99 protein-coding genes and 1 riboswitch (1 of these 100 running past the window's edge) are annotated in these 115,343 nt (G+C 71.0%); of the genes, 66 read left to right on the forward strand and 33 right to left on the reverse strand.

What is annotated here, in order from left to right; translation table 11 throughout:
* Positions 1-197: 197 nt before the first annotated feature.
* Complete coding sequence (locus AC07EJ_RS31120; protein WP_478885514.1) at positions 198-1,424, reverse strand: glycoside hydrolase family 64 protein; 1,227 nt, start codon at positions 1,422-1,424, stop codon at positions 198-200.
* Between the two features lie 301 nt (positions 1,425-1,725).
* On the opposite strand from AC07EJ_RS31120, the gene AC07EJ_RS31125 reads away from it, so the two are divergent.
* Complete coding sequence (locus tag AC07EJ_RS31125; RefSeq protein WP_478885515.1) at positions 1,726-2,517, forward strand: VOC family protein; 792 nt, start codon at positions 1,726-1,728, stop codon at positions 2,515-2,517.
* Positions 2,518-2,622: 105 nt separating this feature from the next.
* A complete protein-coding gene (locus AC07EJ_RS31130) occupies positions 2,623-2,886 on the forward strand; it encodes a WhiB family transcriptional regulator (RefSeq protein WP_389481503.1) in 264 nt (87 codons plus the stop codon).
* Positions 2,887-2,958: 72 nt separating this feature from the next.
* Here AC07EJ_RS31130 and AC07EJ_RS31135 read toward each other — a convergent pair whose 3' ends face one another.
* The 3 genes from AC07EJ_RS31135 to AC07EJ_RS31145 form a co-directional block, all read right to left on the reverse strand.
* Complete coding sequence (locus tag AC07EJ_RS31135; RefSeq protein ID WP_266557742.1) at positions 2,959-3,936, reverse strand: acyl-ACP desaturase; 978 nt, start codon at positions 3,934-3,936, stop codon at positions 2,959-2,961.
* A gap of 164 nt (positions 3,937-4,100) precedes the next feature.
* Positions 4,101-4,877, reverse strand: coding sequence for a dimethylargininase (gene ddaH, locus AC07EJ_RS31140; protein WP_478885516.1), 777 nt, complete (start codon positions 4,875-4,877; stop codon positions 4,101-4,103).
* A gap of 238 nt (positions 4,878-5,115) precedes the next feature.
* Positions 5,116-6,750 (reverse strand): ABC-F family ATP-binding cassette domain-containing protein, encoded by a 1,635-nt coding sequence (locus AC07EJ_RS31145; protein ID WP_478885517.1) that lies wholly within the window; start codon positions 6,748-6,750, stop codon positions 5,116-5,118.
* A gap of 350 nt (positions 6,751-7,100) precedes the next feature.
* Between AC07EJ_RS31145 and AC07EJ_RS31150 the strand changes: the two genes are divergently transcribed.
* Positions 7,101-7,790: a GOLPH3/VPS74 family protein gene (locus AC07EJ_RS31150; protein ID WP_478885518.1), complete on the forward strand. Its 690-nt coding sequence runs from the start codon at positions 7,101-7,103 to the stop codon at positions 7,788-7,790.
* 79 nt (positions 7,791-7,869) lie between these two features.
* On the forward strand, positions 7,870-8,715 hold the full coding sequence (locus tag AC07EJ_RS31155; RefSeq protein ID WP_478885519.1) for an isocitrate lyase/PEP mutase family protein: 846 nt from the start codon (positions 7,870-7,872) through the stop codon (positions 8,713-8,715).
* A gap of 18 nt (positions 8,716-8,733) precedes the next feature.
* On the opposite strand, the gene ssgD is transcribed toward AC07EJ_RS31155, so the two are convergent.
* On the reverse strand, positions 8,734-9,150 hold the full coding sequence (gene ssgD / locus AC07EJ_RS31160) for a spore wall synthesis regulator SsgD (protein WP_389481493.1): 417 nt from the start codon (positions 9,148-9,150) through the stop codon (positions 8,734-8,736).
* A gap of 237 nt (positions 9,151-9,387) precedes the next feature.
* On the opposite strand from ssgD, the gene AC07EJ_RS31165 reads away from it, so the two are divergent.
* A complete protein-coding gene (locus tag AC07EJ_RS31165) occupies positions 9,388-10,497 on the forward strand; it encodes a WD40/YVTN/BNR-like repeat-containing protein (RefSeq protein WP_478885520.1) in 1,110 nt (369 codons plus the stop codon).
* Positions 10,498-10,513: 16 nt separating this feature from the next.
* On the opposite strand, the gene AC07EJ_RS31170 is transcribed toward AC07EJ_RS31165, so the two are convergent.
* Positions 10,514-10,813 (reverse strand): YciI family protein, encoded by a 300-nt coding sequence (locus AC07EJ_RS31170; RefSeq protein WP_393583282.1) that lies wholly within the window; start codon positions 10,811-10,813, stop codon positions 10,514-10,516.
* 52 nt (positions 10,814-10,865) lie between these two features.
* Between AC07EJ_RS31170 and AC07EJ_RS31175 the strand changes: the two genes are divergently transcribed.
* Positions 10,866-11,570: an endonuclease V gene (locus AC07EJ_RS31175; RefSeq protein ID WP_389481487.1), complete on the forward strand. Its 705-nt coding sequence runs from the start codon at positions 10,866-10,868 to the stop codon at positions 11,568-11,570.
* A 200-nt stretch (positions 11,571-11,770) separates the two neighbouring features.
* Here the strand turns inward: AC07EJ_RS31175 and AC07EJ_RS31180 are convergent, their stop codons facing one another.
* Positions 11,771-13,012, reverse strand: a complete 1,242-nt coding sequence (locus AC07EJ_RS31180; protein ID WP_389481485.1) for a saccharopine dehydrogenase family protein — start codon at positions 13,010-13,012, stop codon at positions 11,771-11,773.
* 172 nt (positions 13,013-13,184) lie between these two features.
* Here AC07EJ_RS31180 and AC07EJ_RS31185 point away from each other — a divergent pair, with 172 nt between their 5' ends.
* From AC07EJ_RS31185 to AC07EJ_RS31210, 6 genes are all read left to right on the forward strand, one after another.
* On the forward strand, positions 13,185-13,505 hold the full coding sequence (locus AC07EJ_RS31185; RefSeq protein WP_478885521.1) for an MmcQ/YjbR family DNA-binding protein: 321 nt from the start codon (positions 13,185-13,187) through the stop codon (positions 13,503-13,505).
* Between the two features lie 191 nt (positions 13,506-13,696).
* Positions 13,697-14,833 carry a CaiB/BaiF CoA transferase family protein gene (locus AC07EJ_RS31190; protein ID WP_478885522.1) on the forward strand — a complete coding sequence of 379 codons (1,137 nt, stop codon included), beginning with the start codon at positions 13,697-13,699 and terminating at the stop codon, positions 14,831-14,833.
* Positions 14,833-15,858, forward strand: coding sequence for an LLM class F420-dependent oxidoreductase (locus tag AC07EJ_RS31195; RefSeq protein WP_389481481.1), 1,026 nt, complete (start codon positions 14,833-14,835; stop codon positions 15,856-15,858). The genes AC07EJ_RS31190 and AC07EJ_RS31195 overlap by 1 nt, the downstream gene beginning before the upstream one ends.
* Positions 15,859-15,877: 19 nt before the next feature.
* A complete protein-coding gene (locus tag AC07EJ_RS31200; protein WP_389481542.1) occupies positions 15,878-17,020 on the forward strand; it encodes an acyl-CoA dehydrogenase family protein in 1,143 nt (380 codons plus the stop codon).
* 75 nt (positions 17,021-17,095) lie between these two features.
* Positions 17,096-18,310 carry an acetyl-CoA C-acetyltransferase gene (locus tag AC07EJ_RS31205; RefSeq protein WP_389481478.1) on the forward strand — a complete coding sequence of 405 codons (1,215 nt, stop codon included), beginning with the start codon at positions 17,096-17,098 and terminating at the stop codon, positions 18,308-18,310.
* 41 nt (positions 18,311-18,351) lie between these two features.
* Positions 18,352-20,541 (forward strand): 3-hydroxyacyl-CoA dehydrogenase NAD-binding domain-containing protein, encoded by a 2,190-nt coding sequence (locus AC07EJ_RS31210; RefSeq protein ID WP_478885523.1) that lies wholly within the window; start codon positions 18,352-18,354, stop codon positions 20,539-20,541.
* Between the two features lie 25 nt (positions 20,542-20,566).
* On the opposite strand, the gene AC07EJ_RS31215 is transcribed toward AC07EJ_RS31210, so the two are convergent.
* Positions 20,567-21,307, reverse strand: coding sequence for a MerR family transcriptional regulator (locus tag AC07EJ_RS31215; RefSeq protein WP_478885524.1), 741 nt, complete (start codon positions 21,305-21,307; stop codon positions 20,567-20,569).
* A gap of 344 nt (positions 21,308-21,651) precedes the next feature.
* Here AC07EJ_RS31215 and AC07EJ_RS31220 point away from each other — a divergent pair, with 344 nt between their 5' ends.
* The 4 genes from AC07EJ_RS31220 (at position 21,652) to AC07EJ_RS31235 (ending at position 24,937) form a co-directional block, all read left to right on the forward strand.
* Positions 21,652-23,124, forward strand: coding sequence for an amino acid permease (locus AC07EJ_RS31220; RefSeq protein ID WP_389481472.1), 1,473 nt, complete (start codon positions 21,652-21,654; stop codon positions 23,122-23,124).
* Positions 23,125-23,166: 42 nt separating this feature from the next.
* Positions 23,167-23,646, forward strand: coding sequence for a macro domain-containing protein (locus tag AC07EJ_RS31225; protein WP_389481470.1), 480 nt, complete (start codon positions 23,167-23,169; stop codon positions 23,644-23,646).
* A gap of 42 nt (positions 23,647-23,688) precedes the next feature.
* The gene (locus AC07EJ_RS31230) at positions 23,689-24,009 is read left to right on the forward strand and encodes a hypothetical protein (RefSeq protein WP_478885525.1); all 321 of its coding nucleotides are present in this window, start codon (positions 23,689-23,691) and stop codon (positions 24,007-24,009) included.
* A gap of 64 nt (positions 24,010-24,073) precedes the next feature.
* Positions 24,074-24,937: an oxygenase MpaB family protein gene (locus tag AC07EJ_RS31235; protein ID WP_478885526.1), complete on the forward strand. Its 864-nt coding sequence runs from the start codon at positions 24,074-24,076 to the stop codon at positions 24,935-24,937.
* Positions 24,938-24,952: 15 nt separating this feature from the next.
* Here AC07EJ_RS31235 and AC07EJ_RS31240 read toward each other — a convergent pair whose 3' ends face one another.
* On the reverse strand, positions 24,953-26,443 hold the full coding sequence (locus AC07EJ_RS31240) for a M1 family metallopeptidase (RefSeq protein WP_389481464.1): 1,491 nt from the start codon (positions 26,441-26,443) through the stop codon (positions 24,953-24,955).
* Between the two features lie 193 nt (positions 26,444-26,636).
* Here AC07EJ_RS31240 and AC07EJ_RS31245 point away from each other — a divergent pair, with 193 nt between their 5' ends.
* The 3 genes from AC07EJ_RS31245 (at position 26,637) to AC07EJ_RS31255 (ending at position 31,624) form a co-directional block, all read left to right on the forward strand.
* Positions 26,637-28,604 carry a Xaa-Pro dipeptidyl-peptidase gene (locus AC07EJ_RS31245; protein ID WP_393583268.1) on the forward strand — a complete coding sequence of 656 codons (1,968 nt, stop codon included), beginning with the start codon at positions 26,637-26,639 and terminating at the stop codon, positions 28,602-28,604.
* A gap of 11 nt (positions 28,605-28,615) precedes the next feature.
* Positions 28,616-29,902 (forward strand): M14 family metallopeptidase, encoded by a 1,287-nt coding sequence (locus tag AC07EJ_RS31250; RefSeq protein ID WP_478885527.1) that lies wholly within the window; start codon positions 28,616-28,618, stop codon positions 29,900-29,902.
* Positions 29,903-30,010: 108 nt separating this feature from the next.
* Complete coding sequence (locus tag AC07EJ_RS31255; RefSeq protein WP_389481539.1) at positions 30,011-31,624, forward strand: BCCT family transporter; 1,614 nt, start codon at positions 30,011-30,013, stop codon at positions 31,622-31,624.
* A gap of 24 nt (positions 31,625-31,648) precedes the next feature.
* Here AC07EJ_RS31255 and AC07EJ_RS31260 read toward each other — a convergent pair whose 3' ends face one another.
* On the reverse strand, positions 31,649-32,608 hold the full coding sequence (locus AC07EJ_RS31260; protein ID WP_478885528.1) for an FAD-dependent oxidoreductase: 960 nt from the start codon (positions 32,606-32,608) through the stop codon (positions 31,649-31,651).
* Between the two features lie 66 nt (positions 32,609-32,674).
* On the opposite strand from AC07EJ_RS31260, the gene AC07EJ_RS31265 reads away from it, so the two are divergent.
* The gene (locus tag AC07EJ_RS31265) at positions 32,675-33,700 is read left to right on the forward strand and encodes an oxidoreductase (protein ID WP_393583263.1); all 1,026 of its coding nucleotides are present in this window, start codon (positions 32,675-32,677) and stop codon (positions 33,698-33,700) included.
* A 74-nt stretch (positions 33,701-33,774) separates the two neighbouring features.
* Positions 33,775-35,418: an ABC-F family ATP-binding cassette domain-containing protein gene (locus AC07EJ_RS31270; protein ID WP_389481454.1), complete on the forward strand. Its 1,644-nt coding sequence runs from the start codon at positions 33,775-33,777 to the stop codon at positions 35,416-35,418.
* Between the two features lie 234 nt (positions 35,419-35,652).
* Here AC07EJ_RS31270 and AC07EJ_RS31275 read toward each other — a convergent pair whose 3' ends face one another.
* Positions 35,653-38,241, reverse strand: coding sequence for a Tex family protein (locus AC07EJ_RS31275; protein WP_478885529.1), 2,589 nt, complete (start codon positions 38,239-38,241; stop codon positions 35,653-35,655).
* Positions 38,242-38,341: 100 nt separating this feature from the next.
* Complete coding sequence (locus AC07EJ_RS31280; protein WP_389481450.1) at positions 38,342-39,211, reverse strand: SCO6745 family protein; 870 nt, start codon at positions 39,209-39,211, stop codon at positions 38,342-38,344.
* Positions 39,212-39,387: 176 nt separating this feature from the next.
* Here AC07EJ_RS31280 and AC07EJ_RS31285 point away from each other — a divergent pair, with 176 nt between their 5' ends.
* Entirely contained in the window at positions 39,388-40,416 is a 1,029-nt protein-coding gene (locus tag AC07EJ_RS31285) for a GlxA family transcriptional regulator (RefSeq protein ID WP_389481448.1), read from the forward strand.
* Positions 40,413-41,048 (forward strand): DJ-1/PfpI family protein, encoded by a 636-nt coding sequence (locus AC07EJ_RS31290; protein ID WP_389481446.1) that lies wholly within the window; start codon positions 40,413-40,415, stop codon positions 41,046-41,048. The genes AC07EJ_RS31285 and AC07EJ_RS31290 overlap by 4 nt, the downstream gene beginning before the upstream one ends.
* 21 nt (positions 41,049-41,069) lie before the next feature.
* Here the strand turns inward: AC07EJ_RS31290 and AC07EJ_RS31295 are convergent, their stop codons facing one another.
* Positions 41,070-41,828 (reverse strand): enoyl-CoA hydratase/isomerase family protein, encoded by a 759-nt coding sequence (locus tag AC07EJ_RS31295; RefSeq protein ID WP_478885530.1) that lies wholly within the window; start codon positions 41,826-41,828, stop codon positions 41,070-41,072.
* Between the two features lie 65 nt (positions 41,829-41,893).
* Between AC07EJ_RS31295 and AC07EJ_RS31300 the strand changes: the two genes are divergently transcribed.
* Entirely contained in the window at positions 41,894-42,526 is a 633-nt protein-coding gene (locus AC07EJ_RS31300) for an HdeD family acid-resistance protein (RefSeq protein ID WP_389481442.1), read from the forward strand.
* Positions 42,527-42,700: 174 nt separating this feature from the next.
* On the forward strand, positions 42,701-43,207 hold the full coding sequence (locus AC07EJ_RS31305; protein WP_389481537.1) for an ATP-binding protein: 507 nt from the start codon (positions 42,701-42,703) through the stop codon (positions 43,205-43,207).
* Positions 43,208-43,216: 9 nt separating this feature from the next.
* On the opposite strand, the gene idi is transcribed toward AC07EJ_RS31305, so the two are convergent.
* The 4 genes from idi to galE form a co-directional block, all read right to left on the reverse strand.
* On the reverse strand, positions 43,217-43,810 hold the full coding sequence (idi, locus tag AC07EJ_RS31310) for an isopentenyl-diphosphate Delta-isomerase (protein WP_389481439.1): 594 nt from the start codon (positions 43,808-43,810) through the stop codon (positions 43,217-43,219).
* A gap of 115 nt (positions 43,811-43,925) precedes the next feature.
* Positions 43,926-45,179, reverse strand: a complete 1,254-nt coding sequence (locus AC07EJ_RS31315; protein WP_389481437.1) for a GNAT family N-acetyltransferase — start codon at positions 45,177-45,179, stop codon at positions 43,926-43,928.
* A 208-nt stretch (positions 45,180-45,387) separates the two neighbouring features.
* Positions 45,388-46,320, reverse strand: a complete 933-nt coding sequence (locus tag AC07EJ_RS31320) for a cation diffusion facilitator family transporter (protein ID WP_389481433.1) — start codon at positions 46,318-46,320, stop codon at positions 45,388-45,390.
* A 156-nt stretch (positions 46,321-46,476) separates the two neighbouring features.
* Positions 46,477-47,460, reverse strand: a complete 984-nt coding sequence (gene galE, locus AC07EJ_RS31325) for a UDP-glucose 4-epimerase GalE (RefSeq protein ID WP_389481430.1) — start codon at positions 47,458-47,460, stop codon at positions 46,477-46,479.
* A 271-nt stretch (positions 47,461-47,731) separates the two neighbouring features.
* On the opposite strand from galE, the gene AC07EJ_RS31330 reads away from it, so the two are divergent.
* From AC07EJ_RS31330 to AC07EJ_RS31425, 20 genes are all read left to right on the forward strand, one after another.
* A complete protein-coding gene (locus tag AC07EJ_RS31330; protein ID WP_389481535.1) occupies positions 47,732-49,549 on the forward strand; it encodes a DUF5941 domain-containing protein in 1,818 nt (605 codons plus the stop codon).
* Positions 49,546-50,298, forward strand: coding sequence for a phosphocholine cytidylyltransferase family protein (locus AC07EJ_RS31335; protein WP_100591690.1), 753 nt, complete (start codon positions 49,546-49,548; stop codon positions 50,296-50,298). Before AC07EJ_RS31330 ends, AC07EJ_RS31335 begins: the two co-directional genes overlap by 4 nt.
* Positions 50,286-51,350 (forward strand): iron-containing alcohol dehydrogenase family protein, encoded by a 1,065-nt coding sequence (locus AC07EJ_RS31340; RefSeq protein WP_100591691.1) that lies wholly within the window; start codon positions 50,286-50,288, stop codon positions 51,348-51,350. Before AC07EJ_RS31335 ends, AC07EJ_RS31340 begins: the two co-directional genes overlap by 13 nt.
* The gene (locus tag AC07EJ_RS31345) at positions 51,328-52,107 is read left to right on the forward strand and encodes a CDP-alcohol phosphatidyltransferase family protein (RefSeq protein ID WP_389481426.1); all 780 of its coding nucleotides are present in this window, start codon (positions 51,328-51,330) and stop codon (positions 52,105-52,107) included. Before AC07EJ_RS31340 ends, AC07EJ_RS31345 begins: the two co-directional genes overlap by 23 nt.
* An 8-nt stretch (positions 52,108-52,115) precedes the next feature.
* Positions 52,116-52,988 carry a glycosyltransferase family 2 protein gene (locus AC07EJ_RS31350; RefSeq protein ID WP_393583462.1) on the forward strand — a complete coding sequence of 291 codons (873 nt, stop codon included), beginning with the start codon at positions 52,116-52,118 and terminating at the stop codon, positions 52,986-52,988.
* Positions 52,989-53,084: 96 nt separating this feature from the next.
* Complete coding sequence (locus AC07EJ_RS31355) at positions 53,085-54,014, forward strand: ABC transporter permease (protein WP_389481423.1); 930 nt, start codon at positions 53,085-53,087, stop codon at positions 54,012-54,014.
* Positions 54,007-54,804, forward strand: coding sequence for an ABC transporter ATP-binding protein (locus AC07EJ_RS31360; protein ID WP_389481420.1), 798 nt, complete (start codon positions 54,007-54,009; stop codon positions 54,802-54,804). The genes AC07EJ_RS31355 and AC07EJ_RS31360 overlap by 8 nt, the downstream gene beginning before the upstream one ends.
* 452 nt (positions 54,805-55,256) lie before the next feature.
* Positions 55,257-56,162 carry a squalene synthase HpnC gene (gene hpnC, locus AC07EJ_RS31365; RefSeq protein WP_389481530.1) on the forward strand — a complete coding sequence of 302 codons (906 nt, stop codon included), beginning with the start codon at positions 55,257-55,259 and terminating at the stop codon, positions 56,160-56,162.
* A complete protein-coding gene (gene hpnD, locus AC07EJ_RS31370; RefSeq protein ID WP_389481418.1) occupies positions 56,159-57,109 on the forward strand; it encodes a presqualene diphosphate synthase HpnD in 951 nt (316 codons plus the stop codon). Before hpnC ends, hpnD begins: the two co-directional genes overlap by 4 nt.
* Complete coding sequence (locus AC07EJ_RS31375; protein WP_389481416.1) at positions 57,109-57,258, forward strand: DUF6380 family protein; 150 nt, start codon at positions 57,109-57,111, stop codon at positions 57,256-57,258. The genes hpnD and AC07EJ_RS31375 overlap by 1 nt, the downstream gene beginning before the upstream one ends.
* Positions 57,255-58,670, forward strand: coding sequence for a hydroxysqualene dehydroxylase HpnE (gene hpnE / locus AC07EJ_RS31380; RefSeq protein ID WP_478885531.1), 1,416 nt, complete (start codon positions 57,255-57,257; stop codon positions 58,668-58,670). The genes AC07EJ_RS31375 and hpnE overlap by 4 nt, the downstream gene beginning before the upstream one ends.
* Positions 58,667-59,797 (forward strand): polyprenyl synthetase family protein, encoded by a 1,131-nt coding sequence (locus AC07EJ_RS31385; protein WP_389481414.1) that lies wholly within the window; start codon positions 58,667-58,669, stop codon positions 59,795-59,797. The genes hpnE and AC07EJ_RS31385 overlap by 4 nt, the downstream gene beginning before the upstream one ends.
* Before the next feature lie 104 nt (positions 59,798-59,901).
* Entirely contained in the window at positions 59,902-61,911 is a 2,010-nt protein-coding gene (gene shc, locus AC07EJ_RS31390) for a squalene--hopene cyclase (RefSeq protein ID WP_389481412.1), read from the forward strand.
* On the forward strand, positions 61,911-62,570 hold the full coding sequence (locus AC07EJ_RS31395) for a phosphorylase family protein (protein ID WP_389481409.1): 660 nt from the start codon (positions 61,911-61,913) through the stop codon (positions 62,568-62,570). Before shc ends, AC07EJ_RS31395 begins: the two co-directional genes overlap by 1 nt.
* A gap of 5 nt (positions 62,571-62,575) precedes the next feature.
* The gene (gene hpnH / locus AC07EJ_RS31400; protein ID WP_389481407.1) at positions 62,576-63,598 is read left to right on the forward strand and encodes an adenosyl-hopene transferase HpnH; all 1,023 of its coding nucleotides are present in this window, start codon (positions 62,576-62,578) and stop codon (positions 63,596-63,598) included.
* A gap of 7 nt (positions 63,599-63,605) precedes the next feature.
* The gene (gene ispG / locus AC07EJ_RS31405; protein ID WP_389481405.1) at positions 63,606-64,772 is read left to right on the forward strand and encodes a flavodoxin-dependent (E)-4-hydroxy-3-methylbut-2-enyl-diphosphate synthase; all 1,167 of its coding nucleotides are present in this window, start codon (positions 63,606-63,608) and stop codon (positions 64,770-64,772) included.
* A gap of 25 nt (positions 64,773-64,797) precedes the next feature.
* Positions 64,798-66,711 carry a 1-deoxy-D-xylulose-5-phosphate synthase gene (gene dxs, locus AC07EJ_RS31410; protein ID WP_478885532.1) on the forward strand — a complete coding sequence of 638 codons (1,914 nt, stop codon included), beginning with the start codon at positions 64,798-64,800 and terminating at the stop codon, positions 66,709-66,711.
* Entirely contained in the window at positions 66,708-68,093 is a 1,386-nt protein-coding gene (locus AC07EJ_RS31415; RefSeq protein ID WP_389481400.1) for an aspartate aminotransferase family protein, read from the forward strand. The genes dxs and AC07EJ_RS31415 overlap by 4 nt, the downstream gene beginning before the upstream one ends.
* A gap of 114 nt (positions 68,094-68,207) precedes the next feature.
* Complete coding sequence (locus tag AC07EJ_RS31420; RefSeq protein ID WP_389481398.1) at positions 68,208-68,849, forward strand: helix-turn-helix domain-containing protein; 642 nt, start codon at positions 68,208-68,210, stop codon at positions 68,847-68,849.
* The gene (locus AC07EJ_RS31425) at positions 68,846-69,016 is read left to right on the forward strand and encodes a DUF6126 family protein (protein WP_326710135.1); all 171 of its coding nucleotides are present in this window, start codon (positions 68,846-68,848) and stop codon (positions 69,014-69,016) included. The genes AC07EJ_RS31420 and AC07EJ_RS31425 overlap by 4 nt, the downstream gene beginning before the upstream one ends.
* Before the next feature lie 26 nt (positions 69,017-69,042).
* Here AC07EJ_RS31425 and AC07EJ_RS31430 read toward each other — a convergent pair whose 3' ends face one another.
* Positions 69,043-69,840, reverse strand: coding sequence for a tyrosine-protein phosphatase (locus AC07EJ_RS31430; RefSeq protein ID WP_389481394.1), 798 nt, complete (start codon positions 69,838-69,840; stop codon positions 69,043-69,045).
* A gap of 408 nt (positions 69,841-70,248) precedes the next feature.
* Positions 70,249-70,429: riboswitch (cyclic di-AMP (ydaO/yuaA leader) on the forward strand.
* A 4-nt stretch (positions 70,430-70,433) separates the two neighbouring features.
* On the opposite strand from AC07EJ_RS31430, the gene AC07EJ_RS31435 reads away from it, so the two are divergent.
* Positions 70,434-71,261 carry a LysM peptidoglycan-binding domain-containing M23 family metallopeptidase gene (locus AC07EJ_RS31435; protein WP_389481391.1) on the forward strand — a complete coding sequence of 276 codons (828 nt, stop codon included), beginning with the start codon at positions 70,434-70,436 and terminating at the stop codon, positions 71,259-71,261.
* A gap of 201 nt (positions 71,262-71,462) precedes the next feature.
* On the forward strand, positions 71,463-72,254 hold the full coding sequence (locus AC07EJ_RS31440; protein ID WP_478885533.1) for an SGNH/GDSL hydrolase family protein: 792 nt from the start codon (positions 71,463-71,465) through the stop codon (positions 72,252-72,254).
* Between the two features lie 108 nt (positions 72,255-72,362).
* On the opposite strand, the gene AC07EJ_RS31445 is transcribed toward AC07EJ_RS31440, so the two are convergent.
* Positions 72,363-72,992, reverse strand: coding sequence for a TetR/AcrR family transcriptional regulator (locus tag AC07EJ_RS31445; RefSeq protein ID WP_389481388.1), 630 nt, complete (start codon positions 72,990-72,992; stop codon positions 72,363-72,365).
* 193 nt (positions 72,993-73,185) lie between these two features.
* On the opposite strand from AC07EJ_RS31445, the gene AC07EJ_RS31450 reads away from it, so the two are divergent.
* A complete protein-coding gene (locus tag AC07EJ_RS31450) occupies positions 73,186-74,769 on the forward strand; it encodes an APC family permease (protein WP_393583239.1) in 1,584 nt (527 codons plus the stop codon).
* Between the two features lie 58 nt (positions 74,770-74,827).
* Here AC07EJ_RS31450 and AC07EJ_RS31455 read toward each other — a convergent pair whose 3' ends face one another.
* Complete coding sequence (locus AC07EJ_RS31455) at positions 74,828-75,253, reverse strand: nuclear transport factor 2 family protein (protein WP_389481384.1); 426 nt, start codon at positions 75,251-75,253, stop codon at positions 74,828-74,830.
* A 125-nt stretch (positions 75,254-75,378) separates the two neighbouring features.
* On the opposite strand from AC07EJ_RS31455, the gene AC07EJ_RS31460 reads away from it, so the two are divergent.
* On the forward strand, positions 75,379-76,224 hold the full coding sequence (locus AC07EJ_RS31460; protein WP_478885534.1) for a helix-turn-helix domain-containing protein: 846 nt from the start codon (positions 75,379-75,381) through the stop codon (positions 76,222-76,224).
* Here AC07EJ_RS31460 and AC07EJ_RS31465 read toward each other — a convergent pair.
* Genes AC07EJ_RS31465 through AC07EJ_RS31480 form a run of 4 tightly spaced genes read right to left on the reverse strand, consistent with a single transcriptional unit; the run spans position 76,165 to position 82,314 of the window.
* Positions 76,165-78,336 (reverse strand): acetate--CoA ligase family protein, encoded by a 2,172-nt coding sequence (locus AC07EJ_RS31465; protein ID WP_478885535.1) that lies wholly within the window; start codon positions 78,334-78,336, stop codon positions 76,165-76,167. The two genes, AC07EJ_RS31460 and AC07EJ_RS31465, sit on opposite strands and share 60 nt — an antisense overlap.
* Positions 78,333-79,520 (reverse strand): glutamate dehydrogenase, encoded by a 1,188-nt coding sequence (locus AC07EJ_RS31470; protein WP_389481378.1) that lies wholly within the window; start codon positions 79,518-79,520, stop codon positions 78,333-78,335. The genes AC07EJ_RS31465 and AC07EJ_RS31470 overlap by 4 nt, the downstream gene beginning before the upstream one ends.
* Positions 79,517-81,118: a 5-guanidino-2-oxopentanoate decarboxylase gene (locus AC07EJ_RS31475; protein WP_389481376.1), complete on the reverse strand. Its 1,602-nt coding sequence runs from the start codon at positions 81,116-81,118 to the stop codon at positions 79,517-79,519. The genes AC07EJ_RS31470 and AC07EJ_RS31475 overlap by 4 nt, the downstream gene beginning before the upstream one ends.
* Before the next feature lie 38 nt (positions 81,119-81,156).
* Entirely contained in the window at positions 81,157-82,314 is a 1,158-nt protein-coding gene (locus AC07EJ_RS31480) for an acyl-CoA dehydrogenase family protein (RefSeq protein ID WP_389481373.1), read from the reverse strand.
* A 367-nt stretch (positions 82,315-82,681) separates the two neighbouring features.
* Between AC07EJ_RS31480 and AC07EJ_RS31485 the strand changes: the two genes are divergently transcribed.
* Together AC07EJ_RS31485 and AC07EJ_RS31490 are read left to right on the forward strand one after the other, a co-directional pair.
* On the forward strand, positions 82,682-83,893 hold the full coding sequence (locus AC07EJ_RS31485) for an MBL fold metallo-hydrolase (RefSeq protein ID WP_389481371.1): 1,212 nt from the start codon (positions 82,682-82,684) through the stop codon (positions 83,891-83,893).
* A 155-nt stretch (positions 83,894-84,048) separates the two neighbouring features.
* Complete coding sequence (locus AC07EJ_RS31490; RefSeq protein ID WP_389481368.1) at positions 84,049-84,633, forward strand: short chain dehydrogenase; 585 nt, start codon at positions 84,049-84,051, stop codon at positions 84,631-84,633.
* 209 nt (positions 84,634-84,842) lie between these two features.
* Here the strand turns inward: AC07EJ_RS31490 and AC07EJ_RS31495 are convergent, their stop codons facing one another.
* Complete coding sequence (locus tag AC07EJ_RS31495) at positions 84,843-85,382, reverse strand: GNAT family N-acetyltransferase (RefSeq protein ID WP_389481366.1); 540 nt, start codon at positions 85,380-85,382, stop codon at positions 84,843-84,845.
* 491 nt (positions 85,383-85,873) lie between these two features.
* Here AC07EJ_RS31495 and AC07EJ_RS31500 point away from each other — a divergent pair, with 491 nt between their 5' ends.
* From AC07EJ_RS31500 to AC07EJ_RS31515, 4 genes are all read left to right on the forward strand, one after another.
* Entirely contained in the window at positions 85,874-88,021 is a 2,148-nt protein-coding gene (locus tag AC07EJ_RS31500) for an ATP-binding protein (RefSeq protein WP_389481364.1), read from the forward strand.
* Between the two features lie 144 nt (positions 88,022-88,165).
* Positions 88,166-88,600, forward strand: a complete 435-nt coding sequence (locus AC07EJ_RS31505; RefSeq protein ID WP_389481362.1) for a roadblock/LC7 domain-containing protein — start codon at positions 88,166-88,168, stop codon at positions 88,598-88,600.
* 2 nt (positions 88,601-88,602) lie between these two features.
* Positions 88,603-88,974: a DUF742 domain-containing protein gene (locus AC07EJ_RS31510; RefSeq protein ID WP_389481360.1), complete on the forward strand. Its 372-nt coding sequence runs from the start codon at positions 88,603-88,605 to the stop codon at positions 88,972-88,974.
* Positions 88,952-89,545, forward strand: a complete 594-nt coding sequence (locus AC07EJ_RS31515) for a GTP-binding protein (RefSeq protein WP_389481359.1) — start codon at positions 88,952-88,954, stop codon at positions 89,543-89,545. Before AC07EJ_RS31510 ends, AC07EJ_RS31515 begins: the two co-directional genes overlap by 23 nt.
* A 5-nt stretch (positions 89,546-89,550) precedes the next feature.
* Here AC07EJ_RS31515 and AC07EJ_RS31520 read toward each other — a convergent pair whose 3' ends face one another.
* From AC07EJ_RS31520 to AC07EJ_RS31540, 5 genes are all read right to left on the reverse strand, one after another.
* Entirely contained in the window at positions 89,551-91,473 is a 1,923-nt protein-coding gene (locus AC07EJ_RS31520) for a DUF2264 domain-containing protein (protein WP_478885536.1), read from the reverse strand.
* Positions 91,474-91,569: 96 nt separating this feature from the next.
* Positions 91,570-94,008 carry a polysaccharide lyase 8 family protein gene (locus tag AC07EJ_RS31525; RefSeq protein WP_478885537.1) on the reverse strand — a complete coding sequence of 813 codons (2,439 nt, stop codon included), beginning with the start codon at positions 94,006-94,008 and terminating at the stop codon, positions 91,570-91,572.
* A gap of 82 nt (positions 94,009-94,090) precedes the next feature.
* Positions 94,091-95,500 carry a M60 family metallopeptidase gene (locus tag AC07EJ_RS31530; protein WP_393583226.1) on the reverse strand — a complete coding sequence of 470 codons (1,410 nt, stop codon included), beginning with the start codon at positions 95,498-95,500 and terminating at the stop codon, positions 94,091-94,093.
* 269 nt (positions 95,501-95,769) lie between these two features.
* Complete coding sequence (locus AC07EJ_RS31535; RefSeq protein ID WP_478885574.1) at positions 95,770-96,861, reverse strand: LacI family DNA-binding transcriptional regulator; 1,092 nt, start codon at positions 96,859-96,861, stop codon at positions 95,770-95,772.
* A 113-nt stretch (positions 96,862-96,974) separates the two neighbouring features.
* A complete protein-coding gene (locus AC07EJ_RS31540) occupies positions 96,975-97,961 on the reverse strand; it encodes a hydroxyacid dehydrogenase (protein ID WP_478885575.1) in 987 nt (328 codons plus the stop codon).
* Positions 97,962-98,259: 298 nt separating this feature from the next.
* On the opposite strand from AC07EJ_RS31540, the gene AC07EJ_RS31545 reads away from it, so the two are divergent.
* The 8 genes from AC07EJ_RS31545 to AC07EJ_RS31580 all read left to right on the forward strand — a co-directional run bounded on the left by AC07EJ_RS31545 (position 98,260) and on the right by AC07EJ_RS31580 (position 109,194).
* The gene (locus AC07EJ_RS31545; RefSeq protein WP_478885538.1) at positions 98,260-99,216 is read left to right on the forward strand and encodes an ABC transporter permease; all 957 of its coding nucleotides are present in this window, start codon (positions 98,260-98,262) and stop codon (positions 99,214-99,216) included.
* A 91-nt stretch (positions 99,217-99,307) separates the two neighbouring features.
* Positions 99,308-100,168, forward strand: coding sequence for a carbohydrate ABC transporter permease (locus tag AC07EJ_RS31550; protein WP_393583456.1), 861 nt, complete (start codon positions 99,308-99,310; stop codon positions 100,166-100,168).
* Positions 100,169-100,229: 61 nt separating this feature from the next.
* The gene (locus AC07EJ_RS31555; protein WP_393583223.1) at positions 100,230-101,903 is read left to right on the forward strand and encodes an extracellular solute-binding protein; all 1,674 of its coding nucleotides are present in this window, start codon (positions 100,230-100,232) and stop codon (positions 101,901-101,903) included.
* Positions 101,900-103,342, forward strand: coding sequence for a M1 family metallopeptidase (locus AC07EJ_RS31560; RefSeq protein WP_478885539.1), 1,443 nt, complete (start codon positions 101,900-101,902; stop codon positions 103,340-103,342). Before AC07EJ_RS31555 ends, AC07EJ_RS31560 begins: the two co-directional genes overlap by 4 nt.
* An 8-nt stretch (positions 103,343-103,350) precedes the next feature.
* The gene (locus tag AC07EJ_RS31565; protein ID WP_393583220.1) at positions 103,351-105,579 is read left to right on the forward strand and encodes a right-handed parallel beta-helix repeat-containing protein; all 2,229 of its coding nucleotides are present in this window, start codon (positions 103,351-103,353) and stop codon (positions 105,577-105,579) included.
* A 229-nt stretch (positions 105,580-105,808) separates the two neighbouring features.
* Positions 105,809-106,837 (forward strand): L-threonine 3-dehydrogenase, encoded by a 1,029-nt coding sequence (gene tdh, locus AC07EJ_RS31570; protein ID WP_389481344.1) that lies wholly within the window; start codon positions 105,809-105,811, stop codon positions 106,835-106,837.
* A 59-nt stretch (positions 106,838-106,896) separates the two neighbouring features.
* On the forward strand, positions 106,897-108,111 hold the full coding sequence (locus AC07EJ_RS31575; RefSeq protein WP_393583218.1) for a glycine C-acetyltransferase: 1,215 nt from the start codon (positions 106,897-106,899) through the stop codon (positions 108,109-108,111).
* 183 nt (positions 108,112-108,294) lie between these two features.
* A complete protein-coding gene (locus AC07EJ_RS31580) occupies positions 108,295-109,194 on the forward strand; it encodes a LysR family transcriptional regulator (RefSeq protein ID WP_389481338.1) in 900 nt (299 codons plus the stop codon).
* Between the two features lie 16 nt (positions 109,195-109,210).
* On the opposite strand, the gene AC07EJ_RS31585 is transcribed toward AC07EJ_RS31580, so the two are convergent.
* On the reverse strand, positions 109,211-110,224 hold the full coding sequence (locus AC07EJ_RS31585; RefSeq protein WP_389481520.1) for a LacI family DNA-binding transcriptional regulator: 1,014 nt from the start codon (positions 110,222-110,224) through the stop codon (positions 109,211-109,213).
* Between the two features lie 260 nt (positions 110,225-110,484).
* Here AC07EJ_RS31585 and AC07EJ_RS31590 point away from each other — a divergent pair, with 260 nt between their 5' ends.
* From AC07EJ_RS31590 to AC07EJ_RS31600, 3 genes are all read left to right on the forward strand, one after another.
* The gene (locus AC07EJ_RS31590) at positions 110,485-111,348 is read left to right on the forward strand and encodes an ABC transporter permease (protein WP_389481336.1); all 864 of its coding nucleotides are present in this window, start codon (positions 110,485-110,487) and stop codon (positions 111,346-111,348) included.
* 63 nt (positions 111,349-111,411) lie between these two features.
* The gene (locus AC07EJ_RS31595; protein WP_389481333.1) at positions 111,412-112,440 is read left to right on the forward strand and encodes an ABC transporter substrate-binding protein; all 1,029 of its coding nucleotides are present in this window, start codon (positions 111,412-111,414) and stop codon (positions 112,438-112,440) included.
* Positions 112,441-112,490: 50 nt separating this feature from the next.
* Positions 112,491-113,312 carry an ABC transporter ATP-binding protein gene (locus tag AC07EJ_RS31600; RefSeq protein ID WP_478885540.1) on the forward strand — a complete coding sequence of 274 codons (822 nt, stop codon included), beginning with the start codon at positions 112,491-112,493 and terminating at the stop codon, positions 113,310-113,312.
* Positions 113,313-113,425: 113 nt separating this feature from the next.
* On the opposite strand, the gene AC07EJ_RS31605 is transcribed toward AC07EJ_RS31600, so the two are convergent.
* Together AC07EJ_RS31605 and AC07EJ_RS31610 are read right to left on the reverse strand one after the other, a co-directional pair.
* Entirely contained in the window at positions 113,426-114,271 is an 846-nt protein-coding gene (locus tag AC07EJ_RS31605; protein ID WP_478885541.1) for a sugar phosphate isomerase/epimerase family protein, read from the reverse strand.
* 15 nt (positions 114,272-114,286) lie between these two features.
* Positions 114,287-115,343, reverse strand: partial view of a ThuA domain-containing protein gene (locus tag AC07EJ_RS31610; protein ID WP_478885576.1) — the 3' end only. It continues 2,360 nt past the right edge of the window; the window shows 1,057 of its 3,417 coding nt (coding positions 2,361-3,417); the start codon falls outside the window, past its right edge; it ends in the stop codon at positions 114,287-114,289.

Genomic DNA, 115,343 nt, shown 5'->3' on the forward strand with positions numbered 1-115,343 from the left:
GTGCGGTGAAGATTCGACACCTCCACCACACACGGAGGCCTTCGCCCTCTTCAAGGCCCGCGCGTGTCAACAACGCTCATGCTCAATACAGCTAGGGCCTGTCTGCGCACCGGCCGCACCGTGCCCCGACCGGCGCCCTCGCGGAGAGAGCCGCTGAACTCGTCCGCGGGGGCGCCGGGGCATGAACCGTCCGGGACCTACGATCCGACGCTGACGGTGAAGCGCCGGGGGTTCCCGTCGTGCGCCGCGCCGGACACGTCCGGCTGCCCGTCGGGGCGCACGTCGTCGTACGGGAAGGCGTACCCGATGGGCGAGTTGGCGTGCACGACCCGCGACCAGTGGTTGGTGACGTCACCCTGGTAGTAGTCGGCCGTCGTGGTGCCGTTCGGCTGCTCGGGGTGGGTCAGCATGATGCTGCGGTTGAACCCGGCGGCGAGACGGGCGAGGAGGCCCTTCTTGTCGTCGGGGTCGCCGGGGTTGTTGGTGAACGGGCCGTGGTTACAGGTGAAGATGTCCTTCGACGCGGGCTTGGGGAAGGTGTGCCCGCCGTCGAAGGTGAGGGTGTCGCCGCTGACGCGTCCCGTGAACACGCCCCGGCCGCCCTGGAGATCGATCTTCAGGTCCGTCGTGCGGTACTTCTCCCAGACCTGGTTGACATAGCTGTCCCAGACGTCCCGGAACGGCATCTCGTCGGGGCGGTCGAAGTACGGGGCCATCAGGTTCTGCGGCGAGATGACGCGCAGGACCTTGCCGTCGCCACCGCGGATGACGAGCTTGTCCCAGGGCTGCCCGTCCTTGGCGGTCTGGGCCGTGAGATCCGCGGCGATCCTGTCCACGGCGCCGTCCGGGAGCGGTGCGACGGTGTGCGTGGCGTCGCCCTCCAGGGTCAGGCCGATGGGCAGGGCCGTCACCAGGTCGACGTAGCTGATGTTCGCGTACAACTGGTCGGAGTTGAAGGTGAATTCGCAGAACGACCAGGTCTTGCCGTAGTTCGCGTCGGTGGAGGTCGCGAAGGCCGGCTCGACGAGCGCTGGGCCCGGGTTGAGGAAGAATTCGAGCGTGTTGTCGCGGACGAAGTAGACGCGGGCGCCGTACATCTGAGGCAGCGTCAGGACTTTCGGTGCCGAGCCCGCCGCGCCCAGCGGGATGGCGCAGTCGACGGGCAGCGGGGTCTGCGGGGCGGACGGCGAGTCGGGGTGGTAGACCCCGCCGTCGGGCTTGAGCAGTACCCAGCGGTCGGTGCCCTGCTCGTGGCCCGTGACGTAGGCGCGCACGGTGCCGGGCAACGACTTGTTCTGCAGGGCGAGTTCGCAGGTGGCGGGGGCCGCCTTGGCGTCCGGGCTGAGGGCGCTGCCCCAGGCCGGGTAGGTGAGTGCGGTGGCGGCCGTGGCGGCGCCGGTCAGGAACAGTCTGCGCGATATCACGGAGGACTCCTGAGATGTGGGGGAGCCCTACTGTTTCGAGTGGCGCGCGACGGGTCAAGACTTGTGACGGGGAGCGCTCCCATTTCTTCGGACCGTTCAACTCTTGGCGATGGTCAGGCGAGAGCCAGGCAATGGTCGAGCGATGGCCGGGAGATGGTCGGGAGGCGGTCAGGCGATGGCTCGGTGGCCGCCCGGGGTGGTGGCGGCGTGTGGAAGGGCCGTTGTCAGTGGGCGGTGCCAGACTCGGTCAGGCAGACAACGGGACCCCTGCAAGGGGGGCACCCTCAACGAGGAGGGCACCATGCTCACCACCCGTTTCGTCGACGGCTCGCCCAACTGGCTGGATCTCGGAACCCCGGATCTCGACGCCGCCGTTTCCTTCTACAGCGGACTCTTCGGCTGGCAGTTCCAGTCGGGCGGCCCCGAAGTCGGCGGCTACGGCCAGTTCCAGCTGGACGGCAGGAGCGTCGCCGGCGGTGTGAAGGTCACGCCCGACCAGGCCCCGCCGTCCTGGACCGTCTACTTCCAGACGCAGGACGCGGACGCGACCGTGAAGGCCGCGGAGCAGGCCGGCGGATCCGCGCCGTTCCAGACCATGGACGTGCTGGACCTGGGCCGCATGGCCGTCGTCGCCGACCCCGCGGGGGCGACGTTCGGCCTCTGGCAGCCAGGGCGGAACAAGGGCCTGGATCTCGCCACGGACGACGGTTCGCTCAACTGGATCGAGCTGTACACCCCGGACGTCGCCGCGGCGAAGGACTTCTACGGCTCGGTGCTCGGCTGGGGCACGTTCGACGTCTCGTTCCCCGGCGGCACGTATGTGACGGTGAACCCGGCGGGCACGAGCGAGGACGACATGTTCGGCGGCATGGTCACGCTGGGCGACGACCCGGCGGAGTCCGACATCGGGGCCCACTGGTCGCCGTACTTCCATGTGCCGGACGTCGACGCGATCGCCGCCCGGACCCAGGAGCTCCGCGGTAAGGTGCGCTTCGCGCCCACGAACCTGCCCGGCGTCGGCCGCATCGCCAAGCTGACCGACCCGCAGGGCGCCCGCTTCGCGGTGATCAAGGGAGACCCGGACCAGACCTGAGCCGGGTCGGGCCGGGCAGGACGGGCGCAGGTTGCGATCCGCCCGGCGCGCCGCGTTGATCAGTCGTTGATCGTCTGTTTTTCGCCACGCGGCACGATCTTCGGCATGTACTCGAACCACACGCTGCGCCCCGTGGCGAGCGTCCCCGTGGCCCCCGTCCCCTCATGGCAGGACGAGGCGCTGTGCGCCCAGACGGGCGCCGACTTCTTCTTTCCCGAGCCCGGCAGCTCCGTGCGCGAGGCGAAGAGCATCTGCGGTCGGTGCGAGATGCGATCCGCCTGCCTGGAGTACGCGCTCGCCAACGACGAACGCTTCGGCGTCTGGGGCGGCCTCTCCGAGAAGGAGCGTTACCAGCTGCGCCGCGGCTGAGCGGGGCACGTGCCCATGACGCGGCACGCCCCGGGCGCGTGGCCCGGGGCGTGCTTGCGTGACGGAGGTGGGTCAGCCGGCGGCGCGGGCCACCATGCGGGCCTTGCGGGCCGCCAGCTTCTCGTCGAACTTGGCGGCCTCGCTGTCCAGGCCGCCCATGTACAGACCGAGCTCCTCCTGCGCCTTGAGACCCTCCGGGCCGAGCCCGTCGATGTCCAGGACCTTCAGGAAGCGCAGCACGGGCTGGATCACGTCGTCGTGGTGGATGCGCATGTTGTAGATCTCGCCGATGGCCATCTGGGCGGCGGCGCGCTCGAAGCCGGGCATGCCGTGTCCGGGCATCCGGAAGTTGACGACGACGTCGCGCACGGCCTGCATCGTGAGGTCGGGGGCGAGCTCGAAGGCCGCGCCGAGCAGGTTCCGGTAGAAGACCATGTGCAGGTTCTCGTCGGTGGCGATGCGCGCCAGCATGCGGTCGCAGACCGGGTCGCCCGACTGGTGGCCGGTGTTGCGGTGCGAGACGCGGGTCGCGAGTTCCTGGAAGGCGACGTACGCGACCGAGTGCAGCATCGAGTGCCGGTTGTCGGACTCGAAGCCCTCGGCCATGTGAGCCATGCGGAACTGCTCGAGCTGGTCCGGGTCGACGGCGCGCGACGCCAGCAGGTAGTCACGCATCACGATGCCGTGGCGGCCCTCCTCGGCGGTCCAGCGGTGCACCCAGGTGCCCCAGGCGCCGTCGCGGCCGAAGAGGGAGGCGATCTCGTGGTGATAGCTGGGGAGGTTGTCCTCGGTCAGCAGGTTGACGACGAGCGCGATGCGGCCGATCTCGGTGACCTTGGACTGGTCCTTCGCCCAGGCCTCGCCGTCCTCGAAGAAGCCGGGGAAGTTACGGGCGTCGGCCCACGGCACGTACTCGTGCGGCATCCAGTCCTTGGCCACCTTGAGGTGCCGGTTCAGTTCCTTCTCGACCACTTCCTCCAGCGCGTACAGCAGCTGGGCGTCGGTCCAGGTGGAGGACGAGCTGCCGAGGTGGGGAGAGGTGATGGTCACGAGGGCTCCAGGGGGACGGGAGTAATGCGAGGGGACGAGCTCGCAGGCACGAGCGGTTGTACCTACGGTGTCGTAGGTTACGTTGCCGTAGGTTAAACCCTCTGTAAAGGGCCCCCCGGAACCGGCCCCTCCGGTCTCAGTGACCTCTATGGCTTCATTGCGCCTCAGAAGTGCAGCTCGCGGAGCCGGACTGAGAGGCACGTCACACAGCCTTCGAGTTTCTCGAACTCGCTGATGTCCACGAGAACCGGCTCCAGGCCGAGTTCCGCGTACAGCTCCGCCGTCCTCGGCGCGCTCGCCGCCATCAGGAGCTTCCCGCCACCGAGGAGCACCACATGCGCTCCGGCCTCCTCCGGGACGGGCAGGAAGCGCGGGAAGAGCGACGGCACGTCCACCATCGGCTCGTGTCCGACGACCGTGCCGTCGGGCAGGGCCGTCACCGCCGACTTCAGGTGCAGCACCTTGCTGACCGGTACGGCGACGACCTTCGCCCCGAGCGGCTCGAACGCGGCCCGCAGCTGTCGCACGCCGTCCGCGTTCGTGCGCCCGCCCCGGCCCACGTAGATCGTGTCGCCGACCTTGAGGACGTCGCCGCCGTCGAGTGTGCCCGGCTCCCGCACCCGGTTCACGGAGCAGCCGAGCCGGGCCACGGCCTCCTCGACGCCCGCGGTCTCCCTGCGCCGGGATGCGGCGCCGGGCCGGGTGATCAGCGCGACGTTGCGGTACATGACCACCGCGTCCTCGACGAAGACCGCGTCGGGGCACTCGTCGGCGGCCTCGACCTCCACCGTCTCCCAGCCGTGCTCCACAAGCACCGCGACATAGGCCTCCCACTGCGTGAGCGCCAGATCCGGGTCGACGGGTGTGCGCTCGACATGCGTGACGAGCCCGTCCACGAGGCGGGGTCCGGGGCGGCGGATCAAGGCCTTCTGGCTGGGCACGTGCGGCTCCTCGGGGCGGGACGGCTCGTGGACGGGCTCGTGGTGAGCTCGGGCGGGCTCATGGATGGTCCGGCCCGGACATCATGCACAGTGCGATGCGGACATGATGCACAGCACGGCGCAGACATCATGCGCAACCCGGCGCGGACATCATGCACAGCTCGGCGCCGGTGACGGAATCCCCTGCTTGTGGCCCGATTCCGCGCGTCGCCCGCCCGTCGCCCGCCCGAAGCGCGAGCTACCCGCCGTACCCGCCCCCCTCCTTAGTGATGTCCCGGAGCCGGCCCCCTTCCATGAGCAGCGTGCGCGTGACCCCGATGGACTCCAGGAACGGCAGGTCGTGGCTCGCCACGAGCAGCGCGCCCTCGTAGGACTCCAGGGCCGAGGTCAGCTGCCGGACGCTCGCCAGGTCGAGGTTGTTCGTCGGCTCGTCGAGCATCAGCAGCTGGGGGGCCGGCTCGGCGAGCATCAGCGCCGCGAGGGTCGCCCTGAACCGCTCGCCGCCCGAGAGGGTCGCCGCCGCCTGATCGGCCCGTGCCCCCTTGAACAGGAAGTGGGCGAGCCGCGCCCTGACGCGGTTGTTCGTCGCCCCGGGAGCGAACCGAGCCACGTTCTCGGCGACGGTCAGACCCTCGTCGAGCACGTCGAGCCGCTGCGGCAGGAAGCGCAGCGGAACATGCGCCACCGCCTCACCCGCGAGGGGCTCGAGGCCCCCCGCGATCGTGCGCAGGAGCGTCGTCTTGCCCGAACCGTTCCGCCCCACGAGAGCGATCCGCTCCGGACCGCGCAGCTCGAACTCGCCCTCGACGCAAGCCCCGTAGGCCATGCGAAGCTGACGCAACGTGAGAACCGAGCGCCCCGGCGGCACCGCCGTGTGCGGCAGATCGACGCGGATCTCGTCGTCGTCGCGCACGGCCTCCACCGCCTCGTCGAGGCGCTCCTTGGCCTCGGCGAGACGGCCCTCGTGCAGTTGGCGGTGCTTGCCCGCGGAGACCTGGGCCTGCCGCTTGCGCTGCGCCATGATCGCCTTCGGTTCGCGCTTGGTGTCCCACATCTTCTGTCCGTAGCGCTTGCGCCGGGCCAACTTGACCTGGGCGTCCGCCAGTTCGCGCTTCTGCTTCTTCAGGTCGGCATCGGCGACCCGCACCATGCGCTCCGCCGCCTCCTGCTCGGTCGCGAGCGCCTCCTCGTACGCGGAGAGGTTCCCGCCGTACCGGACGAGACCACCCGGACGCAGATCGGCGATCTGGTCGACGCGTTCCAGGAGTTCACGGTCGTGGCTGACCACGACCATGACGCCCGGCCACGCCTCCACGGCCGCATACAGGCGCCTGCGGGCGGGCAGGTCGAGGTTGTTCGTCGGCTCGTCGAGCAGCAGGACGTCGGGGCGGCGCAGGAGCAGCGCGGCGAGGCGGATCAGGACCGACTCGCCTCCCGAGAGCTCGCCGACGGTGCGGTCGAGGCCGATGCGGCCGAGGCCGAGCCCGTCGAGGGTCGCGACGGCGCGCTCCTCGACGTCCCAGTCGTCGCCGACCGCGGCGAAGTGCTCATCGCGCACGTCGCCCGCCTCGATGGCGTGCAGCGCGGACCGCGCACGGGCGATGCCGAGGGCCTCGTCGACGCGGAGGGAGGTGTCGAGGGTGACGCTCTGCGGCAGGTAGCCGATCTCGCCCTGCACCTTCACGGCGCCGTCGGCCGGGGTGAGTTCTCCGGCGATGAGCTTCAACAGCGTTGACTTACCCGCGCCGTTGAGGCCGATGAGCCCGGTCCTGCCGGGGCCGAACGCGGCCTGAAGGTCGTCGAACACCCGTGTGCCGTCGGGCCAGGCGTAGGTGAGGGAGGTGCAGGTGATGGAAGTGGGGGAGGTAGACATACGGCCTCGCGGTCGCTCGGTGGGAACGGTGGGCAGCGCATGGGGACACCGCGGGCGACCACAGCCGGAAGGAACGAGAGCGCACGGGGCGCGAAGGGAGGTCCCGCACCGGATTCCGGCAGGAGGACGGCTCGATCATCCGAGGTCGCACACGCAGGACACAGGGCGCACCGCTGGGGTGCGGCCGCGTGACGCGGTGTCTCAGAACCTCAGAAGAGCAACGTCCTACTCCGATCGACGACAACAGGATCAACGGGAACGCTGTCCACCGTACGAACGTGGCTGTGGGCCGTCAACGAATTATCGTGGGCCCTCACGCCCTCACGCCTACCCCGCAGGAGGAGACCTCCGTGCCCCACGGCTCGCTCTCGCTGCCCGCCCGGCTCTTTCTGCTGGGCTTCGACACGGAGAAGGGCAGGGTCTCCGGCGCCCCCGACCTCGCGCTCGCCGTCCGCGCCGCGGCGCTCGTCGAACTGGCCCGGCGCCGCATCATCAGCGACGTGGACGGGGTCGTCACCCCGGTCTTCGACGCGCGCACCGGCGACCCCGTCCTCGACGAACTCATGGAGCTCGCCGAGGAGTCGAGGCCGCGCACCTGGCGCACCTGGATCGGCTACCGCTCCCGCGCCACCCTCGACACCGTGCGCCGCCAACTCGCCTCCGAGGGCTATCTGTCGGCCGAGCGCAAGCGCGTCCTCGGACTCTTCCCGGTGACCCGGTACGGCCTGGAGCGCGCCGGATACGTCGAGGTGCTGCGGGCCGAGGTGCTCGGCGCGCTGGAGGGGGCCGAGCCGGCCGGCCGGGTGGACGAGGACGACGCGGTCCTCGCGGTACTCGCCGCCACGGGCAAGCTGCGCCGGCTGATCCCCGGCAGGACCCGGCGCACGCACCAGGACCGCCTCGACCACCTCACCGAGCGCGCCGGCGGCATGTCCCCCGAACTGCGGCAGAGCCTGGGCGACATCCGTGCCGCGCTCGCCGCGGCCGTCAAGGCGGCGGAGGCGTCGCGGGCCTCGGCGGCCGGGGGCGGCGGGGGCTGAAAAGGGCCCGGCCGGTGTCACACGTACGTGTCGGATTCTCGCCGGCCGCGTGCGGGCCCCGGATGGTTGGCTGTGCGGCATGACGAACCGTACGCACCTGAATGACCAGGCGCTGGCCTTCCGCTCGCTGCACGTCGCCGGCCGCCCGCTCGTCCTGCCCAACGCCTGGGACGTCGCGAGTGCCCGCATCGTCGCGGACGCCGGAGCCGCAGCCGTCGCCACCACCAGCGCCGGGTTGTCCTGGGACCTGGGCGTGGCCGACGGGGACCGGCTCGGCAGGGACGAGGCGTTCGACGCCGTCGCGCGGATCGCCGCCGCCGTGGAGGTGCCGGTGACCGCTGACATCGAGAGCGGCTACGCCGACGCGACCCAGGACGTCGCCGTCACCGTGCGCGCCGTCCTCGACGCCGGAGCGGTGGGAGTCAACATCGAGGACGCCTGGCACGGCGGGAGCGCCCCCCTGCGGCCCGCAGGGGCGCAGGGGGAGCGGATCGCGGTGGCCCGCGCCGCGGCGGACGCGGAGGGCGTGGCCCTGTTCGTGAACGCCCGCGTCGACACGTATCTGATGGGCGTGGGAGAGCCGCAGGAGCGGCTCGCGGCGACGCTGGAGCGGGCCGCTGCCTACCTCGCGGCGGGAGCGGACGGGATCTTCGTGCCCGGGGCCGTCGACCCGGTGACAGTGAAGGCGCTCGTCGCCGGCGTCGAGGGGCCGCTCAACATGATGGCGTGGCCCGGGGCGCCGTCCGTGGCCGAGTTCGCCGCGCTCGGGGTCGCCCGCATCAGCGTCGGCGCGGGCATCGCGCAGGCCGCGCACGCCCTCGTCCGCAGGGCGGCCCGGGAACTGCTCACCGAGGGAACGTACGGGAGCCTGGCCGGCGGGCTCGACTACGGGGAGCTCAACACCCTCCTCGGCAACGGGAGTTGAGCCCGTAGGCGGGGTTGGTCAGTACGCGTCCCGCATCAGCTCCGCCAGATCGCTGTCCAGGTCCACGTGCAGATGCTCGTCGCCCACCGGCACCAGCGCCGCCGTGCTGCTGAGGAAGCGGCGCAGCTCGCCCGTCCGGACGTGCACGATCGCGGTGCCTTCGTGGGCGTGGAACTCCAGGACCGTGCGGTCGAAGCCGTACGGCCGCACCCGGACGTCGCCCGCACCGGCCGGCTCCCGCACCCCGGCGGAGAGGAGCTCGCGGGCGAACGTCCAGCTCACGTCGACGCCCTCGAGCGTGGCCGGTGCGGGGAACGACATGCGCACGGCGAAGGGGTCCCGCATGTCGTAGCGCAACGCCGCGGGAATGGTCGACATCCGCGGCGCGGCGGCGACGAGACGGGCCTCTACGGCTTGCTCGATGACGGTGGACAACGCCTGCTCCCTTGTGACGGCTGAACGGACGGCGGTTCGGGCAACAGCTCGGACGGCGAGTCGGACGACGGGTGGGGCGCCGGGTAGCACTCCCCGTCACTTGAAGAGACGGCGGAACGAGGGAATCCGTGCACCGAACGGCCGGGGAAAGGCGAGTGACCTGTGTCACCGGTCTCCGGCGCCCCGGTGAGCGGGCCATCTGGACGGGGCCGTGGGAGTGGGCTAGCTTCGCCCGCCATGAGGGGCATGGGGAAGTCGAGACGCATGGTGTCCATGGGGCTGGCCGGGGCGGCACTCGCCCTCGCGTTCACTCCGGCGGGTCCGGCGCAGGCCGCCGGCGGGCACACACAGGCGAGGCCGCAGGGGACGCACACGGCGCCGCATTGGGACCTGAAGGACAGCGGCACCGACGCGCGGTTCCGGGGACTCGCCGCGGTGAGCCGCGACGCCGCCTGGGTGGCCGGGAGCAAGGGCACGGTCCTTCGCACCTCGGACGGCGGCGCCCACTGGCGGAACGTGTCGCCGCCGGGCGCGGGCGAGCTGGAGTTCCGCGACATCGAGGCCTTCGACAGCCGGCGCGCGGTCGTCCTCGCGATCGGCGAGGGCGACGCCTCGCGGGTCTTCCGCACGGACGACGGCGGGGCCACCTGGACCGAGTCGTTCCGCAACCCGGATCCGAAGGCGTTCTACGACTGCCTGACGTTCTTCGACGCGCGCCACGGACTCGCGATGAGTGACCCCGTGGACGGCAAGTACCGCATCCTGTCCACGCGCGACGGAGGACGCTCCTGGGACGTCCTGCCCAGCGCCGGCATGCCCGCGGCGCAGGAGGGCGAGGCCGGTTTCGCGGCGAGCGGGCAGTGCCTGGTCAGCTCCGGTCCGCGGGACGTGTGGCTGGCCACGGGCGGGGCCGCACGCGCACGCGTGCTGCACTCGTCGGATCGTGGTCTGACCTGGCGGGCGACCGACGCCCCGATCCCGGCGGGCGACCCGGCGCGCGGCGTCTTCGGCCTCGCGTTCCGCGACCGTACGCACGGCATCGCGGTCGGCGGCGACTACCGCGCGGACCAGGCGTCCCCGAGGGCCTCGGCCACGACGCGCGACGGCGGCCGCACCTGGACGACGTCGGCCACGCCCGTCCCCGCCTACCGCTCGGGCGTCACCTGGCTCCCGCACAGCCGCACGAGCGCCCTCGCGGTCGGCCCGACGGGGACCGACCTCACCCTCGACGCGGGCCGCACCTGGCGCACCGTCGACACGGGCTCGTACGACACGGCGGACTGCACCCACGACGGCGCCTGCTGGGCCTCGGGCGAGAAGGGGCGCATCGCCCGGCTCGAACGGTGACCCGGGCCGGAGCCGGCTAGCCGTCCAACTGCTGGCGGAAGCGCTCCAGTTCGGGTGCCGTCTTCCTCGCGATGAACTCCGTGACGCGGTACTCGCACACGTCGCCGGTGACGAAGGGGTCGGCCGCCGTGATCTTCTCGATCTGCGCGCGGTCGTCCCCGACGGCGAGGATGATCCCGCCGTCGCGCGGGTTCTTGCGGCCGGAAGCGATGAAGACACCGGCTTCGTACTGCTCGTCGAGCCAGGCGATGTGCGCTGCGTGCAGCGCGTCGACGCGCTCGACCGGGGCCGTGTAGGTCAGCTCAAGTACAAACATGATCGCCAGGCTACCCGTGGCCCGCCGGCCCCGCTCTATGGTGGGCGCCATCATGAGTCACCAACAGATCCTCGCCGACTGGCCCGCCGACGAGCGCTCCGCCCGCGCGGTCCAGGACGCTCTGCGCGCCCGCGTTGTCCTCGACGAGCCGGGGCCCCCGCCCGGGACCGGACTCGTCACCGGTGTCGACGTGGCCTACGACGACGAGCGTGACCTCGTCGCGGCGGCGGCCGTAGTGCTCGACGCGGCGACCCTCGAAGTTGTCGAGGAGTCCACCGCCGTCGGGCGGATCTCTTTCCCGTACGTGCCGGGCCTGCTGGCCTTCCGTGAGATCCCGACCGTCGTCGCCGCGCTGGAGGCCCTCAACTCCCGCCCCGGGCTTGTCGTCTGCGACGGGTACGGCCTGGCGCACCCGCGCCGCTTCGGCCTCGCCAGCCACCTCGGGGTCCTGACGGGGCTGCCCACGATCGGTGTCGCGAAGAACCCGTTCACCTTCACGCACGAGGAACCGGACGCGCCGCGCGGCAGCACGGCGTCCCTGCTGGACGGCGACGAGGAGGTCGGCCGGGCACTGCGCACCCGGGACGGCGTCAAACCCGTCTACGTCTCCGTCGGCCACCGCACGAGCCTCGACACCGCGTGCGCCCACACCTTGCACCTCACGCCGAAGTACCGCCAGCCCGAGACGACCCGCAGAGCCGACGCGCTGTGCAGGCGGGCCCTCGCGGAGGCCCAGGACGACGCCGCGCGCGCGTAGGCCACTTCCCGCGCCCTCGGCGGAGCCCAAGGCGTGTCCCCGCGCGCGTAGTCACCTGCCGTGATCCCGCGCGCGTAGCCACCTGCCGCGCCCTCGGCGGAGCCAAGGCGTGACTCCGCGAGCGGTCACCTGCCGTGATCCCGCGCGCGTAGCCACTTCCCGCGTTGCCCAAGGCGTGTCCCCGCGCGCGTAGTCCCCCGTTATCGCGTCGCGGCCACCCGGAACGTGATCCCCGCTTCCCGCAGGCGCGTCGTCAGGGCATCACCCATCGCGACGGCCGTCGTGACCTGGCCCGAGGTCTCGGGCAGGTCGTCGAGTGCCAGGCACATCGCGGACTCGCCGAGCATCTTCGCCGTCTCGTCGTAGCCGGGGTCCCCGCCCGAGACCTCCGTGAACACCCGGCGGCCGCCGCCCTCGCCGACGAAGCGCACCGAGAACCAGCTCGCCGCGCGCCGCGCCTCGTCCGGCCCGTCACCCGGCTTGAGGCGTCCGGACAACCACCGGCGCGCGGGCGGCAGTTGGGCGGCGGCGAACAGCGCGCCCGTCGCCGCGACCCCGCCGAACGCGACGGGCAGGTGCCGCACGGCGGCGTAGTGCCGGTAGCGGAAGTCGGGGCCGTAGCGCTCCAGCGCCCGCGCGGACCGCTGCACGACCTGTGGGTCGATCGTCGGGAGCGGCAGCGCCCACGCGTCGACCTCCTTGGCGTAGCGGGGCGCGCCCGTCGGCGCGTACGCCCTGCGGCCGACCAGGCGTGGCTGGTGCCGCCGCCGGTCCTGCTGCGCGGCCAGCATCTGCCGGCCCCGCGAGAACTGGGTCAGCGCGGACGCGAACGTGCCGCCCGAGAACGTCGCGTTCGACCGTACGAACCCGTCGATGCGCAGCGGCACGTCCTCGGGGAGCTGCCCCACCGTGAAGTGCACGCCCAGGTCGTGCGGGATCGAGTCGAAGCCGCACGCGTGGACGAGGCGCGCCCCGGTCTCCCGCGCGCGGGCGTCGTGCCGCACGTACGTGACGTCGACGAACTCCGGCTCGCCGCACAGGTCCGTGTAGTCGGTGCCCTCCTCGGCGCACGCGGCCACCAGATCCTGGCCGTAGGTCACGTACGGGCCGACGGTCGTGGCCACCACGCGCGTGCGTGCCGCGAGAGCGCGCAGGGATGCCGGGTCGGCGACGTCGGCGCGGACCAGCGGCAGCACGGCGCACGCGGGATCGATCGTGGTGAGGCGCTCGCGCAGCCGCTCCAGCTTCCCCATGTCGCGCCCCGCGACGGCCCACCGCAGTCCCTCGGGCGCGTGTGCCGCCAGATACTCGGCGGTGAGCGCGCCGGCGAACCCGGTCGCACCGAAGAGCACGATGTCGTACTCGCGGCCCGCCCTGTCGGCTCCGCCGGGCCTGTCCCGTATGTCTCGATCCTTGCCGCGCCCGCTGTCCTGCCTGGTCATGACACCTCTCAGCCCTGTGCCCCGTGCCGTTGTCGGTGGCCGAGGCTAGCGTGAGGGGTGAGCGGAGGTTCAGGGGCCCCGCCTGGAGCGGGAGGTCGTCGTAGCCGAGCCCAAGAAGCCGTCGCAGCGGGCGCTCAAGACCTGGGCGCGCGTACGGGAGTTCGCCCTCGGAATGCCGGGGGCCACGGAGGACTTCCCGTGGGGCGAGACGGTCGCGAAGGTGAACAAGAAGGTGTTCGTGTTCCTCGGCGTCGACGACGGCAGCTGTCCGATGGGGCTCACGGTCAAGCTCAGGGACGAGGAGGCCCACGCGCACGCCCTGACGACTCCTGGAGCCGAGCCCGCCGGATACGGCCTCGGCCAGGCGGGCTGGGTGCGGATCCCGCTGGATGTGAAGGGAGCCCCGAGCGCGGAGCTGCTCTGTGACTGGGTGGAGGAGAGCTTCCGGACGGTGGCCACGAAGAAACTCGTCGCCGAGCTGGACGCGCGATGAGCGCCGCCCCGGCCGGACGGGACGGCATGCCGTCTCAGGCGAGTTACCCCGAATCCATACGCGCCTCCTGGCAACACCGGAGCACCGCGTCGTAAATTACTAAGCGCTTGCTCGCCAGGGGTTGTGCTGAGTGGAACACGTTCTTAGCATCGCTGGTGTTACATCAGTTGTGTCACAGTGCTGGGGGCTCGATGGCAGTGGCAGGGATGACGGACAGCGGCCCGCTCGCCGGGGTGCGCGTGGTCGAACTGGCGGGCATCGGCCCGGGCCCGTTCGCCGCGATGCTCCTCGCCGACCTGGGCGCCGATGTCGTGCGCGTGGACCGCCCCGGCGGCGCCGGGCTCGCGATCAACCCCGAGTACGACATCACGAACCGAAACAAACGCTCCGTGATCATCGACCTCAAGGCGCAGGACGGCCCCGCGCGCGTCCTCGACCTCGTCGACAAGGCGGACGTCCTCATCGAGGGCTACCGGCCCGGGGTCGCCGAGCGCCTAGGCGTCGGCCCCGACGCCTGCCACGCCCGCAACCCCCGCCTCATCTACGGACGCATGACCGGTTGGGGCCAGGAAGGCCCCCTCGCGCAGCGCGCCGGGCACGACATCGCGTACATCGCCCTCACCGGCACCCTCGGCATGATCGGCAAGCCCGACGAGCCGCCGACCGTCCCCGCGAACCTCGTCGGGGACTACGCAGGCGGCTCGCTCTACCTCGTCGTCGGCATCCTCGCCGCCCTCCACCACGCGCGCGACACCGGCACGGGCCAGGTCGTGGACGCCGCGATCGTCGACGGCGCCTCGCACCTCGCCGCGATGATCCACGGCATGCTCGCGGCCGGCGGCTGGCAGGACCGGCGCGGCAGCAACCTCCTCGACGGCGGCTGCCCGTTCTACGGGACGTACGAGACCTCCGACGGCCAGTACATGGCGGTCGGCGCCCTTGAGCAGCAGTTCTACGACGAGTTCAGCGCGCTCCTCGGCATCGGGGACACGGCCCCCGCCCGCAAGGACCTCGCCCGCTGGGGCGAGCTGCGCGACGCAGTCGCCGCCCGCTTCAAGACCCGTACCCGCGAGGAGTGGACCGCCGTCTTCGAGGGGTCCGACGCGTGCGTGGCGCCGGTCCTCTCCCTGCGCGAGGCGCCCGGCCACCCCCACCTGGCCGCGCGCGGCACCTTCACCGACCACGGCGGCATCACTCAGCCCGCCCCCGCACCCCGCTTCTCCGCGACTCCCACCGCCGTCCGCAGCGGCCCCGCGCAGCCGGGCGCCGACACCGCCGCAGTGGCCCGCGACTGGGACGTACCGAGTCTGACGAAGGAAGAGAACTGATGGAGCTGTCCGCACCCCTCGCCTACGCAGCCGACCCCCGGCAGGCGGCCGACGACGCCGCCGCGCTCGAGTCGGCGGGACTCGACGCCGTCTGGGTCGCGGAGGCCTACGGCTTCGACTCGCCCACGATCATGGGCTATCTCGCTGCCCGCACCGAGCGCATGAAGATCGGCGCCGCGATCCTCAACGTCTATTCGCGCACGCCCGCCCTCATCGCCCAGACCGCCGCCGGACTCGACGCGGTCTCCGGCGGCCGCGCCATCATCGGCCTGGGCGCGTCGGGCCCGCAGGTCGTCGAGGGCTGGCACGGAAAGGCGTACGACAAGCCGCTCGGCCGCACCCGCGAGACCATCGAGCTGACCCGCCGCATCCTGCGCCGCGAGGTCATCGACCACCACGGCATCACGGACATGCCCCTGCCCGCGGAGAAGGGCGGCAGGCTCGGCAAGCCCCTGAAGATCCTCGCCAAGCCCGTACGCCCCGAAGTCCCGCTGTACGTCGCCTCGTTGGGCCCGGCGAACGTGCGGATGACCGCCGAGATCGCCGACGGCTGGCTGCCCACCCTCTTCATCCCGGAGAAGGCCCAGCAGGTCTGGGGCACCCCGCTCGCCGAGGGCGCCGCGAAGCGCGCCCCCGAGCTCGGACCGCTCCAGATCGTCGCCGGCGGCCTGCTCGCCATCGGTGAGGACGCGGCAGCCGCCCGCGACCTCGCCCGCCCCAACATCGCCCTCTACGTGGGCGGCATGGGAGCGGTCGGCAAGAACTTCTACAACGACCTCGCCGTGGCCTACGGCTACGAGAAGGAGGCCAAGCTCATCCAGGAGCTCTACCTCTCGGGGAAGAAGAAGGAGGCCGAGGCCGCCGTCCCGGACGAGTTCTGCGAGCTCATGAGCCTGTGCGGGCCCGAGAGCTACGTGCGCGAGCGTGTCGAGGCCTTCCGCGCCGCGGGCGTCACCATGCTGAACGTCATCCCGGTCGGCCCCGAGCCCGCCCGGCTGGTCGAGACCGTCAAGAGCTGGCTGTAGGGAGGGCACCACGATGGCAATGGAACGGCAGATCTTCACCGCTGAGCACGACGCGTTCCGCGAGACCGTCCGCACCTTCCTCGCCAAGGAGGTCACCCCCCACTACGAGCAGTGGGAGAAGGACGGCATCGTCTCGCGCGAGGCCTGGCTCGCGGCCGGACGCCAGGGCCTCCTCGGGCTCGCCGTGCCCGAGGAGTTCGGGGGCGGCGGCAACGCCGACTTCCGCTACAGCGCCGTCATCGCCGAGGAGTTCACCCGCGCGGGAGCAGCCGGTCTCGCGATCGGACTCCACAACGACATCATCGGGCCGTATCTGACCTCGCTCGCCACGGACGAGCAGAAGCGCCGCTGGCTGCCCGGTTTCTGCGACGGCTCCCTGATCACCGCCATCGCGATGACCGAGCCGGGCGCCGGATCCGACCTCCAGGGCATCCGCACCACGGCCGAGGACCGTGGCGACCACTGGGTGCTGAACGGCTCCAAGACGTTCATCTCGAACGGGATCCTCGCCGACCTCGTGATCGTCGTCGCGAAGACGACGCCCGACGGCGGCGCCCACGGCCTGTCCCTCCTGGTCGTCGAGCGCGGCACGGACGGCTTCGAACGCGGCCGTAACCTCGACAAGATCGGCCAGAAGTCCCAGGACACGGCCGAGCTCTTCTTCAACGACGTCCGCGTCCCGAAGGAGAATCTCCTCGGCGAGCTCAACGGCGCCTTCGTCCACCTGATGACGAACCTCGCGCAGGAGCGCATGGGCATCGCCGTCGCCGGGATCGCCGCCGCGGAGCACCTCCTGGAGATCACCACGACCTACGTCAAGGAGCGCGAGGCCTTCGGCCGACCGCTCGCCAAGCTCCAGCACATCCGGTTCGAGATAGCCGAGATGGCCACCGAGTGCGCCGTCACCCGGACCTTCCTGGACCGCTGCATCGTCGACCACTCGAACGGCGAACTCGACGCGGTGCACGCCTCGATGGCCAAGTGGTGGGCCACCGAGCTCCAGAAGCGCGTGGCCGACCGCTGCCTCCAACTCCACGGCGGCTACGGCTACATGACGGAGTACCGCGTCGCGAAGGCCTTCACCGACGGACGCATCCAGACGATCTACGGCGGCACGACGGAGATCATGAAGGAGATCATCGGGCGCTCGCTGCTCGGCTGACTCCCCACGGACCTACCGGCCCACCGGCCCGGCCCACCCTCATTGCTCGGCCCACCCTCATTGAAAGGCAAGCGAGTGAGCACCGAAGCGTACGTATACGACGCGATCCGCACCCCGCGCGGACGCGGCAAGGCGAACGGCGCCCTGCACGGCACCAAGCCGATCGACCTCGTCGTCGGACTGATCCACGAGGTCCAGCGGCGCTTCCCGGGCCTCGACCCCGCCGCCATCGACGACATCGTGCTCGGCGTCGTCGGCCCGGTCGGCGACCAGGGCTCCGACATCGCGCGGATCGCGGCCATCGCGGCCGGGCTCCCGGACACGGTGGCGGGTGTGCAGGAGAACCGCTTCTGTGCGTCGGGCCTCGAAGCGGTCAACCTGGCGGCCATGAAGGTCCGTTCGGGCTGGGAGGACCTCGTCCTCGCGGGTGGCGTCGAGTCGATGTCGCGCGTCCCGATGGCCTCGGACGGCGGCGCCTGGTTCGCCGACCCGATGACCAACTACGAGACGGGCTTCGTGCCGCAGGGCATCGGCGCGGACCTGATCGCCACCATCGAGGGCTTCTCGCGGCGTGACGTCGACGAGTACGCGGCCCTCTCGCAGGAGCGCGCGGCCGCCGCCGTGAAGGACGGCCGCTTCTCCCGCTCCGTCGTGCCCGTCACGGACCGCAGCGGCCTGACCGTCCTCGACCACGACGAGTTCCTGCGCCCCGGCACGACCGCCGACTCGCTCGCCAAGCTGAAGCCGTCGTTCGCGGACATCGGCGACCTCGGCGGCTTCGACGCCGTCGCGCTGCAGAAGTACCACTGGGTCGAGAAGATCGACCACGTCCACCACGCGGGCAACTCCTCCGGCATCGTCGACGGCGCGTCCCTCGTCGCCATCGGCACCAAGGAGGTCGGCGAGCGCCACGGCCTGACCCCGCGCGCGCGGATCGTCTCCGCGGCCGTCTCCGGTTCCGAGCCCACCATCATGCTCACCGGACCCGCGCCGGCGACCCGCAAGGCTCTCGCCAAGGCGGGCCTGACCATCGACGACATCGACCTCGTCGAGATCAACGAGGCGTTCGCCGCCGTCGTCCTGCGCTTCGTCAAGGACATGGGCCTCTCCCTCGACAAGGTCAACGTCAACGGCGGCGCCATCGCGCTCGGCCACCCGCTCGGCGCCACCGGCGCGATGATCCTCGGCACCCTCATCGACGAACTGGAGCGCCAGGACAAGCGCTACGGCCTCGCCACGCTGTGCGTCGGCGGCGGCATGGGCATCGCCACGATCGTCGAGCGACTCTGACCCCCGTCCTTTCCCGCACTGGCATCTACGGAGCAGCAGAAATGACCGAGAGCACCACCATCCGCTGGGAACAGGACGAGACCGGAATCGTCACCCTCGTCCTCGACGACCCCAACCAGTCCGCGAACACGATGAACCAGGCGTTCAAGGACTCCATCGCCGCGATCGCCGACCGCGCCGAGGCCGAGAAGGACTCGATCCGCGGCATCATCTACACCTCCGCGAAGAAGACGTTCTTCGCGGGCGGTGACCTGAAGGACATGATGAAGGTCGGCCCCGACAACGCCCAGCAGGCGTTCGAGACCGGCACCGGCATCAAGAACTCCCTGCGCCGCATCGAGACGCTCGGCAAGCCCGTCGTCGCGGCGATCAACGGCGCGGCCCTGGGCGGTGGCTACGAGATCGCGCTCGCCTCCCACCACCGCATCGCCCTCGACGCGCCCGGCTCCAAGATCGGCCTCCCGGAGGTCACGCTGGGCCTGCTCCCCGCGGGCGGCGGCGTCACGCGCACCGTACGCCTCATGGGCATCACCGACGCCCTGTTGAAGGTGCTCCTCCAGGGCACCCAGTACACCCCGAAGCGCGCCCTGGAGAACGGCCTCGTCCACGAAGTGGCGGCCACGCCCGAGGAGATGCTCGCCCAGGCCCGCGCCTTCATCGACGCCAACCCCGAATCGCAGCAGCCCTGGGACAAGCCCGGCTACCGCATCCCGGGCGGCACCCCGGCCAACCCGAAGTTCGCGGCGAACCTGCCCGCCTTCCCGGCCAACCTCAAGAAGCAGACGAACGGCGCCCCCTACCCGGCCCCGCGCAACATCCTCGCCGCGGCCGTCGAGGGCTCCCAGGTCGACTTCGAGACGGCGCTGATCATCGAGGCGCGCTACTTCACCGAGCTGGTGACCGGCCAGATCGCGAAGAACATGATCCAGGCGTTCTTCTTCGACCTCCAGGCGGTGAACTCGGGCGCGAACCGGCCCAAGGGCATCGAGAAGCGCACCGTCCGCAAGGTCGCGGTCCTCGGCGCCGGCATGATGGGCGCGGGCATCGCCTACTCGTGTGCCCGCGCGGGCATCGAGGTCGTCCTCAAGGACGTGACCGCCGACGCCGCCGCACTGGGCAAGGGCTACTCCGAGAAGCTCTGCGCCAAGGCCGTCTCCCGCGGCCGCACCACGCAGGAGAAGGCGGACGCGCTCCTCGCCCGGATCACGCCCACCGCCGACCCGCAGGACCTCGCGGGCTGCGACGCCGTGATCGAGGCCGTCTTCGAGGACCCGGCGCTCAAGCACAAGGTGTTCAAGGAGATCCAGCACGTCATCGAGCCCGACGCGCTGCTGTGCTCCAACACCTCGACCCTGCCGATCACCCTCCTCGCCGAGGGCGTCGAGCGGCCCGAGGACTTCATCGGGCTGCACTTCTTCTCGCCCGTCGACAAGATGCCGCTCGTCGAGATCATCAAGGGCGAGCGCAGCGGTGACGAGGCGCTCGCCCGCGCCTTCGACCTGGTCCGCCAGATCAGCAAGACGCCGATCGTCGTGAACGACTCGCGCGGGTTCTTCACCTCGCGTGTCATCGGGCACTTCATCAACGAGGGCGTCGCGATGGTCGCCGAGGGCATCGAGCCCGCGTCCGTCGAGCAGGCCGCCGCCCAGGCCGGCTACCCGGCCAAGGTCCTGTCCCTGATGGACGAGCTGACGCTGACCCTGCCCCGCAAGATCCGTAACGAGACCAAGCGGGCGGTCGAGGAAGCGGGCGGCACCTGGGCGGGCCACCCGTCGGACGTCGTCATCGACCGCATGGTCGAGGAGTTCGACCGTCCCGGACGCAGCGGCGGCGCCGGCTTCTACGAGTACGTGGACGGCAAGCGCGCCGGTCTGTGGCCGGGCCTGCGCGAGCACTTCACCAAGCCGGGATACGAGATCCCGTTCGAGGACATGCAGGAGCGCATGCTCTTCTCCGAGGCGCTCGACACCGTGCGCCTCCTGGAGGAGGGCGTCCTGACCTCGGTCGCCGACGCCAACATCGGCTCCATCTTCGGCATCGGCTTCCCGGGCTGGACCGGCGGCGTGCTCCAGTACATCAACGGCTACGACGGCTACGCCGGGGCAGGTGCCGGCCTGCCCGGCTTCGTGGCCCGCGCGCGCGAGCTCGCCGAGCGCTACGGCGAGCGCTTCGAGCCGACCGCGCTGCTCGTCGAGAAGGCCGAGAAGGGCGAGACCTTCACCGACGCCTGACGGGCACGGGGTTCCGCGCCGGGGGTCAGCCCTCGGCGCGGAACGCCTCGCGAAGCTGCTCCTTGAGTGACCGCTGGAACGCCGTGACCAGCGCCTGCACCACCATCGGCTGCATATGGGCCGACAGGGACTTCATGGCCGCCACGTGCGCGGGGTCCTCGGGGTTCGACTCCCGCTCCCGGTAGGGCCCCCACACCTCGTCGCGGAACAGTCGCGTCAGCTCCTGGGCGGCGTCCCGTGTGTGCTCCATGAGGACGGTGCGCGCCGCCAGGATCGTCTCGTGCGCGATCGGCACTCCGAGGAGCTCCACCCCGAGCCGCAGCAGACCGGGGTCCACGCGGAAGGTGTCGCTGTCCTCCAGGTACGCGACGACCCCCATCGCGGCCAGCCGGTCCACATCCTCCCCGGACAGGGCGCGCCCGGCCCGGCGCTCCAGCTCGGCCCGTGTGACGTCCTCCTCCGCGTCCGGGGCCCAGCTCGCGACCAGCGCGCGGTGGATCGCCAGATCGTGCGCGCTCAGGTCCGCGGGCAGCTGCTCCAGATACCGCTCGATCGCGGAGAGCGTCATGCCCTGGTGCTGGAGCTCCTCGATGAGCGCGAGCCGCGAGAGGTGGTCCCGGCCGTAGTGGCCGACCCGGCGCGGCCCGATCACCGGCGGCGGTAGCAGGCCCTTCGTGCTGTAGAAGCGGATCGTACGGACAGTGACGCCCGCGCGCGCGGCCAGTTCGTCGACCGTGAGCGTCGGCTCCGCGGTGTCCGTCGTCATGCTGCGCCTCGCTTCTCGGGTCCCGCGTCCGCCCTGCTCCGGTTCCGCACCGGGCAGGTTCAACAGTATTGCTGACACACCAATGTTGTGAAAGCGCGGTGCGGCGGAAAAGGCGGGCGTGAAGGGGCGGTTGGGGCGTGAGCGAGTGCTTATACGCCTCGCCGAACCCGCTGTACAGGGGTTGATCATCATGTGAGAAGTCCCGCTATGTGATCTCCGCCACCGCGTGCTCCCTGCTTCGTGGGGGAAGGTGCACAGTCGGTCCGCGCCATGTCAGGGATGTCGCGGGCTGCAGCACATCCGGACCCCGGAGCGATCCGGGCATCACAGAGGGATCCCCCCACGTGAGCAAGGAAGCCGCCAACACGGCTCTGGACGCATCCCGCACAGATGCGTCGCAGGCGCCCGCCGACGCGGGTGACGCCGGCTACAGCAAGGACCTCAAGGCCCGCCACGTCAACATGATCGCGATCGGTGGCGCGATCGGTACCGGACTGTTCCTCGGAGCGGGCGGCCGCCTCCACTCGGCGGGCCCCGCGCTCGCCGTCGCGTACCTCGTCTGCGGAGTCTTCGCGTACCTGGTCGTACGCGCCCTCGGCGAGATGGTCGTGTACCGGCCGTCCTCGGGTTCCTTCGTGTCGTACGCGCGCGAGTTCCTCGGTGAGAAGGGCGCCTACGTCGCCGGCTGGATGTACTTCCTGAACTGGTCGATGACGGGCATCGCGGATATCACCGCGATCGCCCTGTACACCCAGTACTGGAGCGCCTTCACGACGATTCCGCAGTGGGTGCTCGCCCTGATCGCCCTCGCGGTCGTGCTCGGCGTGAACCTGATCTCGGTGAAGTACTTCGGCGAGATGGAGTTCTGGTTCGCGATCATCAAGGTGGCCACGCTCGTCGCCTTCCTGTTCGTGGGCGTCTTCCTGATCGCCACCCAGCACCCGATCGACGGCCAGACCCCGGGCCTGAGCATGATCACGGACCACGGCGGATTCATGCCGAGCGGAACGATGTCGGTCATCCTCGTCATGCAGGGTGTCGTCTTCGCGTACGCCGCCCTGGAGCTGGTGGGTGTCGCGGCGGGCGAGACCGCCGACCCGCAGAAGGTCGTCCCGCGCGCGGTGAACTCGATCATGTGGCGCGTCGGCCTCTTCTACTGCGGCTCGGTGCTGCTGCTCGCGCTGCTGCTCCCGTCCTCGGTGTACTCGTCGAACGAGAGCCCGTTCGTCACCCTGTTCAGCAAGCTCGGAGTCGGCGGCATCGGCGACATCATGAACCTGGTCGTGCTCACCGCGGCCATGTCCAGCCTCAACTCGGGCCTCTACTCCACGGGCCGCATCCTGCGCTCCATGGCGATGTCGGGCTCCGCGCCCAAGTTCACCGCCCGCATGAACCGCAGCCAGGTGCCGTACGGCGGCATCCTGCTCACCGCCGGTGTCGGCGTCCTGGGCGTCGGCCTCAATTACCTCCTGCCGCACGACGCCTTCGAGATCGTCATCGAGGTCTCCTCGATCGGCATCATCGGCACCTGGATCATGATCATGGTCGCCCACCTGGCGTTCGTCCGGCGGGCCAAGCAGGGCCTGGTCAAGCGGCCGTCGTTCCGCCTGCCCTGGTCCCCGGTCACCGAGATCGTCACGATCGTCTTCCTGCTGCTCGTGCTCGGCCTCATGTGGAACGACCCGGACACGGGCCGCAAGACCTTGATGCTGATCCCGGTCATCGTGGTGCTGCTCGTCGCCGGCTGGTTCGCCGCCCGCCGCCGCATCGCGCGCGTGGAAACCGAGGAACTGACCAAGCTGACCGACGGCGCATAACGCCGGCCCCCCACTGTCAGTGGCAGCACCTACGGTGGCGTCATGTCGGAGATCACGTATGTCCGGGGTGACGCCACCGTGCCGTTGGGCAAGGGGACGCGCGTCGTCACGCATGTCTGCAACGACATGGGCGGCTGGGGCAAGGGCTTCGTCCTCGCCCTGTCCCGACGCTGGCCGGAGCCCGAGGCCGCGTACCGTCGCTGGCACCGAGAGCGCGCGAAGAACGACTTCGGTCTCGGCGCCGTCCAGTACGTCCAGGTCGAACGCCATCTGTGGATCGCGAACCTGATCGGACAGCGCGGCACCAGAACGGGCAGCAAGGGCGTCCCCGTCCGCTACGAGGCGATCGACGCCGGCCTCACCGGCATCGCGGCCAAGGCCGCCGAGCTCGGCGCCTCGGTCCACATGCCGCGCATCGGGTGCGGGCTGGCGGGCGGGAAGTGGTCGCGGGTCGAACCGCTGATAGCCGAGCGGCTCGTGGCCCGCGGCATCGCGGTGACGGTGTACGACCACGGGGACTGAGCCGCACGTTGCGAGTGGCGGGTGGTCGGGTAGGTCCAGGGCATGGCTCTCGTACCCCTGCCTCTGGAAATCCACCTCAAGGTGGGTCAACTCGGCGCATTCGTCGCCCTGTTCACGGCGGGGGTCCTCGGCCGGGCACGACGGTGGGCCGGGCCCCGGGCGGCGCCGGCCCTCAAGGGTGAGCAAGCGCCTCCGCCCTGTCAGTGCGCCCCCGTCCGGCCCCGCGCCGACCCCACCGGTGTGCCGCACAGCCCGATCGCCGCGGCCGAGGCGGACCTGCGCACCTGTGTCTCCGAGCTCGCGTCCGACCTGGCGTCCCGGTTGGGTAGCGAGTCGCAGGGCGGTGGCCTGGCACACCCCTGAGCACCGCCCGACCCGGGGGTCGCATACTGGATCACATATCGCCCGGGAACCGCTGGGGAGCCGTATGAAGCAGCACGAGCCCGATCCGGAGCCGCCCCCGCCCGGCGGGATCCTGTGGGACATCGCCGGTGAGGTGCGCTCCCTGCTCGCCCTGCCGGCGGCGCTCACGCTCCAGGTCGCCCACCCGGCCGTCGGCGCGGGCGTCGACGAGCACTCCGTGTTCCGCACGGACCCCTGGGGCCGCGGCGAGCGCTCACTGCGCTCGGTGATGCTGTGGGTCTACGGCGGTGACGCCGCCGCACAGGAGGGCCGCCGCCTGCGGCAGCTCCACCGGACCATCCGCGGCACCGACACCCGTGGCCGCAGCTACCACGCGCTGACTCCCGAGAACTACGCGTGGGTCCACGCCACCGGCTTCCCCGTCTACCGGCAGGCCCAGCGCTACCTCGGCCGCCGCCCCTTCACCGAGGCGCAGGAGCGACGGCTCTACGCGGAGTGGCTCCAGGTCGGCCGGATCCTCGGCCTGCACGACCGCGACATGCCGCAGACCGTCGAGGAGTTCTGGCCCTACTACCGCAAGGTCCTGGCCGACGAGATCGAGCTGACGGCGGTCGTCCGCGAACTCGTCGCGGTCGACGCACCGGTCCCGGCGCCGGACCGCGGGCCGCTGCCGGTCAGGCTCGCACTGCGCGCGCTGTGGCCGGTCCTGCTGCCCCCGCTGGCCCGCTTCCGCCGCTTCCTCACGATCGGACTGATGCCGTCCGACGCGCGCGAGGCCATCGGCCTGCCGTGGACCCCGGTCCAGGAGCGCAGGCTGCGACGGTTCGGCGCGGTCGTACGACGCGTGGTGCCGATCCTGCCGCAGCGCCTGCGCTATCTGCCGATGGCCAGACGGGCGCGAGCCGCCGAAGCGGCCCGCGCCCGCTGAAAGGCGTCCGCCGCGTCAGTGGTCGTGCACCGAGTTCGTCGCCGCGATCTGCTTCCACGACTTCGGCTGCGCCGGCGCCACCTCGGCCCGCGCGACCCGGTCCCGCTGCGCCGCGGCCGTGCCCGGCTTCGACGGCTGGTAGAGCCACGTGTCGAAGAGCCCCGCCAGCGGCTTGCCCGAGATCTTCTCGGCGAACTTCACGAAGTCGGCGACCTTCGCGTTCCCGTACGCGTGCTCCTGCGGCCATCCCTTGAGGATCGCGGCGAACTTCTTCTCGCCGACCTCGTTGCGCAGCGCCTGGATGGCCAACGCCCCCCGGTCGTACACGGCGATGTCGAACTGGTTCTCCGCGCCCGGGTCACCGGGCTTGACCTGCCAGAACGCGTCGTCCGCCGGGTGCTGCGCGTACGTGTAGTCCGCCAGCTCCTGAGCCGTCCCCTCGCCCTCCTTCTCCGACCACAGCCACTGGCTGTAGCGGGCGAAGCCCTCGTTGATCCAGATGTCCTTCCAGCCGTCGACGGAGACGCTGTCGCCGTACCACTGGTGCGCCAGCTCGTGCACGATCACCGACACGTTCGACCCGTTCGCGAACTGCTTGGGGCTGTAGAACGGCCGTGTCTGCGTCTCCAGGGCGAAGCTGGACGGCACGTTCGGGACGTACCCGCCGAGGGCGTTGAACGGGTACTTCCCGAACTTCGTCTCCAGCCACTCGGCGACCTCGGTGGTCCGCTCGACGCTCGCGCGCGCCGCGCCGTAGTTGTCGCCCAGGTCCTTGCTGTACGCGTTCACGACCGGCAGTCCGTCCGCCGTCTTGTCCGTCGTGATGTCGAACTTGCCGATCGCGAGCGTGGTCAGATACGTCGCCTGCGGCTTGTTGGAACGCCAGTTGAAGCGCGTCCAGCCGAGCTTCGACGCCTGCGACTGGAGCACGCCGTTGGAGATCGCCTGCGTCCCGTCCGGCACGGCCACCGACACGTCGTACGTCGCCTTGTCGCGCGGGTGGTCGTTCGACGGGAACCACCAGGCCGCCGACTCCGGCTCGTTGGCACCGATGCCGCCGTCCGGAGTGCGCTGCCAGGACGTGAAGCCGTACAGCTTCACCTCGGACGGCTTGCCGGCGTAGCGGACGACGACGCTGAACGACGATCCCTTGGGCAGGCCCGCCGGCGGAGTGACCTCGAGCTCCTCCACGCCGGACGTGGCGAACTTGGCCTTCTTGCCGTTGACGAGGACCTCGCTGACCTTGAGGCCGAAGTCGAGGTCGAAGCGCGAGAGGTCCTGCGTGGACGTCGCGAGGATCGTCGCCGTGCCCTCCAGGAGGTCCGTCTTCGGCTGGTACTTCAGGCGCAGGTCGTAGTGGGAGACGTCGTAGCCGCCGTTCCCGTAGTCCGGGTAGTAGGGGTCGCCGATTCCCGGAGCCCCAGGGGAGAAGTCCGCCGCCGATGCCGGGATCGCCAGCATGAGAGCGGCCGCCAGTGCGCCCGGGGCGATGAGTCTGCGGTACACGAAAGCTCCAAGTCGTAGGGCCGTGAACGTTGTTGCCGACCCTATTCAGCCCCTCGTGCCCCGGTCATGTCCATGGCCCCACGTGTCACACGATCGCCATTCGGCCGACATGTGCCAATCCGTCCCATGGACCTTTCATCGCCACGGACTGCCCTCTTTTGCAAGGGAGTTCACCCGGGGTAGCTTCCGCCCCATGCCGATACCTGAGAGACGCACGCGCCCCCTGTGGAGGACGCTCGCGACAGCGGCCACCGCCGCACTCCTTGCCGTCCTCGTCTCACCCGGGGCCGCCCAGAGCGCCGCGCCCCGCGAGTCGAAGCCCGTCTACTCGTACGACAAGGCCATCCGCGAATCCGTCTGGGTCGACACCCGGCTCGACGGCGACGGCGACGGAAAGACCGACCGGGTCGCCGTCGACATCATCCGGCCGCGGGAACCCGCCCAGCAGGGCCGCAAAGTCCCCGTGATCATGGATGCGAGCCCGTACTACTCCTGCTGCGGCCGCGGCAACGAGAGCCAGCTGAAGACGTACGACGAGAACGGGAACGTCGTCCAGTTCCCGCTGTACTACGACAACTACTTCGTGCCGCGCGGCTACGCCTTCGTCGCCGTCGACCTCGCCGGAACCAACCGCTCCGACGGCTGTGTCGACGTCGGCGGCCGCTCCGACATCCAGTCCGGCAAGGCCGTAGTCGACTGGCTGAACGGCCGTGGTAAGGGCTACACCACCCGCACGGGCACCGAACGCGCCAAGGCCGGCTGGACCAACGGCAGAACCGGCATGATCGGCAAGAGCTACGACGCCACCATCGCCAACGGCGTCGCCGCGACGGGAGTCGAGGGCCTGAAGACGATCGTCCCGATCGGCGGCATCTCCTCCTGGTACGACTACTACTTCCAGCAGGGCGCGCCCCTGTACGACAGCGGACCCGAGTGGCTGTCCGACTACGTCGAGAGCCCCGAGGCGCGCGCCCGCTGCGCCGCAGTGCAGAAGCGACTTGTCGACGAAGCGCCCAGGACCGGTGACTGGACCGGCCTGTGGGACGAGCGGAACTACGTACCCGACGCCCACAAGGTCAAGGCCAGCGTCTTCGTCGTGCACGGCATGCAGGACCTCAACGTCCGCGCCAAGCACTTCGGCCAGTGGTGGGACGCCCTCGCGAAGGCGGGCGTCGACCGCAAGATCTGGCTCGCGCAGACCGGCCACGTCGACCCCTTCGACTCCCGCCGCGGCGCCTGGGTCGACACCCTCCACCGCTGGTTCGACCACGAACTCCTCGGCTACGACAACGGCGTGGACCGCGAGCCGATGGCCGACATCGAGCGCACCCCCGACCACTGGACCACCGACCGCGTCTGGCCGCCCCGCACCACCGACGCTGTGCGCCTGAGCCCCGCCAAGGGCAGCGCGGCCGGCGTCGGCAAGCTCGGCCTCAAGCACGGCTCGGGCACCGAGACGTTCACCGACGACCCGAAGCTGAGCGAGACCGACTGGGCCACGCAGATCGACAAGTCGACACCTGACAAGGCCGGGTTCATCACCGAGCCGCTCGGCAAGGACCTGCGCCTGTCCGGCTCGTCGAAGGTCACCGTCACCGCCACCCCGTCGACCACGACCGCCCACCTCTCGGCCGTCCTCGTCGACCTCGGCCCGGCCACCATCCGCGACTACGCCGACGCCGGCGAGGGCATCACCACGCTCACCGACCGCACCTGCTGGGGCGCGAGCACGGCCGGCGACAGCTCCTGCTTCCTGCGGACCGAGGCCAAGACGGCCGACGTCGACCGGACCGTGTTCAGCCGCGGCTGGGCCGACCTCGGCAACTACGCCTCCGAGCGCACGGGCAAGCCGCTCACCCCGGGCAAGCCGTACACGATCACCCTCGACCTGGCCCCGAGCGACCACGTCGTGCCGGCGGGCCACCGTCTCGCGCTGATCGTCGCGGGCACGGACAAGGACCTCATCGACCCGCCGTCGACCAGGCCCACGCTCACCCTCGACCTGGCCAGGACGTCGGCGCGCGTCCCGTTCGTCGGCGGAGCCCACGCGTTCGCGTCCGCCACGGCCGGCACCCATGCCGCCGCGCCGCGCACGTCGGCACCCGAGCGCCTGTCCGGCCCCCGCCCGTTCCGCCCCGTCCCGGGAGGCAGCACTCGATGACGCCGCGCTCGATGACACCCCGTATCCGCACCCTCGCCCTGGCCGCGACGGCGGCCGCCTTCGCCGCGCCCCTGCTCACAGCCCCTGCCCAGGCGTCCTCCGCCCCGCCGCGGACCGGCTTCGAGCGGAGCGACGGAGCCCACTGGACCGGTCAGCCCGAGGAGCAGGACTTCCTCGCGGCGGTCGACAAGGGCAGTGACCGCGTCTCCGTCGCCAAGGCGGGCACCACCAAGCAGGGCAGGCCCGTCCAGCTCGTCCGCATCGGCGAGCACCGGACCGCGAACACCGTGCTGCTCATCTGCAGCCAGCACGGCGACGAACCGTCCGGCCGCGAGGCGTGTCTCACCACGATCCGCGACCTCGCCTACGCCAAGGACAAGAAGACGCAGGCCTTCCTGTCCCGCACCACCCTGCTCGTCGTGCCCACCGCCAACCCCGACGGCCGCGCCGCGAACACCCGCGGCAACTCCGACGGCATCGACATCAACCGCGACCACATCGCCCTGGAGACCGCCGAGGCGCGGGCCATGGCCGCGGTCATCCGCGACCGCAGGCCCGACGTGATCTACGACCTCCACGAGTACGGCGCCACACCCAAGTTCTACGACAAGGACCTCTTCGACCTCTGGCCGCGCAACCTCAACACCGACACCCAGGTCCACGACGAGGCGGAGACCCTCTCCACGGCGTACGTCCGTCCTGCCGCCAACGCGGGCGGATACTCGACCGGCACGTACGGCATCTGGACCGACCCGGTGACCGGCGAGCCCGTCAAACAGACCGCGGGTGACGGGCAGGAGCGCATTCTGCGCAACGTCTCCGGCGTGAAACACGCGCTCGGACTGCTCATCGAGAGCCGCGTCGACCCGCAGACTGATGCGGAAAAGGCCGACCCCGCGCTCAACAACCGGCGCCGGGTCTCGTCCCAACTCTCCGCATTGGGCGGCCTGTTCACCTTCACCGACCAGCATCGCGGCAGGATCGAGGCGGCCACCGGCGCCGCCCGCGTGGCCGGATACCGCGACCGCGGACCCGTCTACGTCGGCGGCGCGGACAACGACCCGGCCGAGCCCGCGGAGATCATCCAGAACCCGCCGTGCGGCTACCGCCTCGACGCGGCGCAGTACGCGTCCGTCAAGGACAAGCTGGCGCTGCACGGGATCACCGTGCACAAGGACCGGGCAGGAGCAGGGGTGTTCGTGCCGCTGCGCCAGTCCGAACGGGCGCTCGTGACGCTGCTCCTCGACGCGCGTGCTCCGTACCACCTCATTGAGGGGGAGCCCGACACCACGTGCTGAATCCGGGGCAATCACCTCATTTGTGGTAGGCCCTGAGGGGTGAATAATCCCGAAAACAAACCTGTCGCGGAGGTGACGGGGCGACGGAGTCCGGCGACCGACCGGGTGGTGTTCGGCGTGACCGCCGCACTCACCGTGGCGTTCGTCATCTGGGGCTCCGTCGCCACCGGCTCCCTTGAGGACGTCTCGACGCGCCTCCTCAAAGGGCTGATCCACAACGGCGGTTGGGCGTTCATGCTGGCCGCGTCCGGCTTCGTGGTCTTCGCGCTCTGGCTGGCGATCAGCCGGTACGGGAAGATCACGCTGGGCGAGGAGGGCGAGACGCCCGAGTTCAGGACCGTCTCCTGGGTCGCCATGATGTTCAGCGCCGGCATGGGCATCGGCCTGATGTTCTACGGAGTCAGCGAGCCCCTCGCGCACTACACGACGCATCCGCCGGGCACCCAGCCCGTCGACTCCGCCCAGGCCATGGAGACCTCCATGGCCACGACCCTCTTCCACTGGACGCTGCACCCCTGGGCGATCTACGCCGTCGTCGGACTGGCCATCGCCTACAGCACGTTCAGGCGCCGCCGTCGGCAGACCATCAGCTCCGTCTTCGTACCGCTGATCGGCGAGCGGCACGCGCACGGCGCCTGGGGCCGCGTCATCGACATCATCGCCATCTTCGCCACCCTCTTCGGCTCCGCCGCGTCCCTCGGTCTCGGCGCCCTGCAGATCGGCAGCGGATTCGAGGTGCTCGACTGGATGGACAAGGCGAGCACGGGCCTCCTCGTCACGATCATCGCGGTCCTCACCGTCGCCTTCGTCGCCTCGGCGGTGTCCGGGGTCGAGAAGGGCATCCAGTGGCTGTCCAACATCAACATGGTCCTCGCGCTGATCCTGGTCGTGTTCGTGTTCATCGCTGGGCCGACGATCCTCGTCCTCGACCTGGTGCCCACGTCCCTCGGCGCGTACCTCGGTGACCTGCCGCAGCTCATCGGCAGGACCGAGGCGTCCAGCGGCAAGGACGTCGCGGCCTGGCTGGGCAGCTGGACGGTCTTCTACTGGGCGTGGTGGATCTCCTGGACGCCGTTCGTCGGCATGTTCATCGCCCGCATCAGCAAGGGCCGTACGATCCGGCAGTTCGTCGGCGGCGTCATCCTCGTACCCAGCACCGTCAGCCTCATCTGGTTCGCGGTCTTCGGCGGCACGGCGATGGACCTGAAGGAGCACGGAGCGCTCGGCGGCGCGACCACCCCCGAGGCCCAACTCTTCGGTGTGCTCCACGAGTTCCCCCTCGCCACCGCGACGAGCCTGCTCGTGATGATCCTCGTCGGGATCTTCTTCGTGTCCGGCGCCGACGCGGCGTCCATCGTGATGGGCACGCTCTCGCAGAAGGGCGCCCTCGAACCCGGCCGCTTCGTGGTCATCTTCTGGGGCGTCGTCACCGGAGCCGTCGCCGCCGTCATGCTCCTCATCGGCAACGGCTCGGGCAACGCGCTGACGGGCCTGCAGAACCTGACGATCCTCGTCGCCGCGCCCTTCACCCTCGTCATGATCGGCATGTGCGTGGCCCTCATGCGGGACCTGCGGCACGACCCCCTGATCGTCCGCGGCGACATGGGCACCGAGGCCGTGGAGGCCGCCGTCATCGCCGGCCACGAGCAGTACGACGGAGACTTCGAGATCCGGATCGGGCCGGGCCAGGGCACGGAGAGGGAGGGGAACCCGATCGGCTGACCGCGATCCATGCGGTCCGATCACTCAGGAGACGGCGAGCCCGGCCGCCTCCTGAGCGCAGCCCCACGCGACCGTCACACCGGCCCCGCCGTGCCCGTAGTTGTGGACCAACACCCCGCCCCACGGCGCCCGTTCACGCTCGACCCGCACCTCTGGCCGCGTCGGCCGCAGCCCCACCCGGTGCCCGATGACCCGCGCCCCCGCGATCTCGGGCCGCACCGCCGCACACCGCGCCACGATCGCCTCCGCCACGGCGGGATCGGGTTCGAGCGACCACATGTCCTCCTGTGTCGTGCCGCCGAGGATCAGCCGGCCGGGCTGCGGAAAGAAGTATGTGGAGGTGTCGGGGGAGTCGCCGCCGCCGACGAACCACGTGTCCACGCCCGGGTTGTCCACGAGGACGAGCTGCCCCCGCAGAGGGCGTACGGCATCGTCCGGTACGAGCGTGCGGGCATCGATGCCCGTGCAGTTCACCACGACCGGCGCCTGTGAGCCCGCCTCCGCGAGGTCCGTGACCTCCCGCGCCTCCACGCGCCCGCCCGCCGCCTGGAAGCGCTCCTTCAGCCACTCCAGGTGCACCGGCATGTCCACCAGCGGAACCCGCGCCCACAGGCCCCCGCCGCCCCCGTACTCCGCCGCGGTCGCCGGCCGAAGCCCCGCCACCCCGTCCGCCCACGGCCCCAGACCCTTGAGCAAGGTGTCGGCCTGCACGCCCTCCGCCATCCGCACGCCCGCCGAACCGGGCCGGGCCGCCAACTCCTCGTACACGCGCAGGGACCGCAGCGACCAGTCGCTCACCCGCTCCACCGGCTCGATCCTGTACGGCCACCACAGCGCGCCCGCGACCGCCGACGTCGTCAGGGAGGTGGGATCCCGCGTCCAGACCCGCACGCGCCGCCCCAGACGTACGAGTTCAAGAGCCGTCGTCAGGCCGATGACTCCGCCGCCCACCACGATCACATCGCTGCTCGCGTCACTGTCCATGAGCGGACCGTAGCGGAATGCGTCATGCCGTGCTCACATCAGGTCTTGGGTGGGAATACTCAGGACATGTCTGCCGAGTACGCGACCTTCGGCCTGGCACCGGCCATGCGCGCCGGTGGAGTTCTCACGAACGGGGACTACCAAGTCCACCGGGAGTTCCTGGACTTCATCGTGAACGGCTCGCCGCTGCTGTTCCAGCTCTCCGACCTCGACGCCGTCTCCCCGCTCGCCTCCGACATCCCGCCGGCGATCTTCACGGCCCACGTCCGCAGCCTGCTCCTCGAAGCGGACGCGCCGCTGCCCGACGGCCGCTACGTCATCTACGGGTGCCCGGAGTGCGAGGGCCTCGAATGCGGGGCCGTCACCGCCGTCATCGAGGCGGACGGGTCCGACGTCATCTGGCGCGACTTCGCCTGGCAGACCGAGGAACGCGCCGACCTGGAACTCAACGGCTACCACGGCATCGGCCCCTTCCACTTCCACGGCGCCACCTACCGCGAGGCCCTGCGGCGGCTGCTCGACGGCGGCGCGGAGCCCGCACCGGCCCGTCGCGTCCTGCTCATCGGGGCCCGCGTCGCCGTCCTCGCCAGACTCGCCGCCGCGCTGCGCACCATCGGCATCGGCGCCGAGATCACCCAGGACGCGGCCGGTGTGCCACCCGAAGAACTGCGCACCTACGGAGCCGTCGCCTTCGGCCGCGCCGTCAGCGAGTCCGACCGGGCCGCGGTGCGCGAACAGTTCGAGCGGGCGGGCGCCGACGCGGCGTACGTGGACGGGCTCGCCCCGATCATCCCGCTCCTCGTCGCCCAGATCGAGAGCGCCCTGGACCGCCGCGCGGCCCGGCAGCGCCGCCTCACGCGCCTCGTCGCCACCGACGGGGAGGCGGGCCTCGAAGTCACCTCCACCTGCCGGGTCCGCCTCACCGCGTACCGCCTCGACCGGCTCTACCGCACCCACGCCCAGGACGTCTTCGACGCCGTACTCGAACCGGGCCGCCACCGCATCGCGCTCGACCCGAAGGCGGTCAGGGGAGAGTCGTTCGTCGTGGCCCGCACCACAGGGAGCGTGCTGGTCGCGCCCATGGCCCGGTGAGGTGACTGGCATCATCCGCAGCCGGGGAGCGGCGGGCGCCGGCGCTCCGCCCGATCGCTAAAATCGGCGGTCTGATGACTGCCACTCTCGTAGCCAAGAACCTCGCCGCCGGGCACGGCGACCGGTCCCTGTTCTCCGGGCTCGACCTCGTGGTCGCACCCGGAGACGTGATCGGGCTCGTCGGCGCCAACGGCGCGGGGAAGTCCACGCTCCTCAAGCTCCTCGCCGGCCTCGACACCCCTGAGCAGGGCGAGCTGCGTCTCTCGCCGCCCGGCGCGACCGTGGGGCACCTGCCCCAGGAGCCGGAGCGCCGCCCCGGCGAGACCGTGCGCGAGTTCCTCGCCCGGCGCACCGGCGTCGACGCCGCGCAGCGCGCCATGGACGAGGCCACCCAGGCCCTGGTCGACGGTGCGCCGGGGGCCGACGACGCGTACTCCGTCAGTCTGGAGCGATGGCTCGACCTCGGCGGCGCCGACCTCGACGAGCGCGCCGAGGAGATCACCGGCTCGCTCGGCCTCGGCGTCGGCCTCGACCAGGAAATGACCTCGCTCTCCGGCGGCCAGGCCGCCCGCGCGGGCCTCGCCTCGCTGCTGCTGTCCCGTTACGACGTGTTCCTGCTCGACGAGCCGACCAACGACCTCGACCTGGACGGCCTGGAGCGACTGGAGTCCTTCGTGCGCGGACTGCGGGCCGGCACGGTCGTCGTCAGCCACGACCGCGAGTTCCTGACCCGCACCGTCACCAAGGTCCTGGAGCTCGACCTGGCCCAGCAGGAGATCAACCTCTACGGCGGCGGATACGAGGCCTACCTGGAGGAGCGCGAGGTCGCCCGCCGGCACGCGCGCGACGAGTTCGACGAGTTCGCCGACAAGAAGGCCGCCCTCGAAGGACGCGCCCAGATGCAGCGGGGCTGGATGGACAAGGGCGTCAAGAACGCCCGCCGCAAGGCCACGGACAACGACAAGATCGGCCGCAAGTTCCGCAGCGAGGCCAGCGAGAAGCAGGCGGCCAAGGCCCGGCAGACGCAGCGCATGATCGAGCGGCTCGACGTCGTGGACGAACCGCGCAAGGAGTGGGAGCTGCGCATGGAGATCGCAGCGGCGCCGCGATCCGGCGCCGTCGTCGCCACGCTGCGCGACGCGGAGGTACGGCGCGGCGACTTCACGCTCGGTCCCGCCTCGCTCCAGATCGACTGGGCCGACCGCATCGCGATCACGGGTGCCAACGGCGCGGGGAAGTCGACGCTGCTCGGCGCACTGCTCGGCCGGGTGCCGCTGGACGCGGGGCACGCGACGCTCGGCTCCGGTGTCGTGGTCGGCGAGGTCGACCAGGCGCGGGCGCTGTTCCACGGCTCGGAGTCGCTGCTCGACGCGTTCTGCGCGGCCGTGCCGGACACGGAGCCGGCCGAGGTGCGCACCCTGCTCGCGAAGTTCGGCCTCAAGGCCGATCACGTCCTGCGGTCGGCGGCCACACTGTCGCCCGGCGAGCGCACCCGCGCCGCGCTGGCGCTGCTCCAGGGCCGGGGCGTCAACCTGCTCGTCCTGGACGAGCCGACCAACCACCTCGACCTGCCCGCCATCGAGCAGCTGGAGTCGGCGCTCGACTCGTACGAGGGCACGCTCCTGCTCGTCACCCATGACCGCCGCATGCTGGACGCGGTCAGGACGCAGCGGCGCCTCGAGGTCGCGGGCGGCAAGGTGACGGAGCTGTCCGTCTGACGGCTGCCGCGTGGGGCGGGGTGTGCTGCGTGGGGTGAGGTGTCGCGCGTGGGGCGAGGTGTGGCGCCGGGGTGATGTGCCGCGTGGGGTGACGGGTGCCGCGTGGGGTGACGTGTGCCGCCGGGCTGACGTGTGCCGCGTGGGGTGACGTGTGCCAACCGCTCTGACAAGTGCCGGCCGCTCTGGCGTGGCGCCCGGGGCCGGTCACCCGCGTGGTGACCGGCCCCAGGTGTGTCAGCGTCCCTTCGGGTCGAGCAGGCCGGCGCGGCGCAGCGCTTCGGCCATCTCGCTGTTCGCGGGCGCGGGCGCGGAGGACCCACCGCGCCGCTGCCCCTGGGGCTGCTGTCGCTGGCCCTGACCCTGGCCCTGCTGGCGTCGGCCCTGGCCGCCCTGCCCCTGGCCCTGGCCGCCCTGCCCCTGGCCCTGGCCGCCCTGCCCCTGGCCCTGGCCGCCCTGCCCCTGGCCCTGGCCGCCCTGCCCCTGGCCGCCCTGCCCCTGGCCGCCCTGTGCCTGGCCCTGGCGCTGCTGACCCCGCTGCTGCGGCGGGCGTCCGCCACGTTCCCGACGGCCGCCACCGCCACCGGCACCGGCTCCGCCATCCGCACCCGGCTCGCCCGTCGCCGCCTCGTCGTCGAGGCGCAGCGTCAGCGAGATCCGCTTGCGCGGGATGTCCACGTCGAGGACCTTCACCTTGACGATGTCACCCGGCTTCACGACGTCCCGCGGGTCCTTCACGAACGTCTTCGACATCGCGGACACGTGCACGAGCCCGTCCTGGTGCACACCCACGTCCACGAAGGCGCCGAACGCCGCCACATTCGTCACGACGCCCTCGAGCACCATCCCGGAGGCCAGGTCGGAGATCTTCTCGACGCCGTCCTTGAAGGTCGCCGTCTTGAAGCCGGGACGCGGGTCGCGGCCCGGCTTCTCCAGCTCCTTCAGGATGTCCGAAACCGTCGGCAGACCGAACTTGTCGTCCACGAACTCGGCCGGCCGCAGCCCGCGCAGTGCCGCCGCGTTCCCGATCAGGGACGCGACCTCGCCGCCCGTCGTCTTCACCATGCGCCGCACCACGGGGTACGCCTCCGGGTGCACGGACGACGCGTCGAGCGGGTCGTCGCCGCCGCGGATCCGCAGGAAGCCCGCGCACTGCTCGTACGCCTTCGGGCCCAGCCTGGACACGTCCTTGAGGCCCTTGCGGGACGTGAACGGGCCGTTCGCGTCGCGGTGCGCCACGATGTTCTCCGCGAGGCCCGAGCCGATGCCGGAGACGCGGGCGAGCAGGGGAGCAGACGCCGTGTTCACGTCCACGCCCACGCCGTTCACACAGTCCTCGACGACCGCGTCCAGGGAGCGGGACAGCTTCACCTCGGACAGGTCGTGCTGGTACTGGCCGACACCGATCGACTTCGGGTCGATCTTCACCAGCTCGGCCAGCGGGTCCTGGAGGCGGCGGGCGATCGACACGGCGCCGCGCAGCGACACGTCCATGTCGGGCAGCTCCTGCGAGGCGAAGGCCGACGCCGAGTACACCGACGCACCCGCCTCCGACACCATCACCTTGGTGAGGTTCAACTCCGGGTGCTTGGTGATGAGTTCACCGGCGAGCTTGTCGGTCTCGCGCGACGCCGTGCCGTTCCCGATCGCGATCAGGTCGACCGCGTGCTCGGCGGCGAGGCGGGCCAGCTTGGCCAGCGCCTCGTCCCACCGGTTCGCGGGTACGTGCGGGTGGATGACGTCCGTCGCCACGACCTTGCCCGTCGCGTCGACGACCGCGACCTTCACGCCCGTACGGAAGCCGGGGTCGAGGCCCAACGTCGCGCGCGTGCCCGCCGGGGCGGCGAGCAGCAGGTCCCGCAGGTTCGCCGCGAAGACCTGCACGGCCTCGTCCTCCGCGGCCGTGCGCAGCCGCAGTCGCAGATCGAGGCCGAGGTGCACCAGGATGCGGGTCCGCCAGGCCCAGCGCACCGTGTCGGCCAGCCACTTGTCCCCGGGTCGCCCCTGGTTCCTGATCCCGAACCGGTCCGCGACGATCGGCTCGTACGAGGACGGGCCACCGGCGACGTCGCCCGGCTCCTCCGGCTCCAGGGTCAGGTCGAGGACCTCCTCCTTCTCGCCGCGTAGCATCGCGAGGATCCGGTGGGAGGGCAGCGCGGTGAACGGCTCCGAGAAGTCGAAGTAGTCGGCGAACTTGGCGCCCGCCTCCTCCTTGCCCTCGCGGACCTTGGCGGCCAGCCGGCCCCGGCCCCACATGCGCTCACGCAGCTCGCCGATCAGGTCGGCGTCCTCGGAGAAGCGCTCGGTGAGGATGGCGCGGGCACCGTCGAGCGCGGCCTGCGCGTCCGCCACGCCCTTGTCGGCGTCGACGAACGAGGCCGCCGCGGCGGCCGGTTCGACGGTGGGGTCCCCGAGCAGCCCGTCCGCCAGCGGCTCCAGCCCCGCCTCGCGCGCGATCTGCGCCTTGGTGCGGCGCTTCGGCTTGAACGGCAGGTAGATGTCCTCGAGGCGCGCCTTGGTCTCGGCGGCATTGATCTGCGCCGCCAACTCGTCGGTCAGCTTGCCCTGTTCCCTGACCGAGTCGAGGACCGCCGCGCGCCGCTCCTCCAGCTCCCGCAGGTAGCGCAGCCGCTCCTCGAGCGTGCGCAGCTGCGCGTCGTCGAGCATCTCGGTCGCTTCCTTGCGGTAGCGCGCGATGAACGGGACCGTCGAACCGCCGTCGAGCAGCTCGACAGCGGCCTTCACCTGCCGCTCCCGTACGCCGAGCTCCTCGGCAATCCTGCCTTCGATCGACCCCGTGATGGGACCTGCGCTGGGTGTTGCCACGATGCCGTACCGCCTTCTCAACTGAGGGTGCGCGGCAATTGTGGCAGGTGGCGCCGACAACGGGGGGCAGCCCACCGGCCTGCCGGCGCCGGACAGCCGCTCAGGCGGTCTTGCCGATCAGGTCGGCGGGGAACGCGCCCGCGCCGACGGCGGTGCCCATGAATCCGCCCGCCAGCTCGGTGAGCCGGGCCACGCCCGCCTCGCCCAGGTGCGCGTACGGCTCCCGGTCGAGCCGGTCGGTCTGCGCCTCCAGGTCGTGGCGCAGCGCCGCCCCGAGTTCGGTCAACTCGCCCTGCGCGTCGAGCACCTTGCGCTCCCGCAGCCGGTCGGCGGCCGCGTCGAACTCCTCGCGGGTCCAGCCGCGCGTGGCGAGCAGCCACTTGGGGGCCATGCCCTTGCCGGTCGCGACATGGCTCACCAGCGCCTCGACGGGATCGAGGTCGGCGGCGAGCAGCGCGGCCAGATGCCCGTCGCCGCGGTGCTCACGCAGCAGCGTGGTGGCGTGCCAGTACGCGAGGTGCGGCTCCTCGGGCACCGGCAGGTCGGCGTGGGCGGCGTACAGCGGCCGGGCGTGGCGGGTGCAGGCCTCCGTGGCCCGCAGCGCGAGCGTGGCGGCCTCGGCCATCTCCGGGGAGGTCACCATCTCGTCGCCCAGGAGCCTGCGCAGCGTCGAGTCGACGGCACGCGCGCGTGCCGCGAGGACCGTCTCCGGAGAGGCCGTCTCCCACACGGCGGGAACGTGTTCGGCGACGAGCTCGTGCTTGAAGTTGTAGAACGTCGCCGTCACGGTCCCGGCGCCGACGGCCCCCATGGCCGCCGCGCGGGCCGCGAAGTACGCCGCGCTCCGGTGGGTGATCCCGATGGCACCCAGCTCCTTGCCCAGGTCGGGCGAGAAGTAGTGCATCGAGTGGAACGGGTTGACCATGTTGTGGCAGCGGCGGGCGGCGCGGGGGTCCGGAGAGGTCGTCATGCGAGTACGTTACCGACTGGTTGGTACGGGTGGAACGTGCGGGGCGCGGACCATTCGCCGAGACGTTCGCCGAACCATTCACCGCACCGCTCCCGCCACGTCGTCAGGCGCGCGAGGGCAGGAAAGGTGGGGTACTCGTCATTGCAGCCGTCCCGTCGTGCCCGAAGACTGGCCGTATGGCCGCCCGCACCGTGCTCATCCTGCTGTTCGACGACGTCCAGAGCCTGGACGTGACCGGCCCGGCCGAGGTCTTCGCCGGCGCCGCGTTCTGCCAGGGCTCGCTACGCGGGGACACGTACCGCATCCGCACCGCCTCCCTCGACGGCGGGCCCGTCCGCACGTCCAGCGGGCTCACGCTCGTCCCCGACCACGCACTTGCCGACGCGCCCGCCCCGCACACGCTCCTCGTCCCCGGCGGCCGCGGCTCGCGCCGGGCGGATCCGCGGCTGACTGCCTGGCTGCGGGAGCACGGCCCACGCGCACCACGACTGGTCTCCGTCTGTACGGGCGCCATCCTGCTGGCGGCGGCCGGCCTCCTCGACGGCCGGCGGGTGACCACCCACTGGGCGTACTGCGACCGGCTCGCCCGCGACCACCCCGCCGTCGAGGTCGACCCCGACCCCATCTACGTACGCGACGGGAACGTGGCGACCTCGGCCGGTGTCACCGCGGGCATCGACCTCGCCCTCGCCCTCGTCGAGGAGGACCACGGCCGCGAGACCGCCCTGTCCATCGCCCGGCATCTCGTCGTGTTCCTGCGTCGCCCGGGAAACCAGGCCCAGTTCAGCGCGCAGCTCTCCGCCCAGACCGCGCGGCGCGAGCCGCTGCGCGAGGTCCAGCACTGGATCACCGAGCACCCGGACGACGACCTGTCGGTCGAGTCGCTCGCCTCCCGCGCCCGCCTCTCGCCGCGCCACTTCGCCCGCGCCTTCCATGCGGAGACCGGCATGACCCCGGGCCGGTACGTCGACCGCGTCCGCCTGGAACAGGCGCGGCGCCTCCTGGAGGACACCACCGACGGCGTCGAGGGCATCTCCCGCACCTGCGGCTACGGCACGCCGGAGGCGATGCGCCGCGCGTTCGTCAAGGCGTTCGGCGCGCCCCCAGCGGAGTACCGGCGCCGCTTCCATTCACCCCAAGTCCGCTCAGGATCCGGGACGACTCCGCGCACAACCGAGACAACCCGACCGAAAGGCACCCGATGAAGATCGCCATCGTCCTCTTCGACCGCTTCACCGCGCTCGACGCCGTCGGCCCCTACGAGACGCTCGGGAGGATCCCCGACGCGGACCTGACCTTCGTCGCCGAGCGAACCGGCCCCGTGCGCAGCGACACCGGCCGGCTCGCCATCACCGCCGACAAGGCGCTGTCGGAGCTGACCGACCCGGACATCGTCGTCGTCCCCGGAGGGCCGGGCCAGACCCGGCAGATGGAGAACGAGGTGCTGCTCGACTGGCTGCGCGCCGCCGACGCCACCAGCACCTGGACGACCTCCGTGTGCACGGGTTCCCTGCTCCTCGCTGCGGCCGGTCTGCTCGACGGCCGGCGCGCGACGTCGCACTGGCTGGCGCTCGACGCCCTGAAGGAGTTCGGCGCCGAGCCGACGGGCGAACGGGTCGTCGTCGACGGCAAGTACGTCACCGCCGCCGGGGTCTCCTCCGGCATCGACATGGGCCTGACCCTCGTCGGCACGATCGCGGGCGACGAGCACGCGCAAACCGTGCAGCTGTTCACCGAGTACGACCCGCAGCCGCCCTACGACGCGGGCTCGCCCGAGAAGGCGCCCGCGCACCTCGTCGAGAAGGCCCGCGCGGAGAGCCGCTTCACCCTGCCGTAGCCCAGGAGGAGGAGTGCCGGCTCATTCTGACGTCGTCCAGGTGAAGCGCGGCTTCCTGCGCTCCAGGAACGCGGCGACGCCCTCCGCGGTGTCGCCGCTCCCGCGCGCCTGCTCGGCCCAGTGCGCGGCTCGCTCCACGCGCCCGTCGGCGAACTCCTTCGCCGCGGCCTGCGTCAGCTGCGAGCGCGCACCGAGAATCCGCGCGAACTCGCCGATGCGCTTGTCCAGTTCGTCCCCGGCGTGCACCTCGTCCACGAGCCCGGTCCGCAGCGCACGCTCCGTATCGATCAACTCGCCCGAGAACAACAGGTACTTGGCCGTCGCGGGACCGACCAGGGAGGCGAGGCGGCGCGTCGAGCCCGCCGGGTACACGATCCCCAGCTTCGACGGGGTGATCCCGAACAGTGCGTCCTCGGCCGCGAACCGCAGGTCGCAGGCCGCCGCCAGCTGACACCCGCCGCCCACGCAGTACCCGCGCACCGCGGCCAGCGTGGGCTTGGCGAAGGCCGCGAGCGCCTCCTCGGCCGCGACCGCGAGCTCCTGCGCCCGCGACCCCGAGCCGCCGAGCGTGGAGATGTCCGCGCCCGCGCAGAACGTCCCGCCGGCCCCGGTCAGCACCAGCACCCGCACCGCCGGATCAGCCTCCAGCCGGGCGAGCAGCGGCGGGAGCGAGCGCCACATGCCGTCCGTCATGGCGTTCCGTTTGGCGGGGTGGTCGATGACGACGGTGGCGATGCCGTCGGTGACCGTGTGCGTGAGCTGCGGCAATGTGTGCGACATGCGCCGGATGCTATCCGCAGGCCTCGAACGTACGATCAAGAAGGGGTGACCGGCGAGGAGGCGTCATGGCACGGTCCCACCACAAAGACGAACGCTCCCACCACGAGGAGCCCGACCCGGCGGCCAATCCGAAGAAGCTGCGACGCGGATTCGGCTGGATCGCGGGACTCGGCGGCGTCCTCGTGATCGCGGGACTCGTGGGCCTCGTCTACACCGGCGTGGCCACGCTGACGTCCATGCTCCTCTTCGGCTGGCTGCTGCTCATCGGCGGGATCATCGGCCTCCTGCACGCGGTCCAGTCGAGAGGCACCAACTTCTTCTGGCTGGGTGTCGTCGTCGCCGCGCTCAATCTCGCCGCGGGCGTCGTGGTGATCCGCCACCCGCACGGCTCGGCCGAGGCGCTCACGATGTTCGCGGCGCTGCTGTTCCTCACCGGCGGCGTCTTCCGGCTGGTCGGCGGGATCGTGGTGCGCGGACCTCACTTCGGCTGGACGCTCGTACAGGGCGCCTTCGGCATCCTGCTCGGCGTCCTCGTGCTGGGGAACTGGCCGAGCAGCAGCCGCTACGTGATCGGCTGCTTCTTCTCGCTCGCGCTCCTCTTCGACGGCCTGGGCCTGCTCGCCACCGGCCTCGGCGGGCGACGCGTCGTGGGGCTCATGACGGCCGATGACGAGTCCAAACACGTACAACCTGAATAGCCATGGAAGAGGGAACTAGAGCGGCAGGATCAGTCGCACACCTGACGCTGTCATACGCCAACGGTCAAATTACGTCGATACTCGCTGACTTCTGGTCAGTCATTCGGTACGGACCAGTGGATTCCCAACACTCGATGCGTGGTGACAATCGAGCGCAAGGGCGGCGACCGGACGATGAGCGACCAGGGGTGGGGGTCCCGCCCGAGTCCTCAAGACACTGGGGGAGTGCCCCCCGACCAGCCGGCGGGAAGTCCGCTGCCGTACGAGGGGGTCTGGCGCTTCACGGCACAGGCCGTCGACGCGTCCGTGCCGCAGGCCCGGCACGCCGTCCGTGACCTGCTGGTACGTCAGGGCGTACCCGCTTCCGACGACCTCGTTCAGGGGCTGCTGCTCATCGTCTCCGAGCTGGTCACCAACGCCGTGCGGCACGCGGTCCTGCTCTCACCCGTCCTCGCGGTGGAGGTCGCCGTGGGCGCCGAGTGGGTGCGCGTCTCCGTGGAGGACGAGCACCCCTACCGCCCGACCGCCCTGGAGGCCACCGACGGGCAGACGGGCGGGCGCGGCCTCCTCCTCGTGCGCGAGGTCACCCGCGAGGCGGGCGGGGTGTGCGACGTCGAGCACACGGCGAGCGGGGGCAAGGTGATCTGGGCCGCCCTGCCCCTCAAGCCCGTCGGCGCCTGAGCGGCCCTCTCACCAGCCGGCGGACGGCCCCGTCAGCTCCCGGATCGCCGGCCGCGCCGCGTCGAGCACGGTCATGAACCACGCCGAGAACGGCCCCTGGGCGTGCCGCACGGCCAGCTCCTCGGCCGTCACGTACACGGTCTCGCCCACCTCGGAGGGGTCCGGCCGCAGCGGCGCCTGGACCATCCCCACGAACAGGTGGTTGAACTCCTGCTCCACGAGGCCCGAGTCCGGGTCCGGGTGGTTGTAGCGCACCGTCCCCGCCTCCGCGAGCAGTGAGGGCGAGACCCCCAGCTCCTCGAACGTCCTGCGGGCGGCCGCCGCGAACGGCGCCTCGCCCGGATACGGGTGCCCGCAGCACGTGTTCGACCACACGCCGGGGGAGTGGTACTTGCCGAGCGCGCGCTGCTGGAGCAGCAGCCGGCCCTGTTCGTCGAAGAGGAACACGGAGAACGCTCTGTGCAGCTTTCCGGGCGCCTGATGCGCGGAGAGCTTCTCCGCCGTGCCGATCGTCCTGCCGTCCTCGTCCACGAGTTCCAGCAAGATCGCTTCTCCGGTGCCGTTCGACGAACTGTTCGCCGCGGTGGCAGGTGTGGTCGGCATACCCATCCTTCGCTTCGGTCCTCGAGCCCCAAGTCTGCCGTACCGGGCAGACAGTCCCGGCACTTGGCAGCGCCCGCATGTCCCGCCCGGAGGGCCGGGCGGGACATGCACAGGGTCAGACGCCGAAAGCGGCCGGGTAGGTGATCGTGCCCTGCGGCACCTGCCAGGAACCGTCCGCCGCGCCCAGGACGAGCGCCGCCATCGCCTCGTCCGGCACCTCGAACCCGGGTCGGATGCCGTACCCGACAGCGGGCATGAAGCCGAACCTCTGGTAGAACTCCGGCTGTCCGAGCACGAGGGCGAGCCGCTCCCCACGCGCGCGTGCCGCGTCGAGCACCGCGCGGACGACGGCCGAGCCGGCGCCCGTGCGCTGGTGTCGCGGAAGTACCGCGACGGGTGCCAGGGCCGCCGCGGGAGCGCCGTCGACCAGGCACCGGGTGATCAGGGCGTGCGCCGCCACGGTGCCGTCCGGCGCCTCGGCGACGTACGACAGACCCGGCAGCCACGCGCCGGTGTCCGCCCGCAGGGCGTCCACCAGATCGGCCTCCGCCTCGGTCGGGAAGGCCGCGGCGTTCACGGCGTGCACGGCCGTGACGTCGGCGGCCGACTCCGGCCGTGTGGGCCAGGACGCCGCGGGGCGCAGCGCGTAGCCGGTGTAGCCGTAGTCCTCGCCGTGGTCGCGCCGCATCGCCAGCTCGGCGCGCGCGCCCGCGAGGGCCTCGGTCATGCCGGGTACCTGCGGGTCCGCGGCATCGGCGCGCTGCGCGAGCGGGCCGTAGTACGCGTCCCAGTCGGACTCGGGCTGCCGGTGGACGCCGAGCACGGAGTACCCGGCGCCGGTGCAGGCCCGGACGTTCTCCTCGGTCGTCCGCAGCGCGTAGTGCGGTTCCCAGAAGGCGCGCGCCTCGGGGGACGGGTCGGCGGCGGTCCACTCGCACTCGGTGAGCACGAGCGAGCCGCCCGGAGCGAGCAGCCGCTTCCACCGCCGCAGCGCGGTGTCGAAGCCGATGGAGTACGCCGAGCTCTCGGCCCAGATCAGGTCGAACGAACCATCCGGATAGGGGAGTTCGCCCATGTCGGCGTTGATGGGGTGGATCCGGTCGGCGAGGCCGCGCGCCTGAGCGGTGGCGCGCAGCTCGTCGAGGAACGGCTCGTGGAGGTCGACCGCGGTGACCTCGCAGCCGGTCTCGGCAGCCAGGAGCAGCGCGGAGCGGCCGGGGCCGCAGCCCAGGTCGAGCACGCGCGGGTGCTCGGGCAGCGGCCCCACGAAGGAGAGGAGCCGCAGGGTGGTGGAGTCGGAGCCGGGGCCCTGCCGGGGAAGTCCGTGGTGCAGGGCGAAGAAGGCGTCACGTACGACGTTGTCGTTCAACGGTTTGAACCCTTGGGTGAGAGGGCCCTGCCGACGCGCACTCCTGCTGGGCGAGCGGGAAGGGTCAGGCGTGGGCCCGGATGATGGGGATGCACCTGTCGCTGCGCGGGGCAGCGCTCACCGCGACGACAGTCATCAACCCACCTCCTCAAAGATCCGTGGCCAACGTAGCACGCAGCGTGTGCGCCTGCCTTGAGAGGACGGGCGGTCAGTGGCAGAGCTTCGCCTCGTGCTCGGCGTGACCGACCGGCTCCAGCTGGAACGTGCAGTGCTCGACGTCGAAATGGACGCCCAGGCAGCCCTGGAGCTCGTGCAGCATCTTCTCGTGGCCGATGGCGTTGAGGGCCTCCGAACTCACGACGACGTGAGCGGACAGGACGGGCATGCCCGACGTGATCGTCCATGCGTGCAGGTCGTGGATGTCCAGGACGCCGGGGAGCCCCGTGATGTGGGCCCGCACCTCCGCCATGTCGACGCCCTTCGGTGCCGCTTCGAGGAGTACGTTCAGCGTCTCCCGCAGCAGCTTCACGGTCCGCGGGACGATCATGATGCCGATCGCGATCGACGCGATCGGGTCGGCGGCCTGCCAGCCGGTGGCCAGGATGATCGTCGCCGAGATGATCACCGCGACCGAGCCCAGCGCGTCGGCGGCCACCTCGAGGAAGGCGCCGCGCACATTGAGGCTCTCCTTCTGGCCGCGCACCAGGATCGACAGCGAGATCATGTTCGCGACGAGACCGATCAAGCCGAAGACGATCGTCAGCCCACCCTCGGTCTTCGCGGGTTCCATGAACCGCTGGATCGCCTCGACCAGCACATAGCCGCCGACGCCGAGCAGCAGCAGGCAGTTGGCGAGCGCGGCAAGGATCTCGGCGCGGGCGAAGCCGAAGGTGCGCTGTTCGCTCGCGGGGCGGTTGGCGAAATGGATGGCCAGGAGTGCCATGCCGAGACCGAGCGCGTCGGTCGCCATGTGGGCGGCGTCCGCGACCAGGGCGAGCGAGTCCGCGAGGACTCCGCCCACGATCTCGACCACCATCACGGTCAGCGTGATGCCGAGCGCGATGCGCAGCCGGCCCAGATGGGCGGCCGAGGCCGTGCCCGTGGGCGCGTGGCTGTGCCCGTGATCGTGTCCGGCCCCCATGGAAACCGCCCTCCGTCCGTTCGTGGGCGCGCCCCGCCGGCCGCCCCCGCGATCACAGTGAACTACGGGTAGGGGGTATCTGCAAACACTGCACTGAACACCGTTGTCATGTGCCCTGACCTGCGGAAATGGATGCAGGTCAGGGCGTCGCGAGGATCAGTTGGCGGCGGTCTCGGGGTGCCGAAGGAGCCAGCCCGCCCACGCCGACTCGACCATCTCGCGCACCCCGCGACTCGTCGCCCAGCCGAGTTCCTTCGCCGCGAGATCCGCGGAGGCCACCGCACGTGGGGAGTCGCCGGCGCGGCGGGGTTCGACCACCGCCGCGCGCGCGTCGCCGCTGACCTCGGAGATCACGTCGACCAGTTCGCGTACGGAGACGCCCTCACCGGAGCCGATGTTCACCGTCAGATCGCCCGTCGCGCCCGGCTCGGTGAGCCGGCGCGCGGCCGCGAGATGGGCCTCGGCGAGATCGGCGACGTGCAGATAGTCACGTACGCAGGTGCCGTCCGGCGTCGGGTAGTCGTCGCCGAAGATCCGGGGGGCCTCGCCGCGGCTCAGTCGGTCGAAGACCATCGGGATCACGTTGAAGACGCCGGTGTCCGCGAGTTCGGGGGCGGCGGCGCCCGCCACGTTGAAGTAGCGCAGGCACACGGTCGCCATGCCGTGCGCCCGGCCCGCGGCCCGCACCAGCCACTCGCCCGCCAGCTTCGTCTCGCCGTAAGGGCTCATCGGCGCGCAGGGGGTGGACTCCGTGATGAGGTCCACATCCGGGTTGCCGTACACGGCCGCGGACGAGGAGAAGACGAAGCGCCGCACACCGGCCGCGGCGACCGTTTCCAGCAGCACTGCCAAGCCGCCCACGTTGTCGCGATAGTAGGGCTCGGGCCGCTCCACCGACTCGCCGACCTGCTTGCGGGCCGCGAGATGCACCACACCGGTCACCGCGTGCTCCGCGCACACCCGCTTCACCAGCTCGGGGTCCAGGGCCGAGCCCCTGACCAGCTCGATGCCGGACGGAAGCCGGTCGGGCACCCCGGTCGAGAGGTCGTCGAGGACGACCACGTCCTCCCCGGCGCCGGCCATCGCCCGCGCCACATGTGCCCCGATATAGCCCGCTCCGCCTGTGATCAGCCATGTCATGGTCGACCACCCTAGGCCGTGCCCGTGGGTGCCGCCCCGGGCCCTCGCGCGAAGCGCGGTTTGTGGGTCGGGGCCTTGATCGACAATGATGACGGGGCGGTCCCGCGCACTCAGACCGCTCTTATCGGGCCGTAAACGGGCGGTGAACGTCGGCTTCTCATCATCCGATAGCCTCTGCCGACGAGCCGCCCGGCCGCTCTCGGCCCGAGGCGCCCCCACCACGCCTGTGCCCGCTGGTTCGGCGTGCAGGTAATCCAAGGAGTGAGTTCGTCTGTCGACCGCCATCGTCACCGGTCAGCCGGTACCCGGGTCGTCGCTCGAGGGCGAGCTGCGGTCACTCGGCTTCGACGTGCGGCTCGCCCCGGACGCCGCCCAGGCAGGGACGGCGCTCGCCGCGGTCCCGGCAGGACAGCGGGTCGCGCTCGTCGACGCGGGCTTCGTGGGCCACACCCACGCCCTGCGCCTCGGCCTCACCGACCCCCGCTTCGCCGCCTCGGCCGTCCCCGGCGCCGTTTCCGTACAGCCCGCGGCCCGCGAGGCGCTGACCGCCGCCCTGCGCGAGAGCGCCGAAGGCCCGTCCGCGGCGGACGTCGGCACGCGGGCCGGCACCCTGGCCGGCGTGCTCGCCGACCGCGTCGCCGAGCGCCTGGCAGCGGCGTACGGCACCGACGTGCACCGGCCCGATCTCGGTGAACTCGTCGCCGCTGTGCCCGCCGACCCGCAGGCTCGCAACGAAGCGCGCCAGGCGGTCGCCGCCGTCGACGACGAGGCGGTCCGGCTGCGCACGGCGGTCAAGGCGCGCGACGGCTTCTTCACGACGTACTGCATCAGCCCGTACTCCCGCTACATCGCCCGCTGGTGCGCCCGGCGCGGTCTCACCCCTAACCAGGTGACGACCGCCTCACTGGTCACCGCGCTGATCGCGGCGGGCTGCGCGGCCACCGGCACCCGCATCGGCTTCGTCGCCGCGGGCGTCCTGCTCCTCTTCTCCTTCGTCCTCGACTGCACGGACGGGCAGCTCGCCCGCTACTCCCTGCAGTATTCGACGCTCGGCGCCTGGCTCGACGCGACCTTCGACCGGGCCAAGGAGTACGCCTATTACGCGGGCCTCGCGCTCGGTGCGGCCCGCGGCGGTGACGACGTGTGGGCGCTCGCACTCGGTGCGATGGTCCTGCAGACCTGCCGCCATGTCGTGGACTTCTCCTTCAACGAGGCGAACCACGACGCGACGGCGAACACCAGCCCCACCGCGGCCCTCTCGGACAAGCTCGACAGCGTCGGGTGGACGGTCTGGGTGCGCCGGATGATAGTGCTGCCGATCGGCGAACGCTGGGCCCTGATCGCGGTGCTCACCGCGCTGACGACGCCGCGCGTCACGTTCATCGTGCTGCTGATCGGCTGCGCCCTCGCGGCGGCGTACACCACGGCCGGCCGCGTCCTGCGCTCGCTGACTCGCCGGGCCACCCGGACGGACCGGGCAGCGCAGGCCCTCGCGGAGCTCTCCGACAGCGGGCCGCTCAGCGAACTGCTCCAGCGCGCGGTGCGCGGTGTGCCTCGTCACACGGCCCCCGCCGTCGCCGCGCTCGGCGCCCTGGTCCTCGTACTCGCCACAGCGATGTCGGACTACGGCAGCTGGTGGCCCGTCCTCGGCGCCGCCGTCTACGCGCTGACCTCCGCCGCGGCCGTCTCGCGCCCTCTCAAGGGCCCCCTCGACTGGCTGGTCCCGCCCGTCTTCCGCGCCGCCGAATACGGCACGATCCTGCTGATCGCAGCGAAAGCGGACGTAAACGGAGCGTTGCCGGCGGCTTTCGGACTGGTGGCCGCGGTCGCCTACCATCACTACGACACGGTGTACCGCATCCGCGGTGGCACCGGCGCGCCCCCGCACTGGCTGGTCCGGGCGATCGGCGGGCACGAGGGCAGGACGCTGGTGGTCACCGTGATCGCCGCACTGCTCACCAACACAGATTTCACTGTCGCGCTCACGGTTTGCGCCGTGGCCGTGGCACTGGTGGTGCTCGTCGAGAGCATCCGCTTCTGGGTCTCCGCAGGAGCACCCGCCGTACACGATGAAGGAGAACCCGCATGATCGGCCTCGTGCTGGCTGCCGGCGCCGGACGGCGTCTGCGTCCCTACACCGACACCCTGCCCAAGGCCCTGGTGCCGGTCGGCCCCGAGGGTGACGAGGAGAGCCTCACGGTCCTGGACCTGACTCTCGGCAACTTCGCCGAGATCGGTCTGACCGAGGTCGCGATCATCGTCGGTTACCGCAAGGAAGCCGTCTACGAGCGTCGCGAGGCGCTCGAGCAGAAGTACGGCGTCAAGATCACCCTGATCGACAACGACAAGGCCGAGGAGTGGAACAACGCCTACTCCCTGTGGTGCGGCCGTGACGCGATCAAGCACTCGGTGATCCTCGCCAACGGCGACACCGTGCACCCGGTCTCCGTCGAGAAGACGCTGCTCGCCGCCCGCGGCGACGGCAAGAAGATCATCCTCGCCCTCGACACGGTGAAGTCCCTCGCCGACGAGGAGATGAAGGTCGTCGTCGGCCCCGAGGGCGGGATGACGAAGATCACCAAGCTGATGGACCCGGCCGAGGCGACCGGTGAGTACATCGGCGTCACGCTCATCGAGGGTGAGGCGGCCGACGAGCTCGCCGACGCGCTCAAGACCGTCTTCGAGACGGACCCGCAGCAGTTCTACGAGCACGGCTACCAGGAGCTCGTGAACCGCGGCTTCAGGATCGACGTCGCCCCGATCGGCGAGGTGAAGTGGGTCGAGATCGACAACCACGACGACCTCGCCAAGGGACGTGAGATCGCGTGCCAGTACTGACGAGGCTCATCCCCTCGCCGGTTGTCGTCGACATCCGGGCGGGGGCGATCGACGACCTGGCGACCGTCCTTGCCGACCAGCGGATCTCGTCGTCCACCGGACGCCTGGCCATCGCGATCAGCGGTGGCTCGGGCGCCGTCCTGCGCAAGCGCCTCGAGCCGCAGCTGCCCCGTGCGGAGTGGTTCGAGGTCGGCGGCGGGACGCTGGACGACGCGATCAAGCTCGCCGATGCCATAAAGAAGGGCCGCTACGACGCGGTCGTGGGCCTCGGCGGCGGCAAGATCATCGACTGCGCCAAGTTCGCCGCGGCGCGCGTCGGCCTGCCGCTGGTCGCCGTCGCGACGAACCTGTCGCACGACGGCCTGTGCTCGCCGGTCGCGACGCTCGACAACGACGCGGGCCGCGGCTCGTACGGGGTGCCGAACCCGATCGCCGTCGTCATCGACCTCGACATCATCCGTGAGGCCCCGGTCCGCTTCGTACGCTCCGGCATCGGTGACGCCCTGTCCAACATCTCCGCGATCGCGGACTGGGAGCTCGCCGCCCGCGAGCGCGGCGAGGACATCGACGGCCTGGCCGCCGCCATGGCGCGCCAGGCCGGCGAGGCCGTGCTGCGCCACCCCGGCGGCGTGGGGGACGACGCGTTCCTCCAGGTCCTGGCCGAGGGGCTGGTCCTCACCGGTATCGCGATGTCGGTGTCGGGCGACTCCCGCCCGGCCTCCGGCGCCTGCCACGAGATCAACCACGCCTTCGACCTCCTCTTCCCCAAGCGCGCCGCGAGCCACGGCGAGCAGTGCGGCCTGGGCGCGGCCTTCGCGATGTTCCTGCGGGGAGCGCGCGAGGAGTCGCTGTACATGGTCGAGGTCCTGCGCAGGCACGGCCTGCCCGTGACCCCCGAGGAGATCGGCTTCACCGTGGACGAGTTCGTCCAGGTCGTGGAGTTCGCGCCGCAGACCCGTCCGGGCCGGTACACGATCCTCGAGCACCTCAATCTGTCCACCGACCAGATCAGGGACGCCTACGCCGACTATGCAAAAGCCATCGGTAGCTGAGCTGCGCCCGGTCGTCCACCCCCCGGGTGTGAAGGACCGGCGCAGCGGCGAGCACTGGGGCGGCCGGCTCTACATGCGCGAGATCTCGCTGCGCATCGACCGCCACCTCGTGAACACCAAGGTCACCCCCAACCAGCTGACCTACCTGATGACCGTCTGCGGTGTCCTCGCGGCCCCCGCGCTGCTGGTCCCGGGCGTCTGGGGAGCCGTCCTCGGCGTCGTCGCGGTCCAGCTGTACCTGCTGCTCGACTGCGTCGACGGCGAGATCGCCCGGTGGCGCAAGCAGTATTCGCTGGCCGGCGTCTGGATGGACCGCGTCGGCGCGTACCTGACCGACGCCGCGGTCCTCGTAGGCTTCGGTCTGCGCGCCGCCGACCTGTGGGGCAGCGGCCGGATCGACTGGCTGTGGGCCTTCCTCGGCACGCTCGCCGCGCTCGGCGCCATCCTGATCAAGGCGGAGACGGACCTGGTCGGCGTGGCCCGCGCACAGAACGGCCGGGAGCAGGTCAAGGAGTCCGCCTCCGAGATCAAGGCCTCCGGCATGGCGCTCGCCCGCAAGGCGGCGTCGGCGCTGAAGTTCCACCGCCTCATCCTCGGGATCGAGGCGTCGCTGCTGATCCTGGTCCTCGCGATCGTCGACCAGATCCGGGGCGACCTGTTCTTCACGCGCCTGGGCGTGGCGGTTCTGGCCGGCATCGCGCTGCTCCAGACCCTGCTGCACCTGGTGTCCATCCTGGCTTCGAGCAGGCTGAAGTGAGTACGCGGATGAAGCTCGGCGCGGTCATCATCACCATGGGCAACCGCCCCGAGGAGCTGCGCGCCCTCCTCGACTCCGTCGCCAAGCAGGACGGCGACCGGGTCGAGGTGGTCGTGGTCGGCAACGGCTCCCCCGTCCCGGACGTCCCCGCCGGTGTCCGCACCGTCGAACTGCCCGAGAACCTCGGCATCCCGGGCGGCCGCAACGTCGGCATCGAGGCCTTCGGGCCCTCGGGCTCCGACGTGGACGTGCTGCTCTTCCTCGACGACGACGGACTCCTGCCGCACACCGACACCGCCCAGCTGTGCCGCGAGGCCTTCGAGGCGGACCAGAAGCTGGGCATCATCAGCTTCCGGATCGCCGACCCGGAAACCGGCGTCACCCAGCGCCGCCACGTCCCGCGCCTGCGCGCCGCCGACCCGATGCGCTCCTCGCGCGTCACCACGTTCCTCGGCGGCGCCAACGCGGTGCGCACCCGCGTCCTCGCGGAGGTCGGCGGCCTGCCCGACGAGTTCTTCTACGCCCACGAGGAGACCGACCTCGCCTGGCGTGCCCTCGACGCGGGCTGGATGATCGACTACCGCTCGGACATGGTGCTGAACCACCCGACCACGGCTCCCTCCCGGCATGCGGTCTACCACCGCATGGTCGCCAGGAACCGGGTCTGGCTCGCCCGCCGCAATCTGCCCGCGCTCATCGTCCCCGTCTACCTCGGCGTCTGGCTGCTCCTCACGCTCGCCCGCCGCCCCTCCCGACCTGCGCTGAAGGCCTGGTTCGGCGGGTTCAAGGAAGGCTGGACGAGCCCGTGCGGCCCCAGACGTCCCATGAAGTGGCGTACGGTGTGGCGCCTGACCCGACTGGGCCGACCTCCCATCATCTGACAAGCTCGTGTCTGAGAGCATTCGGCCCGTACCCCGGTCCCTGGCTCCTGCCTATGCCCGACCGGCTGCGCACTTTGAAGACGAAAGTTTCCACTAGTGAGTGAGACAACGCATGACGGCGGTGTCGCGGTGACCGCGCGACCGTCGCCCGATGAGGGGCTCTCCCCGGCCGACCTGGCCGCCAAGTACGGCCTGACCGTCAGTGGCGCCAGGCCGAGCTTGTTCGAGTACGTCGGCCAGCTGTGGGGGCGGCGTCACTTCATCCTCGCCTTCTCGCAGGCGAAGCTCACCGCCCAGTACAGCCAGGCCAAGCTCGGCCAGCTCTGGCAGGTGGCGACGCCTCTCCTGAACGCGGCCGTGTACTACCTCATCTTCGGCCTCATCCTGCACGCCAGCCGGGGCATGTCGATGGACGTGTACATCCCGTTCCTGGTCACGGGCGTCTTCGTCTTCACCTTCACACAGAGCTCGGTGATGGCGGGCGTACGGGCGATCTCGGGCAATCTGGGCCTGGTGCGCGCCCTGCACTTCCCACGGGCCTCGCTGCCGATCTCGTTCGCGCTCCAGCAGCTCCAGCAGCTGCTGTTCTCGATGATCGTCCTGTTCATCGTCGCGGTCGGCTTCGGCAGCTACCCGGGTCTGTCCTGGCTGCTGATCGTCCCGGTGCTCGCGCTCCAGTTCCTCTTCAACACCGGACTCGCGCTGATCATGGCGAGGCTGGGCTCGAAGACCCCGGACCTGGCGCAGCTGATGCCGTTCGTGATGCGTACGTGGATGTACGCGTCCGGCGTGATGTTCTCCATCCCGATCATGCTGGCCGACAAGCCCGCGTGGGTCGCCGACCTCCTGCAGTGGAACCCGGCCGCCATCTACATGGACCTGATGCGCTTCGCGCTCATCGACGGATACGGCTCCTCGAACCTGCCGCCGCACGTATGGGCGGTCGCGGCAGGCTGGTCCGTGCTGGTCGCCGTCGGCGGCTTCGTCTACTTCTGGAAGGCAGAGGAGCGGTACGGCCGTGGCTGACGAAGACATCCTGGGCAAGAACGCGGGCAAGGGGCACATCCCGACCGTCATCGCGGACGGGCTGCACATCGTGTACCGCGTCAACGGCGCCAAGACGGGCAAGGGCAGCGCGACCTCCGCGCTGAGCCGCATCGTCAAGCGCGGCGAGGAGCGCGGCGTCCGCAAGGTGCACGCCGTCAAGGGCGTCACCTTCACCGCGTACCGCGGCGAGGCCATCGGCCTGATCGGCTCGAACGGGTCCGGCAAGTCGACCCTGCTGCGCGCCATCGCCGGGCTCCTGCCGGCGGAGAAGGGCAAGGTCTTCACCGACGGCCAGCCCTCGCTCCTCGGCGTGAACGCGGCGCTCATGAACGACCTGACGGGCGAGCGGAACGTCATACTCGGCGGGCTCGCGATGGGTATGTCCCGCGAGCAGATCCGGGAGCGCTACCAGGGGATCGTCGACTTCTCGGGCATCAACGAGAAGGGCGACTTCATCACGCTCCCGATGCGCACCTACTCCTCCGGTATGGCGGCGCGGCTGCGCTTCTCCATCGCGGCGGCCAAGGACCACGACGTCCTGATGATCGACGAGGCCCTGGCCACGGGTGACCGCAAGTTCCAGAAGCGCTCCGAGGCCCGCATCCGCGAGCTGCGCAAGGAGGCCGGCACGGTCTTCCTCGTCAGTCACAACAACAAGTCGATCCGCGACACCTGCGACCGCGTGCTCTGGCTGGAGCGTGGCGAGCTGCGTATGGACGGACCGACAGCTGAGGTACTCAAGGAGTACGAGAAGTTCACGGGCAAGTAGTCCGGGCGGCCACCGGGCAACCCTCTGCACCCGATTTCGCGTCTCAAGGCCCCGCCGGGATCTCGTCGGCGGGGCCTTGATATGCATGTAGGTGGCAACTGATTCCGGTCGGGGGTCCCGCCGAGGATTCCCGCAGAGGTCAAGTGAAGGTCAACTTCCTTGCGTGCAGGGAATCTTGGGGCCAATCGGTGTGTTGTTGTGATCTGCAGGAAACCCCGTCGGGGCAGGGCCGGTTGTACAACGTAAGCTGTACCGGTGCCGATTCGCGGCATAGGGGCGATAATGCGCGACACCCTGACTCAGGGGTCGGTCTGCCGCGCGTCAGGTTGGGCGGCGTGTCCGAAATGGGATGTTTTGGGTCAGCAGTGTAGAACGGGATGTGTGACGGCAATGGCTATGGAAACTCTCCAGCTCCACGATGCTTTCGCCGTCCTGGTACCGGGCAGCGCGTGGTGACGGGATCATCGGGAGCGCCCGCCGGGTCCCCGGCCGGGGCGACACTCGACAAGGCCGCCGACGAGAATTTTCCGGTGGCGCCCTTCTTCCTGCCCCGGGACTGGCGCGACGACCTCATGGCGGTCTACGGCTTCGCCCGCCTCGTCGACGACATCGGTGACGGCGACCTCGCTCCCGGCGGTGCCGATGCCCGCCTCCTGGGCGTGTCACCCGAACGGGCTGAGGGGGACCGCCTGGCTTTGCTCGACGCCTTCGAGGCCGACCTTCACCGGGTGTTCGAATCCACTCCTCGTCACCCCCTCCTGCGCGCCCTGCAGCCCACCGTGCACCGCCGCGGCCTCACCCCCGAACCCTTCCTCGGCCTCATCCAGGCCAACCGCCAGGACCAGCTGGTCACGCGCTACGAGACGTATGACGACCTGCTGGCTTACTGCGAACTCTCGGCCAACCCGGTCGGCCGCCTCGTCCTCGCGATCACCGGCACCGCGACCGCCGAGCGCATCCGCCTCTCGGACGCCGTGTGCACCGGCCTGCAGATCGTCGAACACCTTCAGGACGTCGGCGAGGACCTGCGACAGGGCCGCATCTATCTGCCCGCCGAGGACATGAAACAGTTCCACGTTCAGGAGTCCGACCTCGCCGCACCCACGGCGGGCGCATCGGTGCGCGCCCTGGTCGCGTTCGAGGCGGAACGCGCCCTCGGTCTCCTGAATGAAGGCACCCCCCTCGTGGGTAGCGTCCACGGCAGGCTGAAGCTGCTGCTTGCCGGGTTCGTGGCAGGGGGGAAGGCGGCGGTCACCGCGATCGGCGCCGTTTCCTACGACGTACTTCCTGGACCGCCCAAGCCCACCAAGCTCCGGTTGCTGCGTGAGGTGGGAGCGACTCTGCGAGGAGAGGGGTGAGCCGGACCGTGGAGTCAGACCAACACGTGTCGGCAGCGGTACTCGCCGCATACAGCTACTGCGAGACCGTGACCGGACAACAGGCACGCAACTTCGCCTACGGCATCAGGCTGCTGCCGACGGCCAAGCGGCGCGCCATGTCGGCGGTGTACGCGTTCTCGCGCCGCGTCGACGACATCGGCGACGGCGCGCTGCCGCCGGACGTCAAGGCCGAGCGGCTCGACGACACCCGGGCGCTGCTCGCCCGGATCCGCGACGGCGACGTGGCGGAGGACGACACCGACCCGGTGGGCGTCGCCCTCGCGCATGCCGCGCACCGGTTCCCGATCCCGCTCGGCGGCCTCGACGAACTCATCGACGGGGTCCTGATGGATCTGCGCGGTGAGACGTACGAGACCTGGGACGACCTCAAGGTCTACTGCCGCTGCGTGGCCGGCGCCATCGGCCGGGTCTCGCTCGGCATCTTCGGCACCGAGCCGGGCGCGCGGGGCGCCGAGCGCGCCTCCGAGTACGCGGACACGCTCGGGCTCGCGCTCCAGCTCACGAACATCCTGCGCGACGTGCGGGAGGACGCGGCGGACGGCCGCACCTACCTGCCCGCCGACGACCTCGCCAAGTTCGGCTGCTCGGCGGGCTTCGACGCCCCGACGCCCCCGGCGGGCTCGGACTTCGCGGGTCTCGTGCACTTCGAGGTGCGCCGGGCCCGCGCCCTGTTCGCCGAGGGGTACCGGCTCCTTCCGCTGCTCGACCGGCGCAGCGGCGCCTGCGTCGCCGCCATGGCCGGCATCTACCGGCGCCTGCTCGACCGCATCGAGCGCGAGCCCGAGGCCGTTCTGCGCGGCCGCGTCTCGCTCCCCGGGCGCGAGAAGGCCTACGTCGCCGTGCGCGGCCTGTCTGGTCTCGACGCCCGCAGCGTCTCCCGGCAGCACCTCAGGAGGCGTGTCTGATGAGCACGTCCGACAGAGCGGACCGCACCGACGGGAAACGGCGGGCAACCCTCCGAGGCGAAGCGGCGTCCATGACTTCAGCGGCCTGCCGTGCGCTTTTCAACCATCGCGCGCACACTGACGGAACGGCCGGAGGGGAGGGCGCATGAGGACCGGGAACATGCGGCCCGACGGGCCGGACGCGGACACCGACGGCGGCACCGGACGGCAGACCGCGGTCGTCGTCGGCGGCGGTCTCGCCGGGACCACGGCCGCACTCGCGCTCGCCGACGCGGGCCTCGACGTCACCCTGCTCGAAGGGCGCCCGAGACTGGGCGGCCTCGCGTTCTCCTTCAAGCGCGGCGACCTCACCGTCGACAACGGCCAGCACGTGTACCTGCGCTGCTGCACCGCCTACCGCTGGTTCCTCGACCGCATCGACGGCACGGCGCTGGCGCCCGTGCAGGAACGCCTCGACGTACCCGTCCTCGACGCCGACAGAAACCGGCTCGGCAGGCTGCGCCGCACCGCGCTGCCCGTCCCGCTGCATCTCGCCGCGAGCCTCGTCACGTATCCGCATCTCTCGCTCGCCGAGCGCGCCAACGTCGGGCGTGCCGCGCTGGCCCTCAAGGGGCTCGACCTGGGCGACCTGGCCCTGGACGAACGGGACTTCGGCAGCTGGCTGGCCGAGCACGGCCAGTCGGCGCGCGCCATCGAGGCTCTGTGGGACCTGGTGGGCGTCGCCACCCTGAACGCCGTCGCCGGCGAGTCCTCACTCGGGCTCGCCGCCATGGTGTTCAAGACCGGGCTGCTGTCCGAACCGGGCGCGGCCGACATCGGCTGGGCGCGCGTCCCCCTCGGTGAACTCCACGACACTCTCGCCCGCAAGGCGCTCGACTCCGCGGGCGTACGCACCGAACTCCGAACGCGCGTCACCTCCATCTCCCGTACCGGGAACGGACGTTGGAGCGTGGAGGTTCCCGGGGAGCGGATCGCGGCGGACACCGTCGTCCTCGCCGTCCCCCAGCGTGAGACGTACGACCTGCTGCCCGACGGCGCGCTCGACGACGCCGAGCGGCTGCTCGCCATCGGGACCGCGCCGATCCTCAACCTGCACGTCGTCTACGACCGCAAGGTCCTCAAGCGGCCCTTCTTCACCGCGCTCGGCTCGCCCGTGCAGTGGGTCTTCGACCGCACGGAAGCCTCCGGACTCATCGAGGGGCAGTACCTCGCCGTCTCGCAGTCCGCCGCGCAGGACGAGATCGACGAGCCCGTCGCCGTGCTCCGCGAGCGCTACCTGCCCGAGTTCGAGCGGCTGCTGCCCGCCGCCCGGGGCGCGAAGGTACTCGACTTCTTCGTCACCCGGGAGCGCACGGCGACCTTCGCGCCGGCCCCCGGCGTCGGCGCGCTGCGGCCCACGGCCCGCACCAACGCCCCCGGCCTGTACCTGGCCGGCGCGTGGACCGCCACCGGGTGGCCCGCGACCATGGAAAGCGCGGTACGCAGCGGTGTCAGCGCCGCCGATGCCGCTCTCGCCGCACTCGACCGCCCACGCGGCCATCTGTTCCGGGAGGCGGCATGAAGCTCGATCTCCAGGGGGCGGACCATCCGGCCCCCGGCGACGCAACAAAAGGAGACCCTGTGCCCGCTGTGCCCTCGGCCGAACCGGCCGCCGACGCGGTGGACGTGACCGCGCTGCTCGAGCGCGGCCGGACCCTGGCCACCCCGGTGCTGCGGGCGGCCGTGGACCGCCTCGCTCCCCCGATGGACACCGTCGCCGCATATCACTTCGGCTGGATCGACGCCCAGGGCAACCCGGCCGACGGCGACGGCGGCAAGGCCGTACGGCCCGCGCTCGCCGTCCTGTCCGCCCAGGTCCCGGGTTCGGCACCCGAGGTGGGCGTGCCCGGCGCGGTCGCCGTCGAGCTGGTGCACAACTTCTCGCTCCTGCACGACGACCTGATGGACGGCGACGAACAGCGCCGCCACCGGGACACCGTCTGGAAGGTGCACGGCCCGGCGCAGGCCATCCTCGTCGGCGACGCCCTCTTCGCTCTCGCCAACGAGGTGCTCCTCGAACTCGGCACCGTGGAGGCCGGCCGCGCCACGCGCCGCCTGACCGCCGCCTCGCGCGCCCTCATCGACGGGCAGGCGCAGGACATCAGCTACGAGCACCGCGAGCGGGTCACCGTCGAGGAGTGCCTGGAGATGGAGGGCAACAAGACCGGCGCCCTCCTGGCCTGCGCCTCCTCCATCGGCGCCGTGCTCGGCGGCGCCGACGACCGGACCGCGGACCAGCTGGAGAAGTACGGCTACCACCTCGGCCTCGCCTTCCAGGCCGTGGACGACCTGCTCGGCATCTGGGGCGACCCGGAGGCCACCGGCAAGCAGACCTGGAGCGATCTGCGCCAGCGTAAGAAGTCACTGCCCGTCGTCGCCGCGCTCGCCGCGGGCGGCCCCGCGTCCGAGCGGCTCGGTGAACTCCTCGCCGCCGACGCCAAGAGCAACGACTTCGACACCTTCTCCGAGGAGGAGTTCGCGGCCCGCGCCGCCCTCATCGAGGAGGCCGGCGGCCGCGACTGGACCGCCGAGGAGGCGCGCCGGCAGTACGCCGTCGCCATCGAGGCCCTGGACTCCGTCCAGATGCAGGACCACGTGCGGGCGCAGTTCGTCGCGCTCGCGGACTTCGTCGTCGTACGAAAGAGATGATCGCTATCGGCCGCATATGACTCGCAGTCGCCGGCCGGTGTCCATCCAGGGCATCGGCCGACGGCGGACCCAGCAGAGATCGAGCACTGCACGAAGGGGAAGCCATGACAGCGACGACCGACGGAAGCAGCGGAGCGGCAGCTCCCGGCGCGACCTCGGCCACCACTGCCCAATTGACCGACACGAGCCCCGGGGCGGCCGGGACGCACGACGCCGCCACCCGTTCCGTCCAGCGCGCCGCTGACTTCCTGCTCGCCCGGCAGGACGCACAGGGCTGGTGGAAGGGCGACCTCGACACGAACGTCACGATGGACGCCGAGGATCTTCTGCTGCGTCAGTTCCTCGGGATCCGGGACGAGGCGACCACCCGCGCCGCCGCTCTCTTCATCCGCGGTGAGCAGTGCGACGACGGCACCTGGGCCACGTTCTACGGCGGCCCGGGCGAACTCTCCACCACCATCGAGGCGTACGTGGCCCTGCGCCTGGCCGGGGACGCCCCCGACGAGCCGCACATGGCGAAGGCCTCCGCATGGATCCGGGAGCGGGGCGGCATCGCCGCGAGCCGCGTCTTCACCCGCATCTGGCTGGCCCTGTTCGGCTGGTGGAAGTGGGACGACCTGCCCGAACTGCCCCCGGAACTCATCTACTTCCCGAAGTGGATGCCGCTCAACATCTACGACTTCGGCTGCTGGGCCCGGCAGACCATCGTGCCGCTCACGGTCGTCTCCGCGAAGCGCCCGGTACGGCCCGCACCCTTCCCGCTCGACGAGCTCCACACCGACGCGAGGAATCCCAACCCGGCCAAGCCCCTTGCTCCGGTGGTGAGTTGGGACGGCGCGTTCGAGCGGCTCGACAAGGCGATGCACCTGTACCGCAAGGTCGCGCCGCGCAGGCTGCGCAAGGCGGCCATGAACTCGGCCGCCCGCTGGATCATCGAGCGCCAGGAGAACGACGGCTGCTGGGGCGGCATCCAGCCCCCGGCGGTGTACTCCGTCATCGCCCTCCACCTGCTCGGCTACGACCTCGAACACCCCGTGATGAAGGCGGGGTTGGAGTCCCTCGACCGGTTCGCCGTGTGGCGCGAGGACGGCGCCCGGATGATCGAGGCCTGCCAGTCTCCCGTATGGGACACCTGCCTGGCCGTCATCGCCCTCGCCGACGCCGGCCTGCCCGCCGACCACCCCCGGCTCGTCAAGGCCGCCGAGTGGATGCTCCAGGAGCAGATCGACCGGCCCGGCGACTGGTCCGTCCGCCGGCCCCAACTGGCCTCGGGTGGCTGGGCGTTCGAGTTCCACAACGACAACTACCCCGACATCGACGACACCGCCGAGGTGGTCCTCGCCCTGCGCCGTGTCCGGCACCCGGACAGGCCGCGCATGGAGAAGGCCATCGAGCGGGGCGTGCGCTGGAACCTCGGCATGCAGTCGAGGAACGGCGCCTGGGGCGCCTTCGACGTCGACAACACCAGCCCGTTCCCCAACCGGCTGCCGTTCTGCGACTTCGGCGAGGTCATCGACCCCCCGTCCGCGGACGTCACCGGGCACGTGGTGGAGATGCTCGCTGTCGAGGGCATGTCGAACGACCCACGCACCCGGCGCGGCATCGAATGGCTGCTCGCCGAACAGGAGCCGAACGGCGCCTGGTTCGGCCGCTGGGGCGTCAACTACGTATACGGGACAGGGTCGGTGCTGCCGGCCCTGACCGCCGCCGGACTGCCCCCCTCGCACCCCGCGGTCCGCCGAGCCGTCGCCTGGCTCCGATCCGTCCAGAACGACGACGGCGGCTGGGGCGAGGACCTGCGGTCCTACCGCCACGAGGACTGGAAGGGCCACGGCGTGTCCACCGCCTCGCAGACCGCCTGGGCGCTGATGGCGCTCCTGTCGGCGGGGGAGCGGGACTCCAAGGCCGTGGAGCGAGGAGCCGCCTGGCTGACCGAGACCCAGCTGGAGGACGGCACCTGGGACGAGCCGTACTTCACCGGCACCGGCTTCCCGTGGGACTTCTCGATCAACTACCACCTCTACCGCCACGTCTTCCCGCTCACGGCACTCGGCCGGTACGTCCACGGGGAGCCGTTCGCCGACCAGGCGGCCTTGACGGGCAAGGGGAGCTGATGACCGGATCACCGGCGGCCCCGCGCCCGCCGGACGCCGCCCCGCTGCTGGTCGCCTGCGCGCTCGGCATCGAGCACCTCGCCCTGCGCACCGGCACCCGCACCGGAGCACCGGCCCCCGTGACCGTGCTGCGTACGGGCATGGGCCCCAAGGCGGCCGAGCGGTCCGTGGCCCGGGTCCTGGAGGACCCGGCCCTGCTCGACGCGGCCGTCGTAGCGACCGGCTTCTGCGCCGGCCTCGCCCCCGGGATGCACCCGGGCGACCTGGTCGTCGCCGAGGAGACCCGCGACACCTACGGCTCGACGCCGTGCACCGGCACGGAACTCCTCGTCAAGGAGCTGGTCAGGGCGGTACCGGGACGGACCGTGCACACCGGCCCGCTCACCGGCTCCGACCATGTCGTGCGCGGCCACGAGCGCGGTGACCTGCTCGCCACGGGCGCGATCGCCGTGGACATGGAGTCCGCGGCCACGCTGCGCACGGCGGCCGCGCGGGGCCCGCGCCCGGCTGCGGCCGTACGGGTGGTCGTGGACGCTCCAGAACATGAACTCGTCCGTATCGGCACGGTGCGCGGTGGAATATCGGCTTTCCGCGTTCTTCGTGCCGTGCTTCCCGCATTTTTCGAATGGCACCGTTCTTTGCTGCTCCCCCGGAGGTGAGCCAGATGGCCATGCCGCTTCGCCAGTCCATCAAGGTCGCGACGTACCTCATTGAACAGAAGGTTCGCAAGCGCGACAAGTTCCCGCTCATTGTCGAACTGGAACCGCTGTACGCCTGCAACCTCAAATGCGAGGGCTGCGGAAAGATCCAGCACCCCGCCGGAGTGCTCAAGCAGCGGATGCCCGTGGCGCAGGCCGTGGGTGCCGTCCTGGAGTCCGGTGCGCCGATGGTGTCCATCGCCGGCGGCGAGCCGCTCATGCACCCGCAGATCGACGAGATCGTCCGCCAGCTGGTGGCGAAGAAGAAGTACGTCTTCCTCTGCACGAACGCGCTGCTCATGCGCAAGAAGATGGACAAGTTCAAGCCCTCGCCGTACTTCGCCTTCACGGTGCACATCGACGGGATGCGCGAGCGCCACGACGAGTCCGTCGCCAAGGAAGGCGTCTTCGACGAGGCGGTGGAGGCGATCAAGGAAGCCAAGAAGCGGGGCTTCCGCGTCACCACGAACTCCACCTTCTTCAACACGGACACCCCGCAGAACATCATCGAGGTCCTGAACTACCTCAACGACGACCTCGAGGTCGACGAGATGATGCTCTCGCCCGCCTACGCCTACGAGAAGGCGCCCGACCAGGAGCACTTCCTGGGCGTCGAGCAGACCCGCGAGCTCTTCAAGAAGGCCTTCGCGGGCGGCAACAGGCGCCGCTGGCGCCTCAACCACTCGCCGCTGTTCCTCGACTTCCTCGAGGGCAAGGTCGACTTCCCGTGCACCGCGTGGGCGATCCCGAACTACTCGCTCTTCGGCTGGCAGAAGCCCTGCTACCTGATGGCGGACGGGTACGTGACCACGTACAAGGACCTCATCGAGAAGACCGACTGGGATGCCTACGGGCGGGGCAAGGACGAGCGCTGCAACAACTGCATGGCGCACTGCGGCTACGAGCCGACGGCCGTCCTCGCCACGATGGGATCGCTCAAGGAGTCCATCCGCGCCGCCCGCGAGACCGTCTCCGGAAACCGCGGGTGACACGGACATGACCTCCGGAGAGCCCGTCTCATTGGGGCTCCCTGAGCTGCCGGTCCGACCGATCGCCGACCGCAGAACGAGTCGGCAGATCCACGTCGGGCCGGTGGCCGTGGGGGGCGGAGCGCCGGTGTCCGTGCAGTCGATGACGACGACACGGACCTCGGACATCGGGGCCACGCTGCAGCAGATCGCCGAACTGACGGCGTCCGGCTGCCAGATCGTGCGGGTGGCGTGCCCCACGCAGGACGACGCGGACGCGCTCGCGACCATCGCGCGGAAGTCGCAGATCCCCGTCATCGCGGACATCCACTTCCAGCCGAAGTACGTCTTCGCGGCCATCGAGGCGGGCTGCGCGGCGGTCCGGGTGAACCCGGGCAACATCAAGCAGTTCGACGACAAGGTCAAGGAGATCGCGCAGGCGGCCAAGGACCACGGCACTCCGATCCGCATCGGCGTGAACGCGGGCTCGCTCGACGCCCGTTTGCTGAAGAAGTACGGCAAGGCGACGCCCGAGGCGCTCGTCGAGTCGGCGCTGTGGGAGGCGTCGCTCTTCGAGGAGCACGGCTTCCGCGACATCAAGATCTCGGTCAAGCACAACGACCCGGTCGTGATGGTGAACGCCTACCGCCAGCTCGCCGCGGCCAGTGACTACCCGCTGCACCTCGGCGTCACCGAGGCGGGCCCGGCCTTCCAGGGCACCATCAAGTCCGCCGTCGCCTTCGGGGCGCTGCTGAGTGAGGGGATCGGCGACACGATCCGCGTCTCGCTGTCCGCGCCGCCGGTCGAGGAGATCAAGGTCGGCATCCAGATCCTGGAGTCGCTGGGGCTTCGGCAGCGGCGCCTGGAGATCGTGTCGTGCCCTTCGTGCGGGCGGGCGCAGGTCGACGTCTACAAGCTCGCCGACGAGGTCTCCGCGGGCCTCGACGGGATGGAGGTGCCCCTTCGGGTCGCCGTCATGGGGTGTGTGGTCAACGGTCCCGGCGAGGCGCGCGAGGCGGATCTCGGCGTCGCATCGGGCAACGGCAAGGGTCAGATCTTCGTGAAGGGCGAGGTCATCAAGACCGTCCCCGAGTCGAAGATCGTCGAGACCCTCATCGAAGAGGCGATGAAGATCGCCGAGCGGATGACGGACGCCGGGGTGGCCTCGGGCGCACCCGACGTCACCGTGAGCTGAGAACAACCGGAGAGGGGGCCCGAGCGTGACAATTCTGGAAAGCATCCGGGGGCCGCGCGACCTGAAGGCGCTGAGCGAGGAGCAGCTCGACGAACTGGCCGCGGAGATCAGGGAGTTCCTGATCCACGCGGTCGCGAGAACCGGCGGCCATCTGGGACCCAACCTGGGGGTGGTGGAGCTCTCCATCGCCCTGCACCGGGTCTTCGAGTCGCCGGTGGACCGGATCCTGTGGGACACCGGCCACCAGAGCTACGTACACAAGATGCTGACAGGTCGTCAGGACTTCTCGAAGCTGCGCGGGAAGGGGGGCCTGTCCGGCTACCCCTCGCGCGAGGAGTCCGAGCACGACGTCATCGAGAACAGCCACGCGTCCACCGTGCTCGGCTGGGCGGACGGCCTCGCCAAGGCCAACCAGGTCCTGGGGGAGCGGGGCCACGTCGTCGCCGTCACCGGCGACGGGGCGCTCACCGGCGGCATGGCCTGGGAGGCGCTCAACAACATCGCGGCCGCCAAGGACCGCCCGCTGATCATCGTCGTCAACGACAACGAACGGTCGTACGCCCCGACCATCGGCGGTCTCGCCAACCACCTGGCCGCACTGCGCACCACCGACAGCTACGAGAAGGTCCTCGCCTGGGGCAAGGACGTCCTCCTGCGCACCCCCGTCATCGGCCACACCGTGTACGAGTCCCTGCACGGCGCCAAGAAGGGGTTCAAGGACGCCTTCGCGCCGCAGGGCATGTTCGAGGACCTGGGGCTCAAGTACGTGGGGCCCATCGACGGGCACGACCTGGGTGCGGTCGAGTCGGCGCTGCGACGTGCGAAGCGGTTCCACGGGCCCGTGGTCGTGCACTGCCTGACCGAGAAGGGCCGCGGCTACGAGCCCGCCCTCGCGGACGAGGCCGACCGGTTCCACACCGTCGGCGTGATGGACCCGCTCACCTGCGAGCCGCTCGCACCGTCCAACGGCCCGTCCTGGACCTCGGTGTTCGGTGACGAGATCGCCCGCATAGGACGAGAGCGCGACGACGTCGTGGCGATCACCGCGGCGATGCTGCACCCGGTCGGACTCACCAAGTTCGCGGAGGAGTTCCCCGGCCGGGTGTGGGACGTGGGGATCGCCGAGCAGCACGCGGCGGTCTCTGCGGCCGGACTCGCGACCGGCGGTCTGCACCCCGTCGTCGCCGTCTACGCCACCTTCCTCAACCGCGCCTTCGACCAGCTCCTCATGGATGTCGCACTGCACAACTGCGGCGTGACCTTCGTCCTCGACCGGGCCGGCGTGACCGGCGTCGACGGCGCCTCGCACAACGGCATGTGGGACATGTCCGTCCTCCAGGTCGTGCCCGGCCTGCGCATCGCCGCACCACGCGACGCCGAGCAACTGCGGGCGCAGCTGCGCGAAGCGGTCGCCGTGGACGACGCCCCGACCCTGATCCGGTTCCCGAAGGAGTCGGTCGGCCCCGAGATCCCGGCGGTCGACCGGATCGGCGGCCTCGACGTACTGCACCGGTCCGACGACCCGGCCATCCTCCTCGTCTCCGTCGGTGTCATGGCGCCGGTGTGCCTCCAGGTCGCGGAGCTCCTGGCGGCGCGCGGCATCAACTGCACGGTGGTGGACCCACGTTGGGTCAAACCCGTCGACCCGGACCTCGCCCCGCTCGCCGCACGGCACCGGCTCGTCGCCGTCGTCGAGGACAACAGCAAGGCGGCCGGCGTCGGCTCCGCCGTGGCGCTCGCGCTCGGCGAGGCCGAAGTCGACGTCCCCGTAAGGCGGTTCGGGATCCCCGACCAGTTCCTCGCGCACGCCAAGCGCGGCGAGGTGCTCGCCGACATCGGGCTCACGCCCGTCGAGATCGCCGGACGGATCGGCGCCAGCATGGCCCTGAAGGCCGAGACCTGGGCCCTAGTGGCCGGCAAGGAGAGCGACGACGTATGAGCAAGGAGTTCGATCTCGCCAGACTCCTGGCCGAGCGCGGCGCCGAGCGCTACGAGCTGCACGCCAAGTACCTCAACCACCAGCTCCCGCGCATGCTGCACACCATCGGCTTCGACAAGGTCTACGAGCGGGCGGAAGGCGCCTACTTCTGGGACGAGGACGGCAACGACTACCTGGACATGCTCGCCGGGTTCGGTGTGATGGGCCTCGGCCGGCACCACGCCGTCGTCCGCAAGGCGCTGCACGACGTCCTCGACGCCTCGCTCGCCGACCTCACCCGCTTCGACTGCCAGCCGCTGCCGGGTCTGCTCGCCGAGAAGCTGCTCGCGCACAGCCCGCACCTGGACCGGGTCTTCTTCGGCAACAGCGGTACGGAGGCCGTCGAGACGGCGCTGAAGTTCGCCCGGTACGCGACGGGCAAGCCACGGATCCTGTACTGCGGGCACGCCTTCCACGGGCTGACCACCGGGTCTCTGTCCGTGAACGGTGAGTCCGGATTCCGGGACGGCTTCGCGCCGCTCCTGCCGGACACGGCGGTGCCGCTCGGCGACCTCGACGCCCTGCGCGCGGAACTCGCGAAGGGAGACGTGGCCGGGCTGATCGTCGAGCCCATCCAGGGCAAGGGAGTCCACGCGGCGCCGCCCGGCTATCTGCGCGCCGCTCAGGAACTGCTCCACCAGCACAAGGCGCTGCTCATCGCGGACGAGGTGCAGACGGGCCTCGGCAGGACAGGTGACTTCTACGCCTATCAGCACGACCAGGGGGTCGAGCCTGACCTCGTATGCGTGGCGAAGGCGCTCTCCGGCGGGTATGTGCCCGTCGGTGCGACGCTCGGCAAGGACTGGATCTTCAAGAAGGTCTACTCGTCCATGGACCGGGTCCTCGTGCACTCGGCCAGCTTCGGCTCGAACGCGCAGGCCATGGCCGCAGGGCTTGCCGTGCTCTCCGTGATGGAGAACGAGGAGGTCGTCGCGAACGCCCGGGCCACCGGTGAGCTCCTGAAGACCCGGCTCGCCGAGCTCGTCGACCGCTACGAGCTGCTGAGCGACGTACGCGGGCGCGGCCTGATGATCGGCATCGAGTTCGGGCGGCCGAAGTCGCTGAAGCTGCGCAGCCGCTGGACGATGCTCCAGGCCGCGCGCAAGGGTCTGTTCGCGCAGATGGTCGTCGTGCCGCTGCTCCAGAAGCACCGGATCCTCACGCAGGTCTCCGGTGACCACCTGGAGGTCATCAAGCTGATCCCGCCGCTGATCATCGGGGAGCGCGAGGTGGACCGCTTCGTCGAGGCGTTCACCGCCGTCATGGACGACGCGCACTCGGGCGGCGGGCTGATGTGGGACTTCGGCAAGACGCTGGTGAAGCAGGCGGTCGCCAACCGCTGAGTTCGCGAGACGGCTGCTTCTTAAACGCGAAACGGCTGCTTCTTAACGAAGACGCCGTTTGCCTCTGGGGCAAGAAATTTGCCCCAGAGGCAGGTCTCTGGCTCAATCGACGGTATGAGCCCTGCACCTGAGGAGCCGGCTCCGGAACCCACGGAGCTGCCCGCCGTCGCCCCGCAGCTGCGCGCACTCCGGCGCCGCGCCGCCCTGACCCTGGAGGCCGCCGCCCGGGCCGCCGGGCTCTCGCCGGCCCACCTCTCCCGCCTGGAGACGGGGCGCCGCCAGCCCTCGCTCCCGATGCTGCTCGCCCTCGCCCGCACCTACGGTACGACGGTCTCCGAACTCCTGGGCGAGATGCCCGCCGACCGGGACGCGGTCGTGCGCTCCGGCGACATGGAGGCCACCGAGGCGGGCGGCTGGATCTACCGGCAGGCGGGCGCCCCGGGGCGCGGCATGCAGGCGCTGCGCGTGCACGTGCCGTTCGGCGCCCAGGGCGACATCGTGCGGATCCACCCCGGTGAGGAGTGGCTGTACGTCCTCGAAGGACGGCTGAGGCTGCGGCTCGGGGACACCGCGTACGCGCTCGCGCCGGGGGACAGCGCGCACTTCGACTCGCTCACCCCGCACCGGATCGCCGCCGCCGACCGCGACGGCGCCGAGCTCCTCTTCGTACACACCCTGCTGCAGAGCCCGTCCGCCGCGCTGTGTCTCGGCCCGGCGACGGGCGCCGGCGAACGGACCCAGGGAGGTCCCCAATGAGCTCAGAGCCGAACGACGTGACCGAGCCGGAGCGGCCCGCCCGCCGCGACATCGAGGACAAGCTCCCCCGCGGCATCTGGGTGCGCCTGCTCGTCTACGTCTTCGCCGGGCACCTCGTCGCGGGCTTCATCTATCTGCTGTTCACGCTGGGGGCGTCGCGCGGGTGACGCGCCCAGCGTGGGGCCGCTGAGCCTCAGTCGAGGAGGCGCTCGCGCAGCCGGTCGCGCTGGGCGGGGGACAGCTTGAGGCCTTCCTCCAGGTAGCGGTCGGTCGAGCCCCAGGTCTGCACGACCTGCTCGAAGGCGGCCGCCAGATACGTGGCGCGGGCGTCGAACAGGGGGCTCAGCAGCTCCATGACCTCGGGGGACATCGCGTCCTTCGAGGTGCTGCTGCGGTGCACCTTGTAGCGGCGGTGCGTGGCGTTTGACTCCAGGTAGTCCGCCTCGATGGCGTCGCGCTCCACACCCACGGCCAGGAGCGTGACCGCTATCGAGAGGCCCGCGCGGTCCTTGCCGGCCGCGCAGTGCATGAGTGCGGGCACGCTGTCCTCGGCGATGGCGTGCAGGACCTGGCTGTGCTCGGCGGTGCGCTCCGTGATGATCGCCCGGTACGACTCGATCATGCGGTTCGCGGCCTGGCCTTCGGACAGGGCGGCGCGCAGCTCGTCGAGGTGGCCGTCGCGCACCATCTGCCAGAACTCGGCGCCGTCCGCCGGGTCGGTCAGCGGCAGATTCACGTTCCGCACGCCGGGCAGCGTGACGTCGGGCCCTTCGAGGCGCTGGTCGGCGGCGTTACGGAAGTCGAAGATCGTGTGCAGCCCGAGCGAGGAGAGGAACGCGGCGTCCTCGTCCGTGGCGTGCGCGAGGTGACCACTGCGGAACAGCACGCCCTGCTTCACCCGACGGCCGTCCACGGTCGGGAGACCACCCACATCGCGGAAGTTGCGCACTCCGGCCAACTCGGGCTCGGTGGACGGGACCTGCTGCGTCACGGGGGCTCCTCCCGGTCGGCCGCGGCGCTGCTCGCCTGCGGGCGCCTTCGACGATACGACATGGCTGCCAGGGGCAACCATGTGAGAGGGCGGCTGGCGATTGCGCGTCGAATGTCCTGAATGGGGGGTATGTGGGCATACGCGAGTTACGGGGTAACTGTTCCTGAAATCGGGGCAGATGGTGGGCGTTGCGTGAGCAGGGTCATAGCGGTGACCGTGCGTGGCGGCCGGGCCGGGAGAATTTCCCGCAGGTATCGCAGTTGCAAAGATCGTGAATAGACGGAGTGTGACGGATTTTTCCGGAAAGGGTCATTTAAGGATCAAGAACCGGAATGCCCAAGGGGATTCGCGCCTTGTCCCCGCGCTCCCCGCTCGCTTACGTTCGGCGCAATCCGGACGGACCGCCTCATCCTGCCGCCGCCCGGAATCCGCACTTCGATCCGTGCTCGGCAGGAGCGGGGGACCCAGGTAGATCGCCGTTTCCGGGACACCGGGCACGGCTCGGGGTGAAGCCGCGCCCGAAAGGCGCGCGGCCGGGCAGCTCCAGCCCGAACCCGACAGCTCACCTCGCAGGCGACGGAGAGGAATCCCCCATGCCCGCGAAGGGTAAGCACCGCCGTCCCAAGTCCCAGCGCTTCGCGCGCTCGATCGCCGTGGCCGGAGTGGGCGGCGTCGCGCTCGCGCTGCCGCTGATGGGTGCCACCGGTGCCCACGCCGCGACCCCCGCTGCCGCCCACTCGGTCGCACAGGCCGCCGCCGCTCCTGCCGCGGCCAAGACCTATGCCGTGAAGGACGGGGACACCCTTTCGAAGATCGCCGACGCTCAGCACGTCAGCGGCGGCTGGAAGAAGCTCTACTCCGACAACCGCTCGGTCATCGGCGGCGACCCGTCCTCGATCCGTCCGGGCCTGAAGCTGACGATCGGCCAGCAGGCCGCGGCACCCGCCGCGAAGTCCCCGGCCACCGCCACGCAGGCCGCCGCGCCCAAGACCGCGGCGGCGACCACCACCGGTGCCGGCTACACGCTGCCCGTCCAGGGCGCCTCCATCGGCACGGCGTACAAGACCGCAGGCGCCATGTGGTCCAGCGGCTACCACACCGGTGTCGACTTCGTGGTCCCGACGGGCACCTCGATCAAGGCCATCGCCGCGGGCACCGTCGTGTCGGCCGGCCTTGACGGCGCGTACGGCAACGAGGTCGTCATTCAGCACGCCGACGGCAAGTTCTCGCAGTACGCCCACATGTCGTCCCTCTCCGTCTCGTCCGGACAGGCCGTGACCGAGGGTCAGCAGATCGGCCTCTCCGGCGCGACCGGCAACGTCACGGGACCGCACCTGCACTTCGAGATCCGCACCACCGCGAGCTACGGCTCGGACGTGGACCCGGCCGCGTACCTCCGTGGGCACGGGGTCTCGCTCTGACCTCCATGGCATGACATGAAGGGGCGGGTCCGGTTCCGGGGCCGCCCCTTTGTCGTGTTCCTGCGTCGTGCCCATGCGCCGTATCCCCGACCCCCGTCGTATTCCTGAAATCGCGAAACTGACCGGGTGGGCTATATCACCACCCGTCAACCCCTTCTTACGGTCGCGTAGGTCACATCGCAGGGTGAAAGATGTGTGGTCGTGGCAAACGAATCGAGATCACTCAGCGGCGGCACGATTCGGTCCTACGCGGCGGTGGGGGACAGCTTCACCGAAGGCGTCGGGGACCCCGGTCCCGACGGGGCCTTCGTGGGCTGGGCCGACCGTCTCGCCGTCCTCCTGGACGACCGGACCCCCGAGCACTCCTTCCGGTACGCGAACCTCGCCGTGCGCGGCAAGCTCCTCGACCAGATCGTGGAGGACCAGCTCCCGCGCGCCGTCGAACTCGCCCCGGACCTGGTGACCTTCGCCGCCGGCGGCAACGACATCATCCGTCCCGGCACCGACCCCGACGACGTGGCGGAGCGCTTCGAGAAGGCCGTGGCCAAGCTGACCTCCGCCGTCGGCACGGTCATGGTGACCACCGGCTTCGACACCCGGGACGTGCCGGTCCTCAAGCATCTGCGCGGCAAGATCGCGACGTACAACGGGCATGTGCGCGCGGTCGCCGACCGCTACGGCTGCCCGGTGCTCGACCTGTGGTCCCTCAAGACCGTCCAGGACCGCCGTGCCTGGGACGACGATCGGCTCCACCTCTCGCCCGAGGGGCACACGCGGGTGGCGCTGCGGGCCGGGCAGGCGCTCGGCGTCGAGGTGCCGGCGGACCCGGACCAGCCGTGGCCGGTGCAGCCGCCGCGCGGCACGCTGGAAGTGCGGCGCGACGACATCCACTGGGCGCGGGAATTCCTGGTGCCGTGGATCGGCCGACGGCTGCGCGGCGAGTCGTCCGGGGATCACGTGGCGGCGAAGCGGCCGGATCTGCTGCCGCTCTGACGGGAGCCGGGCGTGTGATGGGGGAGCTTGCCCTTGGGGGGCGGCTCCCCCGCGTCATTTCTGCGCGGTCACCCCGGGCTCCCGTCGGAGCCCGACGTCGCGGTGCCGTCAGCCCGACGTCGCCGCCGTAGCCGTCAGGTCCGACCGCTCGAGCCCCAACTCCCGGGCCAGCGCGTCGTCGACCCACTCCTGCATGCGGGCCCGCGAGACCGTCCCCGTATAGGCGGTCATCTGCACCGCGAGACCGTCGAGGAGCGCCGTCAGGCGCAGCGCGGCGCCCGCCGGGTCCGGGCAGCGGAACTCGCCGGCCGCCACGCCCTCCGCGACGACCTCGGTGAGCGCCGCCTTCCACTGCTTGTCCAGGTCGCGGGTGACCTCCCGCAGCGCGGGCTCACGCAGCGCCGCGGACCAGCCCTCGATCCACAGCCGCCAGCCCTTGGCCTGTCCGGTCGGCGCGTACCACCGCACGGCCGAGCGCAGCCGGCGCAGCGCCGTCGTGCGCTTGCCGAGCAGCTTGCGCAGATGTGCCAGGTCGCCCTCGGCGGCATGCGCGAACGCGGCAGCGACGAGCTTTTCCTTCGTCGAGAAGTGGTACAGAACCAGCGCGTTGCTCACCCCGAGCGCTGCGGCGACGTCGGCGATGCGCACGGCTGCCACGCCCCGCGCCTCGATCTGCTCGATGGCGGCCCGCAGCAACTCTTCGCGCCGCTCGGCCACGCTCAACCGCACTCTTGCCACGCGGTAACACTACACACGGGCACCGACGTCCGGCGCCGCGCGGCGAAGGCCGTGCGAACGGCTCGTGCATGACTCTTGACAGCGCCCAGTGGCGCCCGCCACAGTCTCGCTTACTGACTGGCCGTTCAGTCAATAGGCCGTCCTGAGAACAACCGTCACGCCCCGTGCCCCGCATTGCAGCAGGAGTTTCCCCGTGACCCAAGCGCCGCCGAAGCCGCCGAAACCGCCCGTCGAGCCATCCGAGTCGTCCGAGCCGTCCACAGGCGCACCCGACCTGTCCGAGGGATGGGGTGAACAGCGCTCCAGGCTCAAGAAGGACCTGCGCAGGCTGGACGTCCTGTTCTTCCTGATCTGCACCCTGGTCGGCCTCGACACGATCGGCTCCGTGGCCGCGCAGGGTCCGCAGGGCCTGACCTGGATGGCGATCCTCGCCCTCGCGTTCTTCCTCCCGTACGGACTGCTCGTGGCCGAACTCGGCTCGGCCTTCCCCGTGCAGGGCGGACCCTACGTGTGGACGCGCCTGGCGTTCGGGCGGCTCGTCGCCGGGGTGAACCAGCTCCTGTACTGGATCTCCAACCCCGTCTGGGTGGGCGGCAGTCTGTGCATCATCGCGCTCACCACGTGGGAGGAGTTCTTCACCCCGCTGCCGGGGCTCTGGAAGTACGCGGCCGGGCTCGTCTTCATCTGGGGCGGTGCGCTGGCCGTCGTACAGTCCGTGCGGATCGGCAAGTGGGTGCCCATCGCGGGCGCCGTCGCCCGGATCGTGCTCCTCGGGTTCTTCCTGGTCTCCGTGGTGGTGTTCGCCTTCGAGCACGGCGTGCACGCGCTGCCCACGGGTGAGTTCGTCCCGACGTACGCCGGTTTCGTGGCGCTGGTCCCGGTCCTGATCTTCAACTACGTAGGCTTCGAACTGCCCAGCTCCGCGGCCGAGGAGATGACGAATCCGCGGCGCGACATCCCCCTGTCGATCCTGCGCTCCGGCTTCGCGGCGGTGCTCCTCTACGGCGGCCCGATCCTCGGCATCCTCTTCGTACTGCCCAGCCACGAGATCGGCAGCCTCGGCGGCTTCATCGACGCCTGCAAGGCCGTGTTCACGGTCTACGGCGGGTCGATCGCGGCCGACGGCGCGGTCACGCTCACCGGACTCGGCTCCGTGTTCGGCGGGGTCGCCGCGGCGGGCCTGATCATCGGCCTGCTCACCTCGGGCGTCACCTGGGCCATGGGCGCTCACCGCGCGCAGGCCGTAGCCTGCGCGGACGGAGCGGGTCCGGCGTGGCTCGGCCGCATCTCCGAGAAGCACGGGACGCCGGTGCGGGTGAACCTCCTCTCCGCGGTGCTCGGCTCGATCCTCTTCGTGGTCGCCCTCAACCTCACGGGGGGAAACGGCGAGAAGTACTTCGCGGCGGGCCTCGGTCTGACGATCTGCACCACCTTCATCTCGTACGTCATCACGTTCCCCAGCCTCGCCGTGCTGCGCCGCAAGTACCCGGACACACCGCGCCCGTACGCCGTCCCGGGCGGACGCGTGGGCGCCTGGGTCGTGAGCATCCTCGCCACCGGGTTCGTGGCGTTCACCGTGATCGTGCTGATCTGGCCGGGCTTCGGGGTCGGCTGGTTCGGCTCGGCGGGCAGCGCGGCGGACTCGCTGCCGGAGTCGTTCGCCGGCCAGCGCACGCAGTACACACTGAGCCAGGTGGTGCCCCTGTTGCTCTTCGTCGGCATCGGGCTCGTCTTCTACGCGATGGGCGCGAGGACGCGCAGGCGGGTGGGCAAGTAGCCGCTCACGCCGCGTTGGAGGGCCTTCCCCCGTAGTCGGGGGAAGGCCCTCCTGCGTGTCAGACCCCGACGAACTGGTAGTCGCGCACGATGCGGCCGTCCTCCGCGACGACGACGAACTCCAGTCCACCGCCCGTCACTTCACCGCTCCGCGTGAGCACCGACTCCCAGCGGAACGTGACGACGTCGTTCAACTGCTGGGCGTGTGCGGCCGTCGCCCTGAACGTGTACTCGCCGGATGCCACGAACTCCTCGTGGGCCCGCGCCACCCGTGCCTCCAGCTCGTCGTGACCGCGCGCCTCCAGCGAGGCCGTGGAAAATCCGAGGCGTACGGCCGTCTCCTGCAACTCCTGCGGCGGCAGCAGGGCGTGCACGCCGTCCGGGGACCACAGGGCGTGCACCGCCTTGCGGCGCAGTTCGGGGTCCCGCTCGTTCCAGACGGCCGCGTACCGGCCGGCCAGCTCCTGTGCGTCGATGTGCGGCATGGACTCGCTCTCTCCCTGTCCCTGATGGCTGTCTGTGCTGTGAGCACTCTGCGCGGAGGCGTGCGGCGCGACAATTCCCCGCAGGGAATGGCACGTTGGCCTGGCTGTCGGGTAGACACGGTCGGGTGACGACGCAGGCGGAACCGGCTGGGGCAGGGACAAGGGCACGGCCCGCGGACAGGGCGGCGCGGGACGGGCTCGGTGACGCGTTACGTGAGTGGCGCGTGCGGCGGCGCGTCAGCCAGCTGGAGCTGGCCACGCGCGCGGGAACCACGCAGCGGCATGTCAGCTTCGTGGAGAGCGGCCGTTCGGTGCCGGGCCGCGCCATGGTCGTACGCCTGGCGGAGGCGCTGAAGGTGCCGCTCAGGGAGCGCAACGCCCTTCTCCTTGCAGCCGGTTACGCGCCTGCGTACCAGGAGTCGCACTTCGGGGGCCCGCAGCTGTCCGCCGTCCGTACGGCGCTGGAGCGCATCATGGAGGCGCATCTGCCGTATCCGGCGGTCATCATCGACCGGCGCGGGGATCTCGTCTCGCGCAACGCGGCCTTCGACGCGCTCACCGAAGGGGTCGACCCCGCGCTGCTCTCGGCGCCGGTGAACATCGCGCGCGTGCTGCTGCATCCGCGCGGCCTCGCGCCGCGGATCGTGAACCTGGACGAGTGGGCCTGGCACGTCATCGACGGTCTGCACGACGAGTCCGTCCGCAATTCCAACCGAGCTCTTTCGGGGCTGGTCGCCGCACTGGAGGACATGGTGCCGGACCGGCCCCGACAGGCCGGTCCGGACTACCTCGGTTTCGCCGTCCCGCTGCGGCTGCGTACGGAACGCGGTGAGTTGCGCCTCCTGAGCACGCTCACCCACTTCGGGACGGCGGTCGACGTCACGCTCGCCGAGCTGAAACTGGAGGCGTTCCTACCGCTCGACCAGGAGACCGCCGTCCTCCTCGCCGACGCCATGGACGGGCGCCGGTGAGGTACCGGCCCGGTCGAGCACCCCGTGCGCGTCCAGCGCGATCGCACCGCCCGGGTGCACGAGCAGCGGATTGACCTCCAGTTCGGCCAGCTCGGGATGGTCGACGGCGGCCCGGGCGACCGCGCACACGGCGGCGGCCGCCGCGTCCAGATGCGCTCCGGGCGCGCCGCGCCAGCCCGCCAGCAACGGCGCGTGCCGCAGCTGCAGGAGCAGGGCACGCGCGCGTGCGGGAGTCAGCGGCGCGAGGGCCAGCGCCGTGTCGGCGAGCAGTTCGGCGGTCACGCCTCCGATGCCGACCATGACGACGGGCCCGAACGACGGGTCCCGCCGCACACCCACGATCAGTTCGTGTCCGTACGGCGGTGTGGCCATGGCCTCCACGGCATAGCGGTCCGCGCCTGTCGCCGCCTTCATGCGCGCGAACGCGGCCCGCAGCGCGTCGGCGTCGGCGATCGACAGGGCGACCCCGCCCGCCTCGGTCTTGTGCGCGAGCCCCATCGCCTTGAGGACGAGCGGATACCCCGTCCGATGCTCCGCCGCCTCCACGGCTCCGTCCGCGTCCACGACGAACTCTGCGGCGGGAAAGGCGAGTTGATAGGACGCGAGCAGCTCGCGCACGCTCTCGTAACCACCGTCCGCCAGTTTGTACGTCGCCGGGGCCGGCGATTCCTCGCCGGCGAGAGCGGGAACCGTGAGGCGGGCCGCCGCCGCGACGGCGGACGCGGCCTGCTCGATGCGCTCGTAGACGGGCACGCCGCGCTGCCGCAGAACCGTCAGGGCGGGGGTGTCACGGGCCATCGTGTGCACCACGAGCGCGCGCCCGGATGCGACGGCGCCGTCCGCGAGGGCGTGCGCGACCTCGCACTCGCGGTCCGCCTGGGCCGGATTGGCGGTCGCGTAGTCGCCGAAATAGCCCGTGAGGACGACGGCGTCGGTGTCTCCCGAGTGCAGCAGGGCGCCCGCCACGCGCGCGTAGCTGCCGAGATCGGCCTCGCCCGCGCCCGCCAGGTCGACCGGGTTGCCGCACCCGGCGCCGGCCGGCAGTTGCTCCGCCACCGCCTCGCGCGTGCCCTCCGCGAAGGCGGGCACGTCGAGGCCCTGGGCGGCGAACGCGTCGGCGGCGAGGGCGCCTTGGCCGCCGCTGTCCCCGACCACGGCGACGCGACGGGGGTGGGGCGACGCTCCGGCCGGGTGACCCGGACTCCCGTGGCGTACGCCCTGGGCCAGCAAGTACACCGCCGTGTCCACCAGTTCGCCCGCCGTGTCGAGCAGCAGGGCGCCGGCGTCGCGGCACACCGCCTCCACCGTGGCGCGGGCGCTCACCAGGGCGCCGGTGTGGGACGCGGCGGCCCGCCCGGACGCGGCGCTGCGTCCCAGGGTCAGGAGCAGGACGGGCTTCCCGGCGGCGTGCGCGGCGCTCAGGACCCGCGCGAGACGCCGGCCGTCGCGGAAGTCCTCGATGTACGCGGCGAGCGCTCTCGTGGGGCCGTGCGCGATCAGCGACTCCAGCGCGTCCGCCGCGTCGATGTCCCGCTGGTTGCCCAGCGACACGAACCGGGAGAAGCCCTGCCCTGCGCGCGCGAGGAGACGGCCGATCTCCAGGGCGAGATTGCCGCTCTGGGACACGAGACCGAGGCCGCCCGAGGGGAACTCGCCCCAGCTGAGCCGCAGTTCGCTCGTCGTGTCCACCACGCCCATGCAGTTCGGGCCCAGCAGCCGCGCTCCCCGGGCCGTGACGAGCCGGGAGAGCGCCCGCTCCTCGTCGGCGGTGGCGCCGCCCGACGTGATCACGGTGAAACACCGGGCGCCCGCCGCGAGGCCGTCCATGACCACCGGCCGCACATGGCGGGGCGGCACGGCGACGACGACGTGCTCGGGCGGTACGGGCAGCGACGCGAGATCCGGCAGGAACGGTTCACCGTCCAGGGCGCCCCCGCGGTGGTTGACCAGGTGGACCGCCCGGCGGTCGCGGCCCGACAGGGCCCCCGACGCCAGCCAGTAGCCCCACTTCTCCGGATTGACGGACGCTCCGACGACGGCGACCGACCGAGGGTCGAAGAGTGAGTCGAGGCCCACGCGCGCGTGCACGCCGGCGTTCGGTGGCGGCGTCACCTGTACCACCCGAACCGCTCCGCGATCACGGGAAGCCGGTCCGCGACGATCGCGTGCGCGGCGGCACGCGGCGTCGTCCCGTCGGCCTCGGCCCGCGCCAGCATCTGGTCGATCAGCGCGCGCATGGAGCGCCGTGTGTACGCGAACGCCTCGTCCGCGTCGGCGTCGATGTCACCGAACAGGGTCCACCACCACCAGGCGTTCGTGCCGGAGTTGACGACGACGTCGGGCAGGACGGTGATGCCGCGCCGCGCGAGCAGCTCCTCCGCCTCGGGCAGTACGGGCATGTTGGCCGCCTCGACGATCCAGCGCGCCGTGATCAGTTCCTGGTTCGCCGCGTCCACCGCGTACGACACGGCGGCGGGCACGAGGACCTCGGCGTCGGCCGACAGCCAGGCGTCGCCCGGCAGTTCACGGTCGTCTTCGCGCAGCGCCGAGCGGTCCACCGTCCCGTAGGCGTCCCGGGCGGCGAGGAGCGCGTCCACATCCAGGCCTTCGGGGTTGGCGACGGTGCCCTTCACGTCCGCGACGGCCACGACCCGCAGCCCCGCGCGCGCCAGGAACCGGGCGGTCGCCCCGCCCATGGTGCCAAGACCCTGCACCGACACCCGGGTGCCCTTGTACGGGACGCCCGCGCGGTCCAGGGCCGCGAGCACCGACTCGGCGACCCCGCAGCCGCCGACGAGCTCGTCGAGGCCGATGCCGTCGACGTCGACCGCGAAGGCGTCGGCGAGGCGCCTGCGCGCGGCTGCCTCGTCGTCGAGCAGCGGGTACACGGCCTGGATGGACGAGACGAGCCCGGCCTCGTCGGCCGCCTTGTCGACGAGGTCCTGAGTGAGCCCCAGGTCCTCGCCGGTGGTCCAGAAGGACTCGATGTAGGGCCGCATGGCGCGCAGATAGCGCACGAGGACGCCGTACGCCTCCGGGTCCTGCGGGTCGCAGTCGATGCCGCCCTTGGCTCCGCCCAGCGGGATGTAGCGGCCCTGCGGGTTGTAGTGCAGGGCCTCCTTCATCGTCATCCCGCGCGCGAGGCCGGCGACCTCGTCGAGGGTGCAGCCCTGGCGCATCCGGAGCCCGCCGCTGGACACGCCGCGCACGAGCCGGTCGACGACGAGGTAGCCGTGCCTGCCGGTGACGTGGTCGGTCCAGGTGAGCGACATCAGGGGGGTGGCGGGCGCGGTCATGCGGTCTCCTCGGGGACGGTGATCAGGGTGGGTCCGGGGGTGGCCAGGGCCCGGGTCAGGAGCGCGGCGAGTTCGCCGGGGGACGGCGCGGAGGCGCCCCTGCCCCCGAAGGCCCGCGCGAGGCCGGCCAGGTCCACGCGCGCGTGGTCGACGGCGGCCGGTGTGTCGCCGCGCGCGGCCATCTCGTCGCGGATCTCGCCGTAGCCGCCGTTGTCGAACACGACGACGGGCAGCGGAAGTTGGAGCTGAGCGGCCGTGGCCAGCTCCTGTACCGAGAACTGGAGCCCGCCGTCCCCGCTGATCGCGATCACGTGTCGGTCGGGGCAGGCGGTCTTCGCGCCGATCGCGGCGGGCAGCGCGTAGCCGAGGGTGCCGAACCCGGTGGGGTGCAGATAGCGCCCCTCCGGGCCGACGGTGAGGTGCGGGAGCGCGCCGTAGTAGCAGCACTGGGCGCTGTCGGAGGTCACCACGGCATCGGCCGCGAGGACGCTCCTGATCGCTTCGAGATACGGCACCCAACGTGCGTCACGCGCGCGTGTCTCGTCGTCGCGGGCGCCGCGGACCGCGGCCGTGGTCCGCTCGGCCGCGTCCGTGGAAGCGGGCCCCGGAACCTTGACGAGCCGCTCCTCGAGCGCCTGCATCGTGGCTTTCGCGTCGCCCACCAGGGCTACGTCCGCGGGGACGCCCGCGTACATCTGCGCCGGATCGACGTCCACGCGGATCAGCCGCCCGCCGAGCGCCGGCGGCGCGGACCACAGGTCCGACTCGGCGAGCTCCGTCCCGACGGCGAGCACGACATCGCAGTCGGCCAGCCACTTCTGTACGGAGGCGCTGTGCAAGGACACGCCGAGGGACAGCGCATGCCGTTCGTCGACGATGCCCTTGCCGTTCGCCGTGGTCGCCACCGGAGCGCCCAACTGCTCGGCCAGCACCCGGCATTGGTCAGCCGCGCCGCGTGCGCCGCCACCCAGAACCAGACCGGGCCGCACCGCGCCGGCGAGGAGCGCGGCCGCCGCGTCGAGCGAGGGACCGTCCGCCGCGCGGGTCGCGAGCAGCGGAGCGCGCCGTACCGGCCCGGCGGGCTCCGTCGCCTCGAGAAGGTCGAGCGGCACCTCGATGTGCACGGGCCGCGGCCTCTGAGTACGGAACAGGCTGAACGCCCGCGCCACCGCCGCCCCGATCTCCTCCACGGAGGACACCCGATGACTGAACGCCGCCACGTTCCGCAGCGCCTCCGTCTGGCTGCGCATCTCGTGCAGCAGACCCGTCGACTGGCGCGGATGGCGCAGCGGCATGCCCGGCGACACCACGAGAAGCGGCACGCTGTCCGAGTACGCCTGCCCCACGGCGGCCGCGATGTTCAGGAGGGCGGGCCCCGTCGTCGTGATCGCCACGCCGGGGTCGCCCGTCACGCGCGCGTAGGCGTCGGCCGCGTACCCGGCGCCCTGCTCGTGACGCGGCGCGACGTGAGTGATGCCGTACGCCGCCAAGTGCCGGTAGATCTCCAGGTTGTGGGTCCCTGGAATGCCGAACGCGGTGGACACCCCATGGGCGGCGAGCGCCCCGACGAGCGCCTCGCCGCCGGTCAGCGTTCGCATTTCGTCAGTCACCGTCTCGTCAGTCACCGTCTCCTCGGTCACAGCGACCTCGAAATGACCAGGCGCATGATGTCCGAGGTGCCTTCCTCGATTTCCTCCAGCTTGGCGTCCCGCATCCACTGCTCGACCGGGAACTCCCGTGAATAGCCCCACCCGCCGAGCGTCTGCACGGCCGCCCAGGTGCAGTACGCCGCCGTCTCCGAAGCGGTCAGTTTGGCCATGGCCGCCTCGGCGGTCGCGTCGAGTCCGGCGTCCAGGCGCCGCGCCGCGCGCCACGTCATCAGACGGGACTGCTCGATCCGCGTCCGCATGTCCGCGAGGCGGAACGCCACGGCCTGGTGCTCGATGATCGGCTTGCCGAACTGCACGCGCGTACGTGCGTAGTCACGCGCGTACTCGTACGCGGCCCGCGCCACACCCGTGGCGGCCGCGCCGAGGACGGCGCGCGAGATGTCGAACGTCCGCATGAGGCCGGCGAAGCCCTGCCCCTCGTCGCCGAGGCGGTCGGCGTCGGGCACGAACACGTCGGAGAAGAACACCTCGCGGCACACGATCGCGCGCTGGCCCATCTTGCGCATCGGTTCACCGAACGTGAGCCCCTCGGCCCCCTTGCGCAGCAGGAACGCGGTGACACCGCGCGAGCGCTGCGCCGGGTCGGTCTTGGCGAAGACGACGTACTGCTCGGCCTCGCCCGCGTTCGAGATCCACGCCTTCTGGCCGTTCAGGAGGTAACCGCCCGTCGTGCGCGTCGCGGTCGTCACGATCGATGCGGCGTCGGACCCGGAGCCCGGCTCGGTCGTCGCCAGCGAGGTCATCGGGGTGTCGGGACCGGCCAGCGGCGTCAGCCACGCACGCTTCTGCTCCTCGGTGCCCAGCTCCATGACCGGGTCGGCGAAGAAGCCGTTCGAGCACAGGAGGTTGCCGATGCCCAGGTCACCGACGCACAGCTCCTCCTGGACGAGGACCTGCGTGAACACGTCGGTGAACCCGCCGCCCCCGTACTCCTCGGGCAGCATGAATCCGGTGATGCCGACCTTCGCGGCCGCGCGCCACAGATCCCAGGGTGTCTCGACGTCTGCCTCGTCCACGGCGCGCCCGCGCGGCCGGATCTCCTCACGCGCGAACGTCCTCGTGAGGTCCACGATGTCCCGCTGCTCCGGGGTGAGGGGGACCAGCTCGATGGGGAGCTCTGACACGGTGCCTCCAGAAACTGACGGATACCGACGAGGGGGTCACGACCGGCGCGGATCACTGCCCCGATTACTGAATCGCCAGTCAGTATCTGAGGCCGCAAAGTCCGGTGTCAACGCAACGGCTACTGAATGATGGATCAGTTTTTCGGCGCTTCCCGCGACGCGGCTTCCGGCCTCCCCGCGCGCGCAGGTGTCCGAGCGGGACGCGAGCCGGTCACCAACCGTGACGAAGAGGGGTGCGGGAGTGACGGGGCCATGCCGCGCCTTGGAATTCCCTGTGCGTCCGGGTCCCGGATCGGGCGCTGTCAGCGGGGCCGCCCATAATGGAATCCCTGATCGGGAATCCCTGATCGATCCACCGGGAGGCGCTGTGTCACGTTCCCTGAGCTCCGGGCTCCGCCCGCTGCGGCCTGCCGCTTTCGGCGCGGACCCGGCGGGAGAGCGGCTCGAGCGGATCCGGAGGTCGCCGAACTTCGCGGACGGCAGCTTCCAGAACCCGGTGGGCGCACGCACCAGGCCGACGGGTTCCATGATCGAGTTCGCGAAGGTCTTCTTCGCCAAGGAAGGGCGCGTCCGCCGGGCGCCCACGGGCACCGTTCCCGTGCACTCCACGACCCTCGCCGATCTCGCCAAGCCCCCGGTGAGCGGCCTGCGGCTCACCTGGATGGGGCACTCCAGCGTTCTCGCCGAGATCGACGGCCGCCGCGTGCTCTTCGATCCCGTCTGGGGCGAGCGCTGCTCGCCGTTCTCCTTCGCGGGCCCCAAGCGGCTGCACCCCGTGCCGCTGCCGCTCGCCGCGCTCGGCCCGGTGGACGTCGTGGTGATCTCCCATGACCACTACGACCACCTGGACCTGCCCACCATCCAGGCGCTGGCCGACACGGACACGGTGTTCGCGGTGCCGCTCGGCGTCGGCGCGCACCTGGAGCACTGGGGCGTCCCCGCGGACCGCCTCCGCGAGCTCGACTGGAACGAGTCGACGAAGGTGGCGGGCCTGACCCTGACGGCCACGCCCGCGCGCCACTTCTGCGGCCGCGGCCTGCGCAACGAGCAGCACACCCTGTGGGCGTCCTGGGTCGTCGCCGGTCCCGAGCACCGCGTCTACCACAGCGGTGACACGGGCTATTTCCCCGGCTTCAAGGACATCGGCACGGAGCACGGGCCGTTCGACGCGACGATGATCCAGATCGGCGCGTACAGCGACTTCTGGCCCGACATCCATATGCGTCCGGAGGAGGGCATGCGCGCCCACCTCGACCTCCAGGGCGGGCCCGGCGGCGGGCCCATGCTGCCGATCCACTGGGGCACGTTCAATCTGGCGCCGCACCCGTGGGCCGAGCCCGGCGAGGGCGCGCTCGCGGCGGCGGATCAGACCGGGGCCAAGGTCGCGGTCCCTTGCCCGGGCGAGCCCTTCGAGCCCACGGCCGAGACGCTCCCCGACCAGCCGTGGTGGCGCGGCGTCGCCACGCAGCCGGAGACGGGCTGGCCCGAGGCGGAGCGGTCGGGCACCGGCGCGGCGGCCGGAAACGGTGCGGGCGCGGGGTCCGGCTCCGGCGAGCAGGAGGCTGTGCCGGCGGTCTGAGGCGTGACCTTCGGCAGCTCTACGGGTGAGCCGGATGCGAGCTGCACCGCAAGATGATCCTGCTTCAGCAGCCTTTCACGACCGCTCTCCAGGGGCTGTGGCAGAGCGGAGAAAGACGCCGCCCGTGCGTTGGTGACCCTGACATGATCGGTGACATGAAGGTACTTGTGATCGGAGCGTCAGGGACGATCGGCAGCGCTGTCGCCAGTGCGTTGGAGGCCTCTCATCAGGTGGTCAGGGGATCCCGCAGGGGGCCGGTGAAGGTGGATATGGAGAGCCCGTCTTCCTTGGACGCGCTCTTCGACGAGGTGCAGGATCTCGATGCCGTGGTGTGCTGCGCCGCCTGCGGCCCGCTGGTGGACCTGGAGTCGGTGACGGATGAAGAGATCGCGGCTGGAGTGCAGGGCAAGCTGCTGGGGCAGGTCGCGCTCGTCCAACGAGCTGCGCGCCGTCTGCGCGATGGCGGCTCCATCACCCTGACCGGGGGCACCTTCGCCACCCCGCTGGCCGGCGGTTCGCTGGGAGCTCTCGTCAACACCGGCCTGGAAGGCTTCGTCCGCAACGCGGCCGGCGAGCTACCGCGAAGGCTTCGCATCAATCTCATCAGCCCTGGATGGATCAAGGAAACCCTGGAAAGCATGGGCGCAGACGGGGCCGAGGGAACTCCCGTCTCCGAGGTGGCGCGGGCGTATGTGACAGCGGTGGAAGGCACCGCGCAAGGCCGGACCATACGTCCGTGACCGCCAGGAGAGGCCGGCCCGCCGCCCTCGACTGCGGCGGGCGGGCGACCTGACTGCGTCTGGCCGAACCCCTGCCTCGGTTCGGGCTCAGTCACTGGCGCCCCGATACGGCTTCCACGGTCCTGGCGAGATGGTCACGCGTTTCAACAGCGCTGGACTGCGTCCTGGCAGTGCTGTCGAGTTGCGGATCCGCGCTGTCGAGCACGAGCTCAATCGGACGGCGTGACCGGGGACCGCATGCCGAGCCACTGCTCGGCGTCCCATGCCTCGAACCGCTCTACCTCGGTGAAGCCGAGCTTCACCGCGAGACGCATCGATCCGGCGTTGGCGGTCTGCGTGGTGAGTACCACCGGCTCGCCGGGAAGCGCGCGGGCGAACCAGTCGAGTGCCGCCGTGCACGCCTCGGCGGCGTACCCGAATCCCCACACCCGCGGCAGGAACAGGTAACCGAGATCGGCCTTCCCCGCAGCAGCCGGGCGACGGTGCTCCGTTGCTCTCCTGAGCAGGATCTGGCCGATCATCGCCCCGTCGAGATCAACGACGAAACTTCCGGGCCACTGCTCGGGCACCGTGGGTATCTCGCGCTCAAGCTCGTCACGCGGGCGGGGGCCGCCGAGGTATGTGTGCACCTCTGGCGAGGCGAGCAGTTCGATGAACGCCGCACGGTCCCGGGGTTCGGGCTCACGGAGCACGAGCCTCTCGGTCCTGATCGGGGCAGGTGGCCAGGCGACGGGTCCGAGCTCAGTCATCCGGGCAGCCAATCAGTAGGCTCGGCAGCGATCAAGACTCGCGGACCGATCAGCCACCACAGAAGGACGAGGTTCTCCGCGTGCGGCTGCTCGGAGCCCGGCACGAGTTCACGTGCCGAACGCAGCCTCGAGCTCGGCTCCGGCCGCGATCATTGCCAATGCACTGCATCTCGAAAATGACTTTGAGACCGGCGTCCCCCGCACAGCACTCGCCCCCGATACGACGCCCCTTCGGGCGATGGAACACCCGTACCCATAACTGGTCAGGCGTCCGCACCTGTTATCGGTCTGTCGTACGAACCCTCATACCAGAGCGGGATCTGGGCCGCCGGACTTTGGCAACTGCCCACCGCATGTGAGCCGTCCCCGACTACCGTGTGTGCTCGCTGAGCGACGCAGCGGCGGCATTCCCACCCGCTCCCGGCCGGGAGCGCGTTGCCGCCTGCCCGCCTCGCGCCGACCGCAGGAGCCCCCACGTACGAGGACGCCGAATGTCTCACCTTCGCCCACCGGCCGCCCGCGCAGACCGCCGAGAGGGCGGTCGGCACGGCAGGCCGGGCGGCCGGTCCGTCCCCCCGCAGCCCGAGACCCACATACGGCCCCAGCTTCTGCGCCTCGCCGTACTGCCGCCGATCGCCGTCGCCCTGAGCGCGAGCGCGGCCGTTCTCTTCACCATCCGCTCCACGGGCGCCCGCCCCGGCCTCGCGCTCTGGGCCGTCCTCGCCGGAGCGTTCCTCGTGACCCTGGCCGGCATCGTGATCGCCGCCGTCGCCGCCGACCGGGCCGCCAGGTCCGTACGCGAACGGGTCGGCGTCCTGCGCCGTGCGAGCGCGCGCGGACAGGGCGAACTGCGCGGCCTCGTGGAGCAGTTGCGCAAGGGGGAGGGGCCGCCGCCGCGCAGGCAGCCCCCCGGGGTCGGCCCGGACGGCGACGAGTTCGACCTGCTGGCCGCGGACATCACGCGCGCCCAGGACGTGGCCGTCACCGCCGTCGTCCAGGCGTCCCAGCTCTCCAGCCACGCGGGCAGCGAACAGAAGGTCGAGGTCTTCGTCAATCTGGCCCGGCGCCTGCAGTCCCTCGTGCACCGCGAGATCTCGATCCTCGACGAACTCGAGAACGACGTCGAGGACCCCGACCTGCTCAAGGGCCTGTTCCACGTCGACCACCTCGCCACCCGGATCCGCAGGCACGCCGAGAACCTGGCCGTGCTCGGCGGCGCCGTGTCCCGGCGTCAGTGGAGCAGCCCGGTCTCCATGACCGAGGTCATGCGGTCGGCCATAGCGGAGGTCGAGCAGTACGCACGCGTCAAGCTCGTCCCGCCGGTCGACGGCACCCTGCGCGGGCACGCCGTCGCCGACTGCATCCACCTGCTCGCCGAACTCGTCGAGAACGCCACGGTGTTCTCGGCCCCGCACACCCAAGTCCTGCTCCGCGCCAACACCGTCACGTCCGGTCTCGCCATCGAGGTCGAGGACCGTGGCCTCGGCATGCCCGTCACCGAGCAGAACAAGATGAACACGCTGCTCGCCGACCCGGACCAGGTCAACGTCGCGAGCCTCCTCCAGGACGGGCGCATCGGCCTCTTCGTCGTCTCGCAGCTCGCCCGCCGGCACGGCATCACGGTCCGGCTCCAGAGCAATATCTACGGCGGTGTGCAGGCGGTCCTCGTCGTGCCGCAGAGTCTGCTCGGCGGCGACGAGAACGAGCCCGCGCCGAGGCCGCGGAGCGCCGCGGACGCGACGGACGACAGCGCGCAGACCATGCACCAGCGGCACCAGGCGCACGAACGGCGGCTCTCACAACACCAGAGCCGGCAAGGACGGCAGTACCAGCTCGAAGGGCAGCCCCAACCTCTGCCCCAACCTCGGACTCAGCCGCAACCTCTGCCTCAAACTCAGCGGCAACCTCAGCCCCAACCCCGGCCCCACCCCCTGCAACCGCAGCCCGAGCCTCAGGCCCATCACCAGAACCCGCTCAACCTTCCCCCTCAGTCCAACCCTGAGCTCAACCCGCAAACCACGCCCCAGCCGTACGACCCCCAGCCGTACGAGGCACCGCGTCAACCCCCTCCGCCCCGCGAGGCCCCGCACGCAGGCGTGGCCGTCGTCCCGCGGCAGCCTCAGGGCGGCGCCTTCGACGGAGGGCGTCCCGGGGCGAACGGCGTCGCGCCGCCCCTCCCACTGCGTACCGCCAGGGACGAGCGCCGCACCCCCGCGGACGCGCTCCCCGGCATCCGCGCCGAGGACCGGCAGGCCGGAGGGGAGCACACGCCCGTCCCGCCGACCCCGGTCAACGGCGCCGTGCGCGGCACCATGGGGCGTCCCCAACTCCCCAAGCGGCGCATCCAGGAACACCTCGCGCCGCAGTTGAGGGGCGGCCCGGCGCAGCGGCAGGAGCGCCCCGAGAACGAGGCGCCCGTACTCCACGACCCGGGTCTGATGGCGGCGTTCCAGCGCGGCATCGGGCTCGCGGAGGCGGCCGAGGCGCGGGACCTCACCCTCGGGGTGCGCGACCTGCCTCAGGTCGGTCCCGAGCCGACCGGCGGGCCCGCCACCGGGCCACTCGCCACCTACGAACCGGACACGCGGCCCGACACACGGCCGGACACACGGCGCGACGGGAGCGATACGCCCGGATGACGTTCGCCCGCCCCCTGCGCTCCCGCTCCCTGCCCTTCCGCCCCCTGTGCGCCCAGCCCCCGTGTGCCCGTCAACTGCCGCAAGCAGTCCCGCACTTCCCACAGTCAACGCACCCCCAGCAGTCCACCAAGGAGTCGATCCCCCATGGCGAGCGATGTGCCGACGGGTCATGTGTCCGATCTCGACTGGCTGATGAGCGGCCTCGTCCAGCGTGTGCCGCACACCCGCAGCGCCGTCCTCCTCTCGTCCGACGGGCTCGTCAAGTCCGTCCACGGTCTCGACGCCGACAGCGCCGACCACATGGCGGCCCTGGCGTCCGGGCTGTACTCACTCGGCCGCAGCGCGGGCGTCCGTTTCGGGGACGGGGGTGAGGTCCGGCAGGTCGTCGTAGAGCTGGACTCCACCCTGTTGTTCGTCTCCACTGCGGGCTCCGGCACCTGCCTGGCCGTGCTCGCCGGGCGGGACGCGGATGCCGCCGTGCTCGGCTACGAGATGGCCATGCTGGTCAAGAGCGTCCGCCCGTACCTGATGACCGCACCCCGCCAGCACGCGGCCGAACCCACGGCGATGAGGAACTGACCATGACGGCCCCGCAGGACGGGCCGTGGCTCGACGACGCGGCCGGCCGCCTCGTCCGCCCGTACACGGTGAGCAACGGGCGGACGCAGCCGACCACTTCGCTGGATCTCCTGTCGCTGGTGATGGCGACCGGGGCCACCCCTCTCGGCTACCTGGGGCCCGAACACAGCGAGGCACTCAAACTGTGTGCCCACCCCACATCGGTCGCGGAGATCGCGGCCCATCTGAAACTCCCCGCCGCCGTCACGAAGGTCCTGCTGTCCGACCTCGTCGACTGCGGGGCGATCACCACCAAGCCCCCCATGTTCCATGACAGCCCCACTGACCGGTCCCTACTGGAGGCAGTGCTCGATGGACTACGACGACAGCTCTGACGCCTTCCCCACCGCGCTGAAGATCCTGGTCGCGGGTGGCTTCGGTGTCGGCAAGACGACCTTCGTCGGAGCGGTCAGCGAGATCGCCCCGCTGAGCACGGAGGAGCTGCTCACCACGGTCAGCGCCGAAACCGACGATCTCGAAGGCATCGAGAACAAGGTCGAGACGACGGTCGCGATGGACTTCGGGCGGATCACCCTGGACCCGGAACACGTGCTGTATCTGTTCGGCACGCCCGGACAGGAACGCTTCTGGTTCATGTGGGACGAGCTCTCCGAGGGGGCGCTCGGCGCGGTGATCCTCGCGGACACCCGCCGTCTCGAGGACTGCTTCGCGGCCGTCGACTTCTTCGAGGAGCGCGGCATGGGGTTCATCGTGGCCGTCAACGAGTTCGACGGCGCCTACCGTTACGACCCGGAGGAGGTCCGGGCGGCCATCGACCTCGACCCGCAGGTGCCCGTCGTGCGGTGCGACGCGCGGATCTCCAGCTCGGGCATCCAGACCCTCCTCACCCTCGTCAGGCATCTGCTCGCGCACGCCCCGGCCCAGACGTACGGGGCCCGCACATGACGGCGTCAGACGGTGACCGTCCCGCCGTCGGGGAACGTGACCCGCACCTGCCCGCCGTCCCCCGGGGCCACCACGCATGAGATCGACTCGCGCAGGGCCTGCGGATGCACGACGTCGCGCGTCAGGACCGCGAGCGTGACATGGACACTTGGACCTCCCGGGTGGCCGGTCGAGCGCAGATACGGCGTCGCGGAGTGCGGACCGTAGGCGTTGGCCTCCACCTCCCGGGCGATGCCGGACTCCTCGTCCCAGCCGTGCAGCGCCACCACCGCACTCGTCACCCCGGACTCCGTACGCGTCAACGCCCAGCCCGGACCCCGATCGGCGTGGACGCTGGTCTCGTCGGCGACCGCGTAGCCGCCCTCGCGCACCGTCACGCCCGCGGGAGCCTGCACCCGGTGTACGCGGATCTCCCACGGCCCGTGCAGCACGGTCGTCGACTCGATCGGGAACTCCTCGTCGAATCCCGGCAGTTGGGCGTCATGGCGGGACGAGGCGACGCGCCCCTCGCAGGACAGCGGGTGGATCCGGCGCCGGCGTGACGGGGTGCCGTCCGGCGCGAGGAGCGCCACGTGGTTGTCGACGGTCCGCTCCCAGGCGTGCGCGGCCGACTCGGGCGCCGTCGCCGTGGAGTAGGCGAGCTTCGCGTAGTGCGGATCGTCCGTGGCGGGACCTTCGGGCGGGTTGTGGTCGCTGCCGTGGTTGATCAGCCGCACGATCCCGTCGTGGGGCGTGCCGTGCAGCAGCCAGCCGGGCGCGGGCAGCGCGGTGTACTGGATGGCCCGCTGGGAATTCTCGACGGGCAGCTGCGCCTCGCGCTCGGTCCACACCGGATGGTCCGCGGGCAGCAGCAGTCCGAGGAACCCCTTGCTCGCCCAGTACGGCGAGGCCGGGCCCGAGTACGACTGCGTGGTGGGCAGGAACGTCCCGTACCAGCCGAGCGGCAGCAGGCCACGCTCGTCGGGGGCGCCGCGCTCCACGAAGTGCCGCGCCGTGCCCGACGCGAGGCGTCGCGTGAGCCCCGGCTCCAGCGGGGTGCAGTCCGCCAGCGCGCCCATCCACACGGGTGCGGTGGCGGCGAAACGGTACGTCAGCGAGCGGCCCTGATGCACGGGCGCGCCGTCACCTCCGAAGAAGTGCGGGTAGGTGGTGAGGAACTGCGACAGGCGCTCCCGGTAGACCTTCGCGCGGCCGCCGTCGCCGTCCGGGCCCGCCATCCGTGCCCACAGCAGCGGGTACAGATGCATGGCCCAGCCGATGTAGTAGTCGAAGTTGCGGCCGTCCCCGTCGGTGTACCAGCCGTCGCCGACATACCAGTCCTCGATACGGTCCAGGCCGCCGTCGATGTCGTCCTGGCTGTACGGGGCCCCGACCGAGGCGAGGAACTGCTCGGAAACCACCTGGAACAGACGCCAGTTGTTGTCCCACGTGCGGCCGCCGACGAAGCCGGAGAACCAGTCCACGATCCGCTCCTGGACCCGGGAGTCGAGCTTGTCCCAGATCCAGGGGCGGGTCTCGTGCAGTCCGATCGCGATGGACGCAGCCTCCACCATCTGCTGGGAGCAGTCGGTGAGTTCGGGCCATGCCTCGCTGTCGAGGCCCGTGCCGCGGCCGCGGCCGTGATCGGTGCCGGTTGTCAGACCCTGCGCGTAGCGTTCTACGAGTCGGGGATCCACGTCCCCGCCCGCGCCCGCTATGCGGAAGGAGGCCAGCAGGAATGACCGCGCGAACCCCTCGAGCCCGTCCGACACGACCCCCGACCAGCTGGCCCGCCCCGGCAGCCGGTACTGCGCGAAACCCGGCGTCGCGTACGGGACGAGCGCCTCCAACTGCCGGTCGGCGAGCGCCTCCCAGTGGGCGCGCGTCCAGCCCGTGAGCGGGGACAGGACACGGTCGGTGGGTGGCAGCGAGAGGTGCGGTGCGGGCATGGGGGCGTGTCGCTCCTTGATCGGAAGTAGCGGGCCGGGGGTGACCCTATGCGCGCCGGGGGCGGGCGTCGACGGTCGGAATTGACGGACATGGCCTCATGCGAGTTCCGCCGTGTGGCTGTGCCCGCGTGAGCCCGCGACATCGATGGTCAGGACGGGGCGGCGGCCCGGGGTGAGCATGACCGTGTCGTCGGCGCGCGTCATCCTGCGTACGGGGAAGGGCAGTTCGACCGTGAGTGTCGACCCGGTGCGGCCGGGGTCGGCCACGGCCACGGCGATGGCGTCGCCGTGCCGCCGCACCAGGACGGTGCCGGGACCGGACGACGTGAGGCCGGCGGCGCTCCCGGGACCCCAGAAGTGCGCGGCGAGGAGCCCGAGGCGGCGCGCCTCGAGGGCCTGCACCGTGGCGTCGTTGGCCACGATCCGCACGGGCCGCGAGTGCGCCCACACCCCGGTCGCCACGGCGCTCGCACCCGGCAGGAGCACATAGGCGTACGAGGAGTCGATGGGGGAGGAGCCATGGTCGAACCACAGTGTGACGTAGCGGCGGGTGACCGGGTCGGTGCCGCCGCCCGTGTCCGCGCCGGAGTTGAGGGCGCCCCACGTGCCGGTGCGCTCCTCCCGAAGTGCCCGCAGGGTGACGCCGCCGCCCGGCCTCCGTCCCGGATGGTCGGGAAAGACGTAGCCGCCCGCACCCTCCAGATGCGCCCAGTCGGTGCCGGGCAGCGACGCGGACCAGCCCTGTGCGCCGGGCTGCCGCCGCCCGTCCACCAGGAGACGCGGCGCCCCGTCCGTGTGCAGACGGCGGTTCTCGACGACGGTCTCGATCGTGCGGCCGTCGCTCGCGGTGATGCCCGCGCCGAGCGCGACGACCGCGTTGTCCAGACAGAACCAAGCCTTCCGCGCCTGCAAGGTGCTGCCGTCGGCGATGAGTTCCATCGCGGCGGCGCCGTAGCGGTCCTGGAGGACGGCGCCGCCCGCCACGGCGTTCTTCGGGCGGTACGTGCCGGTGCCGGCGCCCGTTCCGAGATCCGTACGCGCGCGCGTGTCCACCGTCGTGCCCGGCAGGCGGTACGGGTCGACGGTCGGCCAGAACCCGTCGCCGAACTGGCCGAGGTCGTCGCCGTCGTACAGATACGTCATGCCGTCGCCGGTGTACCAGCCGTGCAGGTTCTCTCCGTTTCCCGCCTCGTACGCGGCGATGCGCTTCGAGGAGAGCGACAGGGCGAGCGCCCAGCCGGGCCGCCGGTGCACCACGCGGTCCATGTCGGCGAACGAGAAGTGACCGGTGAGACGCTCCGCCGCCGGGATCGCCTTGTCGTCGAGGACGGCCTTCGCGCGCGCCAGAGCCGGGATGCCGACGAGACCCGCGTACGGGTTGGCCCTGTTGCGGCTGATCCACCCCTTGGCGAGCGCGCGCCAGCGGTCGGCGTACGGGGCAGGGGCACCCGCGGCGAGCTGGAGGACGTAAGTGAGGGCCACGGCCCCGTCGTTGTAGTCGCGGGCGCGCTCGCGGGAGATCGCCCGCCCGCGCAGCGCGTCCATCATCAGCCCGTCGAACATGACGGGCGAGAACGACCGCTCCACCGCCTCGTACAGCACCGACACCTTCGGGTCGTTCACGGCCCAGTCCGACCCGGCGAGCAGCGCGATCAGCTGCCCCGCGCTGCCGAGCAGCACACTGCCGTACGTCCCCGTGTAGGCGACGCTGTCGTGCTGGACGAACGACCCGTCCTCGTAGAAGCCGTCGCCCGACGTGACATACGTGAACAGGCTGCGGCGCCCGTTGTCCCGCACGTCCGACAGGCCGTCGCGGGCGAGTGCGACGGCGGCCGCGTCCCGGGCGAGCAGCCCGCGCAGGGCCACGATGACGGCCTTGTCGGCGCGGTTCGCCCCGGTCTCGGACAAGGAGGGGGAGTTGGTGCGGCGGTCGGGGTCCGGGCAGAACTTCGCGACGGTGGCGACGTACCCGGCCAGGTCCGCGGCCGGCAGCTGCGACCGCAGCAGTACGCAGGTGTCCATGAGCGCACGGGGCGCGCCGATCTCCCAGAACCACCAGTTGCCGGACTCGCCGCGGGCCGGGTTGTAGCCGGTGGAGCCCAGGAAACCCAGCGCCGCGACGAGCGTGTCGGCGACCTCCGCGCTGCCCGTCAGCGAGGTGCCGGGAGTGGCCCAGGCGGTGGCCAGGGTGCGCAGGCGCGGATAGCTCTGCCCGAACATTCCGGGGTCCGACGCGGGGGAGAGGTCGGCCCACAGCGCCTTCCTGCCCGCGCTCCGGTCGAGGTCCTTCCACCAGGCGGAGGCCTGCGTGTCGAGGGCCTCGACGGCAGCGGCGAAGTCAGGGTCGGCGGTGTCGAACGCGCCGCCGGTGAGCTGCTCCTCGGCGCGCGCCAGCAGCTCGTCGAAGGCGTCGGCGGCAGGGGCGTCCGCCCCTTCTGAGGCGTCCGTCGCCGTCGCGACGCCCGCTGTCAGGGGGAGCGCCGCCGCGGCCGACGCGCCCGCGAGGGCCAGGGTCTGTCTGCGAGTGAGGTCCATGCTCGGTGGGTCCCCTCCGGGTCGGTCAGGTCGGCAGGTGGCTCAAGTCGGTCGAGCCAGCAGGTCAGTCCGGTCGCTCAAGTCAGTCGGTGAGCGTGGCCGGTTCGACGGTCGGCTTCGGCAGCTGGAGCGCGGCGATCTCAGCGCGTCCGGTGTCGTCGATGGGGAAGGCCCAGTCACGCACGAAGAAGTCCGTGAGATCGCGCCCGGAGACCCGGCTGGCGTAGGTCGACAGGGCGCGGTACCGCTTGGCCGTCTCCGTGTAGTCGGACTGGGGGTTCTCCTCACGCACGAGCCGGTGCAACCGCGGCCAGAAGTCGTCGCCGAAGGCCAGCTCCAACTGCCGCAGCGGCACGAGCTTCTCGTAGGCGCCGAAGGAGTTCTCGTACGTCAGCCCGTCCGTGCCGAACTTCGCGAACGCGGACTGGAAGGGGTTGAGGCCGGTCTTCGGGTCGGCGGTCAGAAGGTTCGACGGCTGGCCGAGGGCCCGCTGCACCGCGAGCGAGTAGATGTTGACCGTGACCTCGGTCAGGCCCGTCGGCTTGTACGCCATCTGCTGATGCAGGTGGCCGAGTTCGTGGTACAGGCCCCAGCCCCGGCTGCGCAGTCCTTCGACGGTGGTGGCGCGGTCGAGGTAGGCGCGCGGGAAGCCGTTGTAGCCGTGCGTGGCGTAGGCGCCGACTCCGGACGGGACCACCGACACCTCGGTGAAGTGGTAGCCGCCCGCCTTCGGCCGGTGCACCGGCTTGGACCCGTCGAGCCCGCTGATCCGCGACTCGGCCTCGATGATCTCCTCGACGAGCCGGAGCAGCGCCGCGTGGTCCTGGTCGCGGTACTGGAGCCCGCCGTCGCGTGTCAGCGTCATGATGGTGCGCGGCGCGTGCAGCTCGACCACGGGTACGTCGGTGAGCGTGTCCAACTGCCGCTGGTAGTCGGCCTCGGAGGTCCGGCCGAGCGTGAAGACCGGCATCGCGGTAGCGCCCGACCTGAAGGTCACGGCGGCGTGCTCGCCGTGACCTTCGAGGGAGAAGTAGACGGGACCGCCGTGCGGATCGGTGACCGTGTTGGCACCGGGCTTCAGGGTGTAGCTGCGGGGCTCCGTCACCGTGCCGTAGTAGTCCCACTGCCCGATCCAGAGCGTGGGCACGAGGCCGTCGTGGGGCAGCACGTCGATGCGCAGGGCGTTCCCGGGCGGGACGTACTGTCCGGTCGGCTGGAACTCGGTGGCGCGCAGGGCCTGTCCGAGCCGTAGCCGCTCGGCCTCGGCGGAGGGGCGCGCGGTGAGCGGGACGGTGACACCGCGCGCGGCGTGGGCACTCGCGGTGCCGGTACCGAGGAGCGTGGCGGCTCCGGCGCCGGCCAGGGCGGCGAGCGCCGCACGACGGGAGAAGCCCGAGGCGACGGCGGAGGAAGCGGGGGCACCGCTGGCGGCGGTGTCGGCGGGGGCAGCGGCGTCGGCCGAGGCGGCGGAGGACATACGGGCAGGGCGCATCCGGAGACTCCCATGGGGATCAACAGCATCGGAGTGGTGTGCGGGCTGCGCGCCAGCATGTAAGCGTTTGCTATCCCGCCGCAAGAGGGTCCGGCAAGTTTCTGTCTGTTACTACGGCCTGAGGGGGAAACCGGTGAACAGCGCCCGGGCTGAGAGTCGTTGAACGCTGCCGGGCGGACTGCCGAGCGGACCGACAAGGGGAGTGCCAGGCGGGGCTCCAAGGCGAACGCCAAGCGGAGCCCTGAGCGGAACGCCGGCCGCCGCCCGCCTCACCCCCGACGCTGCCGCCCCCCACGCGGCGCCACGGAATCGCGGACGACCAGATGCGTCCCGAGGCGCAGCGTGCCCGTGGTCGGGGCCCGCCAGTCGTCCTCGTCGCCGCCCGCGAGGGCGACGCGGACGGCCTGGCGGCCCATCTCCTCGAGCGGGATGTGCACGGTGGTGAGGCGCGGCCGCAGCTCCTGCGCCACGGGTACGTCGTCGTAGCCGACCAGGGAGACGTCCTGCGGCACCCGCATCCCGGCCTCCTCCAGGGCCTGGGCGGCGCCCGCCGCCACGATGTCGTTGGCCGCGAAGACGGCGGTGAACTCCGGCCCGTCGCGCAGCAGTTCCGTCATCCGACGGTGCCCGAACTGGCGGCTGAACGCCCCGGGCTGCACGAGTGCCGGATCACGCGGCAACCCGCGCTGTTCCAGGGCGCGCCGGTGTCCGGCGATCCGTTCCTTGGTGGTGGACAGCCCCGGCGGCCCGCCCAGGTACAGGATCCGCTCGTGCCCCTGTGCCAGGAGGTGGTCGGTGATCGCGAAGGCGCCGCCCTCGTTGTCGTACTCGACTCCGACCGTCGGCGCGTCCTTGCCGAGGGAGGGGCGGCCGCACAGCACGAGCTTCGAGCCGCCGGCGTCCAGTTCGCGGGCGCGGCGGGCGAGTTCGGTGCGGTAGCCCCGGTCGGCGACGCTGCCGCCGACGAGGATCACGGCGTCGGCGCGGCGCTCGTGCATCAGCTCGATGAAGGCCAGCTCGCGCTGCGGGTCGCCCTGGGTGCTGCAGACCAGGCAGAGGCGGCCGCCCGCTGTCGCCTCGCGTTCCACGCCGCGTGCGATGTAGGCGTAGAAGGGGTCGACCACGTCGCTGATGATGATGCCGACCGTGCGTCCGGAGACACCGGCCAGTGCGCGGGCATGGGCGTTGACCACATAGCCCAGCTCGCGCATGGCCTCCTCGACGCGCTCGCGGGTGGCGGCCGCGACCGGGTAGTTGCGGTTCATCACGCGGGACACGGTCGCGGTCGACACGCCCGCGAGACGTGCCACGTCCACGACGGTCGCGCGCCGCCCGTTCGCCGTCGAGCCCTGCCGGGGCATCCGGACCTCCCCCTGGTCGTCGTGGTCGTCCTGACCGTCCTGGTCACCGCTCCGCGCGGCGGGCCCCACGGCCCTCTCGTGGGCAGAGCCTATGGCGTCCGCAGGGCGCTCGCTCACGCGATGCGCTCCAGTTCTTCGAGGAGTACGGGGTGGTTGAGCGGCACCCCGCGCGCGTAGCGGGCGAGTTCGTCGACGGCGAGGGCGCCGAGCCGCCCCACCTCGTTGCCCTGCGCCCCCGCCAGATGCGGGGTGATGAAGACGTTGGGCAGGTCCCACAGGGGGTGGTCGGCGGGCAGTGGCTCGGGGTCCGTGACGTCGAGCACGGCGTCGATCCGCCCACTGACCAGGTGCGCGGTGAGGGCCTGGGTGTCGACGAGAGGGCCGCGCGCGGTGTTGATCAGCAGGGCGCCGGGGCGCATCAGCGCGATGCGCCGTTCGTCGAGCAGGTGGTGCGTGAGGGGGGTGGACGGCGCGTGCAGGGTCACGACGTCGCTGGTGGCGACGAGGGTGTCGAGGTCTGTGCGGGTGGCCCCGAGCAGCTCCGCCTCGGCGGCGCTCACGTACGGGTCGTGGAGCAGTACGTCGGCGTCGATGGAGCGCAGCAGCTGGATGACCCTGCGGCCGGTGCGTGACGCGCCGACCACGCCGACGGTGATGCCGTGCGTGCCGAGCCAGTGGTGGCGGTCGAGGTCGGCCGCCGTGCGGTGGGAGCGGCGGGAGCGGAAGAGGTGGGCGAGCGGGAAGGTCCGCTTGGCGCCCATGATGATCGCCGCGAGGGTGAACTCCGCGACGGGTACAGCGTTGGCGGCCGCGGCGGACGACACCGCGATGCCGCGCCCGTACGCCTCGGGGGTCAGGAACGTCTTGACCGTGCCCGCCGAGTGGATCACCGCGCGCAGCCGCGGAGCCCGGTCGAGCACCTCCGTGTCGACGGGCGGGCAGCCCCAGCCGGTCAGCAGGACCTCGCACTCCGCGAGGGCGGCCTCCGCCTCGGGGCTCCCGAACTCGCTCACCACCTGCGGCGGCCGGATGTCCGCGGACTCCTCCAGCCGGAGTCGTACGGCGGGCGGAAAGACGTCGTCGAGCAGGCCCGCGTCCATCGCCAGGACGGTACGGGGTCTGCGTGGGGGCCGTGTGGAGCCGGCGGAGTCGGCCTGGACCGGCGACTCGTCAGTGGTACGCACCCTGCCTCCGGACAGTAAACGTGTTCTATGAAGTCACCGCACGCTAGGGATCACGAGGGGTGAGCGTCAAGCATGCCGACCCTGACCCTCGACCGTCTTAGCGCGAGATAGTGCCAAATACCCGTCAGGAACGGGCGGTTGAAAAACTCGCTTAACCCAGGTGTTGCCCAGACCTATTGACGTGAGGGGTAACCGATTACTAACTTGCCGCCCCATGGCTGACACAACGCCCTCCCCGCCGCGGGCAGTTCACCGCCTCTCGCTGGGGCAGCGGCTCAAGCGGGACAAGGTCATGCTGCTGCTGACCCTGCCGGGCCTGCTCTATTTCTGCGTGTTCCACTACGTGCCGCTCCTCGGCTACGTGGTGGCGTTCCAGGACTACCAGCCGTACCTGGGCTACATGCACAGCGCCTGGTCGGGCGTCTCCAACTTCACGTCCGCTTTCGCCGACCCGGCGTTCTGGTCGGCGACCGGGAACACGCTGAAGATCGCGCTCGTCCAGCTGGTGTTCTTCTTCCCGGTCCCCATCGCGCTCGCGCTGCTGCTCAACAGCGTCGTCAGCGACCGGGTCCGCCGGTTCGTGCAGAGCGTCGTCTACCTGCCGCACTTCATCGGCTGGGTCATCATCGTCTCGATCTTCCAGCAGATCCTCGGCGGCGCCGGCGTCCTGCCCGACCTGCTCGCCCAACTCGGCCTGCCGCGCTACGACATGACGACCGACCCGGCCGCCTTCCCCTGGCTCCTCACCCTTCAGGTGGCCTGGAAGGACGCCGGCTGGGGCACGATCATCATGCTCGCCGCCCTGCTCAACATCGACCGCGGCCTGTACGAGGCGTCGGCGATCGACGGGGCGGGGCGCGCCCGGCGCCTGTGGCACGTCACGCTGCCCGGCATCTCCCCGGTGATCATCCTGCTCCTGATCCTCAACCTGGGGCAGATCCTCTCCGTCGGCTTCGAGCAGATCCTGCTCCAGCGCGACGCGGTCGGTCCCGCCGCCGGTGAAGTCCTCGACACCTACGTGTACTTCCACGGAATCAAGAACAACGACTGGGGCACGTCGGCGGCCGTGGGCCTGGTCAAGGCGGTCATCGGCACCGTCCTCGTCCTCGGCGCGAACAAGTTCGCCCACCGGCTCGGCCACGAAGGGGTGTACCGCGGTGCTGACCGCTGAGACGCAGACGGCGGCTGCCGGACGCCGCACGCGCAAGCCGGCCGCGACGGCCGGGACCGGGATCAGGGTGTCCGACGGCCGCCCGCCGTGGATGGAGAAGCCCACCCGAACCGGCCTGTTCTTCAAGGGACTTGTCTTGGTCCTGGTGGTCGCGGCCGTCGTTTACCCGCTGCTCGGTGTGATCGGCACGAGCTTCGCCTCGCAGTCCGACATCATCCGCAGCCCCGGCCTCGTCCTGTGGCCCGACCACCCGACGCTGGAGGCGTACCGCACGGTCTTCGGCGGCGGTGTCGTCACGCACGCGCTGCTCATCTCCGTCGTCGTGACGCTCGTGGGCACCACGACCAGCGTCCTCGTCACCATCGGGATGGCGTACGGTCTCTCGCGCCGCGAGGTCACCGGCTCCCGCTTCATCCTCATGACGGCCCTGTTCACGATGCTCTTCGACCCGGGCATCATCCCCAAGTTCCTCACCATCAAGGAACTCGGCCTGTACAACACCCTGGCCTCGCTCGTGCTGCCCACCATGGTCAGCGCGTTCAACCTGGTCGTCCTGCGCTCCTTCTTCATGAACCTGCCCGAGGAGCTGTATGACGCCGCGAAGGTGGACGGCGCGGGCGACCTGCGCACCCTGGTGCGCATCGTGCTGCCTCTGTCGAAGGCCGTCATCGCCGTGATCAGCCTGTTCTACGCGGTGACGTACTGGAACGCCTTCTTCAACGCGATGCTCTACCTGAGCGACAACGACAAGTGGCCGCTCTCCATGGTGCTGCGCACCTTCGTCCTCCAGGGCCAGTCCCTCGAAGGCGCCTCGGCCGGTGAGGCCCTCGCGCCGCAGCAGGCCGTGCAGATGGCCGTGCTCGTGATCGCCGTCGTGCCGATCCTGTGCGTCTACCCCTTCCTTCAGCGCTACTTCACCAAGGGCGTGCTCACCGGCGCCATCAAGGGCTGACGCCGCACAGTCCCTTCTCACCCCCCGCGCCCATGTTCCCTCCGTCACCGAGGAGTTCCCCGTGCCGCGCTCCACCTCCATCCATCGCAGAACCCTGCTGAGGGCGTCCCTCGGCCTGGGCCTCGGACTCGCCGCGGCGCCGCTGCTGACCGCCTGCGGTGACGGCGGCGCCGCGGAGAAGTCCGCCGCGAAGAGCCGCAAGGTGCTGCCGTCCACCGTCACGGCCAACACCGTCAGGGCCGACCTCCCCGGCACGGCCGCCGGTGTGCCCAACGCCTTCTACAGCTACCCGAAGACCCCGGTCCGCTCCGTCCAGGGCACTCCGCTCAAGGGCGCCAAGACCGTCAAGGCGTTCACCGAGACCTACGCGCCGCCCGCCCCGGCCCGCGCCAGGAACGCCGCCTGGCAGGCGATCGAGAAGCGGCTCGGCGGCACGGTCGACATCACCGCCGTGGCCGCCGACGACTATCCGGCGAAGTTCTCGACGATGGTCGCGGGCGGTGACCTCGCGGACGTCTTCCTGTATCCGGAGACGGGCGGCGTCGACCACAAGGCGGCCTTCCTCGCCGCCGAGTGCGCCGACCTCACCCCGTTCCTGTCCGGCGACAAGGTCAAGGCGTACCCGAACCTCGCGGCGATCCCGGCGAGCGCGTGGCAGCAGGCCCTCTACGGAGACAAGCTCTACGGCGTCCCGGTCACCCGCTACGGGACCTCGGGCGCCGGCTTCTACCGGCACGACCTGTTCAAGGAGGTCGGGGTCGACAGCCTCGACCAGATCACCGACCTGGACCGCTTCTTCGAGGTCTGCAAGGAGCTGACGCAGCCGAAGAAGAAGCAGTACGCGATCATCGCCAACGCCGTCAGCATGCTCGCCATGTCGGCCGGCGCCCCCTACTTCTGGTCGATGGACAGGAAGACCGGCAAGTTCACCGCCGACCTCGAGACCGACGAGTACCGCTCCGCCGTCGAGATGGCGGCCAGGCTCTACAAGGCGGGCTGCTACTACCCCGGCACCCTCGCCATGACCGGCGCCCAGAAGGCCCAGTACACGGACCTCTTCAAGAACGGCAAGGGCGCCTTCGTCTACGACGGCATGCCGACCTACCTCCAGCCCGCGAGCGGGTACGTCGACGCGATGGCGGCCATCGACAAGAGCTTCGACGTCCGCCCCTTCGTGCCGATCGGCAAGAGCGCCGTGACGTGGACGGACAACGCGACGCTCAGCGAGTCCTTCGTGAAGAAGGCCCCCAAGGAGCGCGTCGAACAGGTCCTCCGCCTCCTCGACTTCATCGCGGCGCCGTTCGGCTCCGAGGAGTACACCCTCATCAACTTCGGTGTGGAGGACACCGACTTCAAGCGCGACGCCCAGGGCAACCCCGTCCTCACGGACCGCGGCAGCCAGGACATCGGCGTCCCCTGGGGCAAGCTCTCCTCCGGTATCCCGGCGATCTTCTCCACCACCTCCAAGGACGCCGTCGGCTACGTCCACGAGGCGTACAAGAAGCTCGTTCCGATGCAGGTCAGAGCCGACTACCTGGACTACACGTCCCCCACCTGGGACTCGAAGGGGTACGGCAGCCTCTACACGCTCAAGCTCGACGGGATCAAGGACATCGTCTCCGGCCGCAAGTCCATGAAGGACTACGACGCCCTGGTCAAGGACTACCTGGCGAAGGGCGCCGAGCAGTGCCGCTCCGAATTCGAGGACGCCGCCCAGAAGGGAGCCGGCAAGTGACCCGCACCGTACGCGCCGCCATCGCCACCGCCGCGGCCGCCGCGACCCTCGCCCTGGCCGCGCCCGCGCAGGCCCACCCGTTCGACCCGAAGCCCGGCGCGGACGGTGTGGGGGACCCGCTCTTCCCGACGCTCGGCAACGGCGGCTACGACGTCCGGCACTACGACCTGTCCTTCGACTTCACGCCGGTGACGTACGACTTCAGCGGCACCATGAAGATCAGCGCGAAGGCCACCCAGGACCTCTCCTCCTTCAACCTCGACGTCGACTCGCTCGCCATCGACGCGGTGCAGGTCAACGGCAAGGAAGCGGCCTTCGCCGTGTCGCTCGGCAAGAGCGGCCAGGAGCTGACGGTCACCCCGGCCGGAGGCTTGCACGACAACCGGCCCTTCGAGGTCGCCGTCACCTATCACGGCAACGGCAAGACCAAGCCCGTCGGCGTCCCCGGCTGGCGCTACATGAGCGACGGAGGGTTTGCCTCCGCGGCGCAGTCGTCCCGCGCCGACACGTTCGCGCCCGTCAACGACACCACGAGGGACAAGGCGAGCTGGACCTTCCACCTCACCGCCCCCGACGGCTGGACACCCGGCGCCAACGGCACCCCGACCGGCACCCGCCCGGCAGGGGAGGGGAAGACCACCTCCGACTTCCGGCTCGACGCGCCCATGGCCTCCGAACTCCTCGGCATCTCCGTGGAGAAGCAGACGCTCCTCACCGGCAAGGGGCCGCACGGAGTGAGGCTGCGCCACTACGTACCCGACGACCAGGTCGCCACCTACCGGCCGATCGTCGAGCAGACCGGCGGCCAGATCGCCTGGCTGGAGAGGACCCTCGGCGTGCGCTTCCCGTTCGACACCTACGGGATGCAGATCGTCCGCGACGGCTACAGCGACGCGTTGGAAAACCAAACCCTGTCACTGTTCGGGCCGGGCTGGTTCAAGGACACGTCCACGTCGACGACGTACACGAACGTCATGGTCCACGAGATGACCCACCAGTGGTTCGGCGACTCCGTCACGCCCACCACCTGGCAGAGCGCCTGGCTGAACGAGGGGCCCGCCGTCTACTACGCGGCCCTGTGGGCCGACCAGCAGGGCACCGCCTCCATGGAGGACAAGATGAAGACCGCCTACGGCAAGCTCGACGCCGTGCGCAAGACCGACGGGCCGCCCGGACTGCCCACCGAACTCGGTGGGTTCAACATCTACGACGGGGCCGCCGTCGTGCTCTACGCCCTCAATCAGCAGGTGGGACAGGCCGACTACGACGCGATCATGAAGTCCTGGCTCACGAGGCACCGGCACGCCAACGCCGACTCCCAGGACTTCATCGACAACGCGGTACGGGTCACGCACGACCCGTCGCTGCGGCCCTTCCTGGAGGACTGGCTGTTCAGCAAGGACAACCCGCCCATGCCCGGCCACCCCGACTGGAGCTGACGCCGCCCATGAACGGCACCCGCATCGCCGTCGCCCTCGCCGCCACGGCCGCCCTCCTGTCCACCGCCCCCGCCGCACACGCCGACCCGTCCCCCCGCGTCCTGCACGCCGCCCCCGACGGATCCGGCACGGCCTGCACGCACGGCAACCCCTGTTCCCTCGACGGCGCCCGCGACGCCGCCCGCACCGTCGAGGGGCGCGACGTCCGTGTCGAACTTGCCGACGGAGCCTACGCGTTGAGCAGACCCCTGGAGCTCGGTGCGGCCGACTCCGGGCGTGACGGGCACACCGTCACCTGGGCGGCCGAGCGAGGCGCCCGCCCCGTCCTCTCCGGCGGCAGGTCCCTGAAGGGATGGGACAGGAACGGCGACGGGACCTGGACCACGCACGCCCCCGAAGGCGTCACACCTCGCCAGCTCTTCGTCGACGGGGTACGCGCCGTGCGCGCACGCGGCGCCTCGTGCGCCGCCTCCGTGTGCGACGCCACCAAGACCGGCATGACCGGCGCGAAAGCCACCGGCATCGCCTCCTGGGCCCGCCCCACCGACGCCGAGGCCGTCATCAGCGTCCGCTGGCGCAACTACCACTGCCGCATCGACTCCGTCACCGGCGACGTCCTGACCTTCGCCCAGCCCTGCTGGACCAACTCGGCCTCCGGAACGAACCGCACGGGCCCCGCCTGGGACTCCACCACGGTCGACTCGACGCGCTACGCGAAGGTCGCCTACTTCGAGAACGCTCCCGAACTCCTCGACCAGCCGGGCGAGTTCGTCTGGAACTCGGATGCCCGCACCCTCACGTACCTGCCGCGCAAGGGCGAGGACATGCGCCACCCCGAGGCCGTCACCCCCGCCACCGAGCGTCTCCTCGTCCTCGACGGCGCCCACGACGTCCGCGTCGAAGGCATCGCGCTCCTGTACGCGGCCTGGCACCAGCCCTCCACCGACGAGGGCTACGCCGGTATGCAGGCGGGACTCGTGCTCACCGGCGCAACCGGCCCCGTCGACCACGCGGGCCGCTACTACACCAAGCCCTCCGCCGCCCTCACCGTGCGCGGCGGCAGACATGTGACCGTCGACCAGGTCGAGTTCAGCCACCTCGGCGGCGCCGGCGTCGTGTTCGAGGCCGGTACGCAGGATTCGAAGGTCACCCGCTCCCGCTTCACCGACCTGTCCTCCGGAGCCGCCTACATAGGGGACACGGAACCCATGCCGGCCCCTGAACTCGCGGGCGCGCGCAACACGGCGGCGTACAACACCATCCGCAGCACCGGTGTGGAGTTCACCGACGCCGCCGGTATCTGGGCCGGCTACGAGGCCGCCACCGTCATCGACCACAACACCCTCGACGACCTGCCCTACTCGGGCATCTCCGTCGGCTGGGGCTGGAACCAGCCCGAGGCGCAGAAGTCCGTCCTGCGCGACAACCGGATCACGGACAACCGGATCACGAACGTCATGCGCGTCGAGCACGACCAGCACGACGGCGGCGCCATCTACACCCAGGGCGCCCAGCCCGGCACCGTCATCTCCGGCAACTACATCAACCGCAGCGCCTTCGGCAACACCGAGCGCGACGGCAACGGCATCTACCTCGACGAACAGTCCAGCCACATCCGCGTCGAGGGCAACGTCCTCACCCGCCTCGGCTACAAGTGGGTCTCCAACTGGGCCGACTACGGCATCGACAACCACGCCACCGGCAACTGGACCGACACCGACGCCCCGGCACTCGCCGGCACCGGCTCCGCCATGACCGACAACCACACCGAGCTCGACCGGCTCCCCGCCGACGCGCTGAAGGTGGCCGCCGCCGCGGGCGCCCAGGGCAACGGCCGCGTCGAACAGCTGCGCCCCGACCTCGCCCGCACCGGCACCGCCTCGCAGTCCTCCACGGACGGCACCGCCACCGCGGCCGCCGCGACCGACGGCGACACCTCCACCGACACCCGCACCCTGTCCGAGCCGGGCGCCTGGTGGCAGGTCGACCTGGGCTCCGTACAGCATGTCGGCCAGGTCGAGGTCTGGAACAACGCCTCGATGACCACGGCCGCCTTCGACGTCCAGCTGGCCCGCACCGCGGACTTCGCCGACGCCACCACGCTCCACGTCCCGGGCAAGGCCCTGCGGCCCACCGTCCTGGACGCGGGCAAGGACACCGAGGCCCGCTACGTACGGATCAAGCTCACGGGAACGGGACGCGTGGCCCTCGCCCACGTCCTGGTCCACCCCAGGTAGCTCCGGTGGAGCAGTAGCCCTGGTGAAGGCCTGAAGGAAACCTGCGGCGGCGCTTAAGAAATCCTCGATGGACCGAGAGCGCCGCCGTACGGCAGATTTGCCCCGTCGGCAGCAGGGCGCGCCGTAGCCGCACCAAGGCGCCCGCCCGTGCTGTCATTTCACTCTTCCCCTCGCACGGCGGCCGGTCCCGGCATGCCGCGACGCGGGGTGCGACGACGGGAGCCGTGCGTTGAAGGCGCTGGTCAAGGAGAAGTCCGAGCCGGGACTCTGGCTGACGGACGTGCCCGAGCCGGGCATCGGCCACGGAGACGTGCTGATCAAGGTCCTCAGGACCGGGATCTGCGGCACCGACCTCCACATCCGCAACTGGGACGGCTGGGCGCAGCAGGCGATCAGCGCGCCGCTGATCGTCGGCCACGAGTTCGTCGGCGAGGTCGTCGAGACCGGCCGTGACGTCGCCGACATCGCCATCGGCGACCGCGTCAGCGGCGAGGGCCACCTCGTCTGCGGCAAGTGCCGCAACTGCCTCGCCGGGCGGCGCCACCTGTGCCGGTCCACGGTCGGGCTCGGCGTCGGACGCGACGGCGCGTTCGCCGAGTACGTCGCCCTGCCCGCCGCCAACGTGTGGGTGCACCGCGTGCCCGTCGACCTCGACGTGGCCGCGATTTTCGACCCGTTCGGCAACGCCGTCCACACCGCCCTGTCGTTCCCGCTCGTCGGCGAGGACGTCCTGATCACGGGCGCCGGACCCATCGGCCTGATGGCCGCCGCCGTCGCCCGGCACGCCGGCGCCCGCAACGTCGTCGTCACCGACGTCAGCGAGGAGCGGCTCGACCTGGCCCGCAAGATCGGCGTCAGCCTCGCCCTGAACGTCGCCGAGTCCACGATCACCGAAGGACAGCGAACGCTCGGCCTGCGCGAGGGCTTCGACGTGGGCCTGGAGATGTCGGGCAACCCCGTCGCCATGCGCGACATGCTCGCCAACATGACCCACGGCGGCAAGATCGCCATGCTCGGCCTGCCCGCCGAGGAGTTCGCCGTCGACTGGTCCCGGATCGTCACCTCGATGATCACGATCAAGGGCATCTACGGCCGCGAGATGTTCGAGACCTGGTACGCGATGTCGGTCCTCCTGGAGGGCGGCCTCGACCTCGCCCCCGTGATCACGGGCCGCTACAGCCACCGCGACTTCGAGGCGGCCTTCGACGACGCGGCGAGCGGCCGCGGCGGCAAGGTCATCCTCGACTGGGAAGGCTGAATTTCTGGCTCGGTGAGCCCCCGACCTCCTGACCGACCTCTTCTTTAAAGGAAGTCACCATGTTCGACTCCGTACGCGACGGTCTCCAGGCCACCCTCGACGAGATCGCCGCCGCGGGCCTGCACAAGCCCGAGCGCGTCATCGGCACCCCGCAGTCCGCGACGGTCGCCGTCACCGCGGGCGGCCGCCCCGGCGAGGTCCTCAACTTCTGCGCGAACAACTACCTCGGCCTCGCCGACCACGCCGAGGTCATCACCGCCGGCCACGAGGCGCTCGACCGCTGGGGCTACGGCATGGCCTCCGTCCGCTTCATCTGCGGCACCCAGGAGGTCCACAAGGAGCTCGAGGCGCGCCTGTCCGCGTTCCTCGGCCAGGAGGACACGATCCTCTACTCCTCCTGCTTCGACGCCAACGGCGGCGTCTTCGAGACACTCCTCGGCGAGGAGGACGCCGTCATCTCCGACGCGCTGAACCACGCCTCGATCATCGACGGGATCCGCCTCTCCAAGGCCCGCCGCTTCCGCTACGCCAACCGCGATCTCGCGGACCTGGAGCGGCAGTTGAAGGAGGCGCAGTCCGCCCGCCGCCGCCTCATCGTCACCGACGGCGTCTTCTCCATGGACGGCTACGTGGCGCCCCTGCGCGAGATCTGCGACCTCGCCGACCGCTACGACGCCATGGTCATGGTCGACGACTCGCACGCCGTCGGCTTCGTCGGCCCCGGCGGCCGCGGCACCCCCGAGCTGCACGGCGTCATGGACCGCGTCGACATCATCACCGGCACCCTCGGCAAGGCGCTCGGCGGCGCCTCCGGCGGCTACGTCGCGGCCCGCGCCGAGATCGTCGCGCTGCTGCGTCAGCGCTCGCGCCCGTACCTCTTCTCCAACAGCCTCGCCCCGGTGATCGCGGCCGCCTCCCTCAAGGTCCTCGACCTGATCGAGTCGGCGGGCGAACTGCGCGAGCGGCTCACGGCGAACACGACGCTCTTCCGCACCCGCATGGCGCAGGAGGGCTTCGACATCCTGCCCGGCGACCATGCCATCGCGCCCGTCATGATCGGCGACGCGTCCGTCGCGGGCCGCATGGCGGAGCTGCTCCTGGAGCGCGGCGTGTACGTGATCGGCTTCTCGTACCCCGTCGTCCCGCAGGGCCAGGCCCGGATCCGCGTCCAGCTCTCCGCGGCGCACTCCACCGAGGACGTGAACCGGGCCGTGGACGCGTTCGTCGCGGCCCGCGCGGAGCTCGACGCGGAGTCCGCCGGGACGGCCGGCTGACCTGGGGCCTGTCCGGCGGATCATGCTGGGGTGAGGGGTCCGGCACGCCCTCCCCGAGCTCTTGAGGAGCAGGGTGACCCCCATGACCCCGTTCGCGGACATTCACGGCCACCCGGTTCCGGCCTGATCCGCCGGACGGGCCCCGGTTCGGACATCGGCGGCACATTTGGGAGAATCGGTCGCATGATCGAAGCGCGGCGGCTGCACATCCTCCGTGCGGTGGCCGACCACCGCACCGTGACGGCGGCTGCCGCCGCGCTCTATCTGACCCCGTCGGCGGTCTCCCAGCAGCTGACCGCCCTGGAGCAGGAGACCGGCCACCGGCTCGTCGAGCGGGGCGCCAGAGGCGTCCGGCTCACCCCGGCGGGCGAGATCCTGCTCACGCACACGAACGCGGTCCTCGCCCAGCTGGAGCGGGCGGAGGCCGAGCTCGCCGCGTACAGCTCGGGGGCGGCCGGCACGGTCACCGTCGCCGCGTTCGCCACCGGGATCGGCCTCGTCGTCGCCCCGGCCCTGATGCGGCTCGCGCGGACGGCGCCCGGCATCCGGATCCGCGTCCAGGACGCCGAAGGCGACGCGAGCCTGCCGATGGTCCTCGACCGGCAGGTCGACGTCGCGGTCGCCGTCGAGTACCGGGGCGCGCCCGGCGCGGACGACGCCCGCCTCACGCGCGTACCGCTGTACGCGGAGCCGTTCGACGCGGTGCTTCCCGCGGCGCACCGGCTCGCCGCGTCCGACCGGGTGCCGCTCGCCGAGCTGGCCAAGGACACCTGGATCGGCCCGTTCCCCGGCAACCCGTGCCACGACGTGGTGGTCCTGGCCTGTGAGCACGCGGGTTTCCAGCCGCGCGTCGAACACTCCTCGGACGACTTCCGCGCCGTCGTCGCCCTCGCCTCGGCGGGCGCGGGCGTCGCCCTGGTCCCGCGCTCGGCGCTGCGCGGCATGGACCTGTCCGACGCGGTCGTCCGCCCGGTCGACGGCGTTGCCCCGACCCGCAGGGTCTTCGCGGCGGTCCGCTGCGGAGCGGAGGAGCACCCCCTGATCAGGCCGGTCCTGGAAGCGCTCGGGGAAGCTGCCGAGTAACCGAGAGGCCACCTGATCACCCCGGTGTCCCCGTGCTCGCCCGGATCCGTACCTCGCCCACGATCCGCTCCACCCGCGAGCGCGGCCCCCTCGGTTCGCGCAGCGCGAGGTCGAGGGCGGCGCGGCCCATGCCGGTCAGGGGGAGGGCCACCGTCGTGAGGGGCGGGGTCAGTTCGCGGACCAGCGGGATGTCGTCGAAGCCCGCGAGGGAGATGTCCTGAGGGACGCGCAGCCCGTGGTCGCGGAACGCGGCGAGCGCCCCGACGGCCATCACGTCGGTGACCGCGAAGACGCAGGTGGGCCGCGGGCCCCGGCGCAGCAGTTCGCGCGCCGCCGCGTAGCCGCCGTCGCGCGTGAAGGCGCCCTCGACCACGCACCCGTCCGCGATTCGCACCCCCGCCTCGGCGAGCCCCTGCCGAAAGCCGGTCAGCCGGTCCGCGACGGTCGTCAGCCGTGCGGGCCCGGCGAGCACCCCGAACTCCCGGTGCCCGAGGCCGAGCAGCGCTCGGGCCAGCGCCGCCGCCCCTGCCCGGTTCTCCGGCAGCACGGTGTCGACGCGCAGACTGCGGTGCCGGCTCACGACCGCGACCCGGCCCCCGCCGCGCAGATAGGGAGCGATCTCGGAGTCCAGCGAACGCTCCCACGCGGGATCCTGGAAGCCGGAACCGATGAGCAGAATCGCGCGGGCCCGCTGCGCCCGCAGCATCGAGATGTACGCGATCTCGCGCTCGGGCGCGCGGAACGTGCTGGACAGCATCACCAGCAATCCGCGCTCGGCGGCCCGCGCCATGATGCCGCTCGCGACCGCGGCGAAGTACGGGTCGCCCACGTCGTGGCAGATGACGCCGACGGTGTTGTTGGAGGCGCTGGCGAGGGCCTGCGCGTGGGCGTTCGGGATGTAGCCGAGTTCGTCGGCCGCGGCGCGGACCCGGCGCAGCAGGTCGTCGCGGACGCGGGTGGTGCCGTTCAGGGCGCGGGACGCCGTCGCGGGGGAGACCCCCGCCGTGCGGGCCACCGCGTCGAGGGTCACGTGCGGTTCTTGCGGATGCCCGTGCGGTTCGCTCACTCTGCCCCCTCGGATTCCGGTTGCGGCACCGGTCACAGGAAACTTCGGAACGGCCTATTGACCCTGTGCTCCACGAGTCATTAGCGTGGCTGACATCGTATCAGAAAGCGCTTTCTGAAAGCGATTTCTCGTCTTCGTCACCGTCCCGCCTGTTGTTCCGATACCTCGCGAATTCTGTTACCTCAGCTCTCCTCAACTGCCTCCCGATTCCGTAGGAGTTCATCGTGAGTCAGAGCACACTGCCTGCAACTCCCGCCGAGACAAGGGGAGTTGCCGACCGGCAGGCGCCCGGACTGCGCCGGCGCGCCGCGGACATGGCCGAGCGGAGCTGGCGCCCGGTCGCGCTGCTCGTCGTCTGTTTCGTCGCCTGGTGGGTGATCGCCGCGGCGGAGCTGGTCGAGCCCTATCTGGTGCCGTCACCGGGCCGGACCCTCGACGTCATCCTCGACAAGCCGGACTATCTCTGGCAGCACACCTGGGTGACCACGTACGAGACGCTGCTCGGCTTCGTCATCGCCGTCGGTGTCGGCATCTTCTCCGCCGTGATCATGGTCTACTCGTCGACCGTCGAGAAGACCCTCTATCCGATCCTGCTCTTCGCCCAGGTCGTCCCGAAGATCGCGATCGCGCCGCTGTTCGTGGTCTGGCTCGGCTTCGGCATCGCGCCGAAGATCCTCATCGCCGTACTCATCGCGTTCTTCCCGGTCGTCATCTCGATGGTGACCGGACTCAAGGCCGTGGACCCGGAGATGCTCCAGCTCTCCGCGACGATGGGCGCGAGCCCCTGGCAGACCTTCCGGAAGATCCGTTTCCCGGCCTCCCTGCCACACCTGTTCTCCGGCCTCAAGGTGGCCGTCACGCTCGCCGTCACCGGCGCCGTCGTCGGTGAATTCGTGGGCGCCAACGAGGGGTTGGGCTACGTCATCCTCCAGGCCAACGGCAACCTCGACACCCCGATGCTCTTCGCGGGCCTGCTCGTCATGTCCTTGATCGGTGTCGTGCTGTTCGTCCTCGTCGAGATCGCCGAGAAGCTGCTCCTGCCGTGGCACGCGAGCCGCCGCGACGTCGCGGCGACCACGGCGTACTGAACGCCGGCACCGCCCGGGAACCTCCCCGGACCACCCAACGACCGCCGCCAGAAGGGCCGCCTCATGCACGCGCGCAGACTCCTGACCGGACTCGTCCCCCTGACGCTCGTCGCCCTGACGGTGACGGCCTGCGGAGACGACTCCGGCTCCACGTCGACCAGCGACTCCGGCAAGAAGCTCGACAAGGTCACGCTGACGCTCAACTGGTATCCGTACGGCGAGCACGCGCCGTTCTACTACGGCAAGAAGCAGAAGATCTTCGAGAAGCACGGCATCGACCTGGAGATCCGCGCGGGCCAGGGCTCGCAGAAGACGGTGCAGGCCACCGGCGCGGGCCAGACCGACTTCGGCTGGGCCGACACCCCCGCCGTGCTCGCGGGCGTGGACCAGGGCGTCAACGTGAAGAGCCTAGGCGTGTTCCTCCAGACGACGCCCGCCTCGGTGCAGTCGTTCGCGAGCCAGAACATCAAGTCCCCGGCGGACCTCAAGGGCAAGACCATCGCGGGGACGGCGGGCGACGCGCTCTCCAAGACGTTCCCCATCTTCCTGAAGAAGAACGGCCTCGCCGAGTCGGACGTCAAGGTCCAGAACACCGATCCCGCCGGCAAGATCGCCGCCGTCATCTCCGGAAAGACGGACGCCCTCCTCGGCTACGCGAGCGACCAGGGCCCCACCATGCAGGACAAGGCCAAGAAGGACGTCTCGTACCTCCGCTTCTCCGAGCACGGTCTCAACTTCTACTCCGACGGCCTCATCGCGGGCCCCAAGACCCTTCAGGGCAAGGGCGATCTGGCCAAGCGCATGGTCGCCGCCGTCAGCGAGTCCTGGGCCGCCGCCGAGAAGAGCCCCGAGCCGGCCGTCGCCTCCATGAAGGGCGCCTCCGAGCAACTCCCGCCGGAGACCGTGCTGTCCGAGCAGTTCAAGACCACCCTGACCCTCCTGCACACGGACGCGACGCAGGGCAAGGCGCCCGGCGCCAACACCGAGGCCGACTGGCAGCAGACCATCGACGTCTTCGCCCAGGCGGGCTTGGTCAAGAGCCCGAAGCCGGTGGCGGACTACTGGGATTCGGCCAACGGGATCAAGGACTGAGAAACCCGAGTGCGAACCCGTTCCGGACAGCTCACAAGGAGAGCCGCACGATGCCGAAGGACGCGACACTGAAGAAGGCCGACGGGGCGAGCGGACACGTCGGGGCCGCCGTGCGCGCGACGGATGTCGACGTCCGCTTCCATACGAAGAAGAAGGACGTCACCGCGCTCACCGACGTCTCGCTCGACGTCGCGGCCGGTGAGTTCGTCGCCATCGTCGGACCGTCCGGCTGCGGCAAGTCCACGCTCCTCAAGCTCGTCGCGGGGCTCCTTTCGCCCTCGTCCGGTGAGGTCAGCCTGTACGGCGAGCGGGTGCGCGGCCCGCGCCACGACATCGGGTACGTCTTCCAGCGCGCGGCCCTCCTGGAGTGGCGCTCGGCGCGCCGCAACATCCTGCTCCAGGCGGAGATGCGTGGCATGCCCGCCGCCCAGGCACGCGCGCGTGCCGACGAACTGATCCGGATGACGGGCCTCACCGGCTTCGAGGACGCGTATCCGCACGAGCTGTCGGGCGGCATGCAGCAGCGGGTCGCCCTGTGCAGGGCCCTCCTGCACGAGCCGCCCGTCCTGCTCATGGACGAGCCGTTCGGCGCGCTCGACGCGCTCACGCGCGAGCAGCTCAACGTAGAGATGAACCGCATCTGGCGGCAGACCCGCACCACGGTCCTCCTGGTGACCCACTCCATCCCGGAGGCCGTCTACCTCGCCGACCGGGTCGTCGTCATGAGCCCGCGCCCCGGAACCGTCACCGAGATCATCGACGTCGGCCTGCCGGCCGAGCGGGACTACGCGCAGACGCTCGCGACCCCAGAGTTCCGCGCGGCGACGAGCCGCATCCGCGAGCTCCTTGGAGCGGTCTCGGCGCACGACTAGCTCCTACGCGTAGGCCTTACGCGCAGGCCTCGGAGCACGGCAGGGACCCCGCACCCCGAGACGCCCTCTGCGAGCGTCATGGGGTGCGGGGCCCCTTCTCATCTCCCGCTTCCTCAGTACCGCAGCGCCGCCAGATACTCGTAGCTGTTACGGGCCGTCGCGAACGGGTCCTTCGGGGTGTCGTGTTCCACCAGCCACTGCCTGACGCCGCCGGCCTGCGCCTTGTCGAACATGGCGGCGAAGTCGAGCGTCCCCGACCCCACGTCGGCGAACCCGCCGTCGGGCGCCATGTCCTTCACGTGCAGGGCGGGGAAGCGGCGCCGGTGCCGCACGAAGTACGTGGCGGGATCCGCGCCGCCCTTCGACGCCCAGTACACGTCCAGCTCGAAGGCGACCAGATGCGGATCGGTCTCGCGGACGAGGATGTCGTACAGGTTCTCCCCGTCCACCACGTCGTGGTCGCCGTCGTGGTTGTGGAACAGGACGGGGCCGAGACCCGCCTCGCGTGACGCGGCCCCGATCCGGTTGAACTCCCTTGCCGCTTCCCGGTATCCGGCCACGCTGTGCATCGAGCCCGGCAGGCTGGGCACCACCGGCCACTTGGCGCCCAGGGTGTGCAGATCCTCCAGCGCCTGCGGCAGGCCGCTGCCGGTCAGCGTCGTGTATGCGACATGCTCCAGGACCGCGCGCAGACCGACGGTGTCGAGCATCCGCCGAATGTCCGCCGCCCCGTACCCGTGCCGCCCGCTCACGCCGACCGTCGCGTACCCGATCTCCGCGAGCTGCGCCACGGTGCCGACGAAGTCCGTCGCGAGGACGTCACGCATCGTGTAGAGGTGCATGCCGATGCCGCCGCGCGGGATGCGCCGCCGCTGCCCGGCCGACGCGGGCAGCGCCGTGCCGACCGCCGCCGCGAGCCCCAGCGACGTACCGAGAAAGGCCCTTCTGCTGCTTCTCATGCCACTCCTCACCCCTCACTTCACCGTGATCCGGACCGAGCCGGTGGTCGTGTCGCCCTTGTCGTCGGTGACGGTCAGATGCGCCGTGTACGCACCCGCGCGCGCGTACGCGTGCTGGGCGTCGGCACCCTCCGTACCGCCCGGCTTGACGTTGTCCCCGAAGTCCCAGTGGTACGAGGCCGCGGTACGGCCCTCCGGGAGCTTCACCGTCCCCTTGAGGGCGACGGTGAGCGGCGGCGCACCGCTCTCGGGCGTCGCGGTCACCTTCACCTTGGCGCCCTCGCGCTTCTCCACTCCGGGCCCGTTGAAGTGCAGCCAGTCGACCGCGAACAGGTCGGGCTTGTCGGCGCCCCACTGCGGGTTGGTGAAAACGGCGTACAGCGGGAACGTGCCGTCGTAGTCGGCCAGTTGGGTTGTGGGGGACACCACGTTGCCCCAGTCTCCCGTGTTCGGGACGGACACCTTGCCGAGCAGCTTGCCGGTGGGGGAGCCCACGCGGAACTCGACGTCGCCGCCGATCCCGCCCGACGCGGCGCCCACGGTCACCGAGTCGACGCCCTTCAGGTGCACAGGGTCGAAGGACACCCAGTCCCCGTCCTCGATCTCGGTGAGCCGCTTGCCGCCCGACGCGTCCGCGCGGCTCGCGACCACGACACCGTCGTGCGCGCCGCCGGTCTTGGTGAAGTGCTCGGCCTCACGGAACGACGTACGCAGCGAGAGTGACGCGGACCCGGTCAGCGCGGGCACCCCGCCCTCCCCGCCCTTGTCCTCGTACTGGGCACTCATGCCGTAGTACAGATTCTGGCCGGGACCGTGGCTGTCACCCGCGTCCGTCACGATCTCCCCGGCGCATCCCGTGTAGTTGTCCAGCGGATGCAGATGGGAGTCGTGGCCGAGCTGGGACTGAACCACGACGCGCGAACAGTCGATCGGACGCCCGTCCTCCCGGTCTGTCACCTTGATCTTGAACGGAATGGTGTCGCCGAAGCTGAACGTCCCGCCGTTCGGCGGCTGTTGGATCGTCACCTCGGGCCGGGTGTTCCCCACGGTGATGTCCTGCACGGCAAGACCG

It is taken from the genome of Streptomyces sp. NPDC045026, from assembly GCF_056432625.1.

Coding starts and splice junctions, on each gene's coding strand:
- AC07EJ_RS31125 (WP_478885515.1), top strand. CDS start 1,726: ATGCTCACCACCCGTTTCGTCGACGGCTCGCCCAACTGGCTGGATCTC.
- AC07EJ_RS31130 (WP_389481503.1), top strand. CDS start 2,623: ATGTACTCGAACCACACGCTGCGCCCCGTGGCGAGCGTCCCCGTGGCC.
- AC07EJ_RS31145 (WP_478885517.1), bottom strand. CDS start 6,750: ATGTCTACCTCCCCCACTTCCATCACCTGCACCTCCCTCACCTACGCC.
- AC07EJ_RS31155 (WP_478885519.1), top strand. CDS start 7,870: ATGACGAACCGTACGCACCTGAATGACCAGGCGCTGGCCTTCCGCTCG.
- AC07EJ_RS31165 (WP_478885520.1), top strand. CDS start 9,388: ATGAGGGGCATGGGGAAGTCGAGACGCATGGTGTCCATGGGGCTGGCC.
- AC07EJ_RS31170 (WP_393583282.1), bottom strand. CDS start 10,813: ATGTTTGTACTTGAGCTGACCTACACGGCCCCGGTCGAGCGCGTCGAC.
- AC07EJ_RS31175 (WP_389481487.1), top strand. CDS start 10,866: ATGAGTCACCAACAGATCCTCGCCGACTGGCCCGCCGACGAGCGCTCC.
- AC07EJ_RS31180 (WP_389481485.1), bottom strand. CDS start 13,012: ATGACCAGGCAGGACAGCGGGCGCGGCAAGGATCGAGACATACGGGAC.
- AC07EJ_RS31185 (WP_478885521.1), top strand. CDS start 13,185: ATGCCGGGGGCCACGGAGGACTTCCCGTGGGGCGAGACGGTCGCGAAG.
- AC07EJ_RS31190 (WP_478885522.1), top strand. CDS start 13,697: ATGGCAGTGGCAGGGATGACGGACAGCGGCCCGCTCGCCGGGGTGCGC.
- AC07EJ_RS31195 (WP_389481481.1), top strand. CDS start 14,833: ATGGAGCTGTCCGCACCCCTCGCCTACGCAGCCGACCCCCGGCAGGCG.
- AC07EJ_RS31200 (WP_389481542.1), top strand. CDS start 15,878: ATGGAACGGCAGATCTTCACCGCTGAGCACGACGCGTTCCGCGAGACC.
- AC07EJ_RS31210 (WP_478885523.1), top strand. CDS start 18,352: ATGACCGAGAGCACCACCATCCGCTGGGAACAGGACGAGACCGGAATC.
- AC07EJ_RS31215 (WP_478885524.1), bottom strand. CDS start 21,307: ATGACGACGGACACCGCGGAGCCGACGCTCACGGTCGACGAACTGGCC.
- AC07EJ_RS31225 (WP_389481470.1), top strand. CDS start 23,167: ATGTCGGAGATCACGTATGTCCGGGGTGACGCCACCGTGCCGTTGGGC.
- AC07EJ_RS31230 (WP_478885525.1), top strand. CDS start 23,689: ATGGCTCTCGTACCCCTGCCTCTGGAAATCCACCTCAAGGTGGGTCAA.
- AC07EJ_RS31235 (WP_478885526.1), top strand. CDS start 24,074: ATGAAGCAGCACGAGCCCGATCCGGAGCCGCCCCCGCCCGGCGGGATC.
- AC07EJ_RS31245 (WP_393583268.1), top strand. CDS start 26,637: ATGCCGATACCTGAGAGACGCACGCGCCCCCTGTGGAGGACGCTCGCG.
- AC07EJ_RS31250 (WP_478885527.1), top strand. CDS start 28,616: ATGACACCCCGTATCCGCACCCTCGCCCTGGCCGCGACGGCGGCCGCC.
- AC07EJ_RS31260 (WP_478885528.1), bottom strand. CDS start 32,608: ATGGACAGTGACGCGAGCAGCGATGTGATCGTGGTGGGCGGCGGAGTC.
- AC07EJ_RS31265 (WP_393583263.1), top strand. CDS start 32,675: ATGTCTGCCGAGTACGCGACCTTCGGCCTGGCACCGGCCATGCGCGCC.
- AC07EJ_RS31270 (WP_389481454.1), top strand. CDS start 33,775: ATGACTGCCACTCTCGTAGCCAAGAACCTCGCCGCCGGGCACGGCGAC.
- AC07EJ_RS31280 (WP_389481450.1), bottom strand. CDS start 39,211: ATGACGACCTCTCCGGACCCCCGCGCCGCCCGCCGCTGCCACAACATG.
- AC07EJ_RS31285 (WP_389481448.1), top strand. CDS start 39,388: ATGGCCGCCCGCACCGTGCTCATCCTGCTGTTCGACGACGTCCAGAGC.
- AC07EJ_RS31290 (WP_389481446.1), top strand. CDS start 40,413: ATGAAGATCGCCATCGTCCTCTTCGACCGCTTCACCGCGCTCGACGCC.
- AC07EJ_RS31295 (WP_478885530.1), bottom strand. CDS start 41,828: ATGTCGCACACATTGCCGCAGCTCACGCACACGGTCACCGACGGCATC.
- AC07EJ_RS31300 (WP_389481442.1), top strand. CDS start 41,894: ATGGCACGGTCCCACCACAAAGACGAACGCTCCCACCACGAGGAGCCC.
- AC07EJ_RS31305 (WP_389481537.1), top strand. CDS start 42,701: ATGAGCGACCAGGGGTGGGGGTCCCGCCCGAGTCCTCAAGACACTGGG.
- idi (WP_389481439.1), bottom strand. CDS start 43,810: ATGCCGACCACACCTGCCACCGCGGCGAACAGTTCGTCGAACGGCACC.
- AC07EJ_RS31320 (WP_389481433.1), bottom strand. CDS start 46,320: ATGGGGGCCGGACACGATCACGGGCACAGCCACGCGCCCACGGGCACG.
- galE (WP_389481430.1), bottom strand. CDS start 47,460: ATGACATGGCTGATCACAGGCGGAGCGGGCTATATCGGGGCACATGTG.
- AC07EJ_RS31335 (WP_100591690.1), top strand. CDS start 49,546: ATGATCGGCCTCGTGCTGGCTGCCGGCGCCGGACGGCGTCTGCGTCCC.
- AC07EJ_RS31345 (WP_389481426.1), top strand. CDS start 51,328: ATGCAAAAGCCATCGGTAGCTGAGCTGCGCCCGGTCGTCCACCCCCCG.
- AC07EJ_RS31350 (WP_393583462.1), top strand. CDS start 52,116: ATGAAGCTCGGCGCGGTCATCATCACCATGGGCAACCGCCCCGAGGAG.
- AC07EJ_RS31375 (WP_389481416.1), top strand. CDS start 57,109: ATGAGCACGTCCGACAGAGCGGACCGCACCGACGGGAAACGGCGGGCA.
- hpnE (WP_478885531.1), top strand. CDS start 57,255: ATGAGGACCGGGAACATGCGGCCCGACGGGCCGGACGCGGACACCGAC.
- AC07EJ_RS31385 (WP_389481414.1), top strand. CDS start 58,667: ATGAAGCTCGATCTCCAGGGGGCGGACCATCCGGCCCCCGGCGACGCA.
- shc (WP_389481412.1), top strand. CDS start 59,902: ATGACAGCGACGACCGACGGAAGCAGCGGAGCGGCAGCTCCCGGCGCG.
- AC07EJ_RS31395 (WP_389481409.1), top strand. CDS start 61,911: ATGACCGGATCACCGGCGGCCCCGCGCCCGCCGGACGCCGCCCCGCTG.
- hpnH (WP_389481407.1), top strand. CDS start 62,576: ATGGCCATGCCGCTTCGCCAGTCCATCAAGGTCGCGACGTACCTCATT.
- ispG (WP_389481405.1), top strand. CDS start 63,606: ATGACCTCCGGAGAGCCCGTCTCATTGGGGCTCCCTGAGCTGCCGGTC.
- AC07EJ_RS31415 (WP_389481400.1), top strand. CDS start 66,708: ATGAGCAAGGAGTTCGATCTCGCCAGACTCCTGGCCGAGCGCGGCGCC.
- AC07EJ_RS31420 (WP_389481398.1), top strand. CDS start 68,208: ATGAGCCCTGCACCTGAGGAGCCGGCTCCGGAACCCACGGAGCTGCCC.
- AC07EJ_RS31425 (WP_326710135.1), top strand. CDS start 68,846: ATGAGCTCAGAGCCGAACGACGTGACCGAGCCGGAGCGGCCCGCCCGC.
- AC07EJ_RS31435 (WP_389481391.1), top strand. CDS start 70,434: ATGCCCGCGAAGGGTAAGCACCGCCGTCCCAAGTCCCAGCGCTTCGCG.
- AC07EJ_RS31455 (WP_389481384.1), bottom strand. CDS start 75,253: ATGCCGCACATCGACGCACAGGAGCTGGCCGGCCGGTACGCGGCCGTC.
- AC07EJ_RS31470 (WP_389481378.1), bottom strand. CDS start 79,520: ATGACCGCGCCCGCCACCCCCCTGATGTCGCTCACCTGGACCGACCAC.
- AC07EJ_RS31475 (WP_389481376.1), bottom strand. CDS start 81,118: ATGCGAACGCTGACCGGCGGCGAGGCGCTCGTCGGGGCGCTCGCCGCC.
- AC07EJ_RS31490 (WP_389481368.1), top strand. CDS start 84,049: ATGAAGGTACTTGTGATCGGAGCGTCAGGGACGATCGGCAGCGCTGTC.
- AC07EJ_RS31495 (WP_389481366.1), bottom strand. CDS start 85,382: ATGACTGAGCTCGGACCCGTCGCCTGGCCACCTGCCCCGATCAGGACC.
- AC07EJ_RS31500 (WP_389481364.1), top strand. CDS start 85,874: ATGTCTCACCTTCGCCCACCGGCCGCCCGCGCAGACCGCCGAGAGGGC.
- AC07EJ_RS31505 (WP_389481362.1), top strand. CDS start 88,166: ATGGCGAGCGATGTGCCGACGGGTCATGTGTCCGATCTCGACTGGCTG.
- AC07EJ_RS31510 (WP_389481360.1), top strand. CDS start 88,603: ATGACGGCCCCGCAGGACGGGCCGTGGCTCGACGACGCGGCCGGCCGC.
- AC07EJ_RS31515 (WP_389481359.1), top strand. CDS start 88,952: ATGGACTACGACGACAGCTCTGACGCCTTCCCCACCGCGCTGAAGATC.
- AC07EJ_RS31520 (WP_478885536.1), bottom strand. CDS start 91,473: ATGCCCGCACCGCACCTCTCGCTGCCACCCACCGACCGTGTCCTGTCC.
- AC07EJ_RS31525 (WP_478885537.1), bottom strand. CDS start 94,008: ATGGACCTCACTCGCAGACAGACCCTGGCCCTCGCGGGCGCGTCGGCC.
- AC07EJ_RS31530 (WP_393583226.1), bottom strand. CDS start 95,500: ATGCGCCCTGCCCGTATGTCCTCCGCCGCCTCGGCCGACGCCGCTGCC.
- AC07EJ_RS31535 (WP_478885574.1), bottom strand. CDS start 96,861: ATGCCCCGGCAGGGCTCGACGGCGAACGGGCGGCGCGCGACCGTCGTG.
- AC07EJ_RS31540 (WP_478885575.1), bottom strand. CDS start 97,961: ATGGACGCGGGCCTGCTCGACGACGTCTTTCCGCCCGCCGTACGACTC.
- AC07EJ_RS31545 (WP_478885538.1), top strand. CDS start 98,260: ATGGCTGACACAACGCCCTCCCCGCCGCGGGCAGTTCACCGCCTCTCG.
- AC07EJ_RS31550 (WP_393583456.1), top strand. CDS start 99,308: ATGGAGAAGCCCACCCGAACCGGCCTGTTCTTCAAGGGACTTGTCTTG.
- AC07EJ_RS31565 (WP_393583220.1), top strand. CDS start 103,351: ATGAACGGCACCCGCATCGCCGTCGCCCTCGCCGCCACGGCCGCCCTC.
- AC07EJ_RS31575 (WP_393583218.1), top strand. CDS start 106,897: ATGTTCGACTCCGTACGCGACGGTCTCCAGGCCACCCTCGACGAGATC.
- AC07EJ_RS31580 (WP_389481338.1), top strand. CDS start 108,295: ATGATCGAAGCGCGGCGGCTGCACATCCTCCGTGCGGTGGCCGACCAC.
- AC07EJ_RS31595 (WP_389481333.1), top strand. CDS start 111,412: ATGCACGCGCGCAGACTCCTGACCGGACTCGTCCCCCTGACGCTCGTC.
- AC07EJ_RS31600 (WP_478885540.1), top strand. CDS start 112,491: ATGCCGAAGGACGCGACACTGAAGAAGGCCGACGGGGCGAGCGGACAC.
- AC07EJ_RS31605 (WP_478885541.1), bottom strand. CDS start 114,271: ATGAGAAGCAGCAGAAGGGCCTTTCTCGGTACGTCGCTGGGGCTCGCG.